Source organism: Sphingomonas sp. LaA6.9 (genome assembly GCF_022601895.1).
Lineage (GTDB): Bacteria > Pseudomonadota > Alphaproteobacteria > Sphingomonadales > Sphingomonadaceae > Sphingobium_A.
Genome location: NZ_JAKVIO010000005.1, coordinates 1 through 115,343 on the forward strand (window position 1 = coordinate 1; position 115,343 = coordinate 115,343).

The 115,343-nt window shown below is 62.8% G+C and carries 91 protein-coding genes, 1 tRNA gene and 2 pseudogenes (1 of these 94 running past the window's edge); 45 read left to right on the forward strand and 49 right to left on the reverse strand.

Features of this window, described 5'->3' with window-relative positions; translation table 11 throughout:
- On the forward strand, positions 1-407 hold a 407-nt coding region (locus MKI88_RS03960), incomplete at its 5' end, for a transposase (protein ID WP_241629661.1).
- Between the two features lie 51 nt (positions 408-458).
- On the opposite strand, the gene MKI88_RS03965 is transcribed toward MKI88_RS03960, so the two are convergent.
- The 6 genes from MKI88_RS03965 to MKI88_RS03990 form a co-directional block, all read right to left on the reverse strand.
- On the reverse strand, positions 459-1,322 hold the full coding sequence (locus MKI88_RS03965; protein WP_241629662.1) for an SMP-30/gluconolactonase/LRE family protein: 864 nt from the start codon (positions 1,320-1,322) through the stop codon (positions 459-461).
- Positions 1,323-1,361: 39 nt separating this feature from the next.
- Positions 1,362-2,129, reverse strand: a complete 768-nt coding sequence (locus MKI88_RS03970; protein WP_241629663.1) for an SDR family NAD(P)-dependent oxidoreductase — start codon at positions 2,127-2,129, stop codon at positions 1,362-1,364.
- Between the two features lie 60 nt (positions 2,130-2,189).
- Positions 2,190-2,657 carry a hypothetical protein gene (locus MKI88_RS03975; protein WP_241629664.1) on the reverse strand — a complete coding sequence of 156 codons (468 nt, stop codon included), beginning with the start codon at positions 2,655-2,657 and terminating at the stop codon, positions 2,190-2,192.
- A gap of 36 nt (positions 2,658-2,693) precedes the next feature.
- Complete coding sequence (locus tag MKI88_RS03980) at positions 2,694-3,461, reverse strand: SDR family NAD(P)-dependent oxidoreductase (RefSeq protein ID WP_241629665.1); 768 nt, start codon at positions 3,459-3,461, stop codon at positions 2,694-2,696.
- Between the two features lie 45 nt (positions 3,462-3,506).
- The gene (locus MKI88_RS03985; RefSeq protein WP_241629666.1) at positions 3,507-4,769 is read right to left on the reverse strand and encodes a cytochrome P450; all 1,263 of its coding nucleotides are present in this window, start codon (positions 4,767-4,769) and stop codon (positions 3,507-3,509) included.
- Between the two features lie 395 nt (positions 4,770-5,164).
- Positions 5,165-5,824, reverse strand: coding sequence for a TetR/AcrR family transcriptional regulator (locus MKI88_RS03990; RefSeq protein ID WP_241629667.1), 660 nt, complete (start codon positions 5,822-5,824; stop codon positions 5,165-5,167).
- Between the two features lie 118 nt (positions 5,825-5,942).
- On the opposite strand from MKI88_RS03990, the gene MKI88_RS21505 reads away from it, so the two are divergent.
- Complete coding sequence (locus MKI88_RS21505) at positions 5,943-6,188, forward strand: DUF695 domain-containing protein (RefSeq protein WP_407073300.1); 246 nt, start codon at positions 5,943-5,945, stop codon at positions 6,186-6,188.
- 262 nt (positions 6,189-6,450) lie between these two features.
- Here MKI88_RS21505 and MKI88_RS03995 read toward each other — a convergent pair whose 3' ends face one another.
- Positions 6,451-6,765: a thermonuclease family protein gene (locus tag MKI88_RS03995; protein ID WP_241629668.1), complete on the reverse strand. Its 315-nt coding sequence runs from the start codon at positions 6,763-6,765 to the stop codon at positions 6,451-6,453.
- Between the two features lie 469 nt (positions 6,766-7,234).
- On the opposite strand from MKI88_RS03995, the gene MKI88_RS04000 reads away from it, so the two are divergent.
- From MKI88_RS04000 to MKI88_RS04010, 3 genes are all read left to right on the forward strand, one after another.
- Positions 7,235-8,137 (forward strand): ArdC family protein, encoded by a 903-nt coding sequence (locus tag MKI88_RS04000; RefSeq protein ID WP_241629669.1) that lies wholly within the window; start codon positions 7,235-7,237, stop codon positions 8,135-8,137.
- Positions 8,134-8,415, forward strand: a complete 282-nt coding sequence (locus tag MKI88_RS04005) for a sigma factor-like helix-turn-helix DNA-binding protein (RefSeq protein ID WP_241629670.1) — start codon at positions 8,134-8,136, stop codon at positions 8,413-8,415. The genes MKI88_RS04000 and MKI88_RS04005 overlap by 4 nt, the downstream gene beginning before the upstream one ends.
- Before the next feature lie 97 nt (positions 8,416-8,512).
- Positions 8,513-9,442 carry a nucleotidyltransferase and HEPN domain-containing protein gene (locus MKI88_RS04010; RefSeq protein ID WP_241629671.1) on the forward strand — a complete coding sequence of 310 codons (930 nt, stop codon included), beginning with the start codon at positions 8,513-8,515 and terminating at the stop codon, positions 9,440-9,442.
- A 652-nt stretch (positions 9,443-10,094) separates the two neighbouring features.
- On the opposite strand, the pseudogene MKI88_RS04015 reads toward MKI88_RS04010, so the two are convergent.
- From MKI88_RS04015 to MKI88_RS04075, 13 genes and pseudogenes are all read right to left on the reverse strand, one after another.
- Positions 10,095-10,481, reverse strand: a pseudogene (locus MKI88_RS04015) (type II toxin-antitoxin system RelE/ParE family toxin); the annotation flags it as partial.
- 19 nt (positions 10,482-10,500) lie between these two features.
- Positions 10,501-10,995: an Lrp/AsnC family transcriptional regulator gene (locus tag MKI88_RS04020; RefSeq protein ID WP_241629672.1), complete on the reverse strand. Its 495-nt coding sequence runs from the start codon at positions 10,993-10,995 to the stop codon at positions 10,501-10,503.
- A 21-nt stretch (positions 10,996-11,016) separates the two neighbouring features.
- On the reverse strand, positions 11,017-12,663 hold the full coding sequence (locus MKI88_RS04025; RefSeq protein ID WP_348636233.1) for an amino acid permease: 1,647 nt from the start codon (positions 12,661-12,663) through the stop codon (positions 11,017-11,019).
- A gap of 199 nt (positions 12,664-12,862) precedes the next feature.
- A complete protein-coding gene (locus MKI88_RS04030) occupies positions 12,863-14,386 on the reverse strand; it encodes an amidohydrolase family protein (RefSeq protein ID WP_241629674.1) in 1,524 nt (507 codons plus the stop codon).
- Between the two features lie 149 nt (positions 14,387-14,535).
- Positions 14,536-15,552 carry a dipeptide epimerase gene (locus tag MKI88_RS04035; RefSeq protein ID WP_241629788.1) on the reverse strand — a complete coding sequence of 339 codons (1,017 nt, stop codon included), beginning with the start codon at positions 15,550-15,552 and terminating at the stop codon, positions 14,536-14,538.
- The gene (locus tag MKI88_RS04040; protein WP_241629675.1) at positions 15,552-16,619 is read right to left on the reverse strand and encodes a DUF1611 domain-containing protein; all 1,068 of its coding nucleotides are present in this window, start codon (positions 16,617-16,619) and stop codon (positions 15,552-15,554) included. The genes MKI88_RS04035 and MKI88_RS04040 overlap by 1 nt, the downstream gene beginning before the upstream one ends.
- Positions 16,620-16,824: 205 nt before the next feature.
- On the reverse strand, positions 16,825-17,337 hold the full coding sequence (locus tag MKI88_RS04045) for an Lrp/AsnC family transcriptional regulator (RefSeq protein WP_281063705.1): 513 nt from the start codon (positions 17,335-17,337) through the stop codon (positions 16,825-16,827).
- A gap of 17 nt (positions 17,338-17,354) precedes the next feature.
- Entirely contained in the window at positions 17,355-18,473 is a 1,119-nt protein-coding gene (locus tag MKI88_RS04050; protein ID WP_241629677.1) for a membrane dipeptidase, read from the reverse strand.
- 23 nt (positions 18,474-18,496) lie between these two features.
- Positions 18,497-20,923: a DPP IV N-terminal domain-containing protein gene (locus MKI88_RS04055; protein WP_241629678.1), complete on the reverse strand. Its 2,427-nt coding sequence runs from the start codon at positions 20,921-20,923 to the stop codon at positions 18,497-18,499.
- Between the two features lie 71 nt (positions 20,924-20,994).
- The gene (locus MKI88_RS04060; protein ID WP_241629679.1) at positions 20,995-23,400 is read right to left on the reverse strand and encodes a TonB-dependent receptor; all 2,406 of its coding nucleotides are present in this window, start codon (positions 23,398-23,400) and stop codon (positions 20,995-20,997) included.
- A gap of 530 nt (positions 23,401-23,930) precedes the next feature.
- Complete coding sequence (locus MKI88_RS04065) at positions 23,931-25,322, reverse strand: peptide MFS transporter (protein ID WP_241629680.1); 1,392 nt, start codon at positions 25,320-25,322, stop codon at positions 23,931-23,933.
- A gap of 4 nt (positions 25,323-25,326) precedes the next feature.
- Positions 25,327-26,304, reverse strand: coding sequence for a prolyl aminopeptidase (gene pip, locus MKI88_RS04070; protein ID WP_241629681.1), 978 nt, complete (start codon positions 26,302-26,304; stop codon positions 25,327-25,329).
- A 279-nt stretch (positions 26,305-26,583) separates the two neighbouring features.
- Positions 26,584-27,216 carry a TetR/AcrR family transcriptional regulator gene (locus MKI88_RS04075; RefSeq protein WP_241629682.1) on the reverse strand — a complete coding sequence of 211 codons (633 nt, stop codon included), beginning with the start codon at positions 27,214-27,216 and terminating at the stop codon, positions 26,584-26,586.
- Positions 27,217-27,386: 170 nt separating this feature from the next.
- Between MKI88_RS04075 and MKI88_RS04080 the strand changes: the two genes are divergently transcribed.
- The 9 genes from MKI88_RS04080 (at position 27,387) to MKI88_RS04120 (ending at position 41,576) form a co-directional block, all read left to right on the forward strand.
- Entirely contained in the window at positions 27,387-28,538 is a 1,152-nt protein-coding gene (locus tag MKI88_RS04080; protein ID WP_241629683.1) for an MFS transporter, read from the forward strand.
- 95 nt (positions 28,539-28,633) lie between these two features.
- Entirely contained in the window at positions 28,634-29,878 is a 1,245-nt protein-coding gene (locus tag MKI88_RS04085; RefSeq protein ID WP_241629684.1) for a sarcosine oxidase subunit beta family protein, read from the forward strand.
- Positions 29,879-29,885: 7 nt separating this feature from the next.
- Positions 29,886-30,173 carry a sarcosine oxidase subunit delta gene (locus MKI88_RS04090; RefSeq protein WP_241629685.1) on the forward strand — a complete coding sequence of 96 codons (288 nt, stop codon included), beginning with the start codon at positions 29,886-29,888 and terminating at the stop codon, positions 30,171-30,173.
- Positions 30,170-33,100: a sarcosine oxidase subunit alpha family protein gene (locus tag MKI88_RS04095; protein WP_241629686.1), complete on the forward strand. Its 2,931-nt coding sequence runs from the start codon at positions 30,170-30,172 to the stop codon at positions 33,098-33,100. Before MKI88_RS04090 ends, MKI88_RS04095 begins: the two co-directional genes overlap by 4 nt.
- Positions 33,093-33,644, forward strand: coding sequence for a sarcosine oxidase subunit gamma (locus MKI88_RS04100; RefSeq protein ID WP_241629789.1), 552 nt, complete (start codon positions 33,093-33,095; stop codon positions 33,642-33,644). Before MKI88_RS04095 ends, MKI88_RS04100 begins: the two co-directional genes overlap by 8 nt.
- The gene (gene purU, locus MKI88_RS04105; protein WP_241629687.1) at positions 33,641-34,501 is read left to right on the forward strand and encodes a formyltetrahydrofolate deformylase; all 861 of its coding nucleotides are present in this window, start codon (positions 33,641-33,643) and stop codon (positions 34,499-34,501) included. Before MKI88_RS04100 ends, purU begins: the two co-directional genes overlap by 4 nt.
- Before the next feature lie 350 nt (positions 34,502-34,851).
- Entirely contained in the window at positions 34,852-40,002 is a 5,151-nt protein-coding gene (locus tag MKI88_RS04110; RefSeq protein WP_241629688.1) for an autotransporter domain-containing protein, read from the forward strand.
- A 324-nt stretch (positions 40,003-40,326) separates the two neighbouring features.
- Positions 40,327-40,485, forward strand: a complete 159-nt coding sequence (locus MKI88_RS04115; protein ID WP_241629689.1) for a hypothetical protein — start codon at positions 40,327-40,329, stop codon at positions 40,483-40,485.
- 2 nt (positions 40,486-40,487) lie between these two features.
- Positions 40,488-41,576, forward strand: a complete 1,089-nt coding sequence (locus MKI88_RS04120; protein WP_241629690.1) for an integrase arm-type DNA-binding domain-containing protein — start codon at positions 40,488-40,490, stop codon at positions 41,574-41,576.
- A gap of 162 nt (positions 41,577-41,738) precedes the next feature.
- Here MKI88_RS04120 and MKI88_RS04125 read toward each other — a convergent pair whose 3' ends face one another.
- The 3 genes from MKI88_RS04125 to MKI88_RS04135 form a co-directional block, all read right to left on the reverse strand.
- Positions 41,739-43,715 carry a hypothetical protein gene (locus MKI88_RS04125; RefSeq protein WP_241629691.1) on the reverse strand — a complete coding sequence of 659 codons (1,977 nt, stop codon included), beginning with the start codon at positions 43,713-43,715 and terminating at the stop codon, positions 41,739-41,741.
- A 42-nt stretch (positions 43,716-43,757) separates the two neighbouring features.
- Positions 43,758-44,504 (reverse strand): SDR family NAD(P)-dependent oxidoreductase, encoded by a 747-nt coding sequence (locus tag MKI88_RS04130; RefSeq protein WP_241629692.1) that lies wholly within the window; start codon positions 44,502-44,504, stop codon positions 43,758-43,760.
- A 184-nt stretch (positions 44,505-44,688) separates the two neighbouring features.
- Positions 44,689-45,018: a hypothetical protein gene (locus MKI88_RS04135; RefSeq protein WP_241629693.1), complete on the reverse strand. Its 330-nt coding sequence runs from the start codon at positions 45,016-45,018 to the stop codon at positions 44,689-44,691.
- A 162-nt stretch (positions 45,019-45,180) separates the two neighbouring features.
- Between MKI88_RS04135 and MKI88_RS04140 the strand changes: the two genes are divergently transcribed.
- From MKI88_RS04140 to MKI88_RS04170, 7 genes are all read left to right on the forward strand, one after another.
- Positions 45,181-45,804: a TetR/AcrR family transcriptional regulator gene (locus MKI88_RS04140; RefSeq protein ID WP_241629694.1), complete on the forward strand. Its 624-nt coding sequence runs from the start codon at positions 45,181-45,183 to the stop codon at positions 45,802-45,804.
- 345 nt (positions 45,805-46,149) lie between these two features.
- Entirely contained in the window at positions 46,150-46,467 is a 318-nt protein-coding gene (locus MKI88_RS04145; protein ID WP_241629695.1) for a 2Fe-2S iron-sulfur cluster-binding protein, read from the forward strand.
- A 63-nt stretch (positions 46,468-46,530) separates the two neighbouring features.
- On the forward strand, positions 46,531-47,823 hold the full coding sequence (locus tag MKI88_RS04150; RefSeq protein ID WP_241629696.1) for a cytochrome P450: 1,293 nt from the start codon (positions 46,531-46,533) through the stop codon (positions 47,821-47,823).
- A 55-nt stretch (positions 47,824-47,878) separates the two neighbouring features.
- Positions 47,879-48,679: an SDR family NAD(P)-dependent oxidoreductase gene (locus MKI88_RS04155; RefSeq protein ID WP_241629697.1), complete on the forward strand. Its 801-nt coding sequence runs from the start codon at positions 47,879-47,881 to the stop codon at positions 48,677-48,679.
- 409 nt (positions 48,680-49,088) lie between these two features.
- Positions 49,089-51,500: a TonB-dependent receptor gene (locus tag MKI88_RS04160; RefSeq protein WP_241629698.1), complete on the forward strand. Its 2,412-nt coding sequence runs from the start codon at positions 49,089-49,091 to the stop codon at positions 51,498-51,500.
- A 278-nt stretch (positions 51,501-51,778) separates the two neighbouring features.
- Positions 51,779-52,597, forward strand: coding sequence for a sugar phosphate isomerase/epimerase (locus MKI88_RS04165; protein ID WP_241629790.1), 819 nt, complete (start codon positions 51,779-51,781; stop codon positions 52,595-52,597).
- A 1-nt stretch (position 52,598) separates the two neighbouring features.
- The gene (locus MKI88_RS04170) at positions 52,599-52,931 is read left to right on the forward strand and encodes a helix-turn-helix domain-containing protein (protein WP_241629699.1); all 333 of its coding nucleotides are present in this window, start codon (positions 52,599-52,601) and stop codon (positions 52,929-52,931) included.
- Positions 52,932-52,982: 51 nt separating this feature from the next.
- On the opposite strand, the gene MKI88_RS04175 is transcribed toward MKI88_RS04170, so the two are convergent.
- The 3 genes from MKI88_RS04175 to MKI88_RS04185 form a co-directional block, all read right to left on the reverse strand.
- Positions 52,983-53,264 carry a hypothetical protein gene (locus MKI88_RS04175; protein WP_241629700.1) on the reverse strand — a complete coding sequence of 94 codons (282 nt, stop codon included), beginning with the start codon at positions 53,262-53,264 and terminating at the stop codon, positions 52,983-52,985.
- A gap of 469 nt (positions 53,265-53,733) precedes the next feature.
- Positions 53,734-54,897, reverse strand: a complete 1,164-nt coding sequence (locus tag MKI88_RS04180; RefSeq protein ID WP_241629701.1) for an AI-2E family transporter — start codon at positions 54,895-54,897, stop codon at positions 53,734-53,736.
- A 271-nt stretch (positions 54,898-55,168) separates the two neighbouring features.
- Positions 55,169-56,683 carry a glycine zipper 2TM domain-containing protein gene (locus MKI88_RS04185; RefSeq protein WP_241629702.1) on the reverse strand — a complete coding sequence of 505 codons (1,515 nt, stop codon included), beginning with the start codon at positions 56,681-56,683 and terminating at the stop codon, positions 55,169-55,171.
- Between the two features lie 671 nt (positions 56,684-57,354).
- On the opposite strand from MKI88_RS04185, the gene MKI88_RS04190 reads away from it, so the two are divergent.
- A complete protein-coding gene (locus MKI88_RS04190; protein ID WP_241629703.1) occupies positions 57,355-58,641 on the forward strand; it encodes a sodium:proton antiporter in 1,287 nt (428 codons plus the stop codon).
- A gap of 820 nt (positions 58,642-59,461) precedes the next feature.
- Here the strand turns inward: MKI88_RS04190 and MKI88_RS04195 are convergent.
- The 3 genes from MKI88_RS04195 to MKI88_RS04205 all read right to left on the reverse strand — a co-directional run bounded on the left by MKI88_RS04195 (position 59,462) and on the right by MKI88_RS04205 (position 61,069).
- Positions 59,462-59,767: a hypothetical protein gene (locus MKI88_RS04195; RefSeq protein WP_241629704.1), complete on the reverse strand. Its 306-nt coding sequence runs from the start codon at positions 59,765-59,767 to the stop codon at positions 59,462-59,464.
- Positions 59,768-60,019: 252 nt separating this feature from the next.
- A complete protein-coding gene (locus tag MKI88_RS04200; protein ID WP_241629705.1) occupies positions 60,020-60,769 on the reverse strand; it encodes a Crp/Fnr family transcriptional regulator in 750 nt (249 codons plus the stop codon).
- Between the two features lie 63 nt (positions 60,770-60,832).
- On the reverse strand, positions 60,833-61,069 hold the full coding sequence (locus tag MKI88_RS04205) for a DUF6894 family protein (protein WP_241629706.1): 237 nt from the start codon (positions 61,067-61,069) through the stop codon (positions 60,833-60,835).
- A 929-nt stretch (positions 61,070-61,998) separates the two neighbouring features.
- Between MKI88_RS04205 and MKI88_RS04210 the strand changes: the two are divergent.
- Positions 61,999-62,178, forward strand: a pseudogene (locus MKI88_RS04210) (transposase); the annotation flags it as partial.
- 446 nt (positions 62,179-62,624) lie between these two features.
- Here MKI88_RS04210 and MKI88_RS04215 read toward each other — a convergent pair.
- Complete coding sequence (locus MKI88_RS04215) at positions 62,625-63,404, reverse strand: SDR family oxidoreductase (protein WP_241629707.1); 780 nt, start codon at positions 63,402-63,404, stop codon at positions 62,625-62,627.
- Positions 63,401-63,730 carry a nuclear transport factor 2 family protein gene (locus tag MKI88_RS04220; RefSeq protein ID WP_241629708.1) on the reverse strand — a complete coding sequence of 110 codons (330 nt, stop codon included), beginning with the start codon at positions 63,728-63,730 and terminating at the stop codon, positions 63,401-63,403. The genes MKI88_RS04215 and MKI88_RS04220 overlap by 4 nt, the downstream gene beginning before the upstream one ends.
- A 118-nt stretch (positions 63,731-63,848) precedes the next feature.
- On the opposite strand from MKI88_RS04220, the gene MKI88_RS04225 reads away from it, so the two are divergent.
- A complete protein-coding gene (locus MKI88_RS04225; RefSeq protein ID WP_241629709.1) occupies positions 63,849-64,760 on the forward strand; it encodes a LysR family transcriptional regulator in 912 nt (303 codons plus the stop codon).
- A 337-nt stretch (positions 64,761-65,097) separates the two neighbouring features.
- Here the strand turns inward: MKI88_RS04225 and MKI88_RS04230 are convergent, their stop codons facing one another.
- Positions 65,098-66,651, reverse strand: a complete 1,554-nt coding sequence (locus MKI88_RS04230) for a M20/M25/M40 family metallo-hydrolase (protein ID WP_241629710.1) — start codon at positions 66,649-66,651, stop codon at positions 65,098-65,100.
- 179 nt (positions 66,652-66,830) lie between these two features.
- On the opposite strand from MKI88_RS04230, the gene MKI88_RS04235 reads away from it, so the two are divergent.
- The 5 genes from MKI88_RS04235 (at position 66,831) to MKI88_RS04255 (ending at position 70,878) form a co-directional block, all read left to right on the forward strand.
- Positions 66,831-67,733, forward strand: a complete 903-nt coding sequence (locus MKI88_RS04235) for a LysR family transcriptional regulator (RefSeq protein ID WP_241629711.1) — start codon at positions 66,831-66,833, stop codon at positions 67,731-67,733.
- 143 nt (positions 67,734-67,876) lie between these two features.
- Positions 67,877-68,671 (forward strand): SDR family oxidoreductase, encoded by a 795-nt coding sequence (locus MKI88_RS04240; RefSeq protein ID WP_241629712.1) that lies wholly within the window; start codon positions 67,877-67,879, stop codon positions 68,669-68,671.
- 17 nt (positions 68,672-68,688) lie between these two features.
- A complete protein-coding gene (locus MKI88_RS04245) occupies positions 68,689-69,198 on the forward strand; it encodes a DUF6130 family protein (protein WP_241629713.1) in 510 nt (169 codons plus the stop codon).
- A gap of 4 nt (positions 69,199-69,202) precedes the next feature.
- Positions 69,203-70,153: an alpha/beta fold hydrolase gene (locus tag MKI88_RS04250; RefSeq protein WP_241629714.1), complete on the forward strand. Its 951-nt coding sequence runs from the start codon at positions 69,203-69,205 to the stop codon at positions 70,151-70,153.
- Entirely contained in the window at positions 70,150-70,878 is a 729-nt protein-coding gene (locus MKI88_RS04255; protein ID WP_241629715.1) for a hypothetical protein, read from the forward strand. The genes MKI88_RS04250 and MKI88_RS04255 overlap by 4 nt, the downstream gene beginning before the upstream one ends.
- Positions 70,879-70,886: 8 nt before the next feature.
- On the opposite strand, the gene MKI88_RS04260 is transcribed toward MKI88_RS04255, so the two are convergent.
- Positions 70,887-72,293: a PLP-dependent aminotransferase family protein gene (locus MKI88_RS04260; protein ID WP_241629716.1), complete on the reverse strand. Its 1,407-nt coding sequence runs from the start codon at positions 72,291-72,293 to the stop codon at positions 70,887-70,889.
- A gap of 95 nt (positions 72,294-72,388) precedes the next feature.
- Between MKI88_RS04260 and MKI88_RS04265 the strand changes: the two genes are divergently transcribed.
- From MKI88_RS04265 to msrA, 4 genes are all read left to right on the forward strand, one after another.
- Positions 72,389-72,808, forward strand: coding sequence for a cupin domain-containing protein (locus MKI88_RS04265; RefSeq protein ID WP_241629717.1), 420 nt, complete (start codon positions 72,389-72,391; stop codon positions 72,806-72,808).
- 26 nt (positions 72,809-72,834) lie between these two features.
- A complete protein-coding gene (locus MKI88_RS04270) occupies positions 72,835-73,287 on the forward strand; it encodes a carboxymuconolactone decarboxylase family protein (protein WP_241629718.1) in 453 nt (150 codons plus the stop codon).
- Positions 73,288-73,381: 94 nt separating this feature from the next.
- On the forward strand, positions 73,382-73,849 hold the full coding sequence (gene msrB, locus MKI88_RS04275) for a peptide-methionine (R)-S-oxide reductase MsrB (protein WP_241629719.1): 468 nt from the start codon (positions 73,382-73,384) through the stop codon (positions 73,847-73,849).
- On the forward strand, positions 73,846-74,352 hold the full coding sequence (gene msrA / locus MKI88_RS04280) for a peptide-methionine (S)-S-oxide reductase MsrA (protein ID WP_241629720.1): 507 nt from the start codon (positions 73,846-73,848) through the stop codon (positions 74,350-74,352). Before msrB ends, msrA begins: the two co-directional genes overlap by 4 nt.
- Before the next feature lie 93 nt (positions 74,353-74,445).
- Here msrA and MKI88_RS04285 read toward each other — a convergent pair whose 3' ends face one another.
- Positions 74,446-74,919, reverse strand: a complete 474-nt coding sequence (locus MKI88_RS04285) for an Lrp/AsnC family transcriptional regulator (protein WP_241629791.1) — start codon at positions 74,917-74,919, stop codon at positions 74,446-74,448.
- 118 nt (positions 74,920-75,037) lie between these two features.
- On the opposite strand from MKI88_RS04285, the gene putA reads away from it, so the two are divergent.
- A complete protein-coding gene (gene putA, locus MKI88_RS04290; protein ID WP_241629721.1) occupies positions 75,038-78,703 on the forward strand; it encodes a trifunctional transcriptional regulator/proline dehydrogenase/L-glutamate gamma-semialdehyde dehydrogenase in 3,666 nt (1,221 codons plus the stop codon).
- A 16-nt stretch (positions 78,704-78,719) separates the two neighbouring features.
- Here the strand turns inward: putA and MKI88_RS04295 are convergent, their stop codons facing one another.
- From MKI88_RS04295 to MKI88_RS04325, 7 genes are all read right to left on the reverse strand, one after another.
- Positions 78,720-80,399 (reverse strand): TIR domain-containing protein, encoded by a 1,680-nt coding sequence (locus tag MKI88_RS04295; protein ID WP_241629722.1) that lies wholly within the window; start codon positions 80,397-80,399, stop codon positions 78,720-78,722.
- 178 nt (positions 80,400-80,577) lie between these two features.
- The gene (locus MKI88_RS04300; RefSeq protein ID WP_241629723.1) at positions 80,578-83,631 is read right to left on the reverse strand and encodes an NAD(P)-binding protein; all 3,054 of its coding nucleotides are present in this window, start codon (positions 83,629-83,631) and stop codon (positions 80,578-80,580) included.
- Positions 83,628-84,608, reverse strand: a complete 981-nt coding sequence (locus MKI88_RS04305) for a carotenoid biosynthesis protein (protein ID WP_241629724.1) — start codon at positions 84,606-84,608, stop codon at positions 83,628-83,630. Before MKI88_RS04305 ends, MKI88_RS04300 begins: the two co-directional genes overlap by 4 nt.
- Before the next feature lie 15 nt (positions 84,609-84,623).
- The gene (locus MKI88_RS04310; RefSeq protein WP_241629725.1) at positions 84,624-86,627 is read right to left on the reverse strand and encodes a hypothetical protein; all 2,004 of its coding nucleotides are present in this window, start codon (positions 86,625-86,627) and stop codon (positions 84,624-84,626) included.
- Between the two features lie 89 nt (positions 86,628-86,716).
- Positions 86,717-87,748: a DUF2955 domain-containing protein gene (locus tag MKI88_RS04315; protein ID WP_241629726.1), complete on the reverse strand. Its 1,032-nt coding sequence runs from the start codon at positions 87,746-87,748 to the stop codon at positions 86,717-86,719.
- A 2-nt stretch (positions 87,749-87,750) separates the two neighbouring features.
- A complete protein-coding gene (locus tag MKI88_RS04320) occupies positions 87,751-88,980 on the reverse strand; it encodes an HlyD family secretion protein (protein WP_241629727.1) in 1,230 nt (409 codons plus the stop codon).
- Positions 88,981-89,032: 52 nt separating this feature from the next.
- Positions 89,033-90,532, reverse strand: coding sequence for an efflux transporter outer membrane subunit (locus tag MKI88_RS04325; RefSeq protein WP_241629728.1), 1,500 nt, complete (start codon positions 90,530-90,532; stop codon positions 89,033-89,035).
- A 470-nt stretch (positions 90,533-91,002) separates the two neighbouring features.
- On the opposite strand from MKI88_RS04325, the gene sthA reads away from it, so the two are divergent.
- Entirely contained in the window at positions 91,003-92,400 is a 1,398-nt protein-coding gene (gene sthA, locus MKI88_RS04330; protein ID WP_241629729.1) for a Si-specific NAD(P)(+) transhydrogenase, read from the forward strand.
- Positions 92,401-92,406: 6 nt separating this feature from the next.
- Here sthA and MKI88_RS04335 read toward each other — a convergent pair whose 3' ends face one another.
- Positions 92,407-93,261, reverse strand: a complete 855-nt coding sequence (locus MKI88_RS04335; RefSeq protein WP_241629730.1) for a hypothetical protein — start codon at positions 93,259-93,261, stop codon at positions 92,407-92,409.
- Positions 93,262-93,523: 262 nt separating this feature from the next.
- Here MKI88_RS04335 and MKI88_RS04340 point away from each other — a divergent pair, with 262 nt between their 5' ends.
- The gene (locus tag MKI88_RS04340) at positions 93,524-94,747 is read left to right on the forward strand and encodes a patatin-like phospholipase family protein (protein ID WP_241629731.1); all 1,224 of its coding nucleotides are present in this window, start codon (positions 93,524-93,526) and stop codon (positions 94,745-94,747) included.
- A 27-nt stretch (positions 94,748-94,774) separates the two neighbouring features.
- Here MKI88_RS04340 and MKI88_RS04345 read toward each other — a convergent pair whose 3' ends face one another.
- Positions 94,775-95,224, reverse strand: a complete 450-nt coding sequence (locus tag MKI88_RS04345; RefSeq protein WP_241629732.1) for an ion channel — start codon at positions 95,222-95,224, stop codon at positions 94,775-94,777.
- A gap of 271 nt (positions 95,225-95,495) precedes the next feature.
- On the opposite strand from MKI88_RS04345, the gene MKI88_RS04350 reads away from it, so the two are divergent.
- Together MKI88_RS04350 and MKI88_RS04355 are read left to right on the forward strand one after the other, a co-directional pair.
- A complete protein-coding gene (locus tag MKI88_RS04350) occupies positions 95,496-96,587 on the forward strand; it encodes an AI-2E family transporter (RefSeq protein ID WP_241629733.1) in 1,092 nt (363 codons plus the stop codon).
- A 595-nt stretch (positions 96,588-97,182) separates the two neighbouring features.
- Positions 97,183-97,458, forward strand: a complete 276-nt coding sequence (locus tag MKI88_RS04355; protein WP_241629734.1) for a hypothetical protein — start codon at positions 97,183-97,185, stop codon at positions 97,456-97,458.
- A 9-nt stretch (positions 97,459-97,467) separates the two neighbouring features.
- On the opposite strand, the gene MKI88_RS04360 is transcribed toward MKI88_RS04355, so the two are convergent.
- The 4 genes from MKI88_RS04360 to MKI88_RS04375 form a co-directional block, all read right to left on the reverse strand.
- On the reverse strand, positions 97,468-98,571 hold the full coding sequence (locus tag MKI88_RS04360) for a sensor histidine kinase (RefSeq protein ID WP_241629735.1): 1,104 nt from the start codon (positions 98,569-98,571) through the stop codon (positions 97,468-97,470).
- A 534-nt stretch (positions 98,572-99,105) separates the two neighbouring features.
- On the reverse strand, positions 99,106-99,615 hold the full coding sequence (locus MKI88_RS04365; RefSeq protein WP_241629736.1) for a hypothetical protein: 510 nt from the start codon (positions 99,613-99,615) through the stop codon (positions 99,106-99,108).
- 92 nt (positions 99,616-99,707) lie between these two features.
- Complete coding sequence (locus tag MKI88_RS04370) at positions 99,708-100,181, reverse strand: hypothetical protein (RefSeq protein ID WP_241629737.1); 474 nt, start codon at positions 100,179-100,181, stop codon at positions 99,708-99,710.
- A gap of 67 nt (positions 100,182-100,248) precedes the next feature.
- Positions 100,249-107,397, reverse strand: coding sequence for an autotransporter domain-containing protein (locus MKI88_RS04375; protein WP_241629738.1), 7,149 nt, complete (start codon positions 107,395-107,397; stop codon positions 100,249-100,251).
- Positions 107,398-107,785: 388 nt separating this feature from the next.
- Here MKI88_RS04375 and MKI88_RS04380 point away from each other — a divergent pair, with 388 nt between their 5' ends.
- Both MKI88_RS04380 and MKI88_RS04385 read left to right on the forward strand, forming a co-directional pair.
- Positions 107,786-108,205 (forward strand): hypothetical protein, encoded by a 420-nt coding sequence (locus MKI88_RS04380; protein WP_241629739.1) that lies wholly within the window; start codon positions 107,786-107,788, stop codon positions 108,203-108,205.
- Between the two features lie 182 nt (positions 108,206-108,387).
- Positions 108,388-109,143 (forward strand): LytTR family DNA-binding domain-containing protein, encoded by a 756-nt coding sequence (locus MKI88_RS04385; protein ID WP_241629740.1) that lies wholly within the window; start codon positions 108,388-108,390, stop codon positions 109,141-109,143.
- A gap of 83 nt (positions 109,144-109,226) precedes the next feature.
- On the opposite strand, the gene MKI88_RS21455 is transcribed toward MKI88_RS04385, so the two are convergent.
- Positions 109,227-109,442: an Arm DNA-binding domain-containing protein gene (locus MKI88_RS21455; RefSeq protein WP_348636234.1), complete on the reverse strand. Its 216-nt coding sequence runs from the start codon at positions 109,440-109,442 to the stop codon at positions 109,227-109,229.
- 161 nt (positions 109,443-109,603) lie between these two features.
- A tRNA-Leu gene (locus tag MKI88_RS04390) sits at positions 109,604-109,690 on the reverse strand.
- 100 nt (positions 109,691-109,790) lie between these two features.
- On the opposite strand from MKI88_RS04390, the gene MKI88_RS04395 reads away from it, so the two are divergent.
- From MKI88_RS04395 to gltB, 5 genes are all read left to right on the forward strand, one after another.
- Positions 109,791-110,729 (forward strand): complex I NDUFA9 subunit family protein, encoded by a 939-nt coding sequence (locus tag MKI88_RS04395; protein ID WP_241629741.1) that lies wholly within the window; start codon positions 109,791-109,793, stop codon positions 110,727-110,729.
- A gap of 115 nt (positions 110,730-110,844) precedes the next feature.
- Positions 110,845-111,651, forward strand: coding sequence for an undecaprenyl-diphosphate phosphatase (locus tag MKI88_RS04400; RefSeq protein WP_241629742.1), 807 nt, complete (start codon positions 110,845-110,847; stop codon positions 111,649-111,651).
- Positions 111,652-111,811: 160 nt separating this feature from the next.
- Entirely contained in the window at positions 111,812-113,266 is a 1,455-nt protein-coding gene (locus MKI88_RS04405) for an NAD(P)-dependent oxidoreductase (RefSeq protein ID WP_241629743.1), read from the forward strand.
- Positions 113,263-114,039, forward strand: a complete 777-nt coding sequence (locus MKI88_RS04410) for a DUF2059 domain-containing protein (protein WP_407073299.1) — start codon at positions 113,263-113,265, stop codon at positions 114,037-114,039. Before MKI88_RS04405 ends, MKI88_RS04410 begins: the two co-directional genes overlap by 4 nt.
- Positions 114,039-115,343, forward strand: the 5' portion of a protein-coding gene (gltB, locus tag MKI88_RS04415; RefSeq protein ID WP_241629744.1) for a glutamate synthase large subunit. It continues 3,231 nt past the right edge of the window; the window shows 1,305 of its 4,536 coding nt (coding positions 1-1,305); it begins with the start codon at positions 114,039-114,041; its stop codon lies off the right edge, out of view. Before MKI88_RS04410 ends, gltB begins: the two co-directional genes overlap by 1 nt.

A 115,343-nucleotide genomic window follows, 5' to 3' on the forward strand; every position in this document is an offset into this window, starting at 1 on the left:
GGCAAGTCCGCGGCGAGCGCAGCCGCGTCATCATCGACGATCTGCGCCAGTACCTCGACGCCCGCAATCGCCAGGTCCGCGCCAAGGCCAAGCTCGGCGAGGCGATCCGCTATGCGCTCACCCGCTGGGACGGCCTCTCACGCTTCGTGAACGACGGCCGCATTGACCTGGACTCCAACATTGTCGAACGCAGCATCAGGCCTCTGGCCCTCAATCGCAAGAACGCCCTGTTCGCCGGCTCGGACGAAGGCGGTGACAACTGGGCGGTGATCGCCACGCTCATCGAAAACTGCAAGATCAGCGGCATCAACCCGCATGCGTGGCTGACCGACACCCTGACAAGGCTCGCCAACGGTCACCCCGCAAACGGCGTCGGTGAACTCATGCCTTGGACCGCCGTGGCCTGAAAACAGCGCTTACCCTGAAAGCGGTCCTTCGTTCAGAATTCACAGACCCGCCTACAGTGCGAAGTGAGTGCGCTCGATCGGAGCCCCGGCAACGGGGCTTCGCGTGCGATAGATCGCCGAACTGCGCTCTGTCAGCGGCAGGCCCTGCGCCAGTTGCCGGGCGGACGCAGGATCGACAACGCTAACGTACAGGTCGCGGAGGTCAGGTCCGCCGAAGCGGACATTGGTGCAGGCCTTGCCCGGCAGCGCCAAGCGCCGAACCTCGGTGCCGTCAGGTGTCACGCAGCGGAGTTCATCGGAGGCGAACCCCGTCACCCAGATATTGCCCTCCGCATCGAGGGCCATGCCGTCGCAGTCATACATTTCAATGAGCGTGCGCGGCTCTCCCAGCGACCCATCCTCGCCAATTGGAAAGGCGCGGGTGGCCGAAAAGCTCTCGTTGAAATAGAGCGTCGAGCAATCCGGGCTGACGGCAATACCGTTGGCGAAGGTCAGGCCGTCTGCCAGCATCTTGCAGTCCCGATCGGCTGACAGTTGCCGAATAGTGGACGCACCCGGCCTTTCACCGCGTAAAATGGCAGCAAGGTCGGTCGTCCCGAACACCATACCGCCCTGTGCATCGGCGCGCATCTCATTCACACCGTCCAGTCCGTTGACAAGTGTGCCCGATCGTCCGGTGTCCGGATCGACCCATGCGATCCCGTCCGCTCCGCTCACAAGGAGGCAGCCGTCATCATTCAACAGCAAGCCGCCGATCATGGTGCGATCCGGCAGCAACACCTGGTCCGAGCCGACTTTCTGCACGCCGCCGACGACAACATCGGTGAACCAGATGTTGTCGCCGTCGACCAGCAGCCCCTCGAGATAGAAGCCGTGTGCGATCGGCTCGAACATGTGTCCTGCTTCAGCGGTCATGCGACGCTTCCCCACCTCAAGTTCCGATCGCGATACGGCTCACAAGGACATGCCGCCCGTGACCTCGATGATCTGGCCGGTGACATATCCCATGTTCGGTGAGACCAGCGACACGACGACCCCGGACAGATCGGAGGGAACGCCCAGTCGTCGCAGCGGCGTACTCTGCTCCAGATAGGTTCGCGTCCCCTCATCGGCGCGAATGTCGGCATTCGCGTCCGATGCGATGAGCCCCGGCGAGATGCAGTTCACCGTGATGTTATTGGGACCAAGCTCCTTGGCCATGACGACCGTGAACGTTTCGACGGCGCGCTTGCTGATGGCGTAGACGACATAGTCGGGCAAAGCGGTGCGGGCGCCGAGCGAGCTCACGAAGATCACGCGACCGCCCGCGCGCAGGCGCGACTTCAGCAGCTTCGTCACGTAGAACGGACCACGCAGATTGTCCGAGAAGATCTGCTCGAACAACTCCGGCGTGGTGGCATCGATATTTGCGACCGGCCCGCCACCGGCATTGTTGACGAGGATGTCGAGTGCGGTGTTGCCGGTGCGCGCCATCAGTTCCCGGTCCAGAGCCGCCGTGAGCTCCTCTGCGGCCTCGTAGCTGCCCTGCGCATTCTTGATCAGAAAGGCCTTGCCGCCCTTCGACTCAATTGCCGCCAGCGTCTCACGGGCCGCATCGTCATTGCTCGCATAGTTGATCGCGACCAGGGCGCCCAAGGCGGCCAGGTCCTCAGCGATCGCCCGCCCGAGACCACGCGAGGCGCCAGTCACGAGCGCCGTCTTCCCCTCCAGAAACCTATCCATTGCTCATTCTCACATCACGAAATGCGTCTTTTCGAGCCAAACCCCGGATGCGGGATCGAGCTATTGTTCATAGGCCTCGTTGGGAAAGCCTGCGCCCATCGGCGGCATCTGAAGATAGACGTCGAGATGCCGCAGCTTACCCTCGTCGTTGAACTCATAAACCGAGACCGAATTCACGATCGTGGTCACGCCCTCGTGGGTGTTGCGCTCCTCAAGTTCGAGAATGACGACATTGTCCTGCTCGTGGATCCGCTTGAACGAGCCCTCCCAGTGGGACGTCAGGCACCATTTCTTCAGGAACGCCTTCATGTCGTCATAGGTCATGACTTCCTTGAAGTTACCGATGCGCTCGAAATTTTCCTTGTCGACGAACTCATCCAGCGCGTTCCATTCGTCCTCGGAATAATCGGGTCCCTTGGCGCGCTCGGCGATCCGCATCTGGCACATGCCATATTCGAACGCCTTGCGGGAATTGCCCGTGTAGCGCTGCGCGGCTTCGGCGATATTGTCGAAAACTTTGTCCACCATGTCCCTGCATCCTCTTTCTTGAATTGCTTGGGCGGCTCAGGGCCGCATCGTGGTTCCACCGTCGATGCTGATGACCTGGCCGGTGATGTACGAGCCGTCATCGGAGAAAAGCAGTGCGCCCATCGCGGCGATGTCGTCAGGCCGGCCGACACGCGACTTGATCGCTGCCGCTCCCCGCGCCCAGTCGACCATTTCTGGCGGCACCAGCGCCTCGATCCGGGAGTGCAGCGTCATAGCGGGGGCGATCGTGTTGGCGCGCACTCCCGCTGGACCATAACGCGTGGCAACATGCCGCATCAGCGCTTGTCCGGCCGCCTTGCTCATGGCGTAGGCGACCTGTCCCGGGCTCGAGGCATTGCCTGCCGCCGAGCTGGTATAGACGATCGACCCGGCGCCGCGCTCGATCATGAGCGGCAAGGCAGCGCGCGTGCAAAGGTAGAAGCCGCGGGCATTGACGCGCTGGGTTTCGTCATAGATCTCGATCGGCAGTTCGAGAATGCCCACCTGCGGGTTGCCGTCCGCCATGAAGGCGAAGTTGGCATGCAGCCCATCGAGCCCTCCGAATTTCTCGCGGGATGTGGCGACTGCGCGATCGACCGACTGCTCGTCCGCGCCGTCCAGATGGATCGCGATCGCTTCCCCGCCAGCCTTGACGATGGCGTGGACCGCCTCCTCAGCGGTCGCGAGGTCGAGATCGCCCAGGACGACCCTGGCCCCCTCGGCAGCGTAGCGGATGGCAAGGGCATTGCCGATCCCGCCTGCGCCTGCAATGAGCACGGACTTGCCGTCCAGGATCCTGTTCATGACGGAATTCTCCTTTCCACGATGCCGCGCAATTTGCTGCGCCGGTCAGCGCTTCTTGAAAGTGATGTGCAGATTGCGCAGCGCGCGCTGCGTGTAGTTCGGCTCATAATCGTAGCGGCGCGCGTCTACGGGGCCGTGGACAGTCGCGTCGATGCTGATGTCATCCACGCGATCGAACAGCTTGCTGAGCGTGAGCTTCGCTTCCGCGCGGGCGAGGGGCGCGCCGATACACCCATGGATTCCGCGGCCGAAGGCGAGGTGATCCCGCACATTCTTGCGGTCGAGCTGGAATGTGTCGGGATCGTCGAACCGGCGCGGATCGCGGTTCATCGCGCTGGGGATCAACATGACGGTCGTGCCGGGCGCGACGTCGATGTCACCGACCTTCACCGGTTTCTTCACCAGGCGGAAGTGCGATTTGGTCGGGCCGTCGAGCCGCAAGACCTCTTCGATGAACTGCGGGATGAGGTTTCGGTCTTCGCGTATGCTGCGCTGAAGATCCTTGTTTTCCGCGACGGTTTTCATGGCGGCCGCGATCAACCGAACGGTGGTGTCCTGTCCGGCACCAAATAGCACGGCGGCGAGGCTGACGACCTCCATGATGTCGGGCAGCTCGCCGTCGGCGTAGGTTGCCTGCGCGAGGATCGTCATGACGTCATTGCGCGGCTCTTGCCGACGCTCGGCGATATAGCCGTAGAAAAGCAGGGCGAGATCGCCGAGCGGATTGTGTTCCATATCCTTTTCGGCGCCGATCTGGCCGGGCAGGTCACCGATGACCTTGAGCGCCTCCTTATGGGCTTCCTCGGGCATCCCTAGGAGATCCGCGATCGCAAGCGTCGCGAAGGGATGGGCATAGTCGGCGACGACCTCGATCCGCCCTTTGTCGATAAAGCCGTCGATCATTCGGTCGGCGAGACCGACAAGGAATTCCTCATTCTCCCGAAAGCGCTTAGGCGTGAGCAGCCCCGAGAGTAGTCGGCGCATCCGGGTATGAGCCGGCGGATCCTGAGCCACGAGCATGGCGCCGAACGCCATCTGCCCGCGATGAGTGTCGATCTGGCCGGTGATGTCGTCGCCTTCGGGCGTGAAGGGAATTGGCGGGAGCGGACCCGTCGCCGAGTTGATCGAGGAGAAGACCTCGTGATTACGGAGAACCTCGGCGCCCTCTTCATAGCCCGTTACGGCAACGACGCCATGGGTCGGCAGTTCCACAACCGGGCCTATCGATCGCAGATGCCTGAAATAGGGATGGGGATCCGGGATAAGGTCGAGATCGCTGAAATAGTCGATGCTATCCAAATCGGCCATTATCCTTCTCCTCCAATATTCTGACCTGTTGGCCGTTTGACATGATCTCTCGGCCGGCTCTTGCGGGCACGACTTGGCCGCTGAAAGCTCCGTCACCGAAGCCGATCAGCCGCACATCCAGCGGCCGAGGTTCGCCAATTTTTGAAGCGATCTTGGTCTAGCCATGCCGATGACTCCGTTGCGCCCTGATCGCCAAAGGACATCTCCCAGCGTGCCGTTGGCACGCATAGAGGGCGGTTCCGGCCGGGCGTGTGCCCAGTGGATAGGCCGTCGCCAAACTCAGAGTCAACAAAAAACGACCATATGGTCGTATAGGTCGACCATATGGTCGGATTAGCTGGTGCCAGTAGCTATGCGGCTGTTATCCCGCACAATCACGGTGCTCCCGAGCTTGGTTAGTAGGTCGTGCCCTCCGTGGCACTGATCGCCGCGACGATGGGACTGACACCTTCGACTGTATCGCCCATGGCTTCGAAGCTGCGTAGACTGCCTTCCACCAGCGCCTCCGCTTCGTGGTGGCCCGTATGGATTCCCAGGGTAGCCTCCTGCACCAGAAGTCGACCAAGTGCATTGGTCAGGATCGACACCAGTTGGGGCGACAGCTTTGGATCGATGCCACGCTGCTTGAGATGACGATCTACCGCCTCCGTTTCCAGATTGCGCACCTCGGCCGCATTACTGGCGAGCTCATTACGGATGGCCTCGTTGTGATTGGCGAGTGCCATGAATTCCAGGGTAAATCGGGTGACTTCGGGATCTCGGATTACGTCCCACATCGCACTCAATGGCTTTGGCGAATTGAGCGCCACTTCCAGGTTTTCGCGATGGGTCTTGGCTGAACGCCGGAAGACCTCGATCAGCAGCTCGTCCTGGCTGCCAAAGTAATAGAAGATGGCCTGGTGCTTCAGCTTAACGCGACTTGCGATCTTGCGCGCAGTCGCGGCAGCGTAACCTTCCTCACGGATGAGGGCTTCGGCGGAGTCGAGGAGCTTTGTTCGAATGTCGGGACGCTCGACATAGCGTCTCTTCGCAGCGGTCTTGGCAGCGTTGGTCATGCAAGTCCTACCCGAGGCATAATCTGTTTTCTGCGCGATATAGGCTTACATCTGTGGTGCCAATCGTCGATGCAAACCCTGGCGATGGTGAGGCGCCGAAAACTACCTTGATCTAGGTATCGCGGCGGCCGCGCCCCTGGCGGGGCACGGCCACTCGATCCGGATTTCCGTCGCGCTGACACAACCTGCCGAAAACGGAATGTCGGCCGACGAGAAATTCGGGCCCCTGATTGCGCTTGAAGACGATCTCGCGCGGCTGCATGGCCAGGACGCGATCTACGTCGGTCGACTCACGAACCGGGGAACGAGGGTGCCGCCGAGCGATATCGCCACTCGTATCAAGAGATACAAAGGGACGATATGAGCTCGGCGATCGCCGCGATCGAAGCTGCGGGAGTCGGCTTGAGGGTTCTGCCAGCGTCCGACTTTGAGATCCTCATTTGGCCGGGGGAGATCGGCCTAACGAATGGCCGCTTTCGCGTTTCTACGACCAAATCCGGAAAGTCCGCCCCGACCTTGCGGTCATTCACTGGATCGAATTGGCCGACCTGAACGATCGGCGGCTTGCCGCAATCCGTTCCCGATTCCGGTCAGTCGGGATCGTCGACATTCACGCCACTCCGTCATCAGCACCACGGCTCGCGTCGCCCGGTCCAGGTTCGCGCGAGCCCTTCTGATACGAGTGTGTCGCCCAGCGATACTCCACCGCGCAGCACGATACGAAGCTTGCGGCCATATTGATCCTGATCGCGGCCGATCGGCGCCAGTTCGAATGGCCCTTCGTTGAGCAAGTCGACGAGCCGGTGTTTCGCCCGGAAGCCAAGCTCTGCCTCATAGTCGCAACGCGGCGGGTGAATCTCGAGCGTATCGATATCGGCGATGCGTATCTTCTCGCCCTGATAGCGAAAGGTATCGCCGTCGATCACGCAGTTCGATTGCAAGAGCCCGCCGCATGATCCGAATGTCAGGCCCGCGCTGCTGGCTGTTTCTGATCGCTGTTTCCAGTAATGCTGCAAGCCCAGGCCGAGCCCGACCGGCAATGCTACCGATCGCCAGCAACAACCATGTCGGCGTTCTCCGGACCGGCTTACGCCAGCGGCGTTGCCGCTGAAACCCGATGATATTCCCCATAGCCGCCCCCGAAAGCGTATTGGTTCACCATCGCCGAAATGGCTGACGCCGTCCACGCTCCCGCGCGGGCCCTTGTGTTGGCCAATCCGGCCTGAGCGGGAGGGGCGGCGCTTTCCCTTAGCCCCGCCCGGACGCGCTGCAACCCGGCTGTGCCGGGTCCTCCTCGTTGTTGCGGCCTTTCAGGTGCAGCCCGCCCTGCGAGGGCGTGGCCGCCGGTCCGCTCCTGTCGCCCCTCCCGCCCATGCCGGGCCGGTGGGTTGCGGGACAGGAGTGCGCATCATGCATCGCAAATCATCGACCGAAGATCGTGTGAGCCTTTATGCCGGTGTCACGCAGAAGGTGATTTCGGAACTCGAAATGGGCCGGCTGCCATGGGTCCAGCCATGGTATGACGGCAAGACACTGTGCGATCTCCCGTGCAATGCAGGGACGGGCAGGCACTATTCAGGGATCAATGTGCTGATCCTCTGGCACGCCATCACCGAACATGGCTGGAAGACGCAGCGCTGGCTCACCTACCGGCAGGCCGAAGCGCTGGGCGGCAATGTCCGCAAGGGTGAACATGGCACGAGTGTGTGTTACGCGGATAAATTCACGCCTAAGGGTGAGCAGGAACGCGCAGCCAATGACGGCGACGAAGCCCGCACATTCGCTTTCCTGAAGCGCTTCACCGTTTTCAACATAGACCAGTGCGAGGGACTGCCCGAGCATGTCACCGCACTCCCCGAACGCATTCGCGGTCATGCGATCTATGTCGAGGCCGAGGAGATTATCGTCGGCAGCCGCGCCGATTTTCGCATCGGTGGCGACAAGGCCTATTATGCGCCGGGATCCGATCATGTGCAGGTCCCCGAGCAGGCAGCCTTTCGGCATCCACTCGACTGGTACCGCACCGTCTTCCACGAGCTCGGCCACTGGACGGGACACGCCTCGCGGCTTGGCCGCGAGCAGCGGGGGACATTCGGCGGACCCGATTATGCGCGCGAGGAACTCGTCGCCGAGATGGCGTCGGCCTTTGTCTGTGCGGCGCTCAACATCCCGCCACAGGCACGGCACTCGGACTATATCGGCGCATGGCTCGAGGTGCTGCGCGGTGACGAGCGCGCGATCTTCCGTGCCGCATCACAGGCGGGCAAGGCGGCCGACCTGTTGCTCTCAGCGCGCAAGGGCGAGCTGTCATGACGCGCCTGATTGTGGCGATCACCGCCTGCTTTGGTCGCCTGCGCGGTGCGCATTGCGCGGCATCATCGCAGAGCGACACGAAGCTGCGCGCACGGATCGATCGCGCGCTCGCGGAGCTTCCCGAACCCACGCGCACGGTCTTTCTCATGCACAGGGTCGATGAGCTTTCTTATGGCATCATCGCCGAACGGCTCGGGATCACCAGCGCCCAAGTCGAGGCGCATGTCGCGGCCGCATTGCTCCACCTGGCGCGCGCGCTGCACGATGATGAGGCGTGACCCGAAAGTCCGCCCTCTCGGGCAAAGGGAGGGCGGACCATTTCGGATCAAGCCAGCCTTGCCAAAGCGCTGACGCTCCACGAAAAGATCGCTGACCATGCGCAATGACCGCGATCATCTTCCAGCTGCCAAGCAGCGCGATCTCGAGCGCGTGCTCAAGGTCATATTCGAGGAATTCGCGGATGCAACCGCGCTTGGCACGCATGACTGGAAGAAGAAGGGCCGCATCCTCAAGGTCATCCTCTACGGCTCCTATGCGCGCGGAAACTGGGTCGATGAGCCGCATACCGCGAAAGGCTACCAGTCCGATTTCGACCTGCTGATCATCGTCAACAATCAGCGCCTGACCGATCCGATCAAGTTCTGGGAGAAGGCCGAAGATCGGTTGATCCGCGAGTTCTCGATCACCCAGACGATCAAAACCCCGGTCAACTTCATCGTCCACACGCTTGCCGAGGTGAATGACGGTCTCGCGCATGGCCGGTACTTTTTCATGGACATCGCAAAGGACGGCATCGCGCTCTACGAGAGCGAGGACAGCGAGCTTCATACCCCCAAGCCCAAGACGCCCGAACAAGCGCTGGCGATGGCGAAGGAGTATTTCGAGGAATGGCTGCCAACCGCGACACAGCGGTTCAATCTGGCGACCCATGCGATAGCCCAAGGTTACTTAAAACCGGCGGCGTTTGATCTGCACCAAACCGCCGAGTTTTTGTATCACGGGGTACTTCTCGTGAAGACCTTCTACACGCCCCACGTCCACAATCTGGGCTTCCTGCGCACCCAGGTCGAACGTCTTGACCGGCGATTGATCGATGCCTGGCCGCGCGAGACCAAGCGCGATCGCGCGCGGTTTGAGAAGTTGAAGGACGCCTATGTGAAGGCGCGCTACTCGAAGCATTACCGCATCACCGAGGAAGAACTGACTTGGCTCGGCGAACGCGTCGAAGAGCTCGGCCGCATCGTCCATATCATCTGCAGCGAGCGCATTGCCGAACTCGAACAGGCTGCCTCGGCCAAGGCCTGACGCGACCAATATTGCCGCTACTTTGGTCCCGCGCGCGCCCCCTTCGGGTGCGCGATTGTCGGTACCGTCGGTGGCGTTCAGGCGCCCGGACAATGGAGAAGCTGCGTGAATGATGGAACTCATCCTCGACCGACCGGAGTAACAATTGCGAAGCGTGCCCGATCACAGAGATAGGGCGATCAAAGCAAAACGTCCTCATCGCTGCGCACGAGTTTGCTCTGTGCGGACCTGCAGAACGGAATGAGAAATGCCGCCCCTCACTAACGATCTTGTACAAAATACAGCTATGATCACAGTTGGAGAGTTTGCAGATTTGGCGCACCTGTCGCGACGTCAGATTGACCGGATGCGTCGGCGGCGGCCTCCGGGGTTTCCGTCAGAATTCGAGCTCGCCAGTACTGACAGCAAATATCGACGTTGTCCGAGATTCAAGCTGATCGAGGTCCAGGCCTGGCTGGACTCGCGCGCACTTTGGTAACCGCGTCGATCCGGTGGAGACGACGGTCTGTGACACCGTTTTAATCCTCAACATCACTGCAAGACCATCTTCCTCGTCATTGATGAGTCGTCACGACTGAGAGACTTGACCACCGCGGTCTCGCAGTCATGGGTGGGGCGAAGACGGAGCCGAGAAGTGCGCCGCAGAATACCTTCATGCACTCGTGCGTGAGGTGTGTATCCGAATTACGGGCCCGATCGCCTCGAAGGCATCGCTCTTGTAGGCCTGCTTGCTCATCATCGTTCCTCCGGCTTGCCGAAATCCCTGATCGGTGCAAATCTCGATCCAGTCCTTGCCCGCGATCGGCGCCGTGACCTGCTCCGCCGTCAGCGCCGCGTAGCCCTTGGCCAGTTCCCGGAACGCTTTCAACTCGTCATCCTCGAAGTTGGCACGGTCCTGCTTAGCGAACAGGTACTGATAGACCCAGAACTCGCGCCCGCGCGCCAGGATGATCGAGCGATACTGGTTATCCGACAGCCGCTTCTTGAGCACGCCGCCGCCCAGATCGTCAGCTTGACCCGCCATCACTTGGGCAATGGCCTTGCACCGCCGATTCTTGTCAGGAAGCCGCGCCGATCATCTGCAACAGGTCAAGGCTAGCGCGATCATTCACGTTTTTCGAGATCGGATAGGTGGTATAGTCGATTTCCATCACCAGGAAGGGCGCCATGATCTCGTGGTAGTGGCGCACATTCTGAGCAAATATCCGCATCACATAATCGATCGATCCGAAGACGGCGTCGCACTCGACAATGTTGATGCTCTCGCTGAGGATCGCTTCAAACTGCCGGGACTTTTCCGGCGTGCAATCCTTGATGCTGACAGTCACGATAAACTGGCTGAGATTGCCGAGGCGTTCCACGTCAATCTCGGCATGGTATCCGCGGATGAACCGTGCGGCCTCGAGCCTGTCAATACGCATGCTGCAAGGTGTCGGAGACAGGCCGATCGCCTTGGCGAGCTGCACCTTGCTTATTCGTCCGTCCTCACGCAGCACCGACAGGATTTTGAGGTCAAGCTGGTCAAGTGATTGTGGACTGCTCCCAGGTGCCATTAAACCCGCCCCTACCCGTGTTCAAACTTGTACCGCTGACGCTGTTCCGCGGACAAGAACTGACCGACGAATGCCATAGCCGAAATATACGATCATGCCGATCGCAAGCCACACCGCAAGCCGAATCCACGTGTCGCCGGGCAGGCTGTACATCAGATAGGAGCAGCCCCCGATCCCGCAGATCGCCACGGGCCAGATCAGGGGGGCACGAAAAGCGCGCGGCCAGTCGGCCTTGGTCCGTCGCAGGATCAGCACGCCGAGACAGACGATCGAGAATGCCATGAGAGTGCCGATCGACACCAGTTCACCCAACAGACCGATCGGTAGCAAGCCAGCGATCAGTGCGGCGCCAAGGCCCACGAACCAGGTTCCGAAAACGGGGGTGCGATATACCGGATGCACTTTGGAAAAGGCGTCGGGTAACAGTCCGTCACGCGCCATCGCGAAGAAAATTCGGGTCTGGCCATAGAGCGTGACAAGCATGGCGGACGCGAGCCCGATGATCGCACCGACACTGATCAACGGCTTCAACCACGCCAGCGGTTCCCCGCCTTGCGCGATCGCGACGAAGACCGGATGCGGAACATTGAGCTGCGTATAATGGGCGAGTCCCGTCATGACGAGGCACATCGCCAGATAGAGTGCGGTACAAATCCCAAGCGAAAACAGCAAGCTGAGCGGAATGTCCCGGCGCGGGTTGCGTGCTTCCTGGGCACTCGACGAGACCATGTCGAAGCCGACATAGGCGAAGAACACGATGCCGGCGGCCCGGACGACACCCGAAACACCGAACTCGCCGAATTCCCCCCGATTGTCGGGAATGAACGGAACCCAGTTTTCCGCCCGCACATGGAAGGCACCGAACCCGATCACCAGCAGGACGACAGCGATCTTGACCGCCACCATCGCGGCATTCCATCGCGCCGCCGCCCTGATTCCGAACATGAGCACGGTCGTCAGAAAGAGCACGATCGCAATGGCGGGAATGTTGAGCCATGCACCGCTCCGCACGAGGGCACCGTCCTGCCCGAGCATCAATGGCGCGGTGGTCAGCCAATGCGGCAGGAAGACGCCGATCTCCGCGAGGAACGCCGTGAAATAGCCCGACCAGCCCGAGGCGATGGTGGACGTCGCAAAGAGATATTCGAGTATGAGATTCCACCCGATCATCCAGGCGATGAATTCACCGAGCGTAGCGTAGGTGTAGGTATAGGCGCTGCCCGAAACGGGTATCATCGACGCCAGCTCCGCATAGCAGAGAGCCGCGCACAGGCAGGTCAGGCCCGCAAGGACGAAAGAAAGCGCGATGCCCGGCCCGGCATAATTCGCCGCGGCAGTGCCGGTAATGACAAAGATGCCCGCGCCGATGGTTCCCCCGACACCCATCAAGGTGAGGCTTCCCAGGCCCAAATGTCGATGGAGACCCCCCGCATCGACCTCGGCTCCTTGCGGAACCGGCTTCAACGTCCACATCCCCATCTTCTGGCGCACCTCCGAGCAGCATGGCCCGCCGGCTCGAAGGTTGCGGTGGCACCGTGCCGCAGATCGGCCGGCTCTGCTCGGCGCGCAGCAAGGGCGACTATCCGCGAGGCTGCGCCTCCTCCGGCCCCTTCGACAATCGGGCTCGACGCCGCAATCTATCGGGGAAGCGATGGTGAGTGTGCCCATTATGGGGCCGAAGTGCAGTGATTATGCCTGGCGATCTGGCCCGATTCAGCGGAAACGCCTGGCATCGGCGCCAGCCCGGCCGCCGCCGCTAGTGCGGGAGCGACCGCCGATACCCTGTTCCGCGGCGAAGCTTCGTCCATCCAGGAAATGTTGCGTTTGCCGATCTGTGCACCCAACGCCATCACGGGGCGATGTGATGTCAGACGCCGCACGCGTGCCGCAGCACCATTCCCGAACGCGCGCCGGTGTGACGTCCCTTTTCAAGCGTCAGGACGCCGTTCACGATCACATGGTCGACACCCGTCGCAGGCCGCGTCGGCCTAGCCCAGTCCGCATGATCCCGGATTTCGTCGAGGTCGAATATGATGACATCGGCGCGCAGACCCTCGCGCAGTACACCCCGGTCTGCCAGACTCAGGCGCTGGGCAGGCCATGACGTCATCTTGCGGACGGCATCCTCCAGCGACAAGATTTTCCGGTTGCGCACATATTCGGCGAGGACCCGGGCGAAGGTTCCATAGGATCTGGGATGGGGCAAACCCATGCCATCAAGCTCTCCCAATGCCTGGGTGGCCGCCGCATCGCTGCCGATGCTGATCGAGGGCTGTTTAATCGCGGCTTCGATATCCCCTTCATTCATGACAAAGTACAAGGCGAATGCGCGGTCGGGGAACGCTTCGACCATGATGTCCCAGGCGGCATCCGTCGGATCCTTTTGCAGCATCGCCCCGATCTCGACGAAGTTCCTTCCATGGAATCGCGCATTGCCCGCGTCGTGCGAATTCGCCAGAACGATATTCTCCCAACCGCCCGCGGCCTCGACCAGGTTCGACCATCCGGACTGGGTTCCCGCCGCGACTTCCTGCTTCAGCCGTGCCCGCAACACGGGATCGCGCAGCTTTGCCATCGCAGCTTCGGTTCCCTGCGCAAAGACATGCGCCGGCACCGTTCCTTCAAGACCGGTGCCGGCGGCGGCATAGGGATAGATGTCGGCGGCGATATCGAGGCCGCGGGCGCGCGCTGCGCTGATGCTCGCGATCGCCTCTGGCATCAGCTTTCCCCAGCCGGGCGCGTAGGCCGCCTTGAGGTGGAATATTTCGACCTTGGCGCCGCTTTCCTCGCCGATCCGGATGGCCTCGTTGATCGCTTGCACGAGCTGTGCGCTTTCGTCGCGCAAATGCGTTGCATAAAGCCCTCCGCACTGTGCGGACATCTTTGCCAGCGCGATCAGATCTTCGGTCAACTGGAAGGAATCCGGCGGATACATCAGCGCCGTACTGATCCCGAACGCACCAGCTTTCATCGCGATATCGACCAACGCGCGCATCCGGTCGAGCTGGGCCGGCGTCGGGGCGCCGGCGGCATCGCCCATGACCTGGACGCGCGCCTGGGTCGCACTATAGTATGTGCCGAAGTTGACCGCGATTCCGCGCCGGGCAAGGTCGTCGAAATATTGCGGTATCCGCCGGGCTGGAACGGGCGTCCCGCCTTCGCCGGCGATGAGCGTGGTCACGCCCATGCGCAATTTATTCTCGGCCGCGCCGTTCTTCAGAAGCACTTCACCCGACTGGTCCATCATATCGATGAAGCCCGGCGCTACATATTTTCCGGTTGCGTCGATTTCCCTAGCCCCGGACGCAGTGATGCGTCCGATCTTGGCAATCCTGTCACCCTTGATTCCGACGTCCGCATAGACCCAGGGATTTCCCGCGCCGTCGAGCACGCGTCCGCCTCTTATGACGATGTCGTAATCTGGAACCGGTGCCGCCGAAGCGAGAAAAACCGAGCAGAACGCGACGAATAGGGCCCTTGTCGGAACCGCCCGCCTGGCCGCCGAAGAAAGCCCTGCGCCAGCGCGGCGCGCGCCCATCATCATGCGGCCGCCCGACATCTTGTAGGATAACCCCAAAGATCATCGGGACACCAAGCCTGGCCATGCACATATTCAATGGAAGGAACACGATCCCTGGCCAGGAAAATCGGACCGTCGAGATCGATAATATCGCAAAGCTGCCCAAGGACGAAGGCTGGCGCCATGCCCAGACTTGATCCCACCATACAACCCACCATCACGCCGAGACCGAGCAAGCGGGCCTGCTTGACCATCTCCAGCCCTTCCGTGAGGCCACCGCATTTGTCGAGCTTGATGTTGACGACGTCGAACCGCCCGACAAGTCTGGAAATCTCGTCCAGCGTCAGCACGCTTTCATCGGCCGCGACCGGCACCGGACACTTGATGCCGTCAAGCTCCGGCTCGCGTCCCCGCCGCACCGGTTGCTCGATCAGTGAAACCTTCTCCTCCACAAGAGCGGCGATAAGCGGGGCGAGATCCTTTCGGGAGAATCCCTGATTTCCATCGACGCCCAGCCATGCGTCGGGCCTCGCCGCACGGATCGCGCGAACGCGCGCGATGTCCAGCCGAAGTTCGCCGGTCAGCTTGATCTTGATGCGAGCCACGTCCGCGAAGGCGCTCGCGCGCCGCGCCATCTCCGCTGGCTCCTCGGCGCCGATCGTGAAGGTGGTGGCGAGCGGAGCCGGCGCCCCGAGGCCCGCCAACTCCCAGACGGTTTGTCCGGCACGCTTGGCTTCCAAATCCCACATCGCCGCATCGACCGCGTGGCGGGCGCCGCCGGCGGGCATCGCGTCACGCAACAGCTCGCGGCTTACGCCGCTCTCGATGAGGGCGCGATGCGCTTCGACCTGCGCGGCCATGCTGGCGGCGTTTTCACCAAGATAATAAACGCCCGACGCCTCGCCGCGCCCGACATGTTCGCCGTCGGCGAGGGTCACGACGATGACGTCCTGACGATCGAAGACATAGCCGGAAATGCGGAAGGGGGCGGCGAATGGAAAGGTTTCAATGGCAATGCCGAGTGAAACGCCGGACATCAATGGGATCCTCCGAAGCTGATCGGGTGGACGGCAGGCATGACCACAGCGCGTGCATCGTGGCGGCCCAATATCGAGGCCACGGCGCCGTCCATCGAGGTTCGCAACGGATCGAAGGCCGGAACGCCGAGCTCAGCGCTGGCGCGTTCGAGCGCCTCGGCGCACGCCGCATCGTCGAGGCTGGAAGTATTCAGGCTCACCGCACCGAGCCGCGCCGACGCATTGGTCACGCGCGCGGCATCCAGGCAGGAATCCGCGACCTCGCGCAACGAACGCAGCGGAAAATCGGGGAAGGAATGGAAATGGTCGCGGCCAGGTTCGTGGCACAAGACCAGGACATCGGGCTGCGATCCGTGGATCAGACCGAGGGTAACCCCCGCAAAGGCCGGATGATAAATCGCCCCCTGTCCCTCGATGACATCCCAATGCGCCTCCGAAGCATCGGGCGAAAGCGCTTCAGCTGCACCCGCGATGAAGTCGGAAACGACCGCATCCATCGGGATGCCCGATCCCGCAATGATGATTCCCGTTTGCCCCGTTGCCCGAAAGTCCGCGTTCGCACCCGCCCGACGAAGCGCCTCTGTGAGCGCGAGCGCCGTGTATTTCTTCCCCAGCGCGCAATCAGTGCCGACAGTGAGCAATCGCCGGCCCGTGCGCTTGCGCCCCGTTGCCACCGGGATATGCCGCGGAGGCACCCGTACGTCGATCAGGCGTGTCCCCGATGCCCGAGCCATTTCGCCAAGGCCGGGAATATCGGCAAGTAGCATGTGCATGCCGCTCACGATATCGAGGCCTGCCCGTGCAGCCGCAATCAACCCCTCATGCCAGGCTGCGGGAATCTGACCGCCTATAGGCGCGACGCCGATGACGAGCGAACCCGCTCCCTGGGCCGCTGCGTCTTCGGGCCCAAGGTCTGGCAACCCGAGATCCACTGCTGCATTGCTGAAGCGAAACTGGCCAATACAAGAATCGCGTGACCAGTCGCGGATGCCGAAGGCGGTCTTGGCATGGAGCCTTTTCGAGATGTCCCCGACGAACAGAAGATAGGGTTTACGCAGCTCGATCATGATGCCCCCAAGAGGAAGAACGGGAATCGGTGGCCTGCGAAGCCCCGCTTCGCAGACGCCCTTGCATCACTGAAGCTAGAACAAGTCGCACAGGAATTGCGTCTGAATTGGCAAGCCGCAACAGAGACTTCCCCTTTTTGAACGCGCCTGCGGTGCGCACTTCTCATGGTCGCAATTCGCCAGTCCGATAAGCACAGAGGTTGCGCTAGCGGGACCCTGGAGCCAGCAGAGCAGTCATGGAAACTTCATGGGGCGCCCGCACCGAACGCGAGATCGGAAATGTGGCGTAGTCGAGCTCGATCGCGAGCAACGGTTCCATGATCTCCCGATAATGCTGGGCATGGGCAGCATAGATGCGCATCATATAATCGACGGAGCCGAATACGGCATCGCACTCGACGATCTGTGGAATGCCCGCAACAATCGTTTCGAATTGCCGCGCGCGATCCGGTGTCCATTCCCTGATGCTCACAATGACGGCGAACTGGCTGAGATTGCCGACCTGCTCAAGGTCAACATCAGCGTGATAACCCTTGATAAGGCCAGCCGCCTCCAGCTTCGAAATGCGCATGCTGCATGGCGTCGCCGACAAGCCCACTGCTTCCGACAACTCGGCCTTCGTAATGCGTCCGTTGCGCTCCAGCGCCGTCATGATCTTAATGTCCAGCCTGTCTACCGCGGGTCTCCGTGAGACGGATGTGTTAGGTAACACGGCCATAATCGGACGAAGCAGCGCTAGCCGCCAATGCTCGCTTCGTAGACGCGCATCCAGTTCTCGCCCATGACCTTGTCGATCTCATCGTTGCGCCAACCGCGACGGACCATTTCGGCACGCACCGCCGGCAGGCGTGAAATGTCCTCGAAGCCGGTCGCGTACTGAATCGGATCCTGGACATAGGTCATCTCCGGCGGGAAGGCGAACGACTCCTCGGGATGGATGGTGGATGTCGAGCCGGTGGTGAAGTCACCCCCGATGCCGATATGATCGACACCCACCAACCGTTTCAGATAGTCGAGTTCATCCACATAGCGCTTCACGTCGGCACGCTTTTTGGGCTGTTCGCGCTTGCCCGCATCCTCGCGGCTCCAGCTCATGAACGGATCGATCGCGCTGACGCCGAAAAGGCCGCCCGTCCTCGCAATGCCCTCGATAACGCGGTCCGAAGTGTTGCGCGGGTTGGAATTGAGCGCCGCCACGTTTGAATGCGTGCACACCACGGGCCTTTCCGCCATCGCGATGATGTCGAGGCTCGACCGCTCGCCCATATGCCCGCCGACATCGACCAGAATGCCAAGCGACTGCATCTCAGCGACGATCACGCGTCCCGCCTTTGTCAGGCCCACGGTCGGATCCAGGCACCCCCCGGCAAATGGATTGGTGAGGTTATAGACGAGGCCAACGACTCGAAGACCGAGTTCGTAGAAGAGCCGCATCGTGGTCTTGGGCGGTTTCGACCACCAGTCGCTTTCACCCTTCATCGCGAAAAGGTCCGCCTCCTGCCAGCCGATGGTAAGCGCGATCTTGCCTTCGCGCTTGATCCGCCGAATGTCAGCCGCGGTCCTGGCGATCTCCACGGCGGTTGCATTCCGGGCGACGAACTCAAGGAGTTGCGACATCTGGAGGAGCGTCGGCAACATGCTCACGCTCCAGCAATCGACGCCGCCCTTGCGCAGCAGCGCAAGATACTCCGCAGTCGGCGCCGCCGGACTGCACCCGTCCACGACGATCGGCGTAACTGGTCCGGTCTGGGCGGCGGCGACAGCGCCGGTTGCGCCCGCGCCCGCCGCAGCGGCGGCAACAATGCTTCCCCCCGCAAGCCCCATCAGTCCGCGGCGGCTCATTTCGGTCGTCATCAATCGATCTCCCCCGGGCAGGTCTATTCCGACGCCTGCGCAAAAGGCACAGGTGACTCTTCGTGCTTCAAATGCCTTACAAAAAATCCTGCGAGCCGCCGCACGGCATAGGGATGATAGCCGACATCATGCGCGGCATTCGGGACAAGGACGAAATCGAATTCCTTGCCCGCCCTGATCAGCGCGTCGGATAGCGCCACGGTCTGGTTGAAGGGCACATTTTGGTCGATCTCGCCCGCAATCAGCATCAGCTTGCCTTCAAGGCGACCGGCAAGATGGAGATTGTCGATACGCGCATAGGCGTCGTCACCCGTATCCACCTTGCCCGGCACGCCGAAAAAGCGCTCTACGGATATGGACGAAATCATTGTCTTATAGTCGTGCGGCCCTGCGATGGAGACGGCTGCCTTGTAGAAGTCCGGGAACAGAAGGATCGCGCGCGCCGAGGCGTAACCGCCGAACGAAATGCCGGTAATGCCGACACGGTCCAGATCCATATAGGGCCGGCTTGCGGCGGCCGCCTTTATCCCGGCCACATGATCGGCCAGCGCGAACGAATCCTCGTCATTCATCGGGGCAGTGTGGAAATCGCGCGACCGTCTCGGCGTGCCACGCCCGTCCTGGACGACGATGATGAAGCCCAGCTCCGCGAGTGCCTGCATATAGGCGGCGCGCGGGCCGAGCGCATCGGTGAAGCTCTGCGGCGCGAATGACACCTGCGGGCCGGCATAGATCTGTTCGATAACCGGATAGCGCTTGCTCTTGTCGAAGTTCGTCGGCTTCAGCAGCACACCATAAGTGTCGTATTTGCCGTCCGCGCTTTTGGCGACGAGCCGTTCGGGCGGCGTCCAGCCGGTTGCCAGCAATGCGCTTGCATCGGCATCGACCAGCCTGGAGACCAATGCGCCGTCCGCTGCGCGGATCACGGTGCTCGGCGGCTTCGAAACGGTTGAATGCGTGTCGACGAAATACCGTCCGCTCGGCGAGAACCGCTCCACGGGCGTATCATGATGCCCGTTCAATCCACGCGCCGGGAAGTTGGTGTACGCATGATCTGCGTCTTCCGGCGTGAGCAGTTGCAGGCGGCTTCCGTCGAGGTCCGCGCGATAGAGGTGCCTGTAATAAGGATTGCGCCCCGCTTCCTTCCCGCCAGCGGTGAAATAGACAAGGCCCGCCGTTTCATCGACGCGGACAATGTCAAAGACGCTCCAGTCTCCGCGGGTCACCGCGTTTTTCAGCGCGCCGGTCCTCGCGTCATAGCGATAGAGATGCCCCCAGCCGCTGCGCTGCGACCACCACAGCAGCTCGTTGCGCGCCGCCAGCAGGCGGACATTGGGAACATGATAGTCAAAGGGATTGAGATTGAGATACTGATCGTCGCGCTCTTCCAGAAGCGTCCTGCTGGCGCCGGTGTCGAGGTCGACGGCGACGATGCCAAGCGCGCGTGAGTCGCGCGTCGAGGTGACGAGATAGAGTTCGCCATCCCTCATGTCCCAGCCGGGCTCGCCGACAATCGCCCAATAGGGCGCATAGTCATTGAAGCCGAGCGTGCCGCCCTTCACGGGCACTATGCCGCCGTCGTGCAAGTCTATCAGCAACAGGGCATGAGGATTGTCCCGCGCATCCGCGGGTGTCGGTATCGCTAGCTCATGGCTGATCGGACGCGGCGAATCCCGTGCCAGATATTCGACCACATAAGGCGCGGTTTTGACGCCGCGATAATCCGAACGCACCACAAGAACGTAGCGCCCATCGGGCGACCATGTCGCACCCGGATATGTCGGCTTCGCAAGGCCGCGGCGCTCCTCGACATAGGTCGTCCTGAACGCCGTGTACTGATAGGGAAATTCAGCGGTGCCGTCGGCCGTCAGCGGTCGCTCTGCGCCGCTTTCGATCTCGCGGAGCCATAAATTGCTGTCCCGTATGAACAGGGCGCGCTTGCCATCCGGCGACACGACGGTTGCGGGATCGGCGGCTGCGTCGGGGGTCGCTTTGCAGCCAACTCCATCCCGGCTGCATTCGAACAGTTTGCCGCCGGCTGAAAATGCGACCGTCTTCAAATCCTTGGAATATCGAATGGTAACGAACGGAAGTTGCGCTGGCGAAACATCCTTGCCCAGCTCGCGCGAGATAATGCGCGCAATCGCCTCATGATCGAAGGACGGCTCGGCATCGCCGCTCGCGGCGTCGACGGTGACGAACCGAAAGCCGCCGTCGACCTCGTGCCGGTACCAGAAGCGATCGGTATCCGCGATCCAGTTCGGAACCGGGGCGGCGTTCAGAACGAGTTTGCGCACGACGTTCGGATAGAAGCGCGCCGCCCGTTCAAAATCCGCGCGGGAGAGCGCGGGCCCCTGTCCGGCCGCCGCGGCCGGGTTGATGCTTGCACTCGCCAGGCATAGCAGCGCGAACACTGCGCCGAACGCCCGCTGGACAAATTGCTCTTTCATGCCGTTTCCTGGCCTCCCAGCGGGGACGACGGCGCCCCGTGAAGGAGCGCCGCCGCCATGCCGGAACAACATTAATAGCGAACAGTCAATGTGATACCGGTCGTTCGCGGGCGATTGACAAAGGCCGAGGAAAGGCCGCCATCGAGCACGCCATTGACCAGTGTCGCCGAGCTTGTGGGAATGGTCGTGGCCTGAAGTTCCAGATCGTTCAGAACATTGGTCATATAGGCGGTCAGCGACCACTTCTCGGTCTCCAGCCCCAGACGCAGGTTGAGCATCTCCATGCTTCCCAGCCGGCCCGACGGAAAATTCTGCGGGAATGTTTCGCGCTCGCCGATATACTGGAAAGCGACCTGACCGGTCAGTTCCATGTCGCTGTCGCCAAGTGGGTAATTGATGTCCGCGCCGGTCGAGAAGGAGACCTTCGGTACGTTGGGAGGGCGGTTCCCCTTGGCGAGATCTTCGTAATCCGGCGGCGCGCCCGCCACCGCGAACACCGTCATCCCGTCGGTGTATTCCGCCTCGGTCAGATTTCCGCTGAAGAACAGCGAGAGATTTTGGTTGACCTTGTAAAGGCTTTCGACCTCGACCCCGTAAATGCGCAGTTGCGGGCCATTGGCGGTGAGGGCGCCGGGATTGCTGATGCCGATCTGCGGATTGTCGAAATCGGAGTAAAAACCCGCGATGTTGAACGTGACATCGCCGTCCATCCAGCGGGTCTTGAGGCCCACTTCGCCGGTGACGATGTCGTCCGAGTCATAGGTCAGCGCATCCTCGAATTCCGGCGAGCCAACCGGACCGAACCCCATCGCGGAAAAGGGGCTGTTCAGGCCGCCATTGCGCACGCCGCGCGCGAGTGTGCCATAGAGCAGCACGTTGTCGGCCGCATCGAACTCGAACCCAAGGCGCGGCAGGACGGTGTCGAGCTTGAAGTCGAAACTGGTGCCAGGCCCGCCGGGTGCGTTGAGCGCCTCGACGTCGTTAGGCACGGGGAAATAGATCGGCGCGAAGATGTCGCTGGGATCGGTGAAGATCGGTGAGAAAATGCCGATTACATAGGATTCGACTAGCGTCGACGTCACTTTCTCATTGACGTAGCGCGCGCCGGCAAAGAGCCGGAACCGCTCGGAGACATCGTAGCTGAGTTCCACGAAGCCCGAATACTGGACGGTGTCGACCCGCGTGGTGCTGCGTTCAATCTCCGTCGTGCCGCTATCGGTGATGTTGGCGTAGCCGTCTCCCGAAACCAGCGCCGTCGCTGTCGATTTCGTATCCTGATAGAAGGCCCCGGCGACGAAATTCAGCGGTGAATCAAAGTCGGAAACGAACCGGAATTCCTGCGAAACGCTCCTTTCCTTGCCCCTGGTCTGCGCGATGGCGGTGAGATCGGAGGACAGAAGGTTGCTCGCCGTGTCGAATGGCGGAAATGCGTTGAAAAAGCCTTGGAACCCATAGGTATAGGCGGAACTGAAGGTCTCGGCCTCGCGCCTGCGCTTATAGAGGCCCGTGACGGATTCGATCGTGATCGGCCCGGCATCATAGGAAATTTTGCCGCTGTAGAGCTCGAAATCATCCTCGTTCAGCCCGTCGATGAGGCTCAAAGACGGCGCAATGAGATCTTCGGTGCCCACGCTGTCGCCTATCGTCGTGGGCTCGATGAAGTTTAGCTCGCCAATGTCGTCCCTGCCGATATGCGCGGCAATGCGCACGCTCAGCTTGTCCGTGGGACGAAAGAGGATGATCGCTCGACCGCCGAACGATTCAAAGTCGTTCATGTCCTTTTTGTCGAGGCCGATATTGTCGATATAGCCGTCGTCCTTGCGATAAAATCCGACCAGGCGAATGCCGAGCTTGTCGGGAACAAGGATGAAGCTCGTCGCATTTTCGATGCGATGATTGAAGCCGCCGCTTTTGGTCGTGCCAATACCGCCGCTCCACGTTCCTTCGACAACCCTTCCGCTGCCAAGATCCGGGTCTGCGGAGAAGTAGCGGATCACGCCGCCCATCGCGCCTTCGCCGAAATAGGTCGGTTGCGGCCCGCGAAGGATCTCGACGCGGTCAAAATCGAAAAAGTTGAAGTCTCGCTGCGAGGCCGAAGATGACGCGACTGAAATATCGTCGACCAGGATCGAGACCAGCGGCTGAAGCGCGTTGCCCGAAACCTGGGTGCTGTTCGTCACGCCGCGAATGTTGATCTCGTTCGTATTGGGTCCGCGATCGAGCAGTTCCACCCCTGCGACGCGATTCGAGAGATCCTCGAAGTCGACGATTCCCGAGCGCTCAAGCTCGGCGCCGTCAAGCGCGGTGACGCTTCCGCCGATGTTCTGAATCGATTCCTGACGAAAACGCGCGGTTACGATGATCTCGTCGGATTCCTTCGGCACAGCTTGCGACTGCTGCGCTGCCGCGCCGCCCGTGGCGAAGACAATCGTTGAAACCCCCGCGAAGAAATATGCCTTTAGCCCCCGTTTTGACACATTGACCTCCCTTGCTTCTTACAACGCTGATTGATCGTGAACCCGCCCCCGTACGGTGGGCTGAAATTCCTTTGCCTTGAGGCAAAGCGCGAGCGCTTCGCCGCGGCCGGAGTCGCAAGACGATCTTCAAAGGACTGTCCCAAAAACGCCTCCCGTGACCCCTGCGCATCCAAGCGTAGCGAGACCGGAAAAACGTCGATCAGGCCGCTGCTGCGCGCTCGTCGCTCCGTCCGGAATCCGTTCGAACTCAAACTCATACCGTTTTACAATACATCAATGTATTGTCAACAAACTGAAACGAAATCGGTTGTCATTATTCCGCATGGCAAAGCGTGCTTTCAAACGGCTCTCCGGTGGCGATGTCGGGCCGCTATCCCATGAAAAATGGACCGCGATCGGTGACCATGAGCAGGTGAGGCGTGAAGGAAAGCTTCCGACCAGCCGATTGAATTCAAGCGTCGCGAAAAGGCTCCAGCACATCCATGACCGCGCCAACGCCAGGGCGAATCGAATCGAAACACATCTTGCGGTCACGAGTCGGTTTTTTCGGTGTGCAGAAGTCGGTTCAACGGCCGCGCGACGAGCCACATGATCAGGAACGCGCCGAAGGCCAGCGCGGCGTGCAGCGCAAAGAATCCGGCATGGCTGATCGTCTCCCACAGACCGGCGAGGGCACCGACGAGCAGGTTCCCGACGAAGATCGAAAGGAACACGACGCCCATCATCGTGGCATGGATCTGCTTCGGTGCGGCACGCGAGAACAGCGCCAGCAGCGTCGGCCAGTAGTAGGTGAAGCCGAGCGCGTTGAGGGCATAGAGCGTGACCGGCCAGATCGCGCCGACAACCTCGCCGCGATCGGCCCAGCCGGCGGGTACGATCATCATCAGGTTCGCGCCGGCGATGATGAGGTAGCCGATCATAATCTTGCCTGTCTCTCCCGGTTCGCGACCGCGCTTCGCCTGCCAGCGCCACAAGGCGATCAGCAATGGCACTGCGAGGATGCAGAAAAGACCATCGAGCGCGTTGAACGACGCGGTCGGAAGCGCCCGGCCGAAAAGGCTACGATCCACCGAAGCCTCTATGAACAGCAGGCCAGCGTTCATTTCCTGATAATAGGCCACGCATGGCAGGACGCCGATCGCGGTCAGGAACAGCAGCGCCGCAACGATCCGCCAATCGCTGGCCGTCATGGCGGACTTTGCCGCCGCGCCGCGTTGCCGCTTGCGGTCGGGAGGAAGATGCTTCCAGCCGGCCAGATAGATAGCCAGCGCGATCAGCATCATCGCGCCGGCAGCGCCGAAGCCGACATGCCAGCCATGGAGTTGCGCAAGGATGCCGCACACAAGCGGCCCAAGCAGCGCGCCGACGTTGATGGCGGCGGAGAAGATCGCAAAGGCGCGGGTGCGTCGCCCGTCGTCCTCGGGCCGGTAGAGGTGGCCGACCTGCACCGAGATATTGCCCTTCAGGCATCCGGTCCCGACGATCAGTAGCAACAGCGCGATCAGGAAGCCCGACTCGGACGCCATCAACGCATGCCCCGCAGTCATGAACAGGGCGCCCAGCACCACCGTCCTGCGCTGCCCGAGCAGGCGATCGGCCAAAAGTCCGCCGAATACCGGTGTGAAATAGACGAGCCCGGTATAGAGGCCCAGCATCTGGCTTGCGAAAGCCTGATTGGAGAGCGGGCCGGTCAGCGTCGCAAGCGCGGTACGAAACTCGCCAAGGCCGAGGACGCCGTTCGAAACCCCCGGTGTCAACAGGTGCTGGATCATGTAGAGCAGCAGCAGCGCGGACATGCCGTAGAATGAGAAACGCTCCCACGCCTCGGTGAAGGCGAGATAGGTCAGCCCCCTTGGATGGCCGAACAGATTCCGGGTGGTGCTATCGATGGGTGACGCTGGCAGGGTTGACGCTGTAGCCACGCGCTTAGCCCTCCACGCCGATCGCTGACGTCTGCGCAGCGAAGCGGTCGGTCGCTCTGATTAACTGGTCGAGAATGCCCGGCTCGGAATAGGCGTGACCCGCGCCGTCGATCAGATGGAAGTCCGCATCTGGCCAGAACCGGTGCAGCGCATAGGCATATTTGGCGGGGCAAGGCAGATCATAGCGCCCATGAACGATAACGCCCGGTATCCCGCGCAGCCGGTGGGCATCGCGCAGCAATTGCCCATGCCCCAGCCAGGCGCCATGCGAGAAATAGTGGTTCTCGATCCGCGCAAAGGCCAATGCGTACTCATCGTCGCGATAGAGCGCCGCCAATCCTGCATCGGGCAGCAGCGTCGATGTCTCGCATTCCCAGCGCGTCCAGGCCCTTGCAGCCCTGATCCGGGCGTCGGCGTCGTCTCCGGTCAGGCGTCGGCGATACGCAGCGATCATGTCCCAGCGCTCCGATTCCGGGATCTGTGCCTTGAACAGCGCCCATTTGTCAGGGAAAATCTCGGAGACGCCGAAACGGTAGAACCAATCGAGCTCCGCGATCGACACCATGAAGATGCCCCGCAAGATCAGCTCGCTGACGCGATGCGGATACATTTCTGCATAGGCGAGCCCCAGCGTCGATCCCCATGACCCGCCGAACACCATCCACTCTTCCGCACCGGCAAGCACCCGCAAGCGCTCCATATCGGCAATCAGATGCCATGTGGTATTGTCTTCGAGACCGGCGTGCGGCGTCGATTTGCCACAACCCCGCTGATCGAACAGCATCACGTCGTAGCGGCTCGGATCGAACAGGCGGCGGTGCGATGGCGATATACCACCCCCCGGCCCGCCATGCAGGAACACCGCTGGCTTGCCGCCGCGCCGCCCCACACGCTCGTAGTAGACGCGATGCCCGTCTCCCGCATCGAGGATGCCGGTCTCGTAAGGCTCGATTGCAGGATAAAGCGTACGCAGTTCGGTCATCGCTCCCCCCCGGAGATGCAGAAGAACAGGCGCGACGCAGCCGGCCAGAACGGGCGCGCAACATCAGGCCTCGCCATTTCCATATCGCTGCCGGTCCGATCGCGCAATACAGTAATGTATTGTGTGTCGCGTCAACGTGGCAAGGCTGCAAGCCGAAGATGCATAGTGCACCGGTCCGGTCCGCGATCACGGGCTATGGGAACGCCAAGTCAGTGTTGGAAGCGCGCTTAAGGCGGGCGCGTCAGGCGCCGGTCAAGCGCCCGCGCCGCCGGATCGATTTCAATCGCGCCCGGTGAAAACCCTGAGATAGCTGCTGGTAAGCGCCTGCCGCTGCTCGTCCGATTCCTTGAGGCCGGTCGCATAATAGCCGACCTGATGAAAATAGATGATCCGGGCGCGGATCATCGCGTCGTGCGCGTCATACCCATCATCCAGGAAGGCCCGCTGGATCGCGTTGATGCGGATCGCGTCGACCTCCTGCACCACACCCTCGACATCGTGGGACAAATTTGCCCATGCCCGGATGGCACGGTCATAGGCGGGGCTGAACCCCTGTTCGAAGATATAGAGATCCGCCAGCCGCGAAAGTCGCTCGTTCAAGCTTCCGGGCGAGGCAAGCACGTCCAGCATCGGCTGCGTGTTGCTGGCACGCCAGTCCTCCAGAAGCTTGTCGAGAAGTTCGGCATGACTCTTGAAGCGCCAGTAGAAGCCGCCCCGCGTGACCCCCGCGATTTTTGCGATACGGTCGATCTTCACGCCGACAATGCCTTCTTCGACGAGCGTACGGCGCGCGATATCGACCCACTCCTGCGTTGAAGGTGTGTGCTCGGGCGGCGGCGTGCGACGCCAGGTGCGCCCTGTCTTTCCTGATCTTGCGCTCGTCTTCGCCTGCGTCATTTTGCTCTCGGCCATGATTGCCTCATTGCCGGATAAATACAGGTCCGGTCAATCGCGAGCCATGTGTCGGCGCAGCCGCCAGCCTGTCCGCGCGGGGCGGCTGGACTTATCAATACATAGATGTATTCATTGTGGGTCCGACATGTTGGGGAGCCGCGGGCCGAGACGCAGTTGAGGGGGCAAGAGTGACGACACGCAAGACCGACGGGTTGGCGTTGATCGCGGCTGTCGTGATTGGCAGCGGCATAGCGCATATTGGTACCTCTACAATGCCGTTTCAGGTCGGCGCGCTCATGGACCGGGGAATGAATGGGCGCGAAGCCGGGCTTTTCGGCTTCTTTCAGGTGGCAGCGCTCGCATTGTCGATGATCCTGCTTGCGCCCATCATTCACCGCGCCCGGTCGGTCACCGTCGCCATTGCCGGGGGAGCGCTCGCAGCGGTGGCGCATCTGCTGATGTACGCTATGCCGGGGTCGTTCCACGCACTGCTTCTGTTCGCGACACTCGCCGGAACGGGGTACGGCCTGGTGTTTGCGGCGACTATCACCGGCGCTTCGACGTCCAACAATCCGGACCGAATCTATGCCATCGGCAACGGCGGCGCGGTGGCTTATGTGGTCATCCTGATGTTCATCATGCCGATGGCCGCCATCTACCTCGGCACGATGGGTGCCTTCCTCGCGATCGCTATCGCGATTGTGGTCACCATGCCGGGCATGTTTGCCTTCAATGCGCGCGCAAGCCTGCCCTCCGTGGATGCGGGAGGCCTCATCCGCAAACCCGGCGTTCTGGCGTTGATGGTGATGTGGGCAGGCTATTCCCTGGGAACCGGCGCGCTTTGGAGCTTTGCCGAACGAATCGCAAAGGGGCTCGCGATCGCTCCCGAGGCGACCGCCACGATCCTTTCGCTCAGTGCGCTTTGCGGCATTCTCGGAACCGGCGTCGCGGCGTGGTTCGGCGGCAGGTCTCCGCGAATCCTGTCGATGATCATCGGGCTTACCGGCACCGGCATATCTTGCCTCATGCTCGGTTTCGCCACCGGGCCGGTCATGTTCGCGCTGGGCGTCCTCACTTACTGGGTCTTCTACATGTACCAGTATTCGGTGTTTCTTGGCGTCGCGGCCTCGCTCGACCCCTCGGGCCGCACGGGAACGCTGGGCGGTGGCTGCGAGCGCTTCGCCTTCGCTATCGGTGCCCCGATCGGCGGTCTTGTCACTGACTTCGGATCCTACGCGATGCTGGGTACGCTTGGCTTCCTGAGCTGCGTTCTGACGATCCCGTTTTTCATGCCGACGATTGCACAGCGCCTGTCTGGCAGAGCCGCTGCCACCGCCTGATAACATTACGCGATCAATCTCGGGCATTGCATAAATACAGCAATGTATTTATGCACGCGTCATTCGTCTCAAAGGACAGGGGGAGGGTGGCGCAGGTGACACGGTATTCGGCGTGGTCGCTACTGCACGCCGGGCTGTCGGGGCAGCGGCTATGGGACCCGGCCTGGCGTAATGCCGCCCCGAAGACGCACTACGAAGCCGTGATCATCGGCGGCGGCGGGCATGGTCTTGCGACCGCCTACTACCTTGCGAGCAGGCACGGCATCCGCGACATCGCGGTGCTGGAGCGCGGATGGATCGGCGGCGGCAACACCGGGCGCAACACGACCGTGATCCGTTCAAACTATTTTTTTCCGGAAAGCACGCGCTTCTATGATTTCTCGCTGACGCTCTACGAGGAGCTGTCGCGCGAGCTGAACTACAATATCATGTTCTCGCAGCGCGGCATGTGGAGCTTTGCGCACGACCGTCATGGTGTCGAGATGCTGCGCCGTTCGGTGAACGCCATGCGTCTCAACGGAGCTGACGCGGAGTATCATGAGGGCGACGAGGTGCGTCGTCGGATTCCGGGCCTGAATCCTTCCCCACGCTTCCCGATCCTTGCGGGGCTTCTGCAACCGCGCGGTGGAACCGCCCGGCACGATGCAGTGGCCTGGGGCTATGCGCGCGCCGCCGACAGGCTCGGCGTCGACATCGTTCAGAATTGCGACGTCACCGGCTTCGAGATCCGCGATGGTCGGATCATCGGCGTGCGGACGTCTATGGGCGACATCGCGGCAGAACGCGTGGGCATGGCAGTTGCGGGGCATAGTAGCGTGATGGCGGGCCGCGCAGGATTCCGCCTGCCGATCGTGTCGCATGCGTTGCAGGCTTTTGTCTCAGAGCCGCTGAAACCGGTGCTCGACACCGTGATTCTGGCGCCATCCACGGGTACCTATCTCAGCCAGTCCGACAAGGGCGAACTGGTGGTGGGCAGCGCGCTGGACCTGTTTCCGTCCTATGCGCAGCGCGGCAGCCTGCCCGTACTCGAGCATACGGCAGCGGGTCTGATAGACCTGTTCCCGCAATTCTCGCGCGTGCGGCTGCTTCGGCAATGGGCGGGTATTGTCGACATAGTTCAGGATTCGACCCCGATCCTCGGCGAGAGCCCCGTCAAGGGTCTCTATCTCAACTGCGGATGGGGCACCGGGGGCTTCAAGGCGATCCCCGGCGGCGGCTTCTGCCTGGCCCACCACATGGCGACCGGCGCGCCGCATCCGCTTGCCGCCGCCTTCTCGCTCGACCGTTTCCGGACCGGCGCACTCATCGACGAAGCCGCCGCTTCCGGCATAGCACACTGAGAGCATCATGCTGTTGATCGACTGCCCCTGGTGCGGCCCGCGCGCCGAAAACGAGTTCCGCTGCGGCGGCGAAAGCCCGATCGTCCGTCCCGACGAGCCCGCTGCGACCGACGACGCTGCATGGGCGGAGTATATGTTCTATCGCGACAATGCGAAGGGGCTCTCCTTCGAGCGCTGGCACCACCGTTTCGGTTGCGGCCTCTGGTTCAATATCGCGCGCGACACCGTGTCGCACCACATCCTCGCGGTTTACGGCATCGCCGATCCGCGACCCGCGCTGGACGCTGGCGCATGAGCGGCTATCGGCTGAAACGCGGCGGAGAAATAGACCGCAGCCGGCCTGTCCGCTTCCGCTGGGAAGGCAGGGACTATGCGGGCTTTGCCGGCGATACGCTCGCCTCGGCGCTGCTCGCGAGCGGGGTGCGCATGGTAGGGCGCAGCTTCAAATATCATCGCCCCCGCGGCCTGATCGCCGCCGGCCTCGACGAGCCGAACTTCATCGTTCAGCTCGAGCGCGGTGCGCAGACCATCCCCAACCTCAAGGCTCCCTATGTGGAGCTTTACGAGGGGCTGGACGCGCGGCCGGTCAACGCCTGGCCAAGCCTCGGGTTCGACCTGCTCGCGGTGAATGGCCTCTTCAAACGCTTCATCCCGACAGCCTTCTACTACAAGACATTCATGTGGCCGGACTGGCGATTGTTCGAACCCTGGATCCGCAAGGCCGCCGGGCTCGGCACATCGCCCCGGCTTCCGGATCCCGATAGCTATGCGCAAACTAATGCGCATACCGACGTGCTTGTCGTTGGCGGTGGCATAGCAGGGCTTGCGGCAGCGCTCCACGCCGCGCGGGGCGGGCGTTCGGTGATGCTGGTGACTGGCGGTGCGCATTGGGGCGGTCGCCTCGCCGGAACGAGCGATCCCGTCGAGGCCATGCCCGCGCGCATCTGGATCGAGGATGCTGTGCGCGCACTCGCCGCCATGCCGAACGTGACATTGCTGGCGCGAACGATTGCGACGGGCCTTTACGATCACGGCATGGTGGCGCTGTGCGAGCGCCTGACCGACCATTTGCCGGCTGGCGAGCGCTCTGGCCCCCGCCAGCGCCTCTGGCGGGTGCGCGCGAGCGAACTGATCCTTGCCACGGGAGCCATCGAAAGGCCGCTGGTGTTTCGGGGCAATGACCGGCCGGGCGTCATGCTGGCGGGTGCGGCGCGTTGCTACCTTCACCGCTACGGTGTCATTGCGGGCCGCGAGATTGTCGTCGCGACGACCAATGACAGCGCATGGCACGCGGCGTTCGATCTGGCGGAGGCCGGTGCGAACATTGCTGCGATCGTGGAGTCGCGGCCGGCCCCGCCCCAGGCTCTCGTCGTTCGCGCGCAGGCGCTCGGCATCGCCGTCAACCTCGGAATGGCCCCGGCGGCTACTCAGGGCAGGCGGGCCGTGCGCGCCGTGCGGATCGGCCCCATCGATGCTGCGGGCCGTATCGAGGGGACAGCACGAACGCTGCGCTGCGACACGTTGTTGATGTCGGGCGGCTGGAATCCGGCGGTGCATCTTCATTCGCAGGGTGCCGGGCGACTGAAGCTCGACTGCGCCCTGAACAGCTTCGTCCCGGCAGGTGTGAGCAGCACCCGCAACATCGGAGGAGCAGCGGGCGATTTTGCGGCCGAGGACGCGCTTGCTACCGCGCGGGGGCAGGAGGCGCCGCGACCGGCCGGATCCCCCGCTGTGCCGCTCTGGTCTATCTCTGAAAGCGGCGCACCCGACCCCGAGGCGTGGGTCGACTTCCAGAACGACGTTACCGCCGGCGACATTGCGCTTGCCGCGCGCGAGAATTTCCGGTCAGTCGAACATCTGAAGCGTTACACGACGCTGGGCATGGCCTCCGATCAGGGCAAGACCTCGAACGTCAACGGCCTTGGCATCCTCAGCACTCTGATCCACCAACCGATGGACGCGATCGGCACGACCAGGTTCCGGCCACCCTACGATCCAACGCCGTTCGGCGTTTTTGCGGGCCACCGGGTCGGCGAAGGCCTCCGTCCACGCCGCCGCCTCGCGCTCCACGACTGGCACGCCGGCAAGGGGGCCGTGTTCGAAGAATATGGCGGCTGGATGCGCCCCGCCGCCTATATTCTGCCCGGCGAGGGCGAGGCGAACGCGGTGCACCGCGAGGTAACCGCGGTGCGTAGTGGCGTCGGAATCTTCGAGGCATCCCCGCTTGGCAAGATCGAAGTGAAGGGGCCGGATGCAGCCGCCTTTCTTGATCGCATGTACCTGAACAGGATCAGCACGTTGAAGATCGGGCGCTGCCGCTACGCCATCATGCTGAACGAGAATGGAACCGTGTACGACGATGGCGTGGTCACGCGGATGGCGGACGATCATTTCCTCATCGGAACGACGAGCGGCCATGCCGGCGCCGTCGCAGAAGCCTTTCGCGAATGGCTTCAATGCGAATGGACGACGATGCGCGTGCTGGTCGAGGACGTGACGAGCTGCTGGGCGGTCGCGAACATCGCTGGCCCAGGCGCGCGAAGCGTGCTCGACGCGCTCCCGCTCGACATCGACGTCTCCTCCGACGCCTTCCCGCATATGAGCGTTCGCGCGGGCCTTGTCTGCGGCATCCCGACGCGCATCGCCCGCGTCAGCTTCACAGGCGAGCTTTCGTACGAGATCGCGGTGCCATGGCGCGAGGCGGGGCGCCTGTGGGCGGCGCTGATCGAAGCTGGCACGCCGCACGGGATCACCCCTTTCGGCGTCGAGGCGCTGATGACGATGCGCATCGAGAAAGGCTTTCTTCACATTGGGTCCGACACCGACGGCACAACCTTGCCGCAGGACATCGGCTTCGGCGAAATCATGCGCAAGAAGACGCAGGACTTTGTCGGCCGCCGTTCCGCACACCGCCCCGACGGGCTCAGATCGGACCGGCGAAGCCTTGTCGGTCTCGAGGTCGCCGACGGCAACCCCGCGCCGCTCACCACGGGCGCGCATGTGCTGCCCGCCGGGACGATACAGCTCGGGCCAGGTCAGGGCTGGGTCACATCGAGCACATGGTCCCCGACGCTGGGCGCGCCGCTCGCGCTCGCGCTTGTCGAGCGTGGGCAGGCGCGGATGGGCGAAATCGTGCGGATCTGGGATCTCGATGCGTGGCGTGATGCGCGGATCACCGGCCTGTGCCGCTATGACCCGGAAGGAGCCCGGCTTGATGCCTGAAGCCCCGCAATTGCCCGCCTGGTGCCGCATCGATGCCAATCTCGCCGTGGCGAAAATCCAGATCCGGGATGTCCCGGACGCCTGCGACCAACTGGCCTCGACGATCGGTGTCCAACCTCCCCGGCCGAATCGCTGGGTTGCGCGCCACGGCCTCGCGCTGACCGCGGTCGCGCCGGGAGAATGGCTACTGACCGGCAATGCCGACGACGTCGCGGCTGCACTCGAACGCGCCGAAGCGGCGTTCCGCGCGCAAGCCATCCTCGCGCTGGACCTGACACATGGATGCGTCGTGCTGAGACTGGACGGCGCGGCTGGTAGGTCCTGCCTCGCCGCGCTGTGCCCACTCGACCTCCGCCCCGAGCACTTCACCGTGGGCGCCGCTGCCCGCACACGTTTCGGCGACATTGGCGTATTCGTCGCGCATCTCGGGGATGCACCCGCATTCCTGCTGATCGCGGATCAGAGCAACGCCCCCTACGTCCTCCACCTGATCGCGCGGAGTGCAATCGTCGCCGATCACAACCGGGATGAAATCCGATCATGACCGAACCGCAACGCGCGCGCTGCGTGCTCCGCTTCCGATGCCCGGACGAGCCAGGCATCCTTGCCCGGGTCTCTCCGCTCCTCGCCGGCAATGGCTGGGACATTCGCGAGGCATCAATCTACGGCGATCCGGACAGCGCCACCTTCTTCGTCCGCACCGAACTGGCGAGCGATCGTGCGACGGTTGCCGAGCTGCCGCGCCATATCGCACCCGTCGTCACGGCGCTGAAACTGGACTGGGAGGTGCATGACATCACCCAACCCATGCCGGTGCTGGTCGCGGTGTCGAAGTTCAACCACTGCCTTGTCGACCTGATCCACAAGGTCGAGATCGGTGCGCTGCCGATCAGGATCGTCGGCGTCGTCTCAAACCACGATCAGGAGCGCAAGCGCGTTGAATGGCATGGTATCCCCTATCACCATCTGCCGGTCGACTATGGCGACAGGACGTCGCAGGAACGTCGCTTCCTCGAAGTCATTCGCGAAAGCGGCGCTGCGCTCACCGTGCTGGCCCGCTACATGCAGATATTGTCGGACGATTTCGCAACCCGGCTCGAAGGCCGCTGCATCAACATCCACCACAGCTTCCTGCCGAGCTTCAAGGGCGCGAAACCCTATCATCAGGCCAAGGCCCGCGGGGTCAAGCTGATCGGCGCCACTGCGCATTATGTCACCGCCGATCTCGATGAAGGCCCCATCATAGAGCAGGATGTGCGCCGCGTGAGCCATGCCACAACCACCGACGAAATGGTCACCATAGGCCGCGAAGTCGAAGCAGCGGTTCTTGCCCGTGCCGTCCGCTGGCACGCCGAACACCGGGTTCTCGGCAATGGGAACCAGACCGTCATACTCGCCTGAAGCCATGTGGGGACTGCAATGGAATCCATCGCGCGCAAGCCGGCTTCACCGGATCCAGGCTGCAAGTGCCTCCGTCCCGCCACCACAGCCCAGCAATGCAGCGCCGGATTTCCGTCGTTCAGAGCAGCCATAAAAACATTCTATTATAAATACTTGCAATGATTGTCAGTTCATTTAGTGCGCACAACATTCGTCCGGGGGAATAATCGGTCCAGAAATTGCACATGCGGCGCGGGCGTAATTCGCGCTGCCCATAAGCTGGCTTCGTCCGCCCGGGTCGCCCCGGACGTCGCTCGGTGGTGCCTTGTCTGCCCAAGCAACACCCCCCTCATATCCAAAGGGGAAAATCAATGAAGGGTCACACACGCAGGGCTGCGAGCATCGTCGCTATCGCAGCGGCGCTGGCGGGCACACAGGCCATCGCGGCAAACCGCGTCTGGACGGGCGCAAGCACCGACTGGTTCGATCCGGCGAACTGGGGTGGCGCCACGCCGACCAGCGCCGACACCGCACGCATCACCGCCCAGGCCGAAAGTCCGCGCCTCGATGGCGGGAACGCGGAGGCCATGACCGTCAATATTGGCAGCACTTCGACCGCGACCATCACGCTGCTCAATGGCGCGACCCTGACCAGCGACAGCGCAATCCTCGGCTTCGGCGCCACAGATTCGGCCTTTGTAGTGGTGAGCGGCACCAACACGCTGTGGGACAGCGACTTCTTCAATATCGGTCTGAACGGCACAGGGCTGTTTCGGGTTGATGCGGGCGGGCGCGTTCAGGCAGGAACCGTCTCGATCGCCGGAACGAGCACCGCGATCGGATCCGCAACCTTCGACACCGGCTCAACCCTCAGCGCGACAAGCGTCTTCGTAGGCGATGCTGGCAGGGGAACGCTGACCGTGTCGGGAGCCAGTGTCCTTCAGACGATGAACGGATCGATCGCCACGAACGCCGGTTCGCTCGGCACGCTTTCGATCACCGGTACCGGATCGCGCTGGTCGATGACCGGCAACCTCTCCATCGGCAGTCGGGGAACCGCCTCGGCCACGGTGGATCAGGCCGGCGCGCTTACCGCTGGTGGCTTCCGGCTGGGTGAATGGGGCGGCGCAGCGGGCACGCTGATCGTCACTGGCACGAACAGCATCGCCACCGCGACGGGTACTTCGAATGCCCTGCTCATCGGCGACAGAGGCGCGGGGCATGTGACAATCTCCAATGGCGGCCAGGTGCTGGTGACGGGCGGGACGGGTTCGGTCCGGATCGCGTCGCAGACGGGCTCCGCGGGTACGCTCAGCATCGGCGCGGCCGCCGGTGACGCAGCCGCGGCGGCGGGGCAGCTAAGCGCCAACGCGGTGGTGTTCGGCCTGGGCACCGGCCAGATCATCTTCAATCACACCGACGCCGATTATCAGTTCGGCGCCCTCGTGTCGGGCAGCGGCACGGTCCGTCAGCAGGCGGGCACAACCCGGCTGACGAGAAGCAACAGCTATTCCGGCGGCACCACGATCCTCGGCGGGACTCTGGAAGCGGCGATAGCCGGCAGCCTTGGCACGGGCGCCGTCGCGATCGGCGGTGGCAGCAGCGCCGCCGCGCTGCGTTTCGGGGCCGATATGACGCTGGCCAACGCCATTCAGTTGGTCAATGCGCAGGCGTCGATCGATACCGAAGCACGCAACGTGACGCTTTCAGGCATCGTCTCCGGCCCCGCTGCTCTGGTGAAGAACGGCACGGGCACGCTGCGTCTGGGGGGCGCCAACGTCCATGCTGGCGGCACAATGCTCAACGCGGGAACCCTGGTGGGCCGGACCGACAGTTTCGGAACGGGTGCGATCGACACCGCCAATGGTTCGACGCTCGTTCTGGACATCGCGAGCAGCGCCACGCTGGGCAACCAGATCCTGGGCGCAGGAACGTTGGTGAAACAGGGAGCCGCCGATCTCTCGATCGTTGCAGGCAACCTGTTCAGCGGCGACACGCGGATTGAGGCGGGCAGCGTTCGCGCGGGGGTGGACGAAGCACTGGGCACCGGCAATGTCGACATTCTCGCCGGGGCTTCGGCCAGTTTTGTCGGCTCCAGCGCCTCCGGCGCCCGAACGATCACCAATGCGGGCACGCTCGGCTTTGCCGGGTCGGCGAGCGGCGCGCTGACCCAGGTGGTCAACAATACAGGTGGCCTGGTCGACATCGCAGGCCTCACCAATGGCGGCGCCAGCATCGGCAGCCTTTCGGGCGCCGGCGATATCGCGCTCGGCGCAAACCGACTGACGCTGGGCGCGTTGAATGGCAGCGATACGATTTCGGGCACGATTTCGGGCACGGGTTCGCTCGAAAAGGCCGGCAGCGGAACGCTGACGCTGGCAGGCGCAAACGATTTCACCGGCGCGACCACCGTGACGGCGGGCGCATTGCGCGTTGACGGCACCGTCGCCGGCGACGTTGATGTCAGCGGCGGCGCGGCGCTCGCCGGCAGCGGCGCTATCGCGGGGGATGTCACCATTGCCGATGGTGGCCGGATCGTCGGCCAGACCGGCCAGACGCTGGGTCTTGGCAGCCTGTCACTCTCTCTGGGTGCGATTGTCGACGTCACGATAGGCGCGCCATCGCAGACCGCGCTGTTCGATGTGGACGGAGCACTGGTGCTCGATGGCACGCTCAATATCCATGATGTTCTCGGCTTCGCACCCGGCGTCACGCGGCTGTTCGATTATGGCGGCGCGCTCACCGACAACGGTCTCGAGATCGGCGGCGTGCCCGCAGGCAATGCGGCGACCGATTTCCTCGTGCAGACCGCGATGGCGGGGCAGATAAATCTGATCAGCAAGGGCGGGCTGACCTTCAACTTCTGGGACGGCAGCGCCGCGGGCAACGCGGGCAACCACCGCGTCGATGGTGGATCGGGAACATGGTCGCGCACGGGCGCTGCGTGGACCGACAGCAATGGCACGCTCACCCTGGCGATGGATCCCCAGCCCGGTCTTGCAATCTTCGGGGGTACTGCGGGTACCGTCACGGTGGACAACGGCGCTGGTGCGGTGGCTGCGGCGGGAATGCAGTTCCTGACCGATGGCTATGTCGTCACGGGCGACGCGATTACCCTTGGCAGCGTCGGCTCCATCGTTCGCGTGGGCGACGGCACCGCCGCCGGCGCGCAGATCACCGCCACGATCGATTCCGGACTGACGGGTGCGGGCGGCATTCACAAGACCGACCTCGGCACGCTCGTGCTCGGCGCGAGCAACAGCTACCAGGGGGGCACCGTGATCAGTGGGGGTACGCTCATTGGCAAGGGCGACAGCTTCGGCAGCGGCACCATCCGCAACGACGCGACGCTCATCATCGACCAGCGCGTCGAAGGCAGCTTCGCCAATACGCTGCTCGGCAATGGTATCGTAAACAAGACGGGGGCGGGCACGCTGCTCATGTCCGGCGATGGCAGCGGCTTCACCGGCACGACGACATTGACCCAGGGCACGATCCTGCTTTCCGGCGCGTTGGGTGGCGGCGTCGACATTGCCGCAGGCGCGACGCTCAAGATCGGGGCGGGTGATGCCAGCGGCGCGCTTACCGCCGACGTCCGCAACAACGGCACGCTCATCTTCGCACGGTCGGACGACTTCGACTATGGTGGCGCCCTGTCGGGGACCGGTTCGCTGATCAAGCGAGGCGACGGCCTCCTCCTGCTGTCGGGCGACTATAGCTACACCGGCTCAACCATTGTCGAGGGCGGGCGCGTGCAGCTCGGAGCGACGCTTGCCGCACAGACTGATCTGATTGTCGATGGCGGCACCTTCGATCTCGGCAATCAGATGCAGCAGGTCGCGAGCCTTTCCGGGACCAGCGGGACGATCATCCTGGCGGCCGGCGCAGGGCTGACGGTGAGCCAGACGACCAACACGGCGTTTTCGGGCGCGCTGTCCGGTGCCGGCGCTTTCACCAAATCGGGTACGGGCACGTTGAATCTGACGGGCACAAGCAGCTTCATCGGCCAGGCGCTGGTGAACCAGGGCAGGCTTCTGGTGAACGGCCTGCTGCCCGGCAGCATCGTCGTGACTGGTGGCGGCATATTGGGCGGTACAGGCACGATCGGCGGTCTGGCCGTCCAGTCCGGCGGCATCCTCGCCCCGGGCAATTCGATCGGTGCGCTGAACGTCACAGGCAATATCATTTTTGCCACGGGCTCGGTCTACGAAGTCGAGGTCAATCCGCTGATCGGCGCCGACGGTTTCGGGCAGGCCGATCGGCTGGTGGCGGGCGGATCCGCGGTGCTGCAGGGCGGCACGGTCAACATACTCGCGGCCGATGGGGCCTATGCGCCGGCGACCACCTACAAAATCATGACCGCCGCCGGCGGGGTCACCGGAACCTTTGCGGGTTCGACCGACAATCTGGCGTATCTCGACAGCCGGCTGACCTATGACGCGAACAATGTCTATGTCGAAATGCTGCGCAACGACGTTGACTTCGCGGCTACCGTGGACACCGCCAATCAGCGCGCCACCGCTGGCGCGGTGGAGGCGCTGGGCGGCGACAATCCCGTCTACCGTGCGGCGATTCGTCTGACCGCTGACGAAGCGGTGGACGCCTTCGATCAGCTATCTGGCGAGATTCATGCCTCGGCGCGCACGGCGCTGTTCGAGGATTCGCGGATCGTGCGCGACGCCGTGCTCGGGCAGTTGAGCGCTCCTTCGGCCCAACGCCGGCGCGCCTGGCTGCAGGCGATCGGCAATTGGGGTTCCAGCGACGGCAATACCAATGCCGCCCGGGTCGATCGCGACACTACCGGCTTCCTGATCGGGGTCGATACCGCGATCGGCGATCATTGGACGCTGGGCATCGGGGGCGGCCGCACCGAGACCGACCTCGCATCGCAGGCGGGCAATGGGGGTGTCGAGAGCACGCAGCTCTTCGCCTATGCCGGCGCGGCCTATGGTCCGGTGCGCATCCGCGCCGGGTTCGGCTATGCGATCGCCGATCTCCACATTCGCCGCAGCATCGATTTCACGACGCTGAACGACGGCCTGACGGCGCAATATGACGGCTCGCTCTATCAGGGCTTCGCCGAGCTCGGCTATGCGATGCCTGTCGGACCGGGCAATGTCGAACCCTTTGCCGGCATCACGACCATGCGCGTGCGTACCGATGCATTCGATGAGGATGGCGGCGCGGCGCGCCTCTCGATCGGCAAGGCGTCTGACAGCACAACGGCTTCGACGCTGGGTCTCAAGCTGGCGCTGCCCGACAATGGCGGCTTCTCGCTGCGCGCCATGGGTGGGTGGCAGCACGCCTTTGGAACGCTTGCGTCGACCAGCATCGCGCGCTTCGGGACGGGCACGGCGTTCGCCATCACCGGCGCACCGCTGTCGCGCGATGCCGCGATCGCCGAGGTTGAGGCAGCGCTGCAGCTCAGTCGCGGCGTCAGCGTGGGTGCCTCCTACAAGGGCGCTCTCGGGTCGGCATCGCACGACCACATGGTCGCAGGACGCCTCACGATCGGCTTCTGATACAGCACCGAATGAACATGGCGAGGCAAACAGCCGAGCCATGTTCATTCGGCATGTTTTCGACATGTAGCCACGAATTGGAGCCGGTTCGTCCTTGATTCACGCATATCCGCGTTTGTGATCTGGTACCGGCATTCGCAGGTTCGAATCCTGCCGCCCCAGCCAACCGAATCCTCAAGATTCGGCTCCAGATCAGGATGTTAGACGCCAATAGCGAACACAGGCAGTTGGACCGGGTTGGCCTCAATTCGACCCGATTAGACGCCTCTTGTGTACCGATTTGTGTCCCGATTTTCTGTTCCGCCAGAGCCGGCAAGGATCGGTATGGCAAAGGAAAAATACCTCACACCCGCGATCGTCGACGGTCTCATTTGTGTCCGGATTTTGGACGCCGCGGTGCCCGGTCTTCTGATCGAAGCGCTACCGAGCGGCAAAAACGGTGGCAATATCGTCGTCGGGTGGCCGGCACAAAAACCGTTGTGAAGATGAACCTGGGAGCCTTCCCGCTGCATAGCATAGCTGCGGCGCGCGACTGGGCGATCCAGCTCAATGCGCAAGTCGAGGCCGGTATCGATCCCCGCGAAGCGAGGCGTGCTAAACAGGCGCATGCCGCAATGACCGTTGCCCGAGCACATGTGCTCTACATGCGAGCAGTCCACGAGGGACGTTCCTCACGCGCCAAGCGTCCAAACAAGCCCCGGACGATTTCCGACAAGCTCGAAATCTATGATCGAGATGTCGCGCCCGCGCTCGCTGACAAGATCATCTACGACGTCACAGAAGCTGATCTGGTCAAGCTCGTCGAGAAGAAGGGCAGGACGGCAAGGGTCAGGGCCAACCGACTGGCCGCCGAGCTCAAGGTGTTCTTTGGCTGGGCATCGTCCCTGCGCGGCACCGAGGTGGGACTTGCGATCGATCCGTCTCGTCGGCTCGGTGATCTTCGGTTTCCGGAAACGGCTCGCTCACGCAAATTGAGCTTGCAGGAAATCGAATGGTTCCTGCTCGCCTTGGTCGACGAGGAACGCGATTTCCGGCGGGGCATGCTGGCGTGGTTGTTGACGGCTGCGCGCATTTCTGAGGTGGGATTTGCTCACCGCGATGAGATTGTTGACGGCCTTTGGACGATCCCGGCGAGCAGAACCAAGAACTCGATTGAGCACAGCATCGCGCTGGGGCCTTGGGGTCAGCGGCTGATGCACACCAATGGCGACTGGGTCTTTCCGGCTCCCAAGATCGATGGTCCTCGGTCAAAAAGCTGCTGGTACAAGGCGCGCAACCGAGTGAAGCGGCGAATGGAAGTGATAGCTGGACGGCCCCTCGAACGGTTCACACCGCATGATTTTCGTCGCACAGCCCGCTCCAACACCAAGCGCCTCAAGGTTGACTACGAGACCGCCGAAGCCATGTTGAATCACGTCAAGAAAGGAATGGAGCGCACTTACGATCGATACGAGATGGAGGCGGAAAAGCGCGCTTGGTTTCTGAAATGGGAAAATGAGATTGCGAACAAGGCTTGGGCAGTTGGCTTGGGAGACGTACTTGAAATTCCCGTTGCTCCAGACGGCCGAATCTGAGACCGGCCAAACTTCGGCATCCGCCGACATCTCAGACGTTCGATGACCTTTCAGAGCATACCAGAATCGGACATCCATTCACAAAACAGCCTTCGCAAAAAGTACAATTACAGCAGGGCTTGTGCAGCCAGGCGTTGCTGGCTGCACTCTGCCAAATCAAGGTCAGCTGCCTGGCGGCGGGCGGCGATATTCCTTGCCGTCGATCGTGGTGACCAGATCGCCTTCGACAGGCCCAGCGAAGGTCATCACCAAACCCCTCGGACCGGTTTTTTTAGTACCATTTTGGACCCCTCGGGCACGCAGGTCCGAGTGCCAGATGACACGTGCGCTCATGCCTGAACCATTGCGCGTGGCCGATTCCGTGCCGTCGATAATGTGCTGCCCGTCGTCAGTGTAACTGGTATAGCGCACGCGGATCGCGCTCATGCGGCCGGCGGAGTGCTCCACCTCCACCTCGGCCTTGCCGCCGAGCTTGCCGTCCATCACGAACTTGCCTGCGGGCAGCTCCCTGCGACGCTGCGGCAGTGGATCGCCGGGTCGAAGCGCTATGGCCCAATCTACGTGGATTGGCTCGGCGGTCGCCTTGATGATGCCATGCGGCTGTCGAGCAGTCAGCCTGGCCATCATTAGTCGCGTGCGGCGTCCACCGGGCTCGGTCGAAGTCGGACAGGGCAGCGGGTTGCTTCCTCCGCAGGCCGGCGCCGTCACCAGCGCCTGCCAATAGACGACCCGCGTCCCGTCGGGCGACCAGGCCGGATCGGCGCGCCCGTTCCAGTCGGGGTCGCTGGCGCTACCTGGTATTGCTGGCCCGGCATTGAGCTGCTGGCCGCGATAGCTGCCACGGTCGCCATACGCATCGATCAGAATGGGCTGGAAGAATCGACGGTTGCCATTGTTGTAACAGCAGACCGAGATTCCGAGCGTCAGAAGGTCGAGCAGGGGCGGAACGCCTTGCATGGCTGAAAAATAGAGGTGGCGGTCCGTCGTCCGATTATCCATGGCGACGAACCACTTGTCGTCAGGCGACATGATCATGGGATCGGTATAGGCGGGATCGCGGGTCAACCGGTGCGATTTGCCACTCTTCAGGTCGGTTATGAAAAGGTCGGGATTGCCGGACTCGGGAAAGTCCATCCCGATCACATTACGCCCGTCGCGGGTCCAGCCGCGCATCTCACCGATGGCGCCACGGGTCTCGTTGTGAATCAGCCTGGCCGGGTTGTTGGGATCTACCGCGAAGGCCTGGAACGGATCGCTGTTGTTGAGCAGCAGATAGACGTCCTCGACGTCGTAGCGCGGCACCATCGGCTCGCCGTCCTTCGGAGAAGGATTGAAGACGAGGCGCCCGAGATAGCCAAACTGCTCGATGCCTTCGGGGCTCCGGGCGAAGGCATTCCAGTTCATGTGCACCCCGTCGGGGTTGAGCCGCTGCTCGCGGAAAATAGCACCTCTTCCCGAGCCATCAGCCGTACGCCCCCATCGCACCGGGTAGATGTGCACGCGCTCTGCTGTGCACTCAGGCGAAGTCAGCAGAAAGGGACCGCAATCGATGACGTTGGGTCCGGCCAGCACGCGCTTGCCGTCCGGGAATGCCTGGGGGTGGTCGAGCGGCATCTGCGGTTTGCGCGGCGCTGTGCTGTCGGGCAAGCCACTGCCAGCCATCGGGTTGTCGCTGACCAGCGTGCCCTTGCGGTTTTCCTCCGGCACGCCGCAGGTCAGGCATTTCCAGGCGTCGCCATTTGGAAACATCGTTCCATCAGTGCGGATCGCGATCACCTGCGCTCCGTCGAACTTGCTGGCAGGATCGGGCGCTTGTGGGGCGCCGGCGAATGTCACCGTCATCAGGACATGGCGACTGTCCCACATATATCCGGGGCCTTCTTCCATGCCGTATTCGCTGGCGGACATGCACCCGGTGGCTCGCGGATTGACTTTCAGCGTGCACGCACCCGGCGTGTCGGCGGGCGCAGTTGGAGGCAGCGGGAGCGCGGTGATCTCGACAGGCTCCGGCCTGGGTGCTGGAGGAGCGTCACGGACTTCCGGCAGTGACGCATTCGATCCGGTCGCCATCGCTTCGCTGAAGGTCGATGAGAGCATGGCGGTAATTGCAATAAATGAAGCAACATATGTTCGGGTCACTGCAGTCTCCCGTGTCCAATCATTGGTGAAATACCGCCTGCGTCACATGTACATGCCGCCATTGACGCCGAGCACCTGGCCGGTGACGTAGCTCGCCTCGTCCGATGCGAGAAAGGCACAGGCACTGGCGATCTCCGAAGGTTGTCCCGGCCGCGAGATCGGGATCATCTGGACGATCATCTCGAGGGGAAATTCGCCGACCGCCTCGGAGCGGCGGGCCTGAGGTGTATCGACGAGCGAGGGCGGAACCGTGTTGACCGTAATCCCATGCGGCGCGAGTTCGCGCGCCAGCGCCTTGGTCATGCCGATCACGCCGCCCTTGGACGCCGAATAATGCGCCTGCTGCGGGCCTCCGGACTGACCGGCTTGCGAAGAGATGGTGACGATGCGCCCCCATTTGGCTTCGATCATGTCCGGCACCGCCGCCTGGACGGTGTGAAAGACGCCGGTGAGATTGATATCGATGACGCGCTGCCAATCCTCGATCTTCATGGAAAGAAAGGGGATGAAGTTGGCGATCCCCGCATTGGGAATGACGATACTGATCGGTCCGAAGCGGCTCCGCGCGGCGGAATAGGCGGTTTCGATTTCCGCCCGATTTGCGACATCGGCCCGGCAGGCCAGCACGTTCGCTCCCGCAGCCTGCAGCCTCTTCGACTCCTGCTCCAGAAGGTCTTCCTGGACGTCGATCATCACGGTCGGATGCCCGTCCTGAGCGAAACGCTCGGCGATACCCAGACCAATCCCTGCGGCAGCTCCGGTGACGACAACTACGCGATTATTGTTCATTTGATCCTCATATCTTGGGCCTTGCGAGGCCAGCGGCTTGGAAAGGAAATATCGTTCGGAAAGGCAGGTCCGATCAGCGCGTCGCCCTGGCCGGAAGATCGATCATGAGCTTGCGGTTTGCGATCTGCGGCGCCTTATCCGGTTTCTGCGGACCAGTTTGTGCCGACCCTGGCCCATTGTTACTCTATTGCGGCGGCAGAGCCGCCAGATCGGCGTCGATCCTCGCCAGCACAGCGTCGGTCACGACGTCGCCGGAATAGGACTGGATCTGCTTGAGCGTCATAGATCGCGCCATTTCGATCTGCGGATTGCCGGCGAGGCCGGGCAGATGCTTGTCAAGAATCGTCCGTGTCGCAGGATTGTCGAGAAGCGTGCCGATTTCGGTCGAGCGGGTGGAGAATTGCGCGACAGTCGCGGGCCGAGCGGCCGGAGAGGGATCGGCAGCATATGCGGGAATAGCAGCGACCATGATCCCGAAGGAAATCATTCCGACGATCTGCAGGTTGCGTACCATAGAATCTTTCCTCTCGCTGTTATTTGCCGAGTATCGCGCGGCATATCATTTATCGCTCGCCGATCAGGCTATTGATCGCTCCTGCGCCTCATCGTGCACCTGTCGACAGGCTTCCCAGTTTCACCTTGCACAAGGCTCCCACATCTGTTCCAGAGCAGGCCTATGGCCGAGACCAATAAACCGAATCAATCTTTAAGCGACACTGTATCGCATAAACCTGCAGGTACAACCTCGTCAAGTTCGCGGCACGCCCGCGCGCTCCGCTCGGCCCAGGCGCTGAGGGAGGCGATCCTGGCCCTTCTTGAGCGTCGGCCATTTGACCAGATAACGGTGCGCGAAATCTGCGCTGAGTCCGGCGTCCATTACGCCACCTTCTTCCGACATTATGAAACGAAGGAGGCGCTGCTCGACGATGTCGCCAAGGACCAGATCCAGCAGCTCAACAGGCTGACGGTCGCAATACGAGGAGGTGGCGATTATCGCGCGGGCTTCCAGGCCTTATGCGCTTATGTCGACGAGCATAGAGCACTCTGGTCGACCCTGCTGAATGGCGGCGCAGCGGCGGCGATGCGCGAGGAATGGCTGCGCCAGGCCAAAGCGGTGGCAGCACGAGAGCAATCGGCGAATCTCTGGCTGCCGCCTGAACTGGGAACGATATGCGCAGCAACGCTCATAGCGGAAACGCTGGCTTGGTGGGTCGCGCAACCCAAGGATGCTTATTCTGTCGACGAGGTTGCAACGGTCCTCTTCCGGCTGATCTCGTCCTCGATCATGGCATCTGACTGAAGCCGCAATCCGCCTGAACGGGCAGATAATTTGGATCGTTGCACGGCGCGGGCTTAAACCCGGGGTTTGACAATCGCTCAGACCCGAAACTCCTCTCCTGGACCAGTTTTCCTCCATCGATCGGGGTCGCTGACATATAAAAGCAGCGCTCCGGCGATGACCGGCGGCGCGCGCCAAAGGCCCGCGCGCACGGCTTGACGGCGCAAATCTTTCTCGTTTATGCGACACAATGTCGCACACAATGGACTCCATTCTGTGCAACCACTCGCAGCTTTCCGGCGAGCATCGCGCCGTCTCAAGTCGTGACACGGGCGCGTCGGCGCTCGCCTGCAAGGGAATTGGAATATGTCCTCACTGATTATCATCGATCGCGCCGGCAACGAACACGTCGTGGATGCTCCATCCGGCCATTCCGTGATGGAGATCATCCGGGACAATGGACATGACGAACTCCTCGCATTGTGTGGCGGGTCGCTCGCCTGTGCGACCTGTCATGTTCATGTCGATCCCGAGTTTGTCGGATCACTGCCGCCGATGAGCGACGATGAAGAGGATCTGCTCGCGGCTTCGGACCATGGCAATGAATGCTCGCGCCTGTCCTGCCAGATCCCGATGCGGGATGTTCTGGCAGGATTGAAGGTCACCATTGCTCCCGAAGACTGAAAGCCTTTCCTCCCCGACCGAAACAGCGCCGCAGGGCCGGGTCATTATCTTAGGAGTTGCAGCATGCTCAATCTGGAAGATCGCGATTACTTCAGTGATTACGAGATCCTGAAGGATCCTTACCAGTTCTTCGAAGCCGTTCGTCAGCACGGACCGGTCTATAGACCGGAAGGCAAGGACTATCTGATCGTGACAGGCTTTGCCGAGACGGTAGAGGTCCTTAACAACAATCACGATTTCTCGGCAATCATCGGGCTCGCCGGTGCAGCCGCGCCACTGCCGTTCGAGCCGCATGGATCCGACATCACCGAGCAGGTCGAAGCACACCGCCCCTCGATTCTCGGCGGCGACCTCGTCGTCAATCTCGACGATATGCCCCACACGCAGATGCGGTCGCTCGTGAATCGTTTGTTCACGCCATCGCGGCTCAAGGCCAACGAACAGTTCATTTCCGATTATTCGGACGAACTCGTACGCAACGCTGTCGCGAATGGCGGGGTGGAACTGATCAAGCAGATTTCGACGCCGTTCGTTACACTCGTGATTGCAGATCTTCTCGGCGTGCCATCCGACGATCGCGAATTCTTCATGAAGACGATCGAAGCGGCGCCGCCGCCAGGCAGCCTCAACAGCGACGAGAACGACTTTTCGGGCGAGAACCACCCGATGGTCGTGCTCGGGGGGTATTTTGCACGCTACATCATGGAGCGCCAGCAGAGCCCACGCGACGATATCCTGAGCGAGCTTGCCCATGCCACCTACGCCGACGGAACGGCTCCCCGGTTTCAGGACCTTATCGCATTGTCGGTCTTCATGTTCGGGGCGGGCCAGGACACGAGCGCGAAGCTCCTTGGTAACGCGATGCGCTACATCATCGACCAGCCGGGGCTTCAGGACGCGTTGCGGCGCGATCCGTCCCTGATCCCGGCGATGCTCGAGGAGGTATTGCGGCTGGAAGGGTCGACCAAGCAGACCGCACGTCTTGCCCGGCGCGACACGCGCATCGGTGATCTAGACGTTCCAGCAGGAACCAGGGTGCTGGTCGCGCTTGCAGCCGCAAATCGCGACGAACGCCGCTGGCCCGATCCGCAAGAATTCGACCTCAATCGGCCCAAGTTGCGCGAGCACGTCGCCTTCGGTCGCGGCAAGCACGTCTGTGCCGGCGCCCCGCTCGCGCGCGTCGAGGTGCGTATCATCCTTGAAAAATTCCTGAAATACACCTCCGCTATCGAACTCGACGAGGTAAAACATGGTCCACGCGGCAATCGCAATCTGGACTTCGAGGCGAGCTTCATCATCCGCGGCCTGTCCGAGCTTCACTTGAAGATCACGCCTTCTGCGGATTTCGGCATCTGATAATCCCTGCCCCTGCGCGACCGTGCAGGCCAGATCAGCGAAAGGGAGACTGATCGTGCAGTTTGAAGGACGCTCGGCAATCGTTAGCGGAGGGGCGGGTGGTCTTGGTGCGGCCACCGTCCGACGGCTCGTCGCACTGGGTGTGAAGGTCGTGCTGTTGGAGCCCGATGCCGAGCGGGGCGCGGCTTTCGCCGTAGAAATGGGCGGCGACACGGTCGCGATAGCCGGCGACCACAATGACGATGGCGCCGTCGGGATCGCGATTGCCGAGGCCCAGCGCGTTGGCCTGTTCAGCATCAACGTCAACGCGGCCGGCGTTGCGATCAGGGCGCCCGCGACCGCCTCCGCCGATGGCGTGCCGCATGACATGCGGCTTTTCCGCGACATGATCGAGCTGCATCTGTTCGGCCCATTCAACATGTCGCGCCTATGCGCCGCAGCATTCGCGCTCAACGCGCCAGATGCGGATGGCGAACGAGGAGTCATCATCAACACCGCCTCGACCGCTGCGTTCGATGGCCAGGCGCGTCAGGCGGCCTATGCCGCAGCAAAGGCGGGCATCGCCGGAATGACTCTGGCCATGGCACGCGACCTTGCGGAAGTCGGGGTTCGGGCCTGCGCAATCGCCCCCGGCCCTATCTGGACACCCAGACTAGCCGCTGCGCCGCCGGCGATGCAGGCGGAGCTCATCGGCAATGTCGCATTTCCAAAGCACTTCGGACGTGCGGACGAATATGGATCGCTTGTCGAGGCGATCCTGCGAACTCCATTTCTCAATGGACAGACCATCCGCCTGGATGGCGCAATGTCGACACCGCTCACGAACATGGGCACACCGCCTGCGGCGGCCGGCTGACCAGCACATTCGGGACGTGCAATGCGCCGCCACGCTCGGCGGGCGCCAGCCAATATCATGAAAGACGTGCCATTGCGGCCTTTTTTTGCGCCGCGACCGACAGGCCCGACGCCCGTGGAAGTTCGCCATGGCGATATATGTGCGACACTGTGTCGCTGAAATTGTGGATTTCATGCGCGATAGTGTGTAGCACAAAATTGCGCCTACGAATCAGAACAAGCGCAAAATCACAAGGGAGAGAGCCGTGGGGTCATTTCGTGCACTCGCGCTGGGTGGAGCGAGCATGCTGACATTGTGCGTGCCGGTTCATGCACAGGACGCTGTCGCCGTTTCGCAGGGCGAGGAGAATGTTTCGACACAGGACGAGAGCATCGCCTCGCCCGATCATAATTCCAATGACATCGTGGTCGTGGCGCGCCGCCGGGACGAAAGCATCCAGGATGTCCCGCTGACCGTGAACGCGGTGACGTCGGCCACGATAGAGAAGCTCAACCTCCGCAACTTCCAGGAAATCACCGCGGTCGTTCCGGGGCTGTCGCTGACCCCAAACGCCAACGGCATCGGTTCGAGCTCGTCACTGCGTGGTGTCAACCAGGACGTGAACGTCTCGGCGGAGAATGGAACGGTTCAGTTCTATTTCAACGACGCGCCCGTCGCATCGAACTTCGTGCTCCAGGCAATGTTCGACCTCAGTCAGGTTGAGGTTCTGCGTGGTCCGCAAGGGACGCTGCGCGGCCGTTCGACACCTTCCGGCTCGATCACAATCGCACCGCGTCGCCCGGACCTTTCGGAAGTGGGCGCAACGGCTATCGGGACGCTCACTGACCATCATGCATCGAATGTCCAGTTCGGAATCAACGTCCCCGTGATCACTGACAAACTCGCTGTCCGTGTCGCGGGTCTGACCGACCGCAATCGTGGCAATCGCATCCGCAGCATCAACAATCCTGAGCAGCCTCGCAACGAGACGGACTCGATCCGTGCCAGCGTACGGGCCGAGCCCTTCGAGTGGCTGCGCGCCGGCTTTGTCTATCAGGCGCTCGAGGTCAAATCGCGCTCCTTCGATCAGGTTCAGTCTTTCTCCAATCTTGTCCCGGGCTTCATGCCCGGTATCGATCAATCCCTCGCGGCGGGCAGCGCTGTGATCAGCCCCCCGTTGGCGTCGCAGGCGCAGGATGGCGGCGTCATCACCCCGGCCGACAGGCTCTCGGTTTCAACGGAGCCTCGGCAGGTTGCGCAGAACTTCAAATTCTATGGCTGGGACGCCGCAGTCGATTTCGCCGGCCAATCGCTGATCTATGTCGGTTCGCACCTCGACAGTCGCTTCCGCTCGCACACCAACCAGGATCAGGGCGCGACCTTTCCGACCCAGCACCTGTTCCAGAACGCACTCACCATTAGCGAGAACACCTCGCACGAAGTGCGCGTTCAGAACGAGGAGCGCGTTCTCAACCTCTTCGATTACGTTGTTGGCTATTTCCGTCAGGCCCCGTCCAGCGATTCCGAAACTGTACTTACGAACAGTTCGCTGCTGCGCTTTTATGCGCCGACACCCTTTGGACTGATCGCGCTGCCAAACCCGGCCGTGCCCGTGCCGGTTCCGGCACTGCTCGCGCAGGACACGCCGATTTTCATCCCCAAATCAAATCTGAGCGAAGAATCGATTTTCGGAAACCTTGTCTTCCATATTGGCGAGGCAACTGAAATCTCGGGTGGCCTTCGCCGGATCAAATTCACGAACGATTCTCAGGGCCTGTATGTCGGCTGCACTCCCGATGGCTATGAGGCCGGCGCGTGCGTTCAAGCACCCGGTTCGGAGAACGACTACAAGGTCAAGGACACGATCTACAACGCGAGCATCCGCCACCGCTTCAATGACGATCTGATGATTTATGCCATGACCGGCAGTTCGGTCCGCCCGCCGGTGCGCGCCGTCGGCGACTTCTCGATCGCGCCTACACCGCTCGAACTGAGCCATATCAGCTTGCCCGCGGAAACTTCAAAATCCTACGAGCTCGGCATGAAATCGGAGTGGCTGGAAAATCGGCTGCTGATCAATCTGACAGCCTATCACCAGACCTTCAAAAATTATCCGTTCCGCGCCGCAACTGGTATCTACTACATCAACATAAATTCCAGTGGGCAGGCTGAACGCGGCCAGTTCAACTTCGTTTCTGCGGTTCCGGTGCGCGTTAACGGCATCGAGTCAGAGGTCAGCTTTGCGGCGACGCGCTTCCTCAACCTTTCGGCAGTAATCAATTATTCGGACAGCAAGATCAAAGATGCCATGCTGGCCTGCACGGACGTCAACGGAGATGGTGTTCCCGACGTCACGGTCCCCACGCTTGCACAGATGCAGGCAGCTTATGGCGCGGAGCATCTCGCGGAATGCCCGGGTGCTGGCCAGTCGGCGACATTCCTTCCAAAGCTGAGCGGATCTTTCCAGGCCGATGCAGCTTTCCCACTCACCAACAGCCTGGACGGATATGCTCGCGGCCTGCTCAATTGGCGGGGCAAGTCGACTATCGATCCCAACAATCCCTTCGACAATGTCGACGCGTATGGGCTCCTTAATGTCTATCTTGGCCTGCGTGATCCTGGCGGTGCCTGGGAAGTCTCGCTGTTCGCGAAGAACCTGTTTGATACGACCAAGATTACCTCGGCTGAAAGCAGTCCCTACAGCACGCCGGTCACCTACGTGAATGTGGCGTCCCAACGTCCCTTTGGTTCGGCGAACTATCAAAGCCATTATTCAGGCGTCACCGTTACGCCGCCACGCGAGTTCGGGCTCACGGCGCGCATCTCCTTGGGATCGCGCTGAGCCGCCGAGTTCCTCCTCGGGGAGCTGGACGTTTATCGGGCCAGCCCCCGCTATTTTCCAACGATTCACGGGGCTGGAGCCGCAGAGTCTGGCGAGGGGGCCGAGGGCCTCATTCAAAGACGGAAGACGATTTCAAAGGTGAGAACAGCATGAGGGAAATCGGTCGCCGGTCATTCCTCGGTGCGATGGGTTCGTTGGCCGCCCTGGCATCTGGAAGCGCGGTGGCCTTCGCACCGCGACACTTCTTCGAGAAACTTGTACTGCCGATCGGTCTGCAGATGTACACATTGGGCGCGGACGCCGGTCACGATCTCGACGCGAGCTTCGGACGCCTAGCGGAAATCGGCTATCGCGAGGTCGAGCTCCCCAATCTGCTGGGGCATAACGCGCGAGAGGTGAAGGCTGCAGCGACGCGTGCGGGCGTCGCCATCACGAGTCTCCATTTGCCGTTGCTCGCGCAAGGAGGCTCCTTTCTCTCGCTGGCGAGCGAGGCCGGCCGGATCGTCGATACGCTCGGCGAACTCGGGGCGAGATGGGTTGCTGCGCCAATCCTGCTGATTCCGGATGGCATGCGCCCGCAACCTAAAGAAGGATCTGGGTCTGCGATCGCGCGTGCGGTCGCGGCGGCGGGACCCGATATCTGGAAAAGGACCGCCGCATTGCTCAACCAAAAGGGCGAAGCGCTGAAGCCGCTGGGCGTAAGCCTGGCCTATCACAATCACAACCTTGAATTTGCACCGGTTGACGGCACGACCGGATGGGACATTCTGTGGCGAGAAACGGATCCGAGTTTTGTCCATTTCGAGCTGGACACCGGCTGGATCGCGACCGCCGGCCTCGATCCAGTGCGCTTCCTCAAGACATGCTCAGGGCGCGTTGCTCTCCTGCACATCAAGGATGTTGCGGCGGGCAATCAGAGAAACTTCACGATCACAATGACCCCCGCCGAAGTCGGCTCCGGCATTTTGAAATGGGACAAGATCCTGCCGGCCGCATACGACGCAGGAGTGCGTCATTGTTATGTCGAGCAGGAACCGCCATTCGTAATCCCGCGGATGGAAGCCGCATCCTTTGCACTTCTGTCAAAGTTGTTCTGAAATGCCTTATGATCCTGAAAAACAGCACAAAGTCAGACCGACACCCAGTTCGACGGCCCGCCTCACGCGCAGCGCCATGCCGGCGGTGGCACCCCATATTGTCCGAGCCGAGGCTGAAAACAAAAAGCTGCGCGCCGAGCTCGCGGCCCAGCTCTTGGAAAGAATGCGCACGCAAGGATGGTCGCAGGCGGAGGCCGCACGGCACTTCGGTGTCACCCAACCCCGCGTGTCCGATCTGGCCCGCGGCAAAACCGACCTGTTCAGACTCGATGCGTTGGTGAAAATGCTGGTCGCTTCGGGATTATCCGTAAACATCCTGGTGTGCGACGCTTGATCACAGACAGGGTCACGATCCTCGCTAAGTCAGGATGCGCCGACATCCCGGTCATTCAACGCGACTTTTCCGCTCCAGTAAAGCCGACGTCCGTTCATCAAGCTTGGGATGACAGCTTGAGCGTGAATTTTCGACAGGGTCGCTGAAGCAAAGCCTTGGGCCAGTTGCCGAGTGCACCTTGCCCGGGCGGCTGAGATTGCCCGAAGCGATGTCGGCAAACATGGATTTGTCGTCTGGCACGACCTCGGTCATCCTTGCGGCCTTGGCCTTGCCATCAATCCGCCTGGGATAGTCGGGATTGAATTCTGTATAATCATCGGCCACGCTGACCATTTGCTCCGCCGCTGACTATCCTGCGGTTTCCGCGGCCGACTGCGCGCGGGGCCATTCCATGACCTCAGCTGCTACGCGCGGATTGTCTTCCCCCAGTGCAGACGGGCCGCCAAACAATAACAGCGACGCTGCCATCGCAATCGCCGCGCGCCGGAATGCATGAGCTTCCACCATATCGGGCCCTCCTGATTTTGCAGCGTGAACGTAACGGAGGGAAGGGGGCAGGATCGGCAGACACTAGCTCCCCCGGCTGAGTGCCTAACACGCGGCCGTTCTCCCTCCGCCAGTTCCAGGTCAAGGATTTTGGCCCGCTGCGGGAACGTCGGCCATCCACCCGTAATTCCAGCAATTCAGGAGCCGCGTGCATGCGTGTTTTTTATACCGACCGGTTGGCTCAGCTCAAATGAAGCGGCTCGCCAGGGGTCGGCAGCCCGTCCGCATTGCGATTGACCAGGGGGCATACCGGCGGTCAGTCATCGACAGTGACCGGCGGCGCAACTGCCGACGCGTCGGCGCTGGCGAGCACTTCTTGTTTGTCTTCGTGCAGATACAGGCGACGAACGAGCACGAGAACGACGATGGTGAGCGGGGTGGCTAGCAATACACCCGCCACGCCGAACAATATGCCAGCCGCAATGATTCCGAAGATTGTGATGGCAGGCGGCAAGTCGACCATCTTGTTCTGGAGAAGCGGCATCACCAGATTTCCCTGGAGCTGCTGCACCGCGATGAGCACGCCGATCGTCCAAAGCCCAGTACTCGTGTCCTGTCCAAAGCCAAGTACGACGGCTGGAACTGCGGCCAGAAAGATGCCTGCATAAGGTACGAACTCAGCAATGCCCGCGACCAAGCCGATCGCCCATGCCGCGGGAACCCCCACCAACCATAAGCCAATGCCGGTTACGACGCCGACGAAAAGCATCCCCAGAGCCTGCCCCTTGAGCCAGTTGCGCAACGAAACGGCAATTGCGTCCAAGGTCTCGGCGGCGGGCGCACGCGCTCGAGCTGGAATCATTCGAAGCAATCCACCCGAATAGAGAGTGGGTTGAGCAGCAAGGTACAAGCCACCGACCAGAACAATGGCTGCGCCCGACAGCGCGCCGCCGACTGCGGCAAGCGCCGTCGTTGCAGCGTCGACGATCGCCTGCCCACTGGGTGCCAATCCCTGCGCCTTGACGAGGATGGCCGCCCCTATGGCGGACGTGCTCAGTCTGTCCTGGACACTCGCCCACGCGGCAGGCAGCCGGTTAGCCAGTTCGACGAACTCGCCTTGGATCGTAGCCCCAAAGAAAGCAATCGCGCCACCGAGAAGGCCCAGAAGGCCAATAACGGTCAGGCCAAGAGCCACGCTGAAAGGAAGCCTGGTGCGTTGCCGGAGCGCGTTGGTTATCGTCAACAGGATAAGTGAAACCAGCGAACATGCGAACAGCAAAAGCAGAAGGTCCACAAGTTGCCACACCACGTAGGCGGCCGAAAAGGTGGCGATGACAACGATGCTGCCCCGAAACACCCGGCGCTCCAGACTATCCCGTGCGACGGGATGGGGAACCTCCTCAGCAGTGATAACCTCAGACTGCTCAGCGAAGTGCGACATCGCGACTAACTCTCCTAAATCGGCCTTATTGATTGCCATACTAGATTTTTCCCATGGCCGAGACCGGAGATCGTGCAGCACTCGAGCAAGTGGGGAAGAGCAGGCTTTGGACCGACCCTGGACTTCATCAAGGTTCCCCACGCGAGAAGTCCGAGACCCTGGCAGCTTTCACCGCTTCTGAAACATCCGGTGTTCTACACACTCGACGATCCCGCCGAGCTGAAGCAGGGCGGGATCGTTAGCCAGGTCTTCCACGAGCGCATGTTTACGAGTTCATGCACCAGTTACAGCGCAGGGATGAAAACTGCATTCAATCGCGCATGCCCACCTCATCGTCGCGCGTCATCCGGAGATTTGTTCTAAGTCCGTCAAGGCCTCGTTCTATGGACGCCTGATCAACAGCGGAGAGCTGACCGCCAATGTGTGGCATTGCAGCTTCCCGGCGACGGATCGAATTGAGATCGCGCAATGCGCGATCGGCCTCAGGACGACTGAGAGCGCCGCTGTTCTCCGCCGAGGCGATGCGTTGCTCCATCGACGTGAACTGAGCATGGATATTGCGCCTGGCGTCGTTGCCCCGGTCGTTACCAGGACGAGTGGTCGCGATCCAGCGGCCGCGACCATCATAATAGCCTGAGGTGGTTCCGCGATGCCAGCGGCCGTTGGTGTCGTAATAGCCGGGCTGGGCATCCGCCACCCAGACGCCATTGGCGTCGCGGCGGCCGCTTGGCGTTCCCGCGATCCAGCGTCCGTTGGTATCATAATGGCCGGTAGCCGGACCCGCTACCCAACGACCGCGCTTGTCATAATAGCCGCTTGCGGTGCCCGCGATCCATCGGTCGTTATTGTCATAATAGCCATTGGCCGAAGCGGGGACCCAATGTCCCTCGCGGTCATAATAGCCGTTGGTCGACCGATCACCGTTGGTTGGTATCCAGCGCCCACCTTCGTCATAATAGCCGTTCGGAGCACCGTCGATCCATTTACCGTCACGGTCGTAGTAACCTGTGGCCCTGGATCGATTGGCCGTTGTGGCATGCCACATGCCTCTGTTGTCATAATAGCCATAGGCGTCTGCGCGCCTCGACTGGGTCTGCGACGTCGCGATCCAGCGGCCGCGACCATCATAATAGCCTGAGGTGGTTCCGCGATGCCAGCGGCCGTTGGTGTCGTAATAGCCGGGCTGGGCATCCGCCACCCAGACGCCATTGGCGTCGCGGCGGCCGCTTGGCGTTCCCGCGATCCAGCGTCCGTTGGTATCATAATGGCCGGTAGCCGGACCCGCTACCCAACGACCACGCTTGTCATAATAGCCGCTTGCGGTGCCCGCGATCCATCGGTCGTTATTGTCATAATAGCCATTGGCCGAAGCGGGGACCCAATGTCCCTCGCGGTCATAATAGCCGTTGGTCGACCGATCACCGTTGGTTGGTATCCAGCGCCCGCCTTCGTCATAATAGCCGTTCGGAGCACCGTCGATCCATTTGCCGTCACGGTCGTAATAGCCGGTTGCTACAGCAGGATCGACCTTGGTCGCATGCCAGCGGCCGTCGGTGTCATAATAGCCATAGGCACGGGCGCAATCGGCCTTGGGTTTCGCTATCTGGTTGCCGGCAACGGCCCCACCGACGCCCCCGATAACAGCTCCGGTGGTGCGGTTGCCCTGCCCGGCAATGACACTACCCAGCACCGCGCCCAGACCTGCGCCTGCTACCGTACCAATGACCCTGTCGGAGCCTTGATGCTCGCAGTTCTGTTGAGCCTGCACGACCGACGGCACGAGCGCGCTCGTCGCGACGAGCGCAGTGAGAAAATAATTTCGCATGATGTGATTCTCCTGGAATAAGCGCATAGCTATTCCACAGTCAATCAACATTCTTACTTATATAATGTTCCCGATGTCAATTTATAAATATTCATTATCTAAATTATGACTCCAAATTTTCGAATAAAATTCGACAATTTTTCGTGTTAATGGTTAGAATTCGTCAAAATGGCAGATTGTTAATTTGGTTGCGTTAAATTCTTATGGAATGCAGACGACATGCAGTCGAGTGCTTGCAGCTGACATAGGATGAGTGAGAAGGAATGGTAAAAGGATTCATGGAAGCAGATTTGTTACCCACGGGATTTTACGGGGATGCGGTTGGCTTTTCTACTTCCTAAGTTGTTCGACATCGCGCTCAATGGCTTACAGGCCTACCGCAGCCCGGCGCTGCGGAATAATAAATTCGCATCGGCTGTTTGATCGCCCCACTCCATCTACTCTGAAGCTTTATTGCGACCCGTTGAACCCGCCGTGACCCTTGTCATTGGGACGCCGTTCACCGGTGCCCGAAACCAGCCGTCTTTTCAGAATCGACAATCAGGGCGGGAAGGGACGGCTTTACGCGAGGAGCGACTGCATAGGCCATTCGCCCTCACAGCTGAGGCACCATCGCAATTGTACCGGCCGTTTGTTGCGGAACGGATCGGCTTTGAGGCTGTTGACGAAAGATGCCCGCACTGTCCCCCGAGCCGTACATCCTATGGCTAACGGGTGCGGGTGTTCTGATCGCGCTAGTGGCTTGGCTACCCTTGGCGCTGAAACGACTACCTTTGTCGCTACCGATCATATGCCTTGCGATCGGTGCGGCAGTCTTTTCCCTACCGGCAGTTTCGCTGCAGCCGATGCCGCTCGCATACCCCGAGATCGCCGAACGCCTGACCGAATTCGTCGTGATCATCGCTCTCATGGGAGCGGGCTTGAAGCTGGACCGCATCTTCAGCTGGCGCCGCTGGAGCGTGACCTGGCGGCTGCTTGCCATCACCATGCCGCTCAGCATCGGGGCAATTGCGGTCATCGGTGGCTGGGGCCTCGGACTTGGCTGGGTGGCGGCGCTCTTGCTCGGCGCCTGCCTCGCCCCGACGGATCCCGTACTCGCCGCGGACGTCCAGGTCGGCCCGCCAAAGTCAGGCGAAGAGGACGAAGTCCGCTTCGGTCTCACATCCGAGGCCGGCCTGAATGACGGCCTCGCCTTTCCGTTCGTCAACCTCGCACTCGCGCTCGGGATTGCCGCTCAGGCGGGCGAGCCCTGGGCGCGAGACTGGATTCTCCACAGCGTCCTTTGGGAGATTGGCGCAGGCGTGGGCTGTGGCTGGCTGATCGGGAAATTATTTGGGTGGCTTACGTTCCACGTTCCTGCCGAGACGAGGCTCGCCAAGACCGGCGACGGCCTGATCGCGATCGCCGCGACTTTCGTCTCCTACGGAGTGACGGAGATCATACATTGCTACGGCTTCCTGGCCGTGTTCGTGACGGCATTAACCTTGCGCCGCTCGCATCGCGATCACGAGTTCCACCATGAGATGCACGCCATCACGGAACAGGTCGAACGGATCGCCATGATGGTCGTGCTGATCCTGCTGGGAGGCGCGATTGTCGATGGATTGCTAAAGCCGCTCCGCCTGCAGGATTGGCTCGCCGCGATGGCCATCATCTTTGTGGTGCGGCCCGTTAGCGGGATGATCGCGTTGATTGGCATGAAGGCCCACCTGTCGGAAAAGCTTACGCTGGCCTTCTTTGGAATTCGCGGCGTCGGATCGTTCTATTACGTGGCCTACGCACTCAATCATCTCGAATTCCCGCAGGGAGAGCGGCTGTGGGCAATCGTGGGTCTCGTTGCGTTGATCTCAATCCTGCTACACGGATTGACCGTGACACCGATTATGAGATCGCTCGATCGACTGCATGGCAGGGATCCCGACATGTCGGATAAACCCGTTCGCCGACGCGCAGCATAATCGTTACCAGAGATCGCGAATGGAAGGCGGGTGGTGACAGCTTCGGCCGACATTTCAAACATAGGGGACCGACTACGGACTTTCCGAAAGCCGACGTCTCGCAGCCCGCGATTTGTTCAGTTTTTCCCGTCGCCTACTCGATCGGCAGGTTTCACCATCCGCAGCCATGCCATCCGCTGAGGATCCGTTGCAGCACCTAAACAGTCAATTGCTCGCGATCCGAGAGATCGCGGCTTCATACGCGCCAGGAATTCTTGGGAACGCATGCACCCCACCGAAAGTTCTTTTCCGTGTGAAGCAGGAGAACGACGATGAACCGCACGGTAGGAATAAGCGTGGGTGGATTGATCCTCTTGGTCGTCATCGTAGCATTGGTATTCTGAGAGCGGCAGTGACGCGCGAACGAGGTCAGTCTCGACCATCGGCAAAGGCTCCGGTTCTTCGGATTAGCGAGCCATAATTGTCTCCTGGCCCGAGCCCTGGCCGTTCGTTTTCGACGCCCATTCGGTGCTGGAAACGATGGCAAGCAGCATCGTGGGCGGTCTGGCCGCGCCGGCCCGCCCCATCGGAGGTTGGCATCCGCACGAGCATGCCCAAATCTGGCGTCGGTTAATCCGACTTTCGAGCGACAGCTTCCGCCGCGAAACAGTCCTTCAGTGCGCCTGTTCGATTAGCTGAAACCTGTCTCAGATTCTTGAACCTTCAACGGCCTCATCTTTGCAAGAGTGAAGCCCGATGATGGCATCTAAAGGCCAACATACGTCTCCAACTTTTCGAAAGGAGAGTTTGCGGCGCATGCCAAAAGCGGCCAGCCAATTGCCTATTTAGCCTGATTTCGTTCGGAGCCGACCTTCTCGAGCGCGTTACTCACTCGGCGGAGTTCGCCGGCCAGCCGAGCTTCCCGCTCTTGCGAAATGGGATCCGACGCACTCATGCCTTCCGATTCCGCTTCAAGCCTGCGATCGAGGTCCTGCTTCCATTCTTTCAAAAGATCCTCTCGGGTAACCAGGTCAAGGTTGATGTCTTCGCACAGCTGTTCCGGACTGTCGTAATGCTTGCGCGGATGGGGCGCCCGCTCGGCTTCCGCATCCTTGGTGACTTCTTTGGCGGGGCGATCTTCGCTCATCGGTTCCTCATCAGGTCATTGTTACATTCCTATAATCGTCGGCGTCGACTTTTGCTCCGAGAGGGTCATGCGATCCCACTACTGAATGGAAAAATCCGGCTTGATTTCGGAAGCTTTCGGAGTGCTTCCCACTCCCTGAAAGCGGGCCGAGGTTCAGCAGGCTCATTCATAATAACAGGGCTCTCATGTCCGCCGAGGCTGGGGATCAGACGACCCGCCATGGGGGGAGCCGGAGAGCATGCATTCACTCTCTCAAGAACGCAGATGGCGCAAATCACCGCTCAAATCCCGGCGCTCCAGCTGCAAATAGGAAGGATCAAAGTCCACAAACGACATCAGGCGACCGACGTCGGGTATGGCAACGTGCTTGTCTCTGAATTCGAGCAGGTTTCTTTCGCGCAGTTCGCGCAACATCCTGTTTACATGGACGGGCGTCATGGCAACAGCGTCGCTGAGCACTTCCTGAGAGAGCGGGAACAAAAACTCTCCATCACTTGTCATGCCTAGCATGCGTAATCGTAGCCAGAGTTCACAAAACAGATGTGCAACGCGGTGGACCGCTCTGCGCCGACCCAGATTCACAATCCATTCGCGCGCGATGCCTTCGTCTACGAGCGTCGACCACCAGAGCGCGCGCGTTAGCCGCGGATGGGAGTCGACAGCCTGCATCACGTCTTTGCCCGACACAAAAGCCACGGTCGCATCCGTCAACATCGCAATATCGTGATCGGCCTTTGAAAGTATGAAGGCATGTAAGTCGCACATGTCGCCAGGGAGCAGGAAGGCGAGGATCTGTCGATTACCGTCACGCAGCGTTTTGTAACGATATCCCCAGCCCTCCAGAAGCAAGCAGATGCGTTCGGGTCGATCGCCCTCGGCGATGAATGTTGTTCCAGTGGCGAGCCTGATGGCGGGCAAACTCCATGCGCGGATCAACTGAAGATCATCCGCCTGCAGGTCCACGAAGTTGCCGAGTTTTGTAACCAGTGGATTCTCGTTCATGCGACCTGCCGGACAGCTGGGTACGCCGGAAGACCGGCAAGCGGTCGCGATGCTAGCATCCTCCTACGGCAGAATCGATAAGGCCTCACCAAATCTGAGAACGAGGACTTTACGTCCTGATGCGTCCTCGACTTCAATTCGGTGGCTAAGACACAGCTCACCATCTTTGATATTATTGGACATTATATCCCGAGCGGCGGAAATTGCGACCTCCCGGGCCGCGTTGAGATCAGGCAAAAACTTGCCTTCACGGTCGCGACTTTCAAGATGATTATGAAGGTGAAAAAAATACTTCAACATGCCGGCTCCTGCGGGACGGGAGCAAAGGCACTCTCAGTCGCCGCAGTCCAAGCTATTGCGACGATGCTCATATATATAAGGCGGGCTGTATAGAGCCACAATAACCGACATCAAGTACGGCGGATTTAGCAGGCGCTCTTGCGCCGCTTCGCGCGTGTATCCAGAATCTGGTCGAGCTTGCGAGCCACGCGCTATTTTCTCCAACTGTTCTCGCCGGGACCACTTACATCGCGCGTCCATGCATTCCTCGCCGCCAGAGCAATTTTCGAACCCGGGTCTCGGCCTCTCTGCCACACAGTTTCATCGCAAAATGAAACTGATCAGGGTTATGGCGGGAGTGAAAAATGCGCTTATGGAAAACGCGTTGGCGCCAGGGGTCTTTGAGCATAACGCCGACTGACAGCTATTGCAGAGCTGCCGCTTCGCACGGAGGCTCGCCATGTGCTCCCTCAGAAATAGCCAGTATTTCAAGCAGCGTATGCAGGAGTGCGTCAGTGCCGCGGGTCGCGCAACGGATCCCTGCGTCGCAAGGGTTCATCGTAACTTCGCGGAGCATTACCGGGCTGCCGCCGAGCAGCCGACGCGCGACGAGGCAATTCGCCCGGAGGCTTCCGCAAAGCCTGAAACTTCTTGGGCGCGGGTCGGATGACTGGCAGCGAAATCTGTCTCGCGCGCGCGAAGACATGCCTGGCCCTGGCGGAGAAAGAGGCGCTCCTGCACGTACGTCAGAAGTATCTCTTTGCCGCGGGTCGCTGGCTTGCACTGTGTGAACAGGCACACCGTGTCGAACGGCGGCGGGCCGCGGGATTGAGCACGGGAATGCACTGATCTCCTCGCTCGCGAACGCGACGCAGCCGGACCAGCTTCACAAACGCGAGGTTTCGGCCCGACCGGTCGTCACCTTTGAACAGCTGCAACTGGGACGAAAGCAGCGCGGCAGCAACGAAAATACGAACGGCCTTCTCAGGCAATACTTCCCTCGAGGCACTGACCTTTCCAGCATCACGCAAGCTCAACTCAACGCCGTTGCCCTGCGACTCAATCAGCGCCCCCGAATGACCTTGGGCTTCGAAACACCCGTCGATATACTTCGAGAGTCGTTCCAATGACCAGTTGAACCCGCCACGACATTGCGGTCGTTCGCATTAGATGCGTATCATCTCCCGCCCGGACTTTTCGGTCATTAGGTGTTGAGCCAGGACCGCCGATAGCCGACCGTCCCCTTTGAGGAGGCATTCGACAGGCGGCTAACGACCGGCATGGCGGCGGATGGCACCGGCAGGTAGAGTAGGTCAGCAAGGGCGTGCCATCGACGGTGATTGGGACCTTGCAGCCGTTGTAAATCCGGCGAAGCAACCCCCGCTGGGTCCTGCCCAATGTTTAATCGAGTTCTTCGGTGATGGCGGTTTTCGATCCTGAACGGAGTATATTCGCCGCTACCGTCGAAAGGCACGCGGGCGATAACTGGTTCGCGCCCGCTAGCCGACGCTGGAATCCACTCGAGCGCTGCCCGAAAGCAGACCTCTAGCGACAGGAACCCCTGGCACGCGCCATGTCAGACCGTCGGCACGGTACCGCCATCTATCACATATTCGGCGCCGGTAATGGTGCCGGCTCGGTCGGAGGCGAGGAAGGCGATCAGGCTGGCGACCTCCTCCGGCGTCGAAGCGCGGCCGATCGGGATTCCGCCGAGAGAATCCATGATCATTTGCTTGCCCTGTTCGATACCCACGCCGCTCTCCGCCGCCAGCCGTGTCGCAAGACCGACTGAAGCCTCGGTTTCGATCCAACCGGGTGACACGCGCATGACGCGCACACCCTTTGGCGAGACCTCCTTCGAGAGGCTCTTGCTGTAGGTCGACAGCGCCGCCTTCGCAGCCGCATATGCAGTGGTCGCCTCCGGCAGGGGCAGCTGACGCTGGATGGAGCCTACGTGGATCACCACCCCCTGGCCGCGTGCCACCATTTCCGGAACGAGTTCCCGGTCGAGGCGCACCGCGGGCATGAGGTTCAGATCCAGTTCCGTGCGCCATTCTGAATCGCCGAGCGCCGCGAAGCCTCCAGCCGGTGATGAGGAGCCGCCCAGCATATGGACGACGATGTCGACGCCCCCGAGCCGCTCACGCACGGCGCCAGCCAGTCGCACGCAATCTTCTGGCCGCGTGAGATCCGCTGCGACGAACTGCGATGCATCCAGAGTATCGAGTTTGGTCCGGGCGGTCGTCAGGACGCGGGCGCCCAGTTCCTGGAACAAGGCAACCGTGGCAGCGCCGGCGCCGCGGGTGCCTGAGGTGATCAGTGCTCGCTTACCCCCGAGGTTGATGAAGGAGCTCATGGGATGATCTCCAGCTCGCCGATCTTGTCGCCATCGGGGATGAAGAAGTAACGCAGGTCGGTCGGACTGCCGGGGAAATCGCCGACGAGATGGCTGGTCACGACCGTTCGGCCGCCTTCGCTCGCGATCGAAAACGGCTCGACTGTGTACGTGTATTTCGCCGAGGCCTCGTCTTTCCACCCACGGATCGCATCGCGTCCGGCGTAGGTGCGGCCCTCGTCTTTGACGACGGCCGCTTGGGTGAAGCACGCGGCAATGGCCTCGGCACTCAGTCCGGCGTCAGCCGCGAAATAATTTGCGATTGCTGTGGGTAGTTCGATCGCCATTGGTGATCTCCTTTGATGAAAGGGCCCGGTCGTTCTTTCGAGCCAAGCCAATCTAGCTATGGACAACCTCAGCGATAATCGGGACAAAGATGGATGAGGTGTTTCGATTTGAGGGACAATGTCTAGGCAGGGCTTGGTCGAACTGGACGCGGTTCTCGCGATCGCGCGGAGGGGCTCGTTCCGTGCAGCAGCGCTCGAACTCGGGATGTCGACTACCGCGCTCAGTAACGCGGTCGGCAAGCTGGAGCGCCAGCTCGGCGTGCGTCTGTTCAATCGCACCACCCGCAGCGTTTCGCTGACCGATGCCGGGTGTGGCTTCGTCGGTCAGGTCGGGCCCGCTTTGCAGGACATCCATGATGCGATGAACGCCGCGCGATCGCAGCAGGAAACTCCGTCAGGGACGCTGCGGATCAATGCCTTTGCGACGGCGGCGCGCGAAATCCTCTCGCCGCTGATACTGAGGTTCCTGAGGCTCTATCCGCAGGTGCATATAGACCTGGTTACCGAAGGGCGGCTCGTCGATGTCGTGGCCGAAGGGTTCGACTTGGGCGTTCGGACGCGGGATCTGATACCCAGCGACATGATAGCCGTGCCGCTGGGACCAGGCCGGCGCAATATAGTGGTCGGCTCGCCGACCTATTTCCAGAAGCGAGGCAAGCCGCTGGTCCCCACAGACCTGTTAAGTCACGCCTGTCTGCGAATACGGCTTCCCAACGGCGCCCCCTATCGTTGGCAGTTCGAAAAGGGTGGCCAATCCGTGCAGATCGACGTCACTGGCCCCATCACCCTCGACGAAGCGAGCCTGTCGCGGATCGCCGTGCTGGAGGGGGTGGGCATCGGCTACGTGATGGAGTCCGACGTGCGGGCCGATCTAGACGCGGGGCGGCTGGAGGCAGTGCTCGAAGACTGGACACCGCCGCTCGCGCCCTTAGCACTCTATTACCCAGGGCGGCGGCATCCCTCCGCCGCATTCAAGGCGTTCATCACCCTTGCCCGCGAATTCTCGAAGCACTCTGACAGTAGGGCATGACTGCTGTAGCCGGCATTTCAGAAGTTCCGCAAGTGTTGCGGTCTGGCCGAAACATGGGGTAATCGCGGCGATTTCGAACGAACGCGGTGAAGTCGGCCGCTTGCGAAAAAGCTGGCTGGGGCGGCAGGCACAAGAAAGTAACGTCAATTAAAATGATCACGCTCGCGATGCCCGCGGCGCTGCAGGACTGACGCGCAGACGCATTTTTCGGCTCGATCGGCGACAACGCAGACCAGACGATACGGCATGGATCCGAGCTGTTCGTCACAGGGGCAACCGATTGTTGATCGGCAGAAAAATGCGCCCGCCTCGTGAACGTGGAGGCGGGCGTCTCGTATCAGGCGCGAATCGTGGCCTGATTGGCGATTTCGTATAGCAGCTCGACATAGGCCTTGCTGGCTTCCGCCATGCCCATGACCTTCGGATTCGCGCTCCTGATCAGGAAATATTCGTCGGGGCCATGAGCGCCGCTGCCATGCCCCATGCCCCATTGCGCGGCGGGCAGGTTGAGCGGTGGCCCCGAGAACATGACCCCCGGCCATGAGCCGGCGCTGCGCGGGATGATCGTATAGGCGACGCCCAGGCGTTCCATGACCGCCTTCTCGGCACGGACGAGCGCACTGTCCTCCTTGGTGCTGGTCGGGCCGTAACCGCCCGTGATCTTCACCTCGAGATCTTCGAAACCATGCTTCTTCAGATGGGCGTTGAACTTGTCGATCGCCTCTTCCTTGGTCATGGCGGGCGCCAGCCGGAATTCCATCTTCGCCACTGCGCGATGCGGCAGGATCGTCTTGCCGCCCGGGCCGGTATAGCCGGCAACGAGTCCCTGAATATTGATCGTCGGCTGCGAGGCGAGACGCTCGAGCGCCTGGCCCCAGGATTCGTCATTGATCCAGCGGCTGACGCCGAGCTGCTTCTTGACCTCCGCCTCGCTCGTTCGCCTGGCGGTCTCGGCGATCAGCGCCTTTTCGCGCGGCGAAAGCGGCTGGACATTATCGTACCAGCCCTCGACCGCGATCGTATGGCCATCGGGTTTCATCAGCGTATCGAGCGCCTGCACCAGCCGCCAGGCCGGACTGTCCACGCGCGCGAAGTTGCTGGAATGGATATCCTTGGTCGGGCCGCGGCCCCAGCGCTCGCCGCTCGAGATCAGCTCGAGCTCGACCGCGCCCTTGGCACCGAGCGTGAGTGTGCTGGTTCCGTCGGGAGACTGGCTGGCCGAGGGGATGAATACGCCGACGCAGCGCTTCAACGTCGGCAGCACATCGGGATGGCTGATGGCCTTCGCAAAATTGGGCGAGGCGATTTCCTCCTCGCCCTCGGCGATCAGTGCGATGTTGACGGGAAGCTTCTTCCCGCTTTCCCTGAAGGCGCGCACGGCAGCGAGAAACGCCATTTCCGGGCCTTTCTGGTTCACCGCGCCGCGACCGACCATCACCTGCCCCAGACCCGGGCGATCGACGAGCCGCGCCTCGAGCGGGGGCGAGGTCCATTCGGCGGGGTCGAACTGCTTGACGTCGTACATGAAATAGATGCCGATCCAGTGTTTCGCACCGACATCGAGTGTCGCGAAAACCGATGGCACGCCGCCCGTGGGAACAGGCATGGCCGTCGGGAATCCGGCATCACGCGCGAGCGCGATCATGTGCGCGACGCCTTCGTCGATATTGCGCTTTTCCGCAGCGATGGACGGAAGCTTTATCCAGTCGGCGAGGCGCTGCACCGACGCGGCCTGATTGGTGTCGATCGCCTTCAGAACCGCAGTGCGGTCGGCATTGGCCGAGGCGGCGAGCGCGAGCCCCGGCGTCAGCAATGCCGCGGCCGCGCCCCCGGACTTCATCATTGTACGGCGATCGATCGAACCCGCCATGTCGCGGCCGTGATCTGTCATCCCCTTCTCCCTGTTTTGTGCGTCATCAGCATATTGCCCAGCGAGACTATCCGGGAGCGTCTGAACTGGCCAGTGGGATACGCGGCGGCGGGCCACGGCTGGCAGCGTTCCTCCCCGGCGTGTATCTTGCTTGCGAAACCGACTATTGTGCGAATTCACCTGTTGATTGGCGAGGCTGGATGGATCGGCTCGACGCGATGCGTGTCATTCTTGCGGTCGTCGATGCGGGCAGCCTGTCGGCGGGCAGCCGCAAGCTGAATGCGCCACTGCCCAGCGTCAGTCGCAAGGTCGCCGAACTCGAACGCTTCCTCGGCACCAATCTTCTCGTCCGCACCAGCCGCAACATCCAGCTGACCGATGCCGGGCGCGACTATGTCGAGGCGGCGCGCAGGATCATCGCCGATCTCGACGAAACCGAGCGCCGCGCCTCGGGCGAATATCAGACGCCGCGCGGCGAGCTGACCGTCACCATGCCCGTGGAATTCGGTGCGCGCCACGTCCTGCCGATCGCGCTGGGCTTCATGGAAGAATATCCCGAGGTGACGCTGAGGCTCGTCACCGCCGATCGCATCATCCCCATGGTCGAGGAGCATGTCGACGTCGCCATCCGCCTCGGCCAGCTGGCGGACAGCGCACTCTACGCGGTCAAGACGGGCGAGTTCCGCCTGCTGACCTGTGCCAGCCCCAAATATCTCGAACGGCGCGGCACGCCCGCCCATCCGCAGGAGCTGCCCGATCATGACGGCATATTGTTCGGCACGCACCCGATGTTCTGGACCTATCGGATCGATGGCGAGGAAGTGGTCGCGGCGCCGCGCACGCGCGTTTTCGTCAACACGGCGGCGAGCAACCTTGCGGCGGCGCTCAGCGGGGCCGGCATAGCGCGGCTGTTCGACTATCAGCTCGCCGACGAAATCCGGTCGGGCGCGCTGGTTCCGATCCTGCCCGAATATGGCGGCCCGCCACGCCCAGTCCATATCGTCTATCCGCGGCAGGGACTGCTTCCGCTGAAGGTCCGCGCCTTTGTCGACTGGGCGGTCCCGCAGCTGCGTGCCGCCTGCAGCGGCTTCAACGACCGCTGATCGACCTTTCGCGTTCGTGAGAGGCTGGCTCTCACATTGCCGCGCTACCGGCGTCTGCGCGTCCCGCTAAATTTCTCATGTCCGCGACGGCTCCCGAAAGCAGGGGACCCGCCGGCATCCATATCTGATCGAAAGGAAGAGAAATGAACGAAGCAAAGGGCATCGCCCTTGTCACGGGTGCGTCGAGCGGTATCGGCGCCATCTATGCCGATCGCCTGGCCCGTCAGGGTTATGACCTGATCCTGGTCGCGCGCAGCGCGGACAAACTGGAACAGGTGGCAAAGACGATCCACGAAGCGACGGGCCGCAGTGTCGAAGCCGTCCCGGCCAATCTTGCGGATCCGGCCGACCTTCGCATGATCGAGGGGCGCGTCACCAACGACCGCCAGATCACGATGCTGGTCAACAATGCCGGCCTCGGATCGACGGCGCGCGCGCTCGACGCCGATGTCGACATGATGAGCGCGATGGTATCGCTCAATGTCGAAGCACTGATGCGGCTGAGCTATGCTGCGGTTCCCGCTTTCGTCGCGCGCGGCCGCGGCACCATCGTCAACATCGCCTCGGTCGTCGCGGTGGCGCCAGAAGTGCTGAACGGAGTCTATGGCGGGACCAAGGCTTTCGTCCTCGCCTTCAGCCAGAATCTGCGCCACGAACTCGAAGGCACGGGCGTACATGTGCAGGTGGTCCTGCCCGGCGCGACGGCGACCGATTTCTGGGACATCGCGGGCACGCCCGTCGAGCACCTGCCCGAACAGATTGTGATGCGCGCCGACGCGCTTGTCGACGCAGCCCTTGTCGGCCTCGCGCGCGGCGAGTCGGTCACCATCCCCGGCCTTCATGATGATGCGCGTTGGGCCGCCTTCGAAGCCGCCCGGCAGGCGATGTCGGGCGAACTCTCCACCAGCACCCCCGCCGCCAGATACCTGGCCGCATGAATCCGGGAGCGAACATCATGCCGAACAATTTTCTGCGCGCAGCCGTTGCTGCCGGGCTGGCGCTCTCAGCCTGGCCAGCGGCCGCGCATGAAGCCGCGCGCGAGGCCACGCCCTTCCTTCCCATCGAGAACGAGCCCGCGCCCAGGCTGCATGTCGATCCGCCCCTCGCCCAACCGCTCGCTGCGCGCGGCACCGCGATCATCCGCTATCGGGTCGAGAATTTTCGCATTCTTCCGATCTTCGGCGCGTCCGCGGCCGCAGTGTCGCCGCGCGCCGGCCATCTGCATGTGACCATCGACGACCTGCCCTGGCACTGGGCGGACGCCGGCAACACCGATGCCATCGTCGTCGCCGGACTGCCGGCGGGCCCGCACAAAATCCTGATCGAGCTCGCCACGCCCGGGCACCGCGTCATCGCGGGCGAGACGGTCGACTTCATCGTCCCGCCGGCCCGGGCCGATCATCACCCTGGTTCCCGGGAAGACGGCGCCGCGTCGCGATCTGCACCCCCCAACACAAAGGATTGATGACATGGCGAAACGATCCGTCGAAAAAATGCTCGCCGCCGCGCTCCTGCTCGGCTCATCGATTGCACCGGCACAAGCCGCACCCGCCCGGGAGCCGAAGCTCGAGATCGGCCATATCGCCATCGATACGGACATCACGCTTCGCAGGATGATCGCGCATAGTGCGAAACCAAAGGGGACCGTGCTGCTGCTGCACGGGTTTCCCGAGACGCTTTATGCCTGGAAGGACATCTCGCTCGCGCTCGCCGACGACTATGACGTCCATGCCATCGACTGGCCCGGTTTCGGCCTGTCGTCACGGCCGCCGGTCGACCGGTTTTCCTATGCGCCCCGCGACTATGCGCGCGTCCTGAAGGAATATATGGCAAAGGCGGGCATCGATAGGTCGAGGCTTACGATCTACGCGACCGATATCGGCGCGCTGCCTGCGCTCCTCCTCGCCCTCGAAGATCCCGACATTGCCCGCACGATCATCGTTGGCGACTTCGCGCCCTTCAACCGGCCCGACTATATGCATGAGAGGCTGCAGGGTTTGAAATCAAAGCCGTCGTCCGACCTGGTCCGCGCCCATATGAACAGCAATCGCGACGAAATCCTCGAAAACGCCTTCAGGCGAGGCTTGCCCAGGGAAGCGCAGTTCGAGGTTTCGCGCGAGTATAAGGACGACATGGCGCGCGGATGGAACCATGGCGCGATCACCTCGGCGGATGCCTTCTACCATTATTACGCGCACTTTACGCGGGACCAGGACTATCTGGAGGCCAATCTGGCGCAGCTGAAAACACGCGTGAAGGTGGTCTGGGGTACCGAGGACTTCTACATCAAGAAGGAGATGGGGATCGAATTCGCGCAAAGGGCGCAGGCTGAAATCACCCTTCTCCCGCGCACCGGGCACTATCCCCACCTCCAGAGCCCCGGGCAGGCCATCGCCGAAATACGGGCGTCCTTCCGATGAGCGCCGGGGCATACCGGCTTCTGGAAGAAGCGCTGGAAGCGCATGGCGGGCATGACCGCTGGCGCAGGTTCAAAGGTATTGCGTCGACCATTCGGACCGGCGGAAGACTGTGGGAGCTCAAAGGCGCTCCGCTGATCGCGGTGCCGCGGCGCGCGACGAGCGAGTTACACCGCCAATGGACACAGGTCACGCCTTTCGGCGAACCCGACTGGACGATGACCTGGACGCCGGGACATGTCGAGATCGTCGCCGGTGACGGCTCGGTCATCGCCGCGCGGGACAATGGCCGCGAGGCGTTCGACCGCAGCTTCGACGGGCAATGGGATCCGCTGAACCTCGCCTATTTCAACGGCTATGCCATGTGGACATATCATGCCGTGCCGTTCGTGTTCGGCGAGCCGGGCTATGACGCACGCGAGATCGCCCCGATTGCGCAGGAAGGCACGACACTTCGCGGCGTGGCGGTGCGGTTCCCCGAAGGCGTGCACAGCCATTCGCGCGAACAGCGCTTCTACTTCGGCTCCGATGGCCTGCTGCGCCGCCACGACTATACGGTCGATGTGTGGGCGGACACGCCCGCGGCGCATTTCGTGTCCGGCTATGTCGATGTCGAGGGCTTGAAATACCCGACGCATCGCAACGTGTTCACGCTCAGGCCCGACGGCAGCCTCGACCGGGATTTCGACGCGGTCACGATTGAGCTGTCGGACTATGCACTGTTCTGAGCGCGGTGTTACCGCGCCAGTTCGGCGAGGCGTCGGCAGTCGGCCTCGAGGCTCCTCGACGAAATGTTGGTGACCCCGAGAAGCAGCCCCTGCCTGCTGGCCCCGCCGCTATACCAGGGAGAAAGCGGCGCGGGAGCAAGTCCATAGGGCAGCGCCTTCAGCGCGACGTCAATGTCGGACGCATCAGAACGCATCGTCGCGACGACGGCCAGGCCCGCGTTGGCGCTGATCCGGAGCGTGTCGGCGGCGACGTCCGAAAGGCACCGGGTGATTGCCTGTCGCTGTGCGTGATAGAGCCGCTTCATCCGCCTGAGGTGGCGCAAATGGTGCCCCTCGCGCAGAAACTCGGCCACCGCCCGCTGCACGGCCGCGGTCGGCGCTGGCGCCAGACAGGCGGCCACGTCGCCGAACAGCCGCATGAGCTCCGGAGGCACGACGAGAAATCCGAGCCTGAGCGTCGGGCTGATCGTCTTGCTGAAGGTGCCCGCGTGCAAGACCCGACCTTTGCGGTCCAGTGACGCCAGCGCCGGTGCCGCGCGTCCCTTGAGCTGCAATTCGCTGAGATAATCGTCCTCGATGATCCACGCACCGTTTCGTTCCGCCCAGGCCAGCAAGGCGAGGCGCCGCGACAGGGACATGGTGATGCCAAGCGGCGCCTGCTGCCCCGGCGTCACGACCGCGAGCGCCGCAGACGGCGCCAGCTCGATGCCACGATCGACCTGCAGCCCCTGTTCATCGACGTCCACCGCGACGACGTCCATGCCGGCCAGAGCCAGGGCGGTTCGCGTGAGTGGAAAGCCGGGATTTTCCATCCAGGCCTGCCCGCCTTCGAGCCGCAGCCCGCGCACCACGAGCCCCAGCGCACCCGAATAGCCCGCGGTGATCAGGATCTGCGATGGTGAACACCGGATCCCGCGCGCGATCGCCAGATATGCGGCGATCTCGGCGCGAAGCATCGGGTCGCCTCTGGGATCCGGATAGGCCACCGGCGCGGCCGCTGCGGCGCGCGCGCCCCGGACCATCAGGCGTGACCAGAGTATCGACGGGAAGGCCGCTTGCGAAGGCACGCCCATCTGGAACGATAGCGGCGCAGTGCCGAAACCGTGGTACAGTTCGGGAAGCGGAGGCGCTTCGGGTGGCGACGTATCGACGCGACGCGCCGGCAAATGCCGCGCGACCCGCGTTCCGGCCGCCCCCATGCCAATCGCGAACTGTTCGTCGATGAGCCGCTCATACGCCCCGCGCACCGTGCCCCGGGCCACGCCCAGTTGCGCAGACAGGTCGCGCCATGATGGCAGCCGCGACCCGGGAGCGATCGTGCCTTCCTCGATACCCGCCCGCAGCACGCGGTAGATCTGCGACGCGAGGGGAACCCTGGCGTCGCGATCAATATCGACCGTGAGCTGTTGCGCCATCCGCCGATGGTACACAAAAAAACACCGTTCTTGCATCTGTTTTATGAACCGACGGAGGTCCAGTTTCGCTTCATCAAAATCGATGGAGAAACATCATGAAGCATTTTTCAGTCTATGCCGCGCTTGCCGCGACGCTCCTTTTTCCCGGCGCGGTCTCCGCGCATCGGACAGAGATCCACGAAACGGTGACCGTTGCCGCCGAACAGGCCATCGCGAACGTGCCGGGCAAGCGGCTGGTATCGCTGATCGTGGACTATCCGCCCGACGCCAGGTCCGTGCCGCACCGTCATGCGGGTTCCGCGTTCATCTATGCGCACGTCCTGAGCGGCGAGATCCGCAGTCAGGTCAACGACGGGCCGATGCGGGTCTACCGCCCGGGCGAGGGCTGGTTCGAGAATCCCGGCTCGCATCACCGGGTGAGTGAAAACGCCAGCAAGACCGAACCCGCTCGCCTGCTCGCGGTCTTCATCGTCGATGAAGGCGATGACCAGCTGACGACCCCTGACGGTCACTGATCCTCACACAATTCAAGGAATTACTTATGACGGAACGTCTGAACTACAACGCAGCATCCCCCACAGGCATGAAAGCGCTGGGGGCGGTGTATGGATATGTCGCGCAGTCGGGCTTGCCCGGCCGCCTCATCGATCTGGTGTATCTTCGCGCGTCGCAACTGAATGGATGCGCTTATTGCATCGACATGCATTCGCGTGACCTCATCAAGCAAGGCATGTCGGTCGAGCATCTGGTTCTTGTCCCCGCGTGGCGCGAGGCGGGAACGATCTTCTCCGACAAGGAACGGGCGGCGCTGGCCTGGGCCGAAGAGGTGACGCTCGTCGCTTCGACCGGTGTTTCAGGCGCCGCCTATGAGGCCGCCAGCGAGCATTTCAGCGAGAAGGAACTCGCCGATCTGACGATCGCAGTCGGCCTGATGAATGCCTATAACCGCATGGCCATCAGCTTCCGGGCAACGCCGCTCGCCGCTGCCGCCTGATCCCCGGGCGCGGGCGCGAGACATCCGGATTGCTCCCACGAGCTTCGACGCTCGCGTGTCCGCGCCCCACCAGAAGCACTCGAAAGGACTGAACATGAAGAAGAACAAAACCACGACCAGTTATCGCAAATCGGAAGAGGCGATCTCCGATCTCTCGCCCGAGCAGTTCAGGGTCACGCAACAGAACGGCACCGAACGCCCCGGAACCGGCGAGTATCTTCACAACAAGATGCCCGGCATTTATGTCGACGTCGTATCGGGCGAACCACTGTTCGCGTCCACCGACAAGTTCGACTCGGGCTCGGGCTGGCCCAGTTTCACCAAACCCATCGAACCCGCGCACGTAAACGAAGTGCGAGACTCGTCGCACGGCATGGACCGTGTGGAGGTTCGCTCGGCAAATGGCGACAGCCATCTCGGCCACGTCTTCCCGGATGGCCCTTCCGATCGCGGCGGCCTGCGCTACTGCATCAATTCGGCCTCGCTGCGCTTCATCCACCGGGATGACATGGTGGCGGAAGGCTATGGCGCGTATCTCGATCAGGTGGGAGATGGGTCATGACCGTCGAACGCGCCATACTCGCGGGCGGCTGTTTCTGGGGCATGCAGCAACTGATACGGCGCCTGCCCGGCGTCCTCGGCTCCCGCGTCGGCTATAGCGGGGGCGATACGCCCAACGCCACCTATCGGGATCATGGTGACCACGCCGAAGCCCTCGAAATCACTTTCGATCCCGATGAGATCAGCTTCCGCACGATTCTGGAATATTTCTTCCAGATCCACGACCCCTCGACCGTGGACCGCCAAGGCAATGACCGCGGCCGCAGCTATCGCTCGGCGATCTTCTACACGAGCGACGCGCAACAGCAGATCGCGCGGGAAACGATCCTCGATGTCGAGGCATCCGGCCTCTGGCCCGGCAAGGTCGTGACCGAACTGTCGCCCGCGGGCGACTTCTGGGAGGCCGAGATCGAGCACCAGGACTATCTGGAGCATTATCCGAGCGGCTACACCTGCCACTTCGTGCGCCCCGGCTGGAAGCTCCCATCGCGCATGAGTGCCTGAACAATGCGGGGGTCCGCAGGACCCCCGCCACACCAACCGGCGCCATCGCAGCGATCTTGTACCAGCCGCATTGGCATACCTTGAAACCGTGCCCTAGATTGCCCCCTCTTTCACCGCTTCCATCGCGACAAAGGTCGATGTGCTGGCCACATGGGGCAGGCTTGATATCTTTTCGCCCAGCACGGCGCGATACTTCTTGATGTCGGTTGTGCGGACCTTCAGGAGATAGTCGAAGCTGCTCGCGATCATATGGCACTCCTCGACCTCCCTGATCCTGCGGACAGCACGATTGAATTCATCGAGCGCGTGCTCGCGCGTGTCGGACAGCTTCACCTCCGCGAAGGCGATATGATCCATCCCGAGCTTCGCGGGATTCACGACCGCCCGAAATCCCAGGATGAAGCCCTCGTCCATCAATCGTTTGAGGCGGACCTGGCATGGCGTCTTGGACAGCCCGACACGCGCGGCGAGTTCGGTCACCGGGATACGGCCATCCTGCATCAGGATGTCGATCATCTTGAGATCGAAACCGTCCAATTGCCTAACACTTGTCTCTTCTTCGGGCATTTTACTCACAATTCCGTCAAAAATCAGGTGATACGCCTGCTTCATAGGGCAGCATAAGTCTGAATGCCAGAGCGGCATCTGCTAATATCGCGATCAGAACCCAGACGAGAGTGCAGCCATGCCGAACACCGCCCCCCGCGCGCCGGTCTTTTCGAGTTTCGCCCCAACCATTCACGAGCAAACGCCACTGCGTCAGGCGATCACCGCGGCCTATCGCCGCAGCGAGCCCGAATGTCTCGTACCGCTGGTCGAGCAGGCGACGTTGCCCGAGACGGTAATATCGGCCGCCGCGCTCACGGCTTTCGAGCTGATCACCGCACTGCGCGCCAAGCACAAGGGGACCGGCGTCGAGGGTCTGGTCCAGGAATATGCGCTGTCGAGCCAGGAAGGCGTGGCGCTGATGTGCCTCGCCGAAGCGCTGCTGCGCATACCCGATGAAGCGACGCGCGACGCGCTGATCCGCGACAAGATCGCCGACGGCGACTGGAAGGCGCATCTGGGCGGCGGCCGTTCTCTTTTCGTGAATGCAGCCACCTGGGGGCTGGTCGTCACGGGCAAGCTCACAAGCAGCGTCAATGACAGCGGCCTCGGCGCAGCACTCACCCGCCTGATCGCGCGCTGCGGCGAACCCGTGATCCGGCGTGGCGTCGACATGGCGATGCGGATGATGGGCGAACAGTTCGTGACGGGCGAGACGATCGCCGACGCGCTCAGGCGCGCGCGCCCGCTCGAGCAGCGGGGCTTCGCGTATAGCTACGACATGCTGGGCGAAGCGGCGACGACCGCGGCCGATGCCGCGCGCTATTATGCCGATTATGAACGCGCGATCCACGCGATCGGCGCGGCCTCGGCGGGGCGCGGCATCTATGCGGGGCCGGGAATCTCGATCAAGCTCTCGGCGCTGCATCCACGCTACGCACGCGCGCAGGCCGACCGCGTCATGGGCGAGCTTCTGCCCAATGTGAAGGCGCTCGCCACGATCGCGAAGTCCTACGACATCGGCCTCAACATCGATGCCGAGGAAGCCGACCGGCTCGAGCTGTCGCTCGATTTGCTCGAGGAGCTGGCGCTCGATCCCGATCTCGCGGGCTGGGACGGGCTCGGCTTCGTCGTCCAGGCCTATGGCAAGCGCTGCCCCTATGTGCTCGACTATATCATCGATCTCGCCCGGCGTGCAGGGCGGCGGATCATGGTACGGCTGGTCAAAGGCGCCTATTGGGATGCCGAGATCAAGCGCGCGCAGGTTGACGGCCTCGCCGATTTTCCCGTCTATACGCGCAAGATCCACACCGACGTCGCCTATGTCGCGTGCGCGCGCAAGCTGCTCGCCGCAACCGATGTGGTCTTCCCGCAGTTCGCCACGCACAACGCGCAGACGCTGGCGACGATCTATCACATGGCCGGGCCCGATTTCGCGATCGGCAAGTACGAGTTCCAGTGCCTGCACGGGATGGGCGAGCCGCTCTATGACGAGGTTGTCGGCAAGGACAAGCTCGACCGCCCGTGCCGCATCTATGCGCCCGTCGGCACGCACGAAACGCTGCTCGCCTATCTCGTCCGGCGCCTCCTCGAAAACGGCGCCAATTCCTCCTTCGTGAACCGTATCTCCGATCCCGACGTGCCGGTATCGGAACTGATCGCCGACCCCGTCGCGCGTGTCCGCGCCATGCCCGTCATCGGCGCGAAGCACGATCTGATCGCGCTTCCGGCGCAACTCTATGGCGAACGCGCCAACAGCGCCGGCCTTGATCTCTCGAACGAAGCGCAGCTCGCAAGCCTCGACGAGGCGCTGCGCGCAAGCGTGGCGATCGACTGGCGTGCAGTCCCCGCCGGGCGCAATGGCGATGAGGGCGCGCAGCCTGTCCGCAATCCTGCGGATCACGCTGATCTGGTCGGTACGGTCATCCACGCTTCGGCCGGGGATGTTGCCCGCGCCATGTCGCACGCGCAGGCGGCGCTGGCGCACTGGTCGTCAGTGCCCCCCGCCGAACGTGCCGCGCGGCTCGAGCGCGCGGCTGTCATCATGCAGGATCGCATGCCGACGCTGCTGGGCCTGATCATGCGCGAGGCGGGCAAGTCGCTGCCCAACGCGATCGCCGAGGTGCGCGAGGCCGTCGACTTCCTAGGCTACTACGCGCAACAGGCGCGGCGCACGCTCGGCCCCGTCCATGCGCCGCTGGGCGCAGTGACATGCATCAGCCCGTGGAACTTCCCGCTGGCGATCTTCACCGGGCAGATCGCCGCCGCGCTCGTCGCGGGCAATACGGTACTGGCCAAGCCCGCCGAGGAAACGCCGCTGATCGCGGCCGAAGGTGTCCGCATTCTCCACGAGGCTGGCATTCCCGCCGATGTGCTTCAGCTGCTTCCCGGTGAGGGCGATGTCGGCGCCGCGCTGGTCGCAGCGCCCGAAACCGCCGCAGTCATGTTCACGGGCTCGACCGAGGTCGCGCGGCTGATCCAGAAGCAGCTCGCCGTTCGCGTTTCGGCGACGGGCAAGCCGGTGCCGCTGATCGCCGAGACGGGCGGCCAGAATGCGATGATCGTCGATTCCTCGGCGCTGGCCGAACAGGTAGTCGGCGATGTCATCGCCTCGGCCTTCGACAGCGCGGGCCAGCGCTGCTCGGCGCTGCGCGTACTCTGCCTGCAGGAAGAGGTGGCCGACCGGATCCTCGACATGCTCAAGGGTGCGCTCAGGGAACTGAGCATCGGCCGCACCGACCGGCTGAGTACCGATGTCGGTCCCGTCATCACCGCCGAGGCCAGGGCCAATATCGAGGCGCATATCGAGCGCATGAAGAAGCTCGGCCATCCCGTCGAGCAGATCGCGCTTGCCGGCGAGACGCTGCATGGCACCTTCGTGCCGCCGACGATCATCGAACTCGACACGCTCGCCGATCTGACGCGCGAGGTGTTCGGGCCCGTGCTCCACGTCATCCGCTATCGCCGCAGCAAGCTCGACGCGCTGATCGATCAGATCAACGCCAGCGGCTATGGGCTTACCTTTGGTCTCCACACGCGGCTCGACGAGACGGTGGCGCATGTCACCGGACGCGTTCAGGCGGGCAATCTCTACATCAACCGCAACATCATCGGCGCGGTGGTCGGGGTTCAGCCCTTTGGCGGCCGCGGCCTTTCGGGCACCGGTCCCAAGGCGGGAGGCCCGCTCTATCTCGGCCGGCTGGTGACGGTCGCGCCGGTGCCTCCGCAGCACAGCTCGAGCAAGACCGATGCCGCGCTGCTCGATTATGCGGCATGGCTCGACGATGCCGGGCACGGCCAGTCCGCGGACCGCGCACGCCAACTGGGCGACCAGTCGGCGCTTGGCCTCGAGATCGAACTGCCCGGCCCCGTGGGAGAGAGGAACCTCTACGCGCTGCACCCGCGCGGACGCATCCTGCTGATGCCGCAAACCGAACTGGGCTTGCGCGATCAGGTGGCAGCGGTGCTCGCGACGGGCAACCACGCAGTGATCCACGCGCCCCGGGCACTTCTGGCCGCACTCGACGGCGCACCGGCAAGCGTCGCGGCACGCATCGCATGGCACGATGACTGGGCGCAGCAGGGCCCCTATGCGGGCGCGCTGGTCGAGGGCGATGCCGAAAGGATCATCGCCACCCAGGCCGAGATCGCCGCCCTGCCCGGCCCGATCGTGCTGACGCAGACGTCGCGCGGCGACAGCTCGGCGTCCGCCGATTATTGCCTGCAATGGCTGCTCGAAGAGGTGTCGACGTCGATCAACACGACCGCGGCCGGAGGCAATGCCAGCCTGATGTCGATCGGTTAGGGCAGGAAGCGCCGCGCTAACGGGCGCCTTCGGCCTGATCCCAGAGCGTGCGGATGTGGTGAATGACCGCTTCCGCAAGCGGATTGCCAGCCAGGCCGCGGGCGACGATCCTCTCCCAGTCGACGAGCGACATTTTCGGTTCGAGTTGGCGGACGCGGATCATCAACGCACGTGCTTCGTCGGCGCGGCCTGTTTGTGCCGCGACAAAGGCCTCGCCGAGATAGCCGCTGGTCGCGCCCGGGTTTATCTGCGTGGCCTGGGCGTAGGCGCGCGCTGCGGCCTCCCAGTCGCCTGCGCGGACATGCGTCGCCCCGCGCCAGATGCAGGAGGCGAACAGCGTATGTGACCCCGGTGCCGCCTTGAGCTCGGCCTCGAAATGCGCCAGCGCCTCGTCGATCCGGTCGAGCAACAGGCACGCGACGGCGCAGCTATAGTGCGCAAGCCCGAAATTGGGGCTCAGCTGGATCGCGCGCTCGGCAGGGCGGATCGCATCCTGTGGCTGGCCGATATAGTTGAAGGCCTCGGCCACATGCGCGAGCACCATTGCGCTGTCGGGTTCGAGCGCCAGCGCGCGTTCGATATGCGCCCTGATCGCGCGGACCGTCTCGTCGTCGTCGGGCGACGTCCACATGTAGATCGTCGCCCTGGCGTCGGCGAGCATGGCATGGGCGAGCGCATAATCGGGTGACAGATCCACGGCGCGCTGCGCTTCGGTCAACGCCTGGGCCAGCGAATCGGGCGTGATCTGCCGATAGGCGGCGATCGCCCGCGTGACGCATTCCCAGGCCGTCAGATTGGCGGGTTTGCGCAGGACGCGCTCCATCTCCATGCGATGGACCTGCGAATCGAGATGCGCGGCAAGGTCGAGCACCAGATCTTCCTGCAGCGCGGCAAGCTCCGACAGGGGGCGTTCGAATTTCTGTGTCCACAGGATGGCGCCGCTGGCGGCCTCGACCAGCTGGGCGGTCACGCGCAGGTCCTGCCCTGCGCGGCGAACATTGCCTTCCATGACATAGCGCACGCCGAGATGGCGGGCCATGACCTCCAGATCGGGAATGCCCCCCGCACGGAAGCGCGCGGTCGCCGAACTCGCAATGACGCGCAGATTGACGCCCTGCGACAGCGCATCGATCAGGTCCTCGACCATGCCGATCGCGAAAACATCGTCCTCGGGCAGCCCCGAGCGGTTGGTGAACGGCAGGACCGCCAGGCTCGGAGCCTCGCCATGCATGTCCCGCGACGGCGCGGGGGCTTGCGACGATGCGGCGGGCTGTTCGGCCATGGCCGGCATCGGCTCGGGAGCCCGGCGGCCGAGAACGCCACGGACATCACGGACGAAGGCCTGCCAGGCGGGATCGCCTGGGTCGCCCTGCCAATGGCCGAGTTCGGCGGTCTGCGTCAGTTCGAACATGATCGGCCGCTCGCAGGGTTCGATCATGGCGGGGACGAGCGTCCCGTTGCGATCGGCGAGTGTCGCTTCGGCACGCACCCAACGCGATATGACCGAGCGCGGCGACCATAATACCACCACTGCACGCGCGCCGCGCAGCGCCGCCTCGGTTACCTCGTCATAGGCCTCGCCCGAGCGCAGCGTGACATCCCACCACACCGAAAGCCCCTCTGCTTCGAGCGCCTCGGCATAGAGCCGCGCGACCTGCTGGTCGTTCCGGTTGTACGAGAGGAAGATGTCGGGCAAGCGATTCTCCTCATCTGAGCAAACGCTTCCGACAAGCACAATCGGGCTCGCCCATGGGCAAAGCCGGGTGCGTTGCAAAAACCGCACCTGGCGTTGCGAAGAGCCTGTCGCGCGCTATCGCTTATGCCGCATTTGCCGCGCCGCAACAATCGGAGTCTGCGACGTATCGCCCGCCCGTTCACGCCTGCCAGAGCACCTGTCCGGGGTGGATCATCATGTCATAGGTGATCTGCACGCCGCGCACGCGCTGCTGCGGCGAAAGACCGAAATCCTGCGCGATGGGCGAACTGTCGAGTGGTTCGAGCACCATGTCGAAATCGATCAGATGCGGGAGCGCGTCGAAGCGGGTCACTTGGCCCATCGCTTCGGTAATCGCCTGGTAACAGGCATTACGGCCATCGGCGACATCGCGGAACTGCTTGAGAAACAGCTGCGGGACGCGTTCGGCAAGAATATCGGCGATGCCGTTGACGGCAAAATCAAGGCCGGGATGCCAGTGGTCGATCGCAGGGGCAAGATGGCTATGCAGCGCGCGCGCGGCATCGCCGAACGAAGCGATCGACTGCAGCGTCGCACTGGTCTGCTGGCCGACGGGACTCAGCGTCAGCAGCCGGTGCCGCCGCTCCTCCTCGTCCGCGCCGAAGGTCGCGGTTGCGAACAGGTCCACGCTCAGCGTGTCGGCGGGGTGGTCCGGATCGCCGGGCAGCGCGATCCAGCCGCGCTGCTTCATATAGCCAAAGATCTCGCGACCCGAAGCAATCGCGACCGGGTTGTCGAGGACGAGATAGGGCATGACGAAATCGAAATGGGTGGCGATGGTTCGCCCGTTTACTTCGCGCACGCGCACCGCCGGGATCCAGAAGGTCAGCTCGCGTTCGGGCGACCAGCCCATCTCCGGCACGTCGGTGAATACGCCATGCCCGATATCGACGATCGACATCATCATCACCGGGGCGAGCGGCCGCACCTGCACCGCGCCACCGCTGGGCTCGTTGAACAGCTTTCGGCAGAAAGCTTCGAGTTTCGCGGGATCCGCATCGAGCAGGAACGCCCACATTTTCGTGTCCTTGAGACTGATCGGCCCGGGAAAGGTCATCAGCCCGCCATGGTCGACATAGCGCGGGAAGGCGCCCGATCCGCTCGCCTCGCGCGGGGCAGCCGCAAGCGCTGCCGCGTCGACGCGGCGGATCGTCTCGGGCAGTCCCGAAATCGCGCGCGAGGCGAGCATGCCCGACACCGTCGTCGCTTCGAACGAGCCCAGATTCTGGCCGTTCTGGATCCAGTCTCCGGCGAGAAAAAGATTGTGATAGGTCGAACCGGCGCTCGGCATCCGGTGCCGTGACGAGCCCGCCACACTCAGCGTGTAGCGCTCGCCGGGATCGATATTCGCGCGACTATAGGTGCTGACCAGGGTGCCCGCGCGCGGACCATTCTTGCCGAACCGATCCTTCCAGAACACCCCTGCATCCTGATCGAGATAGACCTTCGCGCTCGCGTCCACGGCCTGCTGGACCCGCGCCGGATAGTCTTGCGCGCTCGCCGGCGGCGGAAAGCGCGGACAGGGCAGCGGTCCGCACGCGATCTGTTCCGAAATCACGCCGCTGGTCGTCGGCCAGCCCTCGGTCCTGAGCACCTCCGAAATATCCGCCCAGCTGTCGAGATTGCTGACGTCATAGGCGCCGACCATGGCGGGCTCGGTCCAGCCAAGCGCCTGCTCGTCGGCGGTCATCCAGGTCTGCAGGCTCTGCGTTGCGGTGGTCTGTACGGCGTCGACCATCGTTCGCCATTCGGCCTTCTGCGCGATCAGCTGCGCGCAGATCACCGGATGCGCGGCGGGCGGGATCGCGAGCACGAGCAGGTCGTAGTCGTGCCCCGCGGCGAGGGTGAGCGGCGCGCCCGTGTCCTGCCAGGGCGTCCAGCGCGATTCGAGATCGACCCCCGCCGCCTCCAGTGCCCCGCCATTGACGATCTGCTCGTAAAGCGGGCGGTCGGGCCATACGCGCTGCCCCGAAGCCAGCGTCCGCAGCGGGAGATATTCGGGTTGTTTCAGCGCCACCTGCCTGCCGATATGAACCTCCGCGATCGAGGCGCCGTCGGCCGTGGGCACAAGCGTGTCGATGCGTGCGAAAAATTCGAAGCGCACGCCGCGCGCGTGCAGCACCTCGTAAAGCGGGGCCATGATCAGGTCGCCGGTCGCGGTATTGAACTTCCAGATCAGCGAGCCTTGGTAGCAGGCGGTGTTCATCAGCGAGACGAACATCGTGCCCGCCTCGACATTGCCGTCGCCCTGCCAGTCGCCTTCGGGATAGGCGAAGATCAAGTCGTACAACGAGCGCACGAGCGCCGATTCCACCGCGATCTCGCCCGCGCCGTGGCTGCGCAGCCAGGCCTTGTAGTCGAGCGTGTTGACGCGTTCGAGATTCGCCGCGGGATCGAGCAGCAGGCCATCGCGCAGGCCTCCGATCAGGCTCGACAGCGCAAGCTCCGCGAGGATCCAGAACCGCCGCAGCCCGGTATCGCGGACAAGTTTACCGGCAACGCGGTGGCCCATCCAGCGACGCACGGCCTCGAGCGCGCCCGCCAGTTCTGCATGATGGCGCAGCTGATGGTTCGCGCTGTCGGGATCGAGCGCCCTGACCAGCGCGATCGCACCGCGCACCACATCGCGTCCCAATGTCTGCGCCGCCTCCTCGACCTCCCCGAGCATCCTTGCCAGCAGCCGTCGCCACCAGGAACGGTGCCGTGCCTGCACATCTGGCAAGAAGGTCGGGGCATGCGTGTGCGCGGTGTGGTGATCGATCCATTCAAGAATCTGGATCATCCGCTGCCACAGATCGGGGGGCGCGTCGATGCCCGGCGTGCCGGGAAACACAGTAGCGTCAATGACCCAGGGCAACCATTGTCCGTCGACCTCCTCCATCAATGTCATCGAGCTTTGCTGGGTGAAACCTTCGCGCCAGTCGGCAAAGGGCGGATGCGCAGCCTCGCGGTACAGCCCCTGGACCATGTGGAAGGCATTTTCATATTGTCCCATGAACACATGGAGCCCGTGCTCCTGGATGCGGTCATGGATGTCGGCGTTGCGCCCGGTCGCGCATTTGCCGCCCAGCCGCCAGCCGAGCTGATAGATCGTGACGCTGTAGCGGCCCTGCTGTTCGGGCGCGGTCAGGTTGAGCGCGGTGACCAGCCCGCCAAGGCCGCCGCCGAGAATCGCGACGCGCTGCGCCGTCATGGGTTCGCCTTTCGCGAAACGACCTTGCGCGGGGCGGGTGCCGGACGCGGGGCGTGCTGGTCATGGTGCGGCCACAGCGGGAGATCGCTGCGATTGGCGAATATCTGGAAGCTCGCGAACAGGAAGGGGATCCCCATGGCAAAGGGGGAGATGAGGTGGATGTCGTCGATCTCGGGATAGCCCAACCATGCATCGATCGCGGCCATGCTGCCGTACACGCCGACCGGCAGCCAGGCCATCACGCGCGAGTACGCGCCGCGCCAGGGGCGATGCGGCAGGCGCGGCTCGAGCCATCTGAACAGCAGGAAGACGATGAAAGCGGTCAGCAGCCAGCCGCGATAGTTGAGGAGCGGCACGCCGAAATGCTCGCCGCCATCCGCCCAGATCCACGCCGGATGGCCCAAATTGGTCTCGTCGAGCAGGACCGGCAGGCACCCCGCGCTGCCCGTTTCGCACGGGTGGAAGCTCATGATCGGATCCATCGTAAGATCCCACGCGGTCATCACCAGCGCGCTCAGTGCTGCCATCCAGGCGATCCAGGCGGTGCCGGTCCTGACCGCGACGGGGTTGCCCTCGGCAAGCAGGTTGGTCACCACATAGCTCGGATAGAACATCATGTACCAGGCGAACGGGATCAGCACGGGTATTCGGCCGAACAGCTTGGGACCGAGCAGGCTGGTATAGTGATAGGGCCCGAAGATCGCGCCCGTGCTCTCCCCCACATATTCGAAGCAGAACGAGATGGTGACGCACAGGACAATGAGCGTGAGCGCACGCGGCCAGCCCAGCATCACCGTCGAATGCAGGAAGCAGAACAATGCGAGCGTCGGGACAAGGATCGACCAGGGCAGCCGTTCAAGGGGAAGGTTGAAGCCGCCGGTCCTGATCCCGACGTAAAACACCGTCGTCACCAGGAACAGCAGCATCAGCCACACCGATCCGGGAACCTTCGATTGTGTCGCTTCAGACCGATCCATCGGCATTTCCCCGTTTCAGGCTGGGATTGAGATCTGCTTGCCTCCGAAAACTGACTGCCAACTCTCGATTTCCGCGACCACGATCGCGTCGGTCACATGCGCCAGCTCGGCAACGCACGCATAGTCCAGCGCACTGTCGGGCGCGGAGCGGAGCAGCTTGATGCGACGATGCACTGCGTCAAGTTTTTCGGCGGCTACCTCCGAAATCGCCGCGAATCGCTCGAAATCGCCAAAGAAGCGGATTCCGGCGATGGCGCTGGCGAAGGACGGAAAGATCACCCCGAACAGCGTGAAATATTTGGACGCATAGGCCAGCAGCCCAGGATCGAGATAGCCCAGCGAGGTTGCCAGCTTGAGCGCGAGATAGGCAACGACCGAAACCACGGCGAGCACGAACAACATCCCCGCGAGAAGGTCGAGCCGGTGGTGAACGCGTTTCAGCCGGTGCGCCTTGGCGAAGTGATAGTCGCGCTGGGAGGTGACATGTTCGTCGAGCGGTCCTTCGAGCGCATGACGCAGATAGGCGGAGGTCAGGGTCACCCGCGGCAGGCCGATCTCGCGAATGGCCTGCCGCGCGTACCATTCTGGCCATGACGTCGTCGTGCCGCGGGGCCAGCGTCCGGGCGGCCGCGTAACCCCGAGCAGGATCAGCAGCGGACTGTGCCTCAGATATTCCGCAACGCGCCGCGTTTCGAACCAGCGGCCATGCCAGCGCCGGCGCTGACCGACAAAGGTGATCGCGAGGATGACGCCCACCAGCACCAGCTCGAGCAGTGCGAAGGGCCATTTCCGGTCATTGCCATAGAATGGCAGATAGATGATCCCGCCAACCACGGCCAGGCTCGAGAGCAGGAAGCTGACCATCATCCCGCCGCGATAGGCATCGGACAGTCGCGCCGAGACGCCATCGGCCCAGGCGAAGCGGCGCAGCACCCCATGATCGATCCCGTCGGCAAGCGCGGGGTCGCCCTGCGGCAGCGCGTTGACCTCGGCGAGCAGCGTGGCGCCGCTGCCACTGCCGATCGACGTGGGCGGCTCATAGCGCTGGATGATCGATCGAAAGGGCGACAGGCCCGGATCGCCTCCGAACAACGCCTCCACCCGCCGATAGCCGTGCGCCAGCGGATTGCTCCGTCCGTGCCAGCGTTCCTGGGTGAGTGTTGCGAGCCCGAGATCGCCGGGAGGGCGCGCCTGCGGCGCATCGCCATCGGGATCGAGCGCGGTGCTAACCAGGCGGAGCAGCGCGTCGTCGCGCCCGGCGCCCTCATCCTCGTTGGTGAGCGTCGCCAGCGATTCGGGCGCATGGAGGATGCGCCACGCCTCGGGCTCCGCGGGATCGATCCAGAGCACGGGAGCACCGCGCTCGAGCGCCGCGGCCATGGTGTGCCCGGTGCCGCCGACATGCGCGGTGGTGATGCCGTCCCAGAGCGCGATGACGATATCGGATTGCTCGACCATCGCGATTCCGGCGAGCGCCACGCGCTGCGAGGTTTCAGCGTTGAACAGTCGCGTCAGTTCCGAGCTGTCAGGTGACTCGTAACGTGCCAGGAACAGCGCGGCGATCCGCGCGTCGCACTCGGCGAGCTCGAACAGTCGCGCTTCGCGGTACAGCGCATCGAGCGCTTCAGCGCGTGCGGCGGTCGGAGCATCGTCGACGCGCTCCCCCGCCAATAGCGCGCGGGCGTCGGCGGTGGAGACGGGTGCGGCATTGATCGCCGTGTTAAGTCGACGGCCAAAGGGCAGGGGGCACGACAGCTCCCAGCCATGCCCCAGCGCGAGCCTCGCCGCGAGCTGGTCAATGCCGTCGGCGAGCAGACAATGCAATCGCGCAGGGGCTGTCGGGGGGGCTCCCTGGATTGGCGGCGCCGCCGCGATGCCTTCGGCGATCCGTTCCAGAATGGCGCCGAAGCTCGTCGCGATCCGCGCATGGTTTGCGGCGAAGCCCGGATGCGTCGCACGATGGCCGGTGACGCCGATGCACAATCTGCGCGCGGGCGTTGGCGGCGCTTCGGAGGTCACTGGTCTTCCTCGGCCATATATCCCCGCGTTCCCCTCAAGCCACGATCAACCCGGCAGCGCCGCGGCGTTGGTGCAGCGGACCGGACAAGCTATTGCTTCACCCATCTCTTGCCTCCCCAGAACAGGCTCATCATCGTTGTCGCAAAGATGCAGGCGATCGCGAATTGTGAAAGGCGCGTGATCCAGATCCCCGCATTCGACGGCCCGGTCAGGATCGCCATCCCGAAGATCAGCAGGCTGGCATTCAGGGTGATCAGATAGACCGGCGCCGCCGGCCCTCCCTTCTCGATGCGGGCGCCAAAGGCGCATGCGACGACAAAGGTGATGAGCGCCAGCGTAACCAGCGAGGGCAAGATCTGAAGCAGCGCGAAGCACAGCAGCCCGATAAGGCCGCCGATCAGATTGCCCAGCATCATCGCCATTCCGTGCATGAAGCCGCGCTGCGGGTCCAGATTGGTCACCAGCAATACCGTGGTGACCAGTACCGGCAAGGCGTCGGTCAAACCGAACATCAGATGGACCAGCATCACGGGCATGACGATCGCCGTTCCCGCCAGCGCGGCGCGCACGGGAGACCCGACCGGCGCCGCCGCGGGCGCCGCCGCCCGGGCAATCACGCGCGGCCACAGTGCATGCATGCACCACAGCACGAACACTGCGATCGCGGTCGCGCGTACCAGCGCAATCGGCAGGAGGCTTGCCTGATCTGGACTGGTCAGGGCGACGATCGGCACCGTCGCGATGCACAGCAGCAACAACATTGCGGGCAATTTTGCCTTTCCAAGCGCCATGACGAGGAGCGCGAGAAACACGATCAGCCCTATCACGCCAACCAGGATCTGCGGAGAGAAGCGCAGCAATGACGGCAGCGCAAAGGCGATCAATGCCGCGATCGCCATGACCAGCACCAGCACCACCCCGACCTTGAAAGGCGGAGAGGCCGGCAGGTTGGCGTGCAGCGCCGCCATCAGCAATGGGGCGATGAATGACGGATGCCATCCCATCGCCTCGCAGATGACCATCGCCAGCGAGATACCCGTTCCGAAACGGAGGACCCAGTGCAGACGCGCCAGTTCGACTGGATCGCGCGTCACATTGCCGGCGGTCGACGCGTAAGCCATGGCTATCGCAGATAGCTCAGCAGCGCGATGATACGGATCCACAACCTGCCGATCGGATTGAGGATCGAGCCGGAATCGGTGAACACGATGACATTGGCCTGCGCGCCGCTGCGCCCATAGGCAATGGCTTCCTTGCCGTCGTCGGTCGGCATCAGCCTGATCCGCACGGGAAAGCGTTGCGGTTCGCGGAGCCACCCCGTCGCGGGCTGGACCTGGGGAAGCTGCCCGGTCGGTACTTCGTCTCCCTGCGCAATACCCCAGCCGATGCTTTCCACCCGGCCGGTGAAGAGGCGGCCCGGATTGTCGTCAAGCGCCACCAGAACCTCGTTGCCCGGCTTCAGATTGCCAAGCTGATTCTCCCGCATCGCCGCCGAAATCCAGCGCGGACCATATTCGATGAAGCTGAGCAGAGGTTGCGCGCGGTTGACGAACTGGCCGGCCGACAGCCTGAGGTTGGTCACCACGCCATCGGCGGGGGCGACGACCGTGGTGTTGCGCAGATCGAGCCGTGCCTGCTGCACCGCGGCGGCCGCCTGCCGCACCTTCGCGTTGGCATTGCCCGATTCGCCCAGATTCTGGCGCGCGCGTTCGACTTCCGCCTCGGCGCGCACGACATCGGCCTCGGTCTTGGCAACATCGGCGCGTGCCCTGATGCCGCTGGTTTCCGACAATGCGCTCTTGTCCACGAGGTCGGTGATAATCTTGCCGAGCTTGCGGCTGGCCGCCAAGTCGACGCGCTGCTTGTGGAGCGCGGCCTGTGCAACGCCGATCTCGACCGACGAGACTCCCGCGGACTGGACTGCGACCGCCAGATTGGCTTCGGCGGCGCGCAGCGCGATCTCGAACGGTTCGGGGTCGATCCGGAACAGCACCTGTCCCTTCCTGACCGTGCCATTATCGGTGACGCGCACCTCAAGCACCTCGCCTGCAACCTCGGGCGCGATCTGCACGAGCAGCGTATCGATCGTCGCATCCGACGAATAGGGCGTGATCCGGTCGGCTACCACATGATAGACGAACATGACCAGCAGCGTGGCCAGCCCGATCAATATGATCCGGCGAACCGGGTCCTTCGCGGGTTTCGCCGGCGCGGCGTCGGCCGCGACGGAGGCATCAGCGTCCGCAGGCTCGGTATCGCCACTTCGCATGCTGGTGTCGGACGAAGGCGACGCAGGCGTGTCCCCCGTGGGGGTCGGCGTTTCCTCGCGGGGAAGGTCTTGAGATACGGTCATTGTCGCGATCCCCCTCGACGGTCGGCCAGCCCCGTTCCGGGGCACGCCCGGATCATGGCCGTTGTTCCGTGGGGCCGTCGGCCATGGCCCCTGTTGCCGACATCCCCGTCGCCGGGTCGATCCAGTCACCGCCCAGCGCGCGGTAGACATTGGCCAATGCGCGGTAATTGTCTCCGCGCGCGGCAGCGAGCGAGAGTTGTGCCGAAAAGAGGCTCCGCTCGGTGTCGAGCACGTCAAGATAATCCGCATAGCCGTTGTCGTAGCGATAGCGCGCGAGAATCACGGCGCGCTCCAGAGCCTCGACCCGGCGCGCGAGCGACTCCTCCGCGTCGCGTGATGTCTGCACGGCTACCAGCGAGTCCTCGACATCCCGAAACGCGTTTTGCACAGTAAGTTCATAGGCCGCGAGCGCCTGTTCGCGTCTCGCTACGGCCTGATCGGTCGCGGCGGTAAGCCCGCCGCCGGTGAACAACGGTCCGGCGATTTCGCCGACAAAGGACCAGGTGCGCGCAGGGCCGGTGAACAGGTTTTCGAGCGCGGCGCTGGCGAATCCTCCAACGCCGGTCAGCGAGATTCGCGGAAAGAACAGCGCGCGCGCCGCGCCTATAAGCGCGTTGCTCGCTATCAGTTGTTGTTCGGCCTGAAGGACGTCGGGCCGCCGCGTCAGCAGGTCCGCGGGAAGGCCCACCGGGACCGTCGGTGTCCGCAGCCCGTGCAGGTCCTGTCCACGCTTGATCGGACCTGGATTGCGCCCCAGCAGGATCGACAAGGCATCCTCCTGCTGCGCGATCGCCCGCTTGAGCTCGGGAACCGCCGCCACTGCCGATTCATATTCGGCCACCACCAGCGACATCTCATAGTCGGAAACGGCGCCGCCTTCGCGGCGCATCCGAAATATCTTCACCGATTCCGTCCTGCCGGCGACCGTGGCTTGCGCAGTTTCGAGGCGGCTATCCAGATCGAGCAGCGTGATATAGCCGACGATCACCGACGCGACCAATGTCAGCACAACGCCACGCCGCGCCTCTTCGCTGGCCAGCAGATTGGCGCGGGCCGCCTCGGTTTCGCGGCGGATCCGCCCCCAAAGGTCGATCTCCCAACTGGCTGAGAGTACCGCGCTGAAGCTCGAGCTGACCGGATCCCCCGCCGCCGGAAACGGCACCGAACCCCGCTCGCTGGCCCGCTGTCGGCTTGCGCTCAGCCCGTATCCGACCTGCGGAAAAGCCTGCGACCGCGTGCCCGCGAGCACCGCTGCAAATTCGTCGACGCGTGCCGTGGCGATCCGCAGGTCGCGATTATTTGCGAGGCATTCACGCACCAGATCCTCAAGCACCTTGTCGCCAAAGGCCCGCCACCAGCCCGCCGTCTCGGGCTGCGCGGATGACATGGGCACAGCGTCATTGAAGCGATACGTCGTCGGCACTGCAACCACGGGACGTTCATAGTCGGGACCCTGGGTGCAGCCCGCGCAGGCACAAAGGCAGAATGCGGCGGCGGCATTGCGTGCCGTCGCCCATCGGTGATCGGACCATTTCCCGCCCAAATCTACCATCCCGACCCGCCCTTGAGGCGCCAACGCCGGCGCCAAAGCCCGCGACCCACCGTCCCTGCACACTCGCCTCGGGGGCCGAATTCAGCTTATCCTGATTTTTCAGGCAGTTCAGGACGAACAGAATATCGGACATGCAAGCAGTCACGGACATTGACGCGTCATGTCTTGGTATTCGCCGCGAAACCGATTTTGTCAATTGCCAGGACGATTTTGGTATTGGTATCCGTAAGTTGTCCCGCGTTATATCACCCCAACACAGGATTGATGCGTAGTATTACGCACTTAAATCTGCCGCGGTGGTGGCTGCGATGTCCGAGATATGCTTGCCCCCCTCGTCGGTCAACTTGTGGAGGTGAAATATGGGACCTCGCCGATTATGACGCTTTTTCATCCACTGCTGCTGTGCGGTGTCTCCACTTCTGAAGTTCGGCCGCTCCCCCCGGAGCGCACTCCCCGTCATCTGACGCCTCGTGGCTGACGCGTTCGACCTCATCGTGCTCGGCGGCGGGCCGGCGGGCGCGAGTGGCGCCAGCGCGGCGGGTCTGTTGGGCAAGCGCGTCGCGCTGATCGAGCAGGCGGGAATGCTGGGAGGTGCGGGGATCAACACGGGCACGGTGCCGAGCAAGACGCTGCGCGAGACCTCGCTCGTCCTGTCAGGCTGGCGTTCGCGGCAGCTGTTCGGCGTCGATCTCTCGCTGCAGCGCGAGGCGACGATCAGCGATTTCATGCGGCACCAGCAGCATGTGACGGCGACGATTCGTGAGCGCTTGAAGGCCAACCTCGATCTGCGCGGCGTCGAGCGGTTGAATGGCGTAGCCAGCTTCGTCGACCCGCACACCGTGCACATCCTCGAGGGTGGCGGGCAAACGCTGCTGCGCGGCGAGAGGATTCTGATCGCCACGGGCTCTTCGCCTTACAGGCCCCCGGAATTCCCTTTCGAGGATGACCGTGTCCACGACTCCGACGAGCTGCTCGAGATCAGTGCGATGCCGAGAAAACTGGTCGTCATCGGCGGTGGCGTGATCGGCAGCGAATATGCGGGCACGTTTGCGGCGCTCGGCATCGAAGTGCATCTGGTCGACGGGCGGGGCATGCTGATGCCCTTTCTCGATCAGGAAATCTCGCACGGCATCGCCACCGCCATGGCGGCGAACGGCGTCCAATTCCATTGGAACGAGCGCGTCGTCGCCTGCGACGCATCGCGGCCCGGCGGTGTCGTCCTCACGCTGTCTTCGGGCACGAGCCTGACGTGCGACGGCGTGCTTGTCTGCGCCGGACGGCAGAGCAACACCGCCGAGCTGGATCTCGCTGCCGCCGGCATAGCACCGGGCAATCGTGGGCTGGTGCCCGTGAACGATCGCTATCAGAGCGTGGTGCCCCATATTTATGCGGCGGGTGACGTGATCGGCGCACCCGCGCTTGCAGCGACGGGCATCGAGCAGGCGCGTGTCGCCGTCAATCACGCCTTCGGCGCCGCGCTCAAGAGCGATATTGCGACAACGCTCCCCACGGGCATCTACACTATCCCCGAGGCCAGCATGGCCGGAGCAACCGAAGCCGCGTTGCGCGAGCAAGGCGTGGACTTCATCGTCGGCCGCGCGCGCTACGCCGACCTTGCGCGCGGAGATATCATCGGTGACGAGACCGGCTTTCTGAAGCTGATCTTTCGTCGCGCGGACATGCGCCTGCTCGGCGTCCATGTCATGGGCGAGCAGGCGACCGAACTCGTCCATGTCGGGCTCATAGCCCTGCTCGCTGAAGCCGACGCGGACCTCTTCAACCGCGCCTGCTTCAATTACCCGACGCTGGGTGATCTCTACAAATATGCGGCTTATGACGCGATCGTACAGCGTGAAGGACAGGCATGATCGCGGTCAGCGTCCCGGCGAGGGCGCTTGCGAAGGCAGGTTGAAACGATCGAACGATTCGGGTGGCTGCGCCTTTATGAATGCCTGAAGCTGCAGCATCGGTTCCTGGGATTCGGTGATTCCGCCCGTGGTCGGCCGATTGATGTCGAGGATCAGCACCATGAAGATCCCGAGCAACAGGAACAACACCAGTGCCGTTTTCCGGCTCGCGTTTCCGGTGACGACATAACCGATCACGCCGGCGGTGATGAACTGGTACAGGAACAGCACAAGGAAAACCTCGGATGGAACCTGCGCCTGACGCCCCGCCTTGCGTACAGCATCCATGTCTATGAGCTCGTTCATCGTTTCGAGGAACGCACTGGAAGAAGGATAGGGACGCATCGACGGAAACGCTGCGACGGTTTCCGTCCAGAGATCGGCAATCAGGCGATCGCTGGTTGCGAGCAAAGGCCGCTGCGCCGGGCTCGGCGGCGTGGTGGCAAGCGATATCCGGGTATCGGTATAGTCCGCAAGCAGCTTGCTCATCCGCGCCCGATGGGGCTGCTCCAGCAGTTGGGCGCGCAAATAGGTGGTGCCGATCGCATTCGCTTCGAGCAGGACATTTCCGCGGCGCGCATCGAAGCGATCGACCGCCAGTGAAAAGGTGAAGGCAACCAGCAGCGCCATCAATCCCATGATGGCGGGCACCATCATGCCCTGTTCGCCGTCCTCGCTTTCGCCGGCAATTCCCCGGGCATGATTATGCCGCCGTCGCAGCGCCCAGCCAATCAGCGATGCACCAATCATTCCGCCGAACATCACGAGGCCGATTGCCCATAGCGGCGTCTGAACGAGCCAGTTGCTGAAGGCCGTGAGCATCGCGCTTCTCCGCTTTCCTGTTGACGCGTCCGATAGCGATTCAATCATGCCGTCATCGCCTGCAACCGTGCATCGGCATTTTACCCGACCCGATGTCGAAAATTCGCTCAACCGCACAAGGCAGGCGTGCCGCGGACCGCACTATGCCAACCGCCCCGTTTGCGCCGCGCGGATCGGCATCAATCCCCGGCGGACACAGGGTATTTCCCGATGTACGGCATGCGCGGGGAGCGGTAGCCACGACGTTCGAGGGAGACCGCGCTTGATCAGCACCCTGGTTCCGAATCGGCCCGTCCGCGCAGCATCGTGGTTGCGAGCGCTGCTCGCGTTCGTGATGCTGCAACTGCTCGTGACCGGGTGCGCGACACCCGAGCGCCTTCCCGCGGTGCCGACGGCATCGACGATTCAGGCGGACACCGGGATGGGGCCCATCCGCTTCTTCGTAAGGCGCGACGTTTCGGGTTTTGAGGCGGAAGCGAAGCAATCGCTGGCGCGTGAGCTGGCATATCGCGCCAGCATGGGCCAGCACGGCCCGCTGCCGCCCGCATATTTCCTCGCGATTTCGGGCGGTGGCGACAATGGGGCGTTCGGGGCGGGCCTGCTCAACGGCTGGAGTGCGGCGGGCACGCGTCCCGAATTCAAGGCGGTCACCGGGATCAGCACCGGTGCGCTGATCGCGCCCTTCGCCTTTCTCGGCCCCAAATATGATCCCGTTCTGGAAAAGGTCTACACCCAAGTGTCGCAGCGCGACATCTTCAAGATGCGCGGCATGATCAAGGGATTTTTCAGCGACGCGATGGCGGACACGACGCCGCTTTACGAACTCGTCACACGCTATGCCGATCAGGCGCTGCTCGACGCCATTGCGGCGGAATATGAGAAGGGCAGGCTGCTGCTCGTCGGCACCACCGCGCTCGATTCGCTCGAGCCCGTCATCTGGAACATGACCGCGATCGCGGCGAGCAAGGATCCGCGCGCGCCCGAGCTGTTCCGGCGTATCCTCGTCGCATCGGCCTCGATACCCGGTGCCTTCCCGCCCATGATGCTCGATGTCACCGCAGGGGGGCAGCGCTATCAGGAAATGCACGTCGATGGCGGCACGATCGCGCAGGTCTTTCTCTATCCGCCCTCGATGCATCTCGACCAGGCGGGTGCATCTGCGGGCCGCAAGCGTATCCTCTACATCATCCGCAACGCGCGGCTCGATCCCGACTGGGCCAGCGTCGACCGGCGGACGCTGCCCGTCGCGACGCGCGCGATCTCGGCGCTGACGCAGACGCAGGGCATTGGCGACCTGTACCGGATCTACACGACGACCAGGCGCGACGGCATCGATTACAATCTCGCCTTCATCCCGCCGACATTCACCGTGCCGCATCGCGAGGAGTTCGACACCAACTATATGCAACAGCTCTATGCGGTCGGCCAGCAGATGGCGGCCAAGGGCTATCAATGGCAGAAGTTCCCGCCTGGCTATTCCGAATAGCGTCGGGAGCCTGACATGTTCGCCCTTTCAAGATTCGGTCGATCCAAGCAGGCGGGCCTTGCTGTATTTGATCACATCCATCACCGCCGCGGTCATGACCGCGGTCGAAAGACCGAACATGATGACGCCATTGGCCGCCTCCAGCGGGCCAAACAGCCGCCAGTCCTCGGACATGACGATATCGCCATAGCCCAGACCCGCATAGTTGACCCCCGAATGGTAAAAGGCGGTGATGAAGGAATCGAACTCACCGATCAGCATGAACAGCGCCGCCCACATGCCAATCTGGGTCAGATTTCCCAGCATCATCAGCATCATCGTTATCGAAAGCAGGCCGAAATCCTGCAACCGCGTGCTTCCTCGGGAATGCTCGATCCTGAAACGCGCGTACCAGCGCAGGCATGTGGTCACGAAAACCGACTGGAGCATCAGGCAGAGCAACAGCATCGCAAGGCCAATCAGCAGATGAACCAGCATGTCACACCTCTTTCACGGCGCGTCCCGACAGGTGATGCACCTATTCACAGCTGCGGCCATCTTGCAATGGGAAGACGGGCAATATCGTCTGCGGCGGCGTGGCATCGAAACCGGGCGTCCCGCATTGACATAACACAATGGGCGCCGGGCGCGGAGGATGTAGGATTTTTGAGCGGCCACGGCGCTTTGCGGGTGCAATGCACGCGCGACGCCGGTGTTGGGTAATAGCGGGCCGGCCCCATCGTTGCTGCACACTGCAAGGAGAGTGTCGATGTCAACTGCGCCCACTCCCGACCCCGCTTCGCAGCATGCGCCGCCGCGAACATTGCTCGATGTGCTGATCCGCGCGGGACTGATCGCCGTGCTGGCGATCTGGTGCTACCGCGTCTTCCATCCCTTTTTGAACCTGATGGTCTGGTCGGTGATACTCGCGGTAACCCTCTATCCGTTGCAGGTGATGCTCAGGCGCCGCCTCGGCACCAAGGAGGGGCGTAATGCAACGCTGATCGTGCTGGTTTCGATCGCGATTCTGCTCGTGCCGATCTATCTGCTTATCGCATCGGTTTCGACCTCGGTGGAGGAAGCGCTCGCGCTCACCAGGGGTGGCAGCCTTCATATCTCTCCTCCCGATCCCTCGATCGCGGCGTGGCCGCTGATCGGCAAGCCATTGCACGCCTTCTGGCTGCAGGCGGCCACCGACCTGACCGCGCTGACGCAGAAGCTCGCGCCGCAGATCCGGGAGGCCAGCCTGACAGTGCTGACGATATTGGCGGGATTCGGCATCGGCCTCGTCATGTTCATCGTCGCGCTCATCCTGGCCGGGGTCATCATGGCCTATGGCGAGAATGGCAGCCGCAGCGCGGTGCAGATCTCCTCGCGCATCTTCGGGCCGGACCGGGGCGCGCATGTCGCACAATTGTGCACGGCCACCATCCGCGCAGTCGCGCAGGGCGTCGTCGGCATCGCGTTCATCCAGATGCTGCTGATCGGCGTCGGTTTCGCGCTCAAGGGCATTCCCGGAGCCGGCCTGCTCGCCATGGCGGTGCTGTTGCTGGGAATCATGCAACTGCCCGCCACGCTCATCACCGTCCCGGTGATCGCATATGTCTTTGTGACCGAGGGCGCGACCCTCCCGGTCATCATCTTTTCGGTCTATGTCTTTGTCGCGGGGCTCGCGGACAATGTGCTCAAGCCATTGCTGCTGGGACGTGGTGTGGACGTGCCCATGCCCGTCGTGCTGATCGGCGCGCTGGGCGGCATGGTCACCGGCGGCACCATCGGGCTGTTCATCGGCCCGGTGATTCTCGCCGTGGGCTACGAGCTCTTCTGGCAATGGGTCAGACAGTCGCCGCAAGACTCGTGAGCCGCGGCCTCGACCCGACGCCTTTCGCTCCGAAACTCGCAAGGCGCGCAGACCGGCGGCCGCTGTTTCAACGGCTATCCGGCCGGTACAAATGTTGATGGAGAACAGATGGTGCCAGGAGAGGACTGTAAGGTGACGTGTATGATTTTGTAATCAACACCTTAGCCTAATGCACGCGGCAAGCGCATACCCTCAAATGTAGTCTCAGAAGCGGAAGCTGGGGAGGTTCGATGCCCAGGTGATTTGCTCGAACATAAAATTTCTCGATCACTTGGGGCCTCGAATTGGGCATGGGTCATGTCCTTCCGTATCAGTTTCCGGAAGTGCGGCAATCGGCGAGATAGCCGCCATTTTGCGCCTGCCAGCCGGAGCGACGACTTACGCCGGCAAGTCAGCCATTCAGCGTGCGTTTTCGGCTGCGCGAAAGCCGCCATTCTTTTCTCTGGCTTCGTGAGCAATCTGCGCCTGGCGGTCTTGCTGGTCCCCAGGCAATTCTCACGCTGGAACTTGGCGGCCAATCTGCCTGAGGTAAGTTTGACAGGGTCGGTAGTGGCAGGTGAGGGGCCTGCCCGACAATCGGTGAAGGACGCCGCGAATGCCCAGGTCTCGCTTCCTGACTGCCCTTCTTGGCTTCCTCACCGCCTGTGCGAGTGTGGCGGTCGCGCAAGAACTCAGTCCTGCCGAACGCGATGAACTTGAATCACTGCAGCAACCCGAAAGCTGGTTCCCTGAGCAGACGCGCAGCACTCGCCGGATCGTTGACGGGCAGGCGCTTGACCCCAGGTTTCAGTTTCTCCTCGCCAGAAGCAGCCGGCGCATAGTCGCGCGGGAAAACCCGCTGTTGGCCGCCACGCGACGCACGGTGCGATGACCGCAGCCACTAACCGCTTGAGCGGGCTTTCGACTGGCGGATCTCGTCCTGAATCTCGAGCGGAAGGCGGATCGTCGATCGGAAGCCGCGCTCCGCCGGCCCTGCCTCGAGATTTGCGGTGTTCCCATAGCGCAGCGAAAGCCGGGATCTGGTATTCTGCAGTCCGATGCCGATCCGTCCGGAATCGCTCTGTGCAAAAGATGCGTCCGGCCCGTTGTCCTCGACCGTGATGACCAACTCGTCCTCGTCCTGACGGGCCGACACACGAAGCACGACCGTTTCGGTGGAGTTGGTCACCGCGTGCTTGATGGCATTTTCGACGAGCGGTTGCAGGATGAAGTTCGGAACCAGCGCATCTTCGAGGTCCACCGGGAGTGCCAGTGATACCTGCAAGCGATCTCCGAACCGGAAGCATTCGATCGCCAAATAGGTATCGACGATGTCAAATTCGTCGCTGAGCAGATTGTCGTGGCTATGCCCCGAATCCGCAACATCCCGCAGGAACCCGGCCAGCTTCTCCACGGTCTGGTTGGCTTCATCGTGCCGCCCCTCAATAATCAGCGTGGAGACAGCGCCCAACGTGTTGCACATGAAGTGCGGGTTCAGCTGAAGCCGAAGAAGCGAGAGCTCCGTCGACGCCGCCTTGCGCTCGGCATCGGCAGCCCGGGCCAGTTGCGCATTGGCTTCGGCTTCCGCCACCAATTGCAGGCGCTCGCGCTTCCGTGCTTCGTCATTGTGGAGCAGCGCCATGATGGCGGCCGCCCAAAGGCAGAAGGGCACGAACCAGAAAAGACCGCCCGCCAGAACATTTTCCCTCGTGACGGCGGTCGCCACTGTCAGGTGCTCCGCATCGGGGCCAAGCAAAGTCCGGATGAGCTGAAATCCGACGTCAAAGACGAAGACGAGGACAAATATCGTAGCGATCGCCGCGACCGCCTGCCGCTTGATCGGCAAGGTCATCAGACGGGCGAGGATATGAAAGACCACGAGCCCTGTGACCGTCGCATAGACGATGGTCGTGGCATCCAGCGGAACATTTATCCAGCGATAGTTATATCCGCGCAGAACTGCGCTTATCGACGTCACCAGGACGAAACTGACCCAGTAGAGCATCGCGATGGGGACAATGCCCATGTTGATGGAGCCCCTTGATCGGGCCCACCCTAACTTTGCCATGGCGCGGATCTCCCCCCTGGCGCAGCGGACAAGTTGGCCGGCTCGCCCCCACCGGCTCATATCGAGAGTAACGACATCACGATAGTGGACCGGACCTTACGAGGTAAATAGCTGATTTTCGTTACCGCATTCGCCCGCGGAATAGAGCGTCGGCATGCGGAAAGCGCTGTGCATTCTTGCTCGTCGCTTCAACCGACACGGTCGTCGCAACATACAAACCAAAGCACTGAAAGCGGTTCAAAAAGTCGCAGTTCCACGGAACTCGCTGGACCCAGGAAACCGCTTCTAGATATTCCTCCTTCTAGAATGCGGCGGGGCGGTTTTTTCCTCCAAAAGCCGCCCCATTCCCTGCTGCGACGCGGATGTCCTGACAGATCGCGCATCGATGCAGCGTTCTGGCTATGTCGCGGCTACCTGACGGCCGCCGGACACTGCGCGATCGCCGTTTTCGACGTCCCGGCAGGATGGGCGTTATTGCGCGTCGGACTGCGGCCCGTCGGCGCCCTCCGCGGCGCATTTGTCCGCATAAAGCAGCCCGACATGCTGCATTCGCTGCGACATGAAAGTCTGCCGTTCGATAACCGGCTGCAGAGCCTTCATCATTGCTTCCGCCCGGTCGTCGCCGCCCATCGCCGAAGAGAGCGTCGCATCGATCCCCATGCCGATCAGTCCACCTGCGCCAGGTATCAGCGTGCTCGCCAGACCCGACAGGGCCTGCTTCGCGAGGCTCCCCGCCTTCTGCTTGGCCAGCACTCCAGTTGTCTCCTGCTTCGCAAGCTTCTCGACCTGCCCCGTCATCGCGAGAAGTTCGGCGTCCAGCGCGCTCATCTCTTCCTGCAACTGGGCACAGGTCAGCGCCTGATCTCCCGGCTTCCCAGCCTCGAGAGAGACATCATCCGCGTCTTGCGAAGCCATTGCGGAGGATCCCGCCGCAAGTGCGGCGGCAGCGATCATCGACCGGGCTACTGTCCTGAACATCATGTCATCAACCTCATTTTGTGGGCGAGCCCTGGCGTCACTGTGCGTGCGGCGGGGACGGTGGAGTCATTCGCGGGAGGCAGGCGCGAGCGAGCCTATTTCCCTCGCGCGACGCAGCGCCGTTGGTAAAGGCCATGCAGATAATCCATCCGATCGAGCGCGAAGTCGAACTGCGTCTGGATTGGCGCATATGCCTTCTTGATGTCGTTGCTGGAGCTTTTGAGGTGCGCGGTGCTGCCCAGGGTTCCGACCGCAGTGGCGATGGGCGGTGGGACCGACAGTGCCATTGAGAGGAGCGCCACGCCCTGCGCCGCGACGGCTATTGCCTGAGTCTCAGCGCTCGGATTCACATCAACCTTGTTCAGCGCGTCCTGCAGGATGGCTAGTTCCTCGTTGCGGAAATGCACCTCGGCAAGGATCTGCGGACAGGTGAGCTTCGCGTCTCCGGGAACGCTGGTCCGAGCCGTCCCCACCGCGCTCGCGGTTTGCGCGACGCTCGGTGACGAGGCGAGCAGAATGGAGGTGATCACAATACGCCCGCATTGGCCGGAGTAGGTCAGTTTCGACATCGAATGCTCCATTGACGGGGTCGGACATGCGGGCGGGACAGTCGGAACTATCCCGCCCGCCGCTTGCTCAGAAGCGGATGGAAGTGCCGGCGGTGATGGAGGAGCGCTGGGTGTTCTCGAACTCGCCGGTATAGCCGAGGTAAAACTGGACCTTCGCGCTGACATCAAGGCCGAGGCCGACCCCGAAGCGGCCGACGGTCCGGTCGCGCTCGACGCCGTGGACCACAATCGGGGCGCCGGGCGCGCCGGCATAGGTTCCCGACACGAGGATCTCGCCATCGTTCAGCTGCCGACGCACGCCCAGTTCGGCATAGGGCGTCACGCCCATGCCGCCGACCTGCGCCGTCCCCGACACCGCCACGCCAACATCGCCGAACCAGGCGCTGGCACGGTCGCTGCCGACCGCGAGCGCGAAATCGCCCGCGCCATGCTCGACCACCGCGCCGCGGCTGGTGCGCACATAGCTGAGCCCGGCCCTGGGAGTGACGTCGATCCCGCCAAGCGCGACCGAATAGTCGACGCTCATGTCGGCTACCCAGCTCTTGAGGTCATAGTCGCTCGCCGCCGCGGTCGAGGAGACCGCGAGCTGGCGCCGCGTCTCGGCATCGAGGTCGCTGTAAGAGACCATCGCGTGAACCCCGAACCCGCCGATCGCTGCATCGGCGAATACGCCGCCGATGAAGCCCTTGCCTTTGGTGGCTGCATCCAGCGCGGCGAGCGCCTGGTCGGTGTCGCTGCGTCCGATGAACGCGCCCACATGGGCCTGACCCTCGCCCATACCGTATCCGACACCGCCCAGGAAGCCGTTGGTCTGCAGGTCGGCGCGGCTCGCTCCGGTATCCGCCTGCCCGCGAATATCGCTGTCGCCGGTCAGCCCCTGCGCAAAGCCGTAGAGGCCGTCAGCTTTTGGTACGGTCATCCGCAATGCACGGCTGGCATCGACCAGCTGCAGCCCGTTCTCGACCCCCAGCTGCATCGCCGAGCCATAAGCCTCGGGAGTGAGTTGCGCGAAGGCATGCTGGTTGATTGTTCCGTCGGCGGCGGTGAGCGTGTTGAGCGCTGCGGTATAGGCCTGCACCCCATAGCTGTCGCGCAGCACCTGGTTCGAATAGCTGACGCTCGCCTGGACGTTGGTCGGATAGGCGTCGCTGTTGTTGAACTCGCTGCGGATCTGGATGCGGTTGCCGTTCTGGACAACGAACCCGAATACCGATGCGGACTTGTTGATCGTCGTGAAGCGGCCCGTGATCGCGTCGGCGACCACGATGTCGAGCACCGAACCCGGCAAATTGCCGAGGGCGCCGGTGATGTCCATCGTCGTGCCGGCGGCAATGGCCAACGTGCCGTTGATGTCGAGCAGGTCGTTGCCGGCATTCGGCGTCAGCTCGATCAGCAGGTTCGAGCCGGCGCGCATCGTGACGTCGCCATTGACCGTCATCGTCCCCGGCGAGGCCCCCGGCGAAAGCGTGCCGAGCACGTCGATGTCGGCATTGACGATCCCCGCCGACCCGAAGGTCCCGCCGAGCGCGACGGTGACGAGATCCGCGTTCAGCGTCGACCCTGCCTGACCGATCAGGCGGCCACCGGTGACGTTGATGTTGTTCCAGCCCGACGTGCCGGTGAGGCTGACCACACCGCGGCTCACGCCAAGGTTTTCAAAACCCTCAAACAGGTTGCCCGCGACCTGGACCGGCGCCGCATCGGTGGCGTCGGTGTCGAACACGACGGTGTCGAGATCGGCCCCGCCGTTCACCGTGCCGCTGATCCCGGTGAGCGAATTGATCACGAGACGATCGGTGCCGGCACCAAGGTCGACGTTGCCGACGATGCTGCCAAACACCTCAAGCGTGTCGGCATTGTTTCCGCCCGTGACGTCGGCGGTCAGGGTATTGCCCGCGTCGACGCGCGTCGTTCCGCCGTCGAGGCCGACGCCGCCCGTGAAGGTCGCGTTGCGGTCGATGCGCAGCACGCCATTGCCCGATGCTTCGAGACGTTCGAAGCCCGTCGCCTGAATCAGGCTGAGCAGGCGCGCCCATTGCGGGCCCTGAACCAGCGCGAGCGTGTCGTTGCCCGCACCGCCCTCGATCGTTCCGCTGACCTCGGCGCCGTCGCGGATCGTGAAGCGATTGTCGGCGCCGTCGAACACGATGCCGTTGGCGACGCCAAGCTGCGAATTGGTGCCCAGTTCCAGATCGCCGCCGTTCACGGCAAGGGTGTCAAAACTGTACGAGCCGCCCGTCAGCGCCAGCGTGCCGGTGCCGTTCGAGACCAGATTTTCGAAGTTGCGGATCTGCGCCGTAATCACGGTGCGCTGATCGGCCGCGCCGGTCTCGATTTCGAGAAGGTCGTCGCCCGCGCCGCCATCGACGAAGCCCTGCAACGTCGCGCCCGCGGTCAAAGCGAGTTCGTTGTCGGTATCGCCTTCGAACGTGATCGACTGATCAGCGCCGATCGCGCCCGTGACCGTCAACCGCACGCCGTCAGCGGCGGTGACGCGAACGGTTTCAAACTCGTTCATGCCGCCGATCCGCGAATCGCCACCCAGCGTCAGGTTGAGGCGGTCGCTATCTGCGCTGCCATCGGCATTTTCGCCGCCCAGCAGGCTGCCCGACAACGTGCCGTCGAGGTTCAAGTAGAGCGTATCATCACCGCCGCCCAGATCGACGCCGCCTGTCAAAGTCGAGCCGATCGTCACTTCCTGCGCGCTGTCGTCGCCGATGATCGTGCCGATCGAGCCGCCAAGATCTTCGGTGATCGAGAGATTGGCGCCTTCGAGCAGCTCGAAATTCTCGTAACGCTGTCCGGCCGCAAGCGCGATTTCCAGCGTTCCGGCGCCATAGACGCCGATCGAGTTGAAGTTGGCGACATTGCCCGGGATCGATCCGTCCTGTCCGCCAAGGCGGAAGATGAACGTGTTGTCGCCGGCACCGCCATCGATCGTGCCCGCGACCACGCCGCCGTCACGCGCAATATAGCGGTCGTTGCCGGCGCCGAGATCGACACTGCCTTCGATCCGCCCGCGATTGTCGACGGTGTCGTTGCCGCCGCCGAGCGCGACATTGCCCTGCACCGTGCCCTGGACATTCAGCGTGTCGTCGCTCGCCGCCTGGGTCGGGTCGGCGACGTCGCGGCCCATAACATCGGCCGTGAGCGTGCTGCCCGCATCGACGACAAGGTTGCCGCCTTCCAGCACAACCTCGTCAAAGGCGGCCAGATTCTGGTCGATATGGAACTCGCCCGCACCGAGCACGGCCATCTGTTCGAAGCCGGTCAGGGTCGACAGGCCAAAGGCGCTCAGACGGCTGATCTGCCCGCCCGCCTGCTGGAAGGCCAGCACGTCGCGGTCGAGGGCGCGTTCGCCGGCATCGACTGCCCCTGTGATTCGCGAACCAGCGCTCAGCGTCAGGCGGTCATCGAACGCCGCGGTAAAGGTGACGTTCGCGGCCAGATGCGTATTTGCACCCAGTTCGAGATTGCCGCCCTCGAGAACATTCACCCCGTTCGCGAAGCTGTAATCGCCGCCGGTGAGCGCGAGCGTGCCGTCGCCTTCGACGTCGAGCGTCTCGAAGCCGTTGATCTGCGCCGAGACCAGAGTGCGGCTGTCGGGCGCGTCGGTGGCGACCGTCATCCGGTCGCTGCCCGCGCCGCCATTGACGGTGCCGCCGAACGCCGCGCCCGACGCGATCACCAGGTGATTGTCGCCCGCGCCGAAGTTGAGCGTCTGGCCCGCGGCAAAATCGCCATCGATGATGAGCTGCGCGGTGCCGTCGACGTTGATCGTTTCAAAGCCCGATGCGCCGTTGCCGAACGTCGTCGTGCCGATGATGTTGAGGTTGAGCGTATCATTGTCGAGGCCGTTGGCGTCCTCGCCGCCGTCGAGCACGCTGCTGAGCACGCCTTCGAACCCGTTCATCGTCAGCGTGTCGTTCCCGCCGCCGAGCGACACGCCGCCGGTCAGGTCGCCGGTGATCGTGACATTCTGGTCCGTCGCGTCGCCGGTGATGCGCCCCACCGTAACGCCATTGGCAATGGTCAGATCGAGATCGGCGCCGTTGATTAGCGCAATCGCGTCGTAACTCTGACCGAGCGCGAGCGTCAGGCGGTGATCGCCTGACACCTGGATTGTTTCGAAATTGACGGCATTGTTGACGATAGCGGGGACCGCATTCATGTCCTGCGTCAGTTCGAAGCCGATGATGTCGTTGTCGAGACCATTGGCGTCTTCGCCGCCGTCGACGATCCCGCCGATCGTGCTGCCGCTGCCGAGCAGAAGCGTGTCGTTACCGCCGTCGAGTTCGAGATCGGTGCCGATACTGCCGCTATCGCCCATCTCGACGCGATCGTCGCCGCCGCCCATCCGAACGGCGTCGTTGATCGTTCCGTCGACGATTAGCCGTTCGGCTTCGTCCGAGCCGTTGAAGGTGCGGTCGCCGGTCGTGCGGACGGTTGCGCCCTGCTGGACGCGAAGCGTAACGCCGCGAATATCGAGCATCACGGCATCGAACGAGCCGAGGATGTTGACGATGCCGCTGCCGTTGACCTCGCGGACGATATTTTCGAAACCGCTATAGCGGTTACCGTCGATCGTCTGGTTGGCGACCGACAAATCGACCGCAATCGTGTCCTCATCGCCCAGCCCGCCGACGACGTTGCCGGTGATCGTGCCGCCGGAAAGAAACACGGTGTCGTCACCGTCGCCGAGCCGCAAATCGCCCTCGAGCCGCGAGGTGCCGCGCGCCTCGAACCGGTCGTTCGATGAACCAAGATCGACATTGCCCTGAATCAGGCCCGCCCCCTCGTTGACGATCAGGTCGCGCGTGCCATCGGTGTGGATCGCACTGGCGACGGTGCCGGCGAAGAAGGTGTTGTCGCCCGCGCGCAATGACGTGGCGGTCGTATCGGCGCCGCTTCCGATGACGCGGCCGCTGTTCGTGAAGGTGAAGGTCGAACTGCCGATGCCATCGACCGCCACCGCAACCGAACGCGCCTGCGTCGCCGAAATGACGCCGTTCGCGCCGTTGGTGATGGTCGCCGTGCCGCCGGTATTCAGGTTCACCGCCATGCCCGCGCTGAGCGACACGTTCCCGGCGACATCGAAGCCAGCCCCGGTCGATTCGATTGTACCCGTGTTCGTCAAAGTCGTCTGCGGAGCGGTGAGCCCCAAACCGAAGCTACCTGCCCCAAGGCCACGAAGCACGCCTGAATTGGTCGCCGACAGCATCGCTCCGCGGAACGCCAATCCGTAATCGCGGCCTTCGATCAGGCCGCTGTTGTCGACGTTGCCTTGGCCGCGCTGACCCAATCTGACATCAGCGCCCGACTCGTCGCCGATGATCCGCCCCGAATTGGTGAAGTTGAGGTTGCCGCCCAAGCTCGTGGAGGTGCCCCGGACTTCCAGATCCAATCCACGCCCTTGCAGACTCTGGATCGTACCGCTGTTGTCGAAGACGAACGCCTCGGGCTTGTCATCGGCGACAATCGTAACTGCTTCGTCAAAACTTGCAGTGGTAAACGTGCCCCGGTTGGTGAAAGACGCGATGCCATCGCCATCGGAATGGAACGCCTTGGAATCGCCGACGCTCACCACCGCGCCAATATCGTTGATGAAATCCAGCGCGGTTGCCGCATCATGGATGGCGATCCCGATGCTGCTTCCAAGCGTGATGTCCGCCTGGTTCACGACGGTGCCATTGCCCAGCACGGTCAAGCCGTTCGCCAGAACCTCGTTGCTGGTGAAGGTTGCGGTTACGTCTGCGCCAAACGCCTCGATACTATGCCGTTCGAAACCGATCGTCTGCGCCGTCCCAAGCACATTCGACGCGGTATAGGTGCCGTTGGCCGACAGCGAACGCCCGTAGGCGTCATGCTCGCCGATGCCGCCATCGATCTGACCGGTGACCGTGCCTGCTCCAGCCGTCAGAAATACGTCCGCCTGCCGCGCCTGAGTGTTGAAAATCGTGCTTCCGCCCAGCGTAACGTCGCCGTTGATCGTCCCGGCGTTGACGATGACGTCGACCCCGTCGCCACCTTCATAGGCGGTCGTGTAGCCGAGGTTGTCGCCGTTGGTGTTGGTGATGATGCCTTGGACAGTGCCATTCGCATTGTTGCGCAAAGTCGACGGCCCGTTCACACTGCGGGAGGTTATCGCGGCGTAGGTTTCGGCCTGACCGACTGCCTTGTCGCTTTGAATCAGGCCGTCGTTGATGACCGTCCCGCCGAGGCCTTCGACCACCACGGCATTTCCGTGCATTGCGATGCGGCCAAAGCTGGTGGCGCTGGTGCGCGCATTGTGGAACGTGCCTTCGCCGGTCACCAACACACCGGTTGCGACCTCGTCGGGGGTCGATCCTGGCCCCCCGACATCGCCTTGCTCGACGATATTGCCGTAATTGGTAACGCGCCCGTCGCGAGCCAACCAGACGAGGGTGGCATCCTGGACGTCAAGCGACGTGCTGTCCTTTGCCCGCAGCTCGGACAATGCGTCGATCGTGACCTCTTGATCCGTTGTATAAAGTGCAATGCCGCGACGAACATCGATTCGCGCGCCGATCATGTTGAATATGCCGGCGCCTGTTATATCGACGTGAACATCCGCATCATTTCCGTTGATCGAACCGCGAAGATTCAGCGTCAACCGACCCTGTTCGCCGTAAACGTCGCGCGCGGTGCTGCCTTGCTCGACATAGATCGCCGGCGTAGAGCCGATGGGCGCGTGCGAGGCGTTCAGGTTTATCGTGCCGTTACCGCCGAGGCGCAGCGTCTGGTCATATGTCGTCCCGTCGGCGACATTCAAGGTCAGCTCGGAATCTGCGCCGTAAGCTTCATAAACAAGGCCGCCATTGAATCCTGGAACCGAAATATCATCCGCAAGCAGCGTTCGCGTTCGCGTTTCTGACGACGCGAGCCAGAGGGTATCCACGCCTCCGGCTACTCCGCCTATCCCTGTCGAGATCGAACCGACGTCGATCTGTCCCGCGGCATTCACGCGGTCGATGTCGACGATCAGCCGGTCGGAGGCCGCCGTCATTTCGATCGCCGTTGTGGGGTCGCGGTCTTCGCGCGCATGGATAAAGACTGCACTGTTGTCCTGAGCGTGCGCCACCATTGGAAGAGCGATCGACAGCGTTGCCGCGCCGGCGAGGAACGCGGTCCGCCGACGCGCCAGGCGACCCTTGCTGATCGAACGGGAAGAACTGCGCGCGGGTACGAATTTCATGGTGAACATCCTCAAAATCTCTGTCGCGTCGGAATCCGCCGCGTGAAGCCAAGGGAAAAGTCACCAAGACGGCGCACCGGATCCCGGTCGCCGGGTCGCATTTCGGACGGGCGGCAGGGATCGGTCTGCGACCAACGAGCGGAGTTGCGTAGACGAACGAGGCCGGATTCGGGCGAAGCCGATAGGGTCAGGGCGGGCAGACGTGCCCGTGACGCTTCATACTTCGCATTCGCCGCTCCTCCGTAGGGGGGATCTTCCGGATTCGTCGGCGCAAGAAGGCGCGCGCTCGTCGCGTCAACCGGGATCGCTTGTCTCGAAATCATGGCAGCGTGCGGCCGGAGGGCTTGAGGAGCGGTGGACCATCCATGAACGAGACGAGGTTTCCCTGGTGTCCGCCCCCGCTTCCTCACAGACGATCGTCGAGAGCGCGCGCGCACTCAAAAATGCCGCGGTCGCTTCGCTATGGCTGCGAGGTTTGCCGGTACGCGAGGCGGATGGCCGCGAAGACCCTGGATATGATGCCACGCCCTATGTGACTCTGGTCATGCGCGAAGAATGCGGCTGCGGCCGTTCGCTCGATCATCACGAATTCATCCTGTCGATGCATGTGCGCGGGGTCAGCTGCAAACCGAGGGAGATCATGCGACTGACCGAAGAGGCGGAACGCGCCGCGCTCACCGTCGGGACGCATCTCGATCAATGGCAGATCCTTCAGATTTCGGCGGAGCGGACGCGGATCATGAGACAGGTCGGTGGGGTGTGGACGGGGTGCCTGAGCGTCCGCGCGCTATTGGCCAGAAAGGATTGAGTCCGGTGTGGTCGGCGGACTGTAGCGAGGCTCTCGGCAATGCTGGCCCTGGCCGATCATGACCGCCTGCCGTGCCGACGCGCACGCCAGCACGTTCCAGGTTGCGCTGGAAATGCCGCCGACCTACGATTCAGCCGCTGCGGCCAATCGCCACGCTACTCCCCTCGCTGCATAGGCCGCCCATGACACCGCTCCGCCTTTTCCTCGTCGACGATGAACATTCCGCAATTCGCCGTCTGGAGCGCGCGATCGAGGGCATTGAGGATGTCGCGATCGTAGGTATTGCGAATGATGGCGAAGAGGCGTTCGAGAAATTGCGCTCCGCCAACGCCGACGTGGTCTTCCTGGATATCGAGATGCCACGGCTGAACGGAGTCGAACTCGCGCGCCGGCTGCGGCAATGCGCGACGGCGCAGATCATCTTTGTTACGGCGCTCAGCGAATGGGCAGTCGAGGCGTTCACGCTGGAAGCCGCCGACTATGTCCTGAAACCCGTGCAGAACGATAGGATCGTCGAAGCGATTGCCCGTGCTCGCCGTCGCTTGGCGGAAGCGGGCGTTGCACACGAAAAGAGCGCGCCAGAATTTCCCCCGAGCATCGCCGAACCCGAGAAGGCCATCTGGATACCCAAGGGTATCAGCAAGGTGCGCGTCTTTATCGACGACATCGTCAGGGTCGAGGCAAGCAAGGATTACGCGCTGATCTATACGTCGAACAACACCTTCATCTTGCGTTCGACCATGAAGCAGCTTTCGGAACGCTTCGATCGCACCGACTTGATCCGGGTGCATCGCTCGGCGTTCCTCAATCTGAAGCTGGTGCTCAAGGCGGAATATGCCGGACGGAGGCTGGCCAGGCTCCATACCGAAGACGGCGCCGTGGTCGAAGTCTCGACACGCTATGCGCGCCATGTCGAGGCGTTGATCGGCGCCCGTTGATCGATCGCGCGCCCGTTGCCGCTTCCCAAACGCAATTGTCTCGACACACCCCGACTTCAGTCAGGAAACCCAGACCATAGAGGTCATCGACTTTTTCGCAGCCCATGCCGCGGAGAGCCAGGCAATTGTCGCCGGCGGGCCCAAGGCAGCGTGCGCCATTTGCCTTCGAAGCGATAGTTCATCCGCCAGCAGCGCCCGCCCTGAGGCGTCACGAGCAGGTGGAGGCCGTGGCCGTCCGCCAACTTTTGTTGCCTGCCGCGGGGTTTCGCTTTTGCCACTGCCATGGAAGAAAGCGCCATGAAGGTATCTCCCGAGGGCACATGTGCCCGATACCCTCAAATATACCCTCAGATACCCCAGATACCCAGGCACGGCCCCGGAAACGGGTGGACGTAAGACGCGAAAAAAACCGCTGTTTTCAGAGATTTTTCGACCTGTGTGGATGTCCGTGGAGAACAAATGGTGCCCAGAAGAGGACTCGAACCTCCACGCCCTTGCGAGCGCCAGCACCTGAAGCTGGTGCGTCTACCAATTCCGCCATCTGGGCACGGGGTAGGCGGCGCGGATAGACGGGGTGATCGGCGCTTGTCAACACAGGGATTAGGCGGCATTGCCGCGACAGCAAAATAAACCCGAGGACGTGAGTGATGAACCGGCTGGTTGTGATGTTCGGCGGCAGCGGATTTCTGGGGCGGTATATCGCGCAGGCGCTGCTCGCGTCGGGCGCGCGTGTACGCTTTGCGGAGCGCGATCCGCGACGCGCATGGTTCCTGAAACCGCTCGGCAATCTGGGGCAGACCCAGTTCGTCGCGGCGGACGTCACGCACAGGGAGAGCGTTGCGCGCGCGGTGCAGGGCGCCGACGCGGTGATCAACCTGGTCGGGATTCTCTCGGGCAAATTCGACAAGGTCCATGTCGAGGGCGCGCGCAACGTTGCCGAGGCAGCGGCGGCCGCTCGCGTATCCACGCTCGTCCATGTCTCGGCGATCGGCGCCGATGCCCGTGCCGAATCGAATTATGCACGCACCAAGGGCGAGGGCGAGGACGCCGTGCGCAAGGCATTCCCCTCCGCGACGATCCTGCGTCCGTCGGTCATATTCGGCCGCGAGGATGGCTTCATCAACCGCTTTGCGGGTCTGATCCGCGCGCTGCCCGTTCTGCCCGTGATTCGCGCGCAGGCGAAATTCCAGCCCGTCTATGTCGGCGATGTCGCGCAGGCCGCGACCGGCGCATTGCTCGATCCCGAGGCGCACGCCGGCAAGACCTATGAACTCGGCGGTCCACAGGTGATGTCGATGGGCGAGATCAACGCATGGATTGCCAGGGAAACGCACCGCAACCCGCTCGTCGCCGATGTGCCCGATGCGGCCGCGGGCGCGATGGCACGGCTCGCGGGCTGGCTGCCGGGCGCGCCGATCACCTGGGACCAGTGGCTGATGCTGCAGAAGGACAATGTCGCCGCCGCCGATGCCGAAGGGCTTGCTGCTTTCGGCATCACGCCGACACCGCTGGCCGCGGTCGCGCCGGGCTGGCTGGTCCAGTATCGCCGCCATGGCCGCTTTGCCGGGGTCAAGGGCGAGGCCTGACCGCTTTACACATCCGTTCGGGCTGAGCCTGTCGAAGCCCTTCCTTTCTTTCCGCAAAGAAGAAAGCCCTTCGACAGGCTCAGGGCGAGCGGCAGAGTGAAAGCGTAGCGCGCGTATGACCTCCTCCGAAGTCCTGACCTATATCCTGCTCGGCATCATCGAGGGGCTGACCGAGTTCCTCCCCGTGTCCTCGACGGGGCACCTCATCCTCGCCAGCGCGCTGCTCGGCTTCGAGGGCGAATCCTCGGTCGCGTTCAAGATCGCGATCCAGCTCGGCGCGATCCTCGCGGTGCTTGTCGCCTATTGGGGGCGCTTCTGGAATATCGGCAAGGGGCTGCTGGCGCTCGACAAGGGCGCGGTCGCGTTCACGCGCAACATCATCCTCGGCTTCCTGCCCGCGATGGCGATCGGCGTTATCGCCTATGATGCGATCCGCGCCGCGATCCAGACCCCGATCATCGTCGCGGTCATGCTCGTGCTCGGTGGCATCGCGATCCTGCTGATCGAGCGCGTGGTGAAGCATGTCCGCTTCGACAGCGTCGAGGCGATGCCGACATGGACCGCGCTCCGCATCGGCATGGTCCAGTGCCTCGCGATGGTCCCCGGCGTCAGCCGCTCGGGGGCGACGATCATGGGTGCGCTGATGATGGGGGTGGAACGCAAGACCGCCGCCGAGTTCAGCTTCTTCCTCGCGGTGCCGACGATGCTCGGCGCGACGGTCTATGCGCTGTGGAAGGATCGCGCGCTGCTCAGCACCGATGATCTCGGCGCGATCGCGATCGGCTTCACCTGCGCCTTCCTTGTCGCGCTCGCGATCGTGAAAGCCTTTGTCGCGGTGGTCTCGCGCTATGGTTTCGCGCCCTTTGCCTGGTATCGAATCGGGCTCGGCAGCGTCGCCTTTGTCTGGCTTTTGATGAGATGAGTCCGTTTCGGCCGTAATATTCTAACACTGATCCACAATATAGCATCGGACACCCCCCAAACCGGCAAAACTAGGTAAACATTGCTGTCTTTAATTGCAGAATCCGCGTGACTCCGCGGTTCTTTTGGATATCGGAGGCTTCCGACAACGGAGGGTGACGATGGCCGAGCAGGCGATGCTGAAATTCGTGGGAACGGGACAAGCCTATCCCGAAAAGCGCGCGGCAGACCTGCGCGCCGAGGATTTCGAGGAAATCGCGCGTCGCTACGAGATCGCGAAGGCCGAGGAACAGGCGTCGCGCTGCTCGCAGTGCGGCGTCCCCTATTGCTCGGTGCACTGCCCGCTGCACAACCATATCCCCGACTGGCTGCGCCTGACCGCCGAAGGCCGTCTGCGCGAGGCGTTCGAGCTCAGCAACAGCACCTCGACCATGCCCGAGATCTGCGGCCGCATCTGCCCGCAGGACCGGCTGTGCGAGGGCAATTGCGTCATCGAGTTTTCAGGGCACGGCGCGGTCACGATCGGCTCGGTCGAGAAATTCATCACCGACACCGCCTGGGAAGAAGGTTGGGTCGCGCCGCTCGTCGCGGGCCGGCCGACGGGCCAGTCGGTGGGCGTCATCGGTGCGGGTCCGGCCGGCCTCACCGCCGCCGAATATCTGCGCGCCGCGGGGCATGAGGTCCATGTCTATGACCGGCACGACCGCATGGGCGGCCTGCTCGTCTACGGCATCCCGGGCTTCAAGCTCGAAAAGCCGATCGTCAAGCGCCGCATCAAGCGGCTCGAGGATGGCGGCATCGTCTTCCACCGCGGCTTCGAGGTCGGCCGCGACGCCACGCTCGAGCAGCTCCGCGCCAAACATGACGCGCTGCTGATCGCGACGGGCGTCTACAAGGCGCGCGCGATCAAGGCGCCCGGCGTCGGTGCGCCGGGCGTGGTCGAATCGCTCGACTATCTGATCGCTTCCAACCGCAAGAGCTTCGGCGACGCCGTCCCCGAATTCGAAAGCGGCACGCTCAATGCCGCGGGCAAGAATGTCGTCGTCATCGGCGGCGGCGACACCGCGATGGACTGCGTCCGCACCGCGATCCGTCAGGGCGCGAAGTCGGTCAAATGCCTCTATCGCCGCGACCGCGCCAACATGCCCGGCTCGCAGAACGAGGTGAAGAATGCCGAAGAGGAGGGCGTCGAGTTCGTCTGGCTCTCCGCCCCCGAAGCCTTTGACGGCACCGAGGCCGTCTCGGGCGTCCGCGCAACGAAAATGCGTCTCGGCCAGGCCGACGCCTCGGGCCGCCGCGCGCCCGAACCCGATCCCGGCAGCGAGTTCCGCCTCGACGCCGATCTCGTCATCAAGGCATTGGGCTTCGATCCCGAGGACCTGCCCAAATTGTTCGGCGCCGAGGAGCTCGGCGTCACGCGCTGGGGCACGCTGCGCGTCGACCACAAGACGATGATGTCCAACATGGACGGCGTCTTCGCCGCGGGCGACATCGTGCGCGGCGCGAGCCTCGTCGTCTGGGCGATCCGCGACGGCCGCGACGTGGCCGATCATATGCACAGCTATCTGAAGGCGAGGGCGAAGGCGGCGCCTGCCAAGGCGCTGGAGGCGGCGTGATGCGAATTGCTCGTTCGATTCTGGCTGCGGGCATGATGGCGGCTGCGATGCCGGTTGCAGCCCAGCAGTCCGCGGCGTCCGCGGTTGCCGCCGAGGCTCCGACGGCCGTCGAGCCCGCGCGCCTCGCTGCGGCGCAGCCCGTGATCGACAAGCTGTTCCCCGTCGGCACCTATCAGCGGATGATGCGCGAGACGCTCGACAAGCTGATGGTGCCGATGATGGACAGCGTGCTCGAAATGCCCGTGAGCACCATCGCAGCGATCGGCGGGCTCGATGAAGAGCAGGCGGCCACGCTTGATCAGGGCACTCTCGCCGAGGTCATGGCGATCTATGACCCGCATTTCCGCGAGCGCACTCAGCGCGGCATGCAGGCGATGATGACGGGCATGAACGGCCTGATGGCGAAGATGGAACCGCGCGTGCGCAACGGGCTCGCCCGCGCCTATGCGCGCAAGTTCACAGCGGCGCAGCTCGACGAGCTCAGTCGCTTTTTCGCGACGCCCACCGGCGGCCTCTACGCTTCGGAATCGCTCATGCTTTTCGTCGATCCCGAGCTGGTCACCGAAATGCAGGCATTCGTTCCCGAGCTGATGGAGCAGATGCCTGCATTCGTGAAGGCGATGGAGGCCGCGACCGCCGACCTGCCCAGGCCGCGAAAAATCGAGGATCTGAGCGCCGCCGAACGCACCAAGCTCGCCAGACTATTGGGCGTGAAGCCCGGGGATCTGCGCGAACCCGAAGAAACCCCCAATGAAGATGTGATCGGGGACTGATGATGACGACCGAATTTGAAGCCCGCGTCGCCGAACGCGAACGCCTTGCCCGTGAAGGCATGTACCGCCCCGAATTCGAGAGCGACGCCTGTGGTGTCGGCCTCGTCGCCGCGACCGACGGCAAGCCCTCGCGCCGCGTCGTCGCCTCCGCGATCGACGCGCTCAAGGCCGTCTGGCACCGCGGCGCGGTCGACGCCGATGGCAAGACCGGCGATGGCGCGGGGCTGCATGTCGACATCCCCGCGCGCTTCTTCGACGACGCGATCGTCGATGGCGGGCACAGGCCGATGCCCAACCGCCTTGCGGTCGGCATGATCTTCCTGCCGCGCACCGATCTTTCGGCGCAGGAAACCTGCCGCACGATCGTCGAGTCCGAGATCATCGACGCGGGCTACACCATCTATGGCTGGCGCCAGGTGCCCGTCGACGTCTCGGTAATCGGCCGCAAGGCGCAGGAAACGCGCCCCGAGATCGAGCAGATCATGATCGCGGGGCCGCTGCCCGACGCGGTCGATGCCGCCGAATTCGAGAAGAACCTCTATCTCGTGCGCAGGCGCATCGAGAAGAAGGTGATCGAGGCGCAGATTTCGGGCTTCTACATCTGCTCGCTGTCGTGCCGCTCGATCATCTACAAGGGGCTGTTCCTCGCCGAGAGCCTGTCGGTCTTCTACCCCGACCTCACCGACGAGCGCTTCGAGAGCCGCGTCGCGATCTTCCACCAGCGCTATTCGACCAACACCTTCCCGCAATGGTGGCTGGCGCAGCCCTTCCGCTGCCTCGCGCATAATGGCGAGATCAACACGATCCGCGGCAACAAGAACTGGATGAAGAGCCACGAGATCAAGATGGCCTCGATCGCGTTCGGCGAGCATTCGGAGGACATCAAGCCCGTGATCCCCGCGGGCGCGTCGGATACCGCCGCATTGGACGCGGTGTTCGAGGCGATCTGCCGCTCGGGGCGCGACGCACCGACCGCCAAGCTGATGCTCGTCCCCGAGGCGTGGCAGCACGATCCCGAAATGCCCGACCCGCATCGCTCGATGTACCAGTATCTCGCCTCGGTGATGGAGCCGTGGGACGGCCCCGCAGCATTGGCGATGACCGATGGCCGCTGGGTGGTCGCGGGCATGGACCGCAACGCGCTGCGCCCGCTGCGCTACACGCGCACGATCGACAATCTGCTGATCGTCGGCTCCGAGGCGGGCATGGTCGTCGTCCCCGAAAGCTCGGTCGTCCAGAAGGGCCGCCTCGGCCCCGGCCAGATGATCGCGGTCGATCTGCACGAAGGCGTGCTGTTCGACGAT

What these genes read in the sequence shown, in the direction of transcription:
- MKI88_RS03965 (WP_241629662.1), bottom strand. Translation starts at nt 1,322, where the DNA reads ATGACCGCTGAAGCAGGACACATGTTCGAGCCGATCGCACACGGCTTC.
- MKI88_RS03970 (WP_241629663.1), bottom strand. Translation starts at nt 2,129, where the DNA reads ATGGATAGGTTTCTGGAGGGGAAGACGGCGCTCGTGACTGGCGCCTCG.
- MKI88_RS03975 (WP_241629664.1), bottom strand. Translation starts at nt 2,657, where the DNA reads ATGGTGGACAAAGTTTTCGACAATATCGCCGAAGCCGCGCAGCGCTAC.
- MKI88_RS03980 (WP_241629665.1), bottom strand. Translation starts at nt 3,461, where the DNA reads ATGAACAGGATCCTGGACGGCAAGTCCGTGCTCATTGCAGGCGCAGGC.
- MKI88_RS03985 (WP_241629666.1), bottom strand. Translation starts at nt 4,769, where the DNA reads ATGGCCGATTTGGATAGCATCGACTATTTCAGCGATCTCGACCTTATC.
- MKI88_RS03990 (WP_241629667.1), bottom strand. Translation starts at nt 5,824, where the DNA reads ATGACCAACGCTGCCAAGACCGCTGCGAAGAGACGCTATGTCGAGCGT.
- MKI88_RS04000 (WP_241629669.1), top strand. Translation starts at nt 7,235, where the DNA reads ATGCATCGCAAATCATCGACCGAAGATCGTGTGAGCCTTTATGCCGGT.
- MKI88_RS04005 (WP_241629670.1), top strand. Translation starts at nt 8,134, where the DNA reads ATGACGCGCCTGATTGTGGCGATCACCGCCTGCTTTGGTCGCCTGCGC.
- MKI88_RS04010 (WP_241629671.1), top strand. Translation starts at nt 8,513, where the DNA reads ATGCGCAATGACCGCGATCATCTTCCAGCTGCCAAGCAGCGCGATCTC.
- MKI88_RS04020 (WP_241629672.1), bottom strand. Translation starts at nt 10,995, where the DNA reads ATGGCACCTGGGAGCAGTCCACAATCACTTGACCAGCTTGACCTCAAA.
- MKI88_RS04025 (WP_348636233.1), bottom strand. Translation starts at nt 12,663, where the DNA reads ATGGGCACACTCACCATCGCTTCCCCGATAGATTGCGGCGTCGAGCCC.
- MKI88_RS04035 (WP_241629788.1), bottom strand. Translation starts at nt 15,552, where the DNA reads ATGTCCGGCGTTTCACTCGGCATTGCCATTGAAACCTTTCCATTCGCC.
- MKI88_RS04040 (WP_241629675.1), bottom strand. Translation starts at nt 16,619, where the DNA reads ATGATCGAGCTGCGTAAACCCTATCTTCTGTTCGTCGGGGACATCTCG.
- MKI88_RS04045 (WP_281063705.1), bottom strand. Translation starts at nt 17,337, where the DNA reads ATGGCCGTGTTACCTAACACATCCGTCTCACGGAGACCCGCGGTAGAC.
- MKI88_RS04050 (WP_241629677.1), bottom strand. Translation starts at nt 18,473, where the DNA reads ATGACGACCGAAATGAGCCGCCGCGGACTGATGGGGCTTGCGGGGGGA.
- MKI88_RS04055 (WP_241629678.1), bottom strand. Translation starts at nt 20,923, where the DNA reads ATGAAAGAGCAATTTGTCCAGCGGGCGTTCGGCGCAGTGTTCGCGCTG.
- pip (WP_241629681.1), bottom strand. Translation starts at nt 26,304, where the DNA reads ATGACCGAACTGCGTACGCTTTATCCTGCAATCGAGCCTTACGAGACC.
- MKI88_RS04075 (WP_241629682.1), bottom strand. Translation starts at nt 27,216, where the DNA reads ATGGCCGAGAGCAAAATGACGCAGGCGAAGACGAGCGCAAGATCAGGA.
- MKI88_RS04090 (WP_241629685.1), top strand. Translation starts at nt 29,886, where the DNA reads ATGCTGTTGATCGACTGCCCCTGGTGCGGCCCGCGCGCCGAAAACGAG.
- MKI88_RS04095 (WP_241629686.1), top strand. Translation starts at nt 30,170, where the DNA reads ATGAGCGGCTATCGGCTGAAACGCGGCGGAGAAATAGACCGCAGCCGG.
- MKI88_RS04100 (WP_241629789.1), top strand. Translation starts at nt 33,093, where the DNA reads ATGCCTGAAGCCCCGCAATTGCCCGCCTGGTGCCGCATCGATGCCAAT.
- purU (WP_241629687.1), top strand. Translation starts at nt 33,641, where the DNA reads ATGACCGAACCGCAACGCGCGCGCTGCGTGCTCCGCTTCCGATGCCCG.
- MKI88_RS04110 (WP_241629688.1), top strand. Translation starts at nt 34,852, where the DNA reads ATGAAGGGTCACACACGCAGGGCTGCGAGCATCGTCGCTATCGCAGCG.
- MKI88_RS04115 (WP_241629689.1), top strand. Translation starts at nt 40,327, where the DNA reads ATGGCAAAGGAAAAATACCTCACACCCGCGATCGTCGACGGTCTCATT.
- MKI88_RS04120 (WP_241629690.1), top strand. Translation starts at nt 40,488, where the DNA reads ATGAACCTGGGAGCCTTCCCGCTGCATAGCATAGCTGCGGCGCGCGAC.
- MKI88_RS04130 (WP_241629692.1), bottom strand. Translation starts at nt 44,504, where the DNA reads ATGAACAATAATCGCGTAGTTGTCGTCACCGGAGCTGCCGCAGGGATT.
- MKI88_RS04135 (WP_241629693.1), bottom strand. Translation starts at nt 45,018, where the DNA reads ATGGTACGCAACCTGCAGATCGTCGGAATGATTTCCTTCGGGATCATG.
- MKI88_RS04140 (WP_241629694.1), top strand. Translation starts at nt 45,181, where the DNA reads ATGGCCGAGACCAATAAACCGAATCAATCTTTAAGCGACACTGTATCG.
- MKI88_RS04145 (WP_241629695.1), top strand. Translation starts at nt 46,150, where the DNA reads ATGTCCTCACTGATTATCATCGATCGCGCCGGCAACGAACACGTCGTG.
- MKI88_RS04150 (WP_241629696.1), top strand. Translation starts at nt 46,531, where the DNA reads ATGCTCAATCTGGAAGATCGCGATTACTTCAGTGATTACGAGATCCTG.
- MKI88_RS04165 (WP_241629790.1), top strand. Translation starts at nt 51,779, where the DNA reads ATGTACACATTGGGCGCGGACGCCGGTCACGATCTCGACGCGAGCTTC.
- MKI88_RS04170 (WP_241629699.1), top strand. Translation starts at nt 52,599, where the DNA reads ATGCCTTATGATCCTGAAAAACAGCACAAAGTCAGACCGACACCCAGT.
- MKI88_RS04175 (WP_241629700.1), bottom strand. Translation starts at nt 53,264, where the DNA reads ATGGTCAGCGTGGCCGATGATTATACAGAATTCAATCCCGACTATCCC.
- MKI88_RS04180 (WP_241629701.1), bottom strand. Translation starts at nt 54,897, where the DNA reads ATGGCAATCAATAAGGCCGATTTAGGAGAGTTAGTCGCGATGTCGCAC.
- MKI88_RS04185 (WP_241629702.1), bottom strand. Translation starts at nt 56,683, where the DNA reads ATGCGAAATTATTTTCTCACTGCGCTCGTCGCGACGAGCGCGCTCGTG.
- MKI88_RS04190 (WP_241629703.1), top strand. Translation starts at nt 57,355, where the DNA reads ATGCCCGCACTGTCCCCCGAGCCGTACATCCTATGGCTAACGGGTGCG.
- MKI88_RS04195 (WP_241629704.1), bottom strand. Translation starts at nt 59,767, where the DNA reads ATGAGCGAAGATCGCCCCGCCAAAGAAGTCACCAAGGATGCGGAAGCC.
- MKI88_RS04200 (WP_241629705.1), bottom strand. Translation starts at nt 60,769, where the DNA reads ATGAACGAGAATCCACTGGTTACAAAACTCGGCAACTTCGTGGACCTG.
- MKI88_RS04205 (WP_241629706.1), bottom strand. Translation starts at nt 61,069, where the DNA reads ATGTTGAAGTATTTTTTTCACCTTCATAATCATCTTGAAAGTCGCGAC.
- MKI88_RS04215 (WP_241629707.1), bottom strand. Translation starts at nt 63,404, where the DNA reads ATGAGCTCCTTCATCAACCTCGGGGGTAAGCGAGCACTGATCACCTCA.
- MKI88_RS04220 (WP_241629708.1), bottom strand. Translation starts at nt 63,730, where the DNA reads ATGGCGATCGAACTACCCACAGCAATCGCAAATTATTTCGCGGCTGAC.
- MKI88_RS04225 (WP_241629709.1), top strand. Translation starts at nt 63,849, where the DNA reads ATGTCTAGGCAGGGCTTGGTCGAACTGGACGCGGTTCTCGCGATCGCG.
- MKI88_RS04230 (WP_241629710.1), bottom strand. Translation starts at nt 66,651, where the DNA reads ATGACAGATCACGGCCGCGACATGGCGGGTTCGATCGATCGCCGTACA.
- MKI88_RS04235 (WP_241629711.1), top strand. Translation starts at nt 66,831, where the DNA reads ATGGATCGGCTCGACGCGATGCGTGTCATTCTTGCGGTCGTCGATGCG.
- MKI88_RS04240 (WP_241629712.1), top strand. Translation starts at nt 67,877, where the DNA reads ATGAACGAAGCAAAGGGCATCGCCCTTGTCACGGGTGCGTCGAGCGGT.
- MKI88_RS04245 (WP_241629713.1), top strand. Translation starts at nt 68,689, where the DNA reads ATGCCGAACAATTTTCTGCGCGCAGCCGTTGCTGCCGGGCTGGCGCTC.
- MKI88_RS04250 (WP_241629714.1), top strand. Translation starts at nt 69,203, where the DNA reads ATGGCGAAACGATCCGTCGAAAAAATGCTCGCCGCCGCGCTCCTGCTC.
- MKI88_RS04255 (WP_241629715.1), top strand. Translation starts at nt 70,150, where the DNA reads ATGAGCGCCGGGGCATACCGGCTTCTGGAAGAAGCGCTGGAAGCGCAT.
- MKI88_RS04260 (WP_241629716.1), bottom strand. Translation starts at nt 72,293, where the DNA reads ATGGCGCAACAGCTCACGGTCGATATTGATCGCGACGCCAGGGTTCCC.
- MKI88_RS04265 (WP_241629717.1), top strand. Translation starts at nt 72,389, where the DNA reads ATGAAGCATTTTTCAGTCTATGCCGCGCTTGCCGCGACGCTCCTTTTT.
- MKI88_RS04270 (WP_241629718.1), top strand. Translation starts at nt 72,835, where the DNA reads ATGACGGAACGTCTGAACTACAACGCAGCATCCCCCACAGGCATGAAA.
- msrB (WP_241629719.1), top strand. Translation starts at nt 73,382, where the DNA reads ATGAAGAAGAACAAAACCACGACCAGTTATCGCAAATCGGAAGAGGCG.
- msrA (WP_241629720.1), top strand. Translation starts at nt 73,846, where the DNA reads ATGACCGTCGAACGCGCCATACTCGCGGGCGGCTGTTTCTGGGGCATG.
- MKI88_RS04285 (WP_241629791.1), bottom strand. Translation starts at nt 74,919, where the DNA reads ATGCCCGAAGAAGAGACAAGTGTTAGGCAATTGGACGGTTTCGATCTC.
- putA (WP_241629721.1), top strand. Translation starts at nt 75,038, where the DNA reads ATGCCGAACACCGCCCCCCGCGCGCCGGTCTTTTCGAGTTTCGCCCCA.
- MKI88_RS04300 (WP_241629723.1), bottom strand. Translation starts at nt 83,631, where the DNA reads ATGACGGCGCAGCGCGTCGCGATTCTCGGCGGCGGCCTTGGCGGGCTG.
- MKI88_RS04305 (WP_241629724.1), bottom strand. Translation starts at nt 84,608, where the DNA reads ATGGATCGGTCTGAAGCGACACAATCGAAGGTTCCCGGATCGGTGTGG.
- MKI88_RS04315 (WP_241629726.1), bottom strand. Translation starts at nt 87,748, where the DNA reads ATGGCTTACGCGTCGACCGCCGGCAATGTGACGCGCGATCCAGTCGAA.
- MKI88_RS04320 (WP_241629727.1), bottom strand. Translation starts at nt 88,980, where the DNA reads ATGACCGTATCTCAAGACCTTCCCCGCGAGGAAACGCCGACCCCCACG.
- MKI88_RS04325 (WP_241629728.1), bottom strand. Translation starts at nt 90,532, where the DNA reads ATGGTAGATTTGGGCGGGAAATGGTCCGATCACCGATGGGCGACGGCA.
- MKI88_RS04335 (WP_241629730.1), bottom strand. Translation starts at nt 93,261, where the DNA reads ATGCTCACGGCCTTCAGCAACTGGCTCGTTCAGACGCCGCTATGGGCA.
- MKI88_RS04345 (WP_241629732.1), bottom strand. Translation starts at nt 95,224, where the DNA reads ATGCTGGTTCATCTGCTGATTGGCCTTGCGATGCTGTTGCTCTGCCTG.
- MKI88_RS04350 (WP_241629733.1), top strand. Translation starts at nt 95,496, where the DNA reads ATGTCAACTGCGCCCACTCCCGACCCCGCTTCGCAGCATGCGCCGCCG.
- MKI88_RS04355 (WP_241629734.1), top strand. Translation starts at nt 97,183, where the DNA reads ATGCCCAGGTCTCGCTTCCTGACTGCCCTTCTTGGCTTCCTCACCGCC.
- MKI88_RS04360 (WP_241629735.1), bottom strand. Translation starts at nt 98,571, where the DNA reads ATGCTCTACTGGGTCAGTTTCGTCCTGGTGACGTCGATAAGCGCAGTT.
- MKI88_RS04365 (WP_241629736.1), bottom strand. Translation starts at nt 99,615, where the DNA reads ATGATGTTCAGGACAGTAGCCCGGTCGATGATCGCTGCCGCCGCACTT.
- MKI88_RS04370 (WP_241629737.1), bottom strand. Translation starts at nt 100,181, where the DNA reads ATGTCGAAACTGACCTACTCCGGCCAATGCGGGCGTATTGTGATCACC.
- MKI88_RS04375 (WP_241629738.1), bottom strand. Translation starts at nt 107,397, where the DNA reads ATGAAATTCGTACCCGCGCGCAGTTCTTCCCGTTCGATCAGCAAGGGT.
- MKI88_RS04385 (WP_241629740.1), top strand. Translation starts at nt 108,388, where the DNA reads ATGACACCGCTCCGCCTTTTCCTCGTCGACGATGAACATTCCGCAATT.
- MKI88_RS21455 (WP_348636234.1), bottom strand. Translation starts at nt 109,442, where the DNA reads ATGGCGCTTTCTTCCATGGCAGTGGCAAAAGCGAAACCCCGCGGCAGG.
- MKI88_RS04395 (WP_241629741.1), top strand. Translation starts at nt 109,791, where the DNA reads ATGAACCGGCTGGTTGTGATGTTCGGCGGCAGCGGATTTCTGGGGCGG.
- MKI88_RS04400 (WP_241629742.1), top strand. Translation starts at nt 110,845, where the DNA reads ATGACCTCCTCCGAAGTCCTGACCTATATCCTGCTCGGCATCATCGAG.
- MKI88_RS04405 (WP_241629743.1), top strand. Translation starts at nt 111,812, where the DNA reads ATGGCCGAGCAGGCGATGCTGAAATTCGTGGGAACGGGACAAGCCTAT.